Genomic DNA, 115,343 nt, shown 5'->3' with positions numbered 1-115,343 from the left:
CCGATGTCGACCTGGTGCAGTCGCAGCTGCGGATCGCGTCCGGGCAGACCCTGGCCGACCTCGGGCTGGCCCAGGAGTCGGTGTACGCCCGCGGGGCCGCGCTCCAGTGCCGGATCACCACCGAGGACCCGGCCAACGGCTTCCGCCCGGACACCGGCATGATCAGCGCCTACCGTTCGCCGGGCGGTTCGGGCATCCGTCTGGACGGCGGCACCGCCCACGCCGGTACCGAGATCAGCGCCCACTTCGACTCGATGCTGGTCAAGCTGTCCTGCCGGGGCCGGGATCTCAGCACCGCGATCGGCCGCGCCCGGCGTGCCGTGGCCGAGTTCCGGATCCGCGGTGTGTCCACCAACATCCCGTTCCTCCAGGCGGTGCTGGACGACCCGGACTTCCAGGCCGGGCGGGTGACCACCTCGTTCATCGAGCAGCGGCCGCATCTGCTGACCGCGCGCCACTCCGCCGACCGCGGCACCAAGCTGCTCACCTACCTCGCCGATGTCACGGTGAACAAGCCGCACGGCGAGCGGCCCCATCTCATCGACTCCACCGCCAAGCTGCCGCGGGTGCCCGCGGCCCAGCCGCCCGCCGGTTCCAAGCAGCGCCTCACCGAGCTGGGGCCGGACGGCTTCGCGCGGTGGCTGCGCGAGTCGCCCACGATCGGGGTCACCGACACCACCTTCCGCGACGCCCACCAGTCCCTGCTGGCCACCCGGGTGCGCACCAAGGACCTGCTGGCCGTGGCCCCGGTGGTGGCGCACACCGCGCCCGAGCTGCTGTCCCTGGAGTGCTGGGGCGGCGCCACCTACGACGTGGCACTGCGCTTCCTCGCCGAGGACCCGTGGGAGCGGCTGGCCGCGCTGCGCGAGGCGGTGCCCAACATCTGTCTCCAGATGCTGCTGCGCGGCCGGAACACCGTGGGGTACACGCCGTATCCCACCGAGGTGACCAACGCCTTCGTCCAGGAGGCCACGGCCACCGGTATCGATATCTTCCGCATCTTCGACGCGCTCAACGACGTCGGGCAGATGCGGCCCGCCATCGACGCCGTACGGGAGACCGGCAGCGCGGTGGCCGAGGTGGCCCTCTGCTACACCTCGGACCTGTCCGACCCCTCGGAGCAGCTGTACACGCTGGACTACTACCTCCGGCTGGCCGAGCAGATCGTGGACGCGGGCGCCCATGTGCTGGCCATCAAGGACATGGCGGGACTGCTGCGCGCCCCGGCCGCGGTGAAGCTGGTGTCCGCGCTGCGCCGGGAGTTCGACCTGCCGGTGCACATCCACACCCATGACACCGCGGGCGGCCAGCTGGCCACGTACCTGGCGGCGATCCAGGCCGGTGCGGACGCGGTGGACGGTGCGGTGGCGTCGATGGCGGGCACCACCTCGCAGCCGTCGCTGTCGGCGATCGTGGCCGCCACCGACCACTCCGAGCGGCCCACCGGGCTCAGCCTGGAGGCGGTCGGCGCGCTGGAGCCGTACTGGGAGGCCGTACGCAAGATCTACGCACCCTTCGAGGCGGGGCTCGCCTCGCCGACCGGGCGGGTGTACCACCACGAGATCCCCGGCGGGCAGCTGTCCAATCTGCGCACCCAGGCCATCGCGCTCGGCCTCGGGGACCGCTTCGAGGAGATCGAGGCGATGTACACCGCCGCGGACCGGATCCTCGGCCATCTGGTGAAGGTCACCCCGTCCTCGAAGGTGGTCGGCGATCTGGCGCTGCACCTGGTGGGCGCCGGGGTGTCGCCGGCGGACTTCGAGGCCGAGCCGAACCGCTTCGACATCCCGGACTCGGTCATCGGATTCCTCCGCGGTGAGCTGGGCAACCCGCCTGGCGGCTGGCCGGAGCCGTTCCGCACCCGGGCGCTGGAGGGCCGCGGCGCGTCGAAGCCGACGGACGGCGAGCTGTCGGCGGAGGACCGGGAGCAGCTGGAGAAGGAGCCGCGCGCCACGCTGAACCGGCTGCTGTTCCCCGGGCCGACCAAGGAGTTCGAGGCACACCGCGAGGCGTTCGGCGACACCAGCGTGCTGGACAGCAAGGACTTCTTCTACGGGCTGCGCCCGCGGCAGGAGTACACGGTCGACCTCGACCCCGGTGTCCGGCTGCTGATCGAGCTGGAGGCGGTGGGCGACGCCGACGAACGCGGCATGCGCACCGTGATGTCCACGCTCAACGGCCAGCTGCGGCCGATCCAGGTGCGGGACACCTCGGCGGCCACCGATGTGCCGGTCACCGAGAAGGCCGACCGGTCCAACCCCGGCCATGTCGCGGCGCCGTTCGCGGGTGTGGTGACCCTGACGGTGTCCGAGGGCGACGTGGTGGAGGCCGGTGCCACGGTAGCGACGATCGAGGCGATGAAGATGGAGGCCACCATCGCCGCCCCGAAGGGCGGAACGGTGTCGCGGATCGCCATCAACGCGATCCAGCAGGTGGAAGGCGGCGATCTGCTGGTCGCCCTCGACTGAGACACTTTCGTCCGACGGTCAGTCGGACGAAAGGAAGCGGCATCACATGGGGGCACGGAGCAGGCTGCGCGGAATCGGTGACGCGGTGGCATCCGCCGCGGGCACGGTGACCTCGGCCGCGGGCACGGTGACGTCCACCGCGGCCGGGGCGGGCAGAAGTGTGCTGAACCGTGGTACGGCCGCGGGCCGTTCGGGGATGGCGGCATCCGGCGACTGGGTGGTCGGTGTGCTCGGCGCGCTGCCCGCCCCGGCCGCTCCGGCCACCGAGGAGTGGGAGTTCTCCCTCGGGGCGCTGGTCTGCCGCCATCCGCGGGTGCCCGCGATCACCGCGCGGGCCCTGCGGCCCCTCGACTCGATCGGCGCGCTGCGCTTCGGCCCGGAGTCGGTGGGCTTCGACGGGGAGGACATCCCGTGGAAGCAGGTGGTGCGGCTGCAACTGCACGACGCCTTCAGCGCGATGACCACGGACGGGTTCGACGCCGAGATCGACCGCGTCCGTGATCTGCTGCCTCCGCTCCCCGGCCGTAAATGGGCGGTGACCAAGGTGGTCGAGGGTCTGGGCGCGGTGGCCCTCGCCGCCCTGGAGCACTCCGGTGAACAGCGGCTGGACACCCGGGAGGTGGCCTGCGAGATCGTCTACCGGGGGCTGCTGGGCCGGGAGAAGTCGCTGCGGGCCCATCTGTTCACCACCGCGCTGCTGGCCCAGCAGCCCGAGGTGGCGCACAGTCTGGTCGTCACGGCCGAGTCCATGGGGGTACCGGTCCTCCCGGCGGAGCCGGGGCGGATGAGGGTCGAGGCGGCCGAGCGGGTCCGCGCCCTGCGGCGCCGTACGGACGCGGTGGCGGCCCAGCTGGGCGCGGCCGCGGAGGACGAGGCCGCAGGCGGTGCCGGGGCCGATGACACGACCGGCCCGGTCGATGGGCCCGCCCAGCCGGTAACGCCCCCGCAGCTGAACGCCGGGGCGTAGGGCCCGTCGTCAAAGGGGCCGCCCTGCTCCCGACGCCTGGCACGGCGCCCCCAGCTACCGCTGGGAGGTGCCCCGGCCGCGTTGTCGAAAGGCGCCCGAGTACGCCCAGTACGAGGGCGATCCTCCGCCTTGCGAATCAACCGCACCGCACCAGACGCCGCTCGCGGCCGGACGCCCCCTTTGACGACGATCCCTGGCAGCCGTCGGGCATGGGGGCGTCGCAGCCGGACGCCCCCGTGCCGTCCGTGGCATCAGGCGTGTGACGCCGAGTCCGGGGCAGGGGCAGTCTGTTCCGGTGGTTCCGGCGACCGCCGTGTGTGCGCGGTACGGCCGGGCAGTCGGGCGGCCAGGACCGCGCCGAGGGCGGCCACCGCCGCGAGGACGGCGAACGTCGGCCGCATGGCGGTGAGGAAGGCGTCAGCCGCCAGTCGTGACCCCTCCCCCGCGCTCCCGCCACCGGTGGTGGTGTCCGGCGCGGCGAGCGCCATCAGCGTGGTCGCGGCGGCGACACCCAGCGCCGGGCCGATGTTCATCGCGGTCTGCTGGAGTCCACCGGCCACCCCGGCGGTGTCCACCGACACCTGATGCACGATCACATGGGTCGCGGTGACCATCACCGTGCCGAACCCGGCCCCCAGCAGCAGAAAGCAGCCACCGGTGGCCACCGCGGACGAGGACCGGTCGAGGCCGGACATCAGCAGGACACCCAGCACGACGAGCACCATCCCCGCCACCACCGTCCGACGCGCTCCCTGCCGCCGCAGCAGAACGGCCGAGGCGGGCGCGCTCGCCACCATCATCACGGCCAGCGGCAGCGACCTCAGGGCGCTGTGGAGGGGGTCGAGGCCGAGGACGCCCTGAAGGTAGTACGTCGCGACGAACAGGGCACCGAAGAGCGCGGCCGACGCGGTCACCAGGACACCGAGGGCCGAGTTGACGGCGGTCGAGCGCAGCACACCGGCCGGTATCAGCGGGTCCGCCGTACGCCGCTCATGCCGGGCGAAGGCCCCGCCGACCACAACGACGGCGGCGAGCCCCAGCCAGGTGGCGGCCGTCCAGCCGCTCTCCGGCAGCGCGACGAGCGTGTGCACCAGCGACATCAGGGCCACCGCGAGAAGGCAGGCGCCGGGCAGATCGAGTCCCCGGACAGCGTCCGGGTTCCGTTTCGGCTCCGGTGTCCGGTCGGTGAGGGCCAGGACGCCCACGGCGACCGCGGGGACAACATTGAGGAAGAACACCGCCCGCCAGCCCAGATGGGCGACGAGCGCACCCCCGACGACCGGCCCGGCCGCGGCCGCCACTCCGATGGCGCTGGTGCGCAGCGCGATGGGCATACCGAGTCGGTCGGGCGGATAGGCGGCGCGCAGCATGCCGAGGGTGGCGGGCTGCAACAGCGCACCGCACACTCCTTGGGCGACGCGCAGCGCGATGACCCAGCCGATCCCGTGTGCCAGTCCGATCCCGGCCGAGGTGGCGGCGAAGCCCAGCACTCCGACCGCGAAGATCCGGCGGTGGCCGTACCGGTCACCGAGGCGGCCCGCGAGCACCAGCAGGCCGGCCACGGCGATGAGATATCCGGTACTGGTCCACTGGACCTGGGCGTAGGTGGCGTCGAGCTCCCGGCCCAGGGTGGGCTGGGCGACCGTCAGCACGGTGCCGTCCAGAGCGACGATGACCGCCCCGGTGATACTGCTGACGAGAGTGAGGCGCGTCCGGCGCGCGGTGCTCATCGGGCCTCCGGTCCGAGATGGGCGTCGACCGTGGCGCGCAGCAGCGGTTCGATGTCCTCGGTTCCGGTGGCGAGCTGGAGGCTGCCCCATCCCCACAGCTGGGCGATGCCATGCAGATTCGCCCACAACGCCCCCGCCACGAAGGCTGGTTGGGCCCCGGAGGAGGGCAGAGCGCGGGCCACGAGGTCCACGAGCACCCCGAACAGCGGCAGGCTGGTGTCGCGCAGTCGGAGCCGTCCGCTCTCCAGCAGATCGTGGCGGAACATCAGCTCGAACATGCCGCCCTCGGTGCGCGCGAAGTCGAGGTAGACGCGGCCCAGCGCCATGATCTGGGCACGTGGCGCGACTTCGGTGTCCGCGATCGCGGCGGCGGTGCGGTCGGCCAGATCGGCGAAGCCCTGGCGCGCGATGGCGGACAGCAGATCCAGATGGGTCGGGAAGTAGCGGCGCGGCGCCCCGTGTGAGACCCCGGCCCGGCGCGCGATCTCGCGCAGGGACAGGGCCTGCACCCCCTCCCGGGTCACCAAGTCGATACCCACGTCCACCAGTCGGGCCTGAAGCCCCATGTCCTCACTCATAGACACTGTCTACCAGGGGTGAGTAGACAGTGTCTACTCACCCCTGGTGAAACCGGAGTGGACCGGCTGCCGATTGAGGACATGCTTTGACCTATATGGCCTCTACTGTTCTGCACACCGCACGACGAACGCCCAGTAACTCCCAGCAGAGGACGCCGAGATGAGCGCCGAGATCCGCCCCTTCCGCATCGACATCCCCCAGGCCGACCTGGACGATCTGAACGACCGCCTGGCCCGTGCCCGCTGGCCCCGGCAGCTGCCCGGTGAGGGCTGGAGCCGTGGCGTTCCCACGGCGTATCTCAAGAACCTGGCCGACTACTGGCGCACCGGCTTCGACTGGCGCCGCGCCGAGGCGCGGATGAATGAGTTCCCGCAGTTCATGACTGAGATGGACGGTCTGGACATCCACTTCCTGCATGTCCGCTCCCCCGAGCCGGACGCCCTGCCGCTCCTCCTGACGCACGGCTGGCCCAACTCCTTCGTGGAGTTCCTCGATCTCATCGGCCATCTCACCGACCCGCGCGCCCACGGCGGCGACCCTGCCCAGGCGTTCCATGTGGTGGTCCCCTCGGTGCCCGGCTTCGGCTTCTCCGCCCCGCCGCCCACCACCGGCTGGAATGTCGCCCGGGTGGGGAGCCTGTGGGCCGAACTGATGCGCCGGCTCGGGTACGACCGCTACGGCGTCCAGGGCGGTGACCTCGGGGCGTATGTCGCCCCCGCCGTGGCCAAGGCCGCCCCGGACCAGGTGGTCGGTGTGTATGTGATCAGCGGTCTCGGCTTTCCCACCGAGGCCGATATCCCGGACATGAACGAGGACGAGCGGGCCGCCTTCGCCTTCATGCAGAGCCAGGACTGGATGTCCGGCGTGGACCACCACGCACTGCTGCGCGCCGCACCGCAGACCTTCGCCTACGCCTGGCACGACTCCCCGGTCGGGGCGCTGGCCTGGATGGCGCAGAAGTTCAACGAGTTCAGCATGTCGGACAAGCTGCCGGAGGAGGTACTCGACCGCGATCTGCTGCTGACCAATCTGACCCTCTACTGGCTCACCGACACCTTCGGCTCCTCCTCATGGCCCATGTACGAGTCCACCGAGTTCGCCTGGCCGGAGGGACAGAAGGCCGTCCCGACCGGTGTCTACAACGGCCCGCCCGGAATCCGCCGGCTCGCCGAACGCCACAACACCATCACCCACTGGCCGGAGGGCAACCCGGGCAGCCATCACTTCGTGATCATGGAGGTGCCCGGCAGTGTCGCCGCGGACCTGCGGGTCTTCTTCGGTCCGCTCCGCGGCTGACGGCGGTCGGGACGGGTCCCCGGGGCCCGGTCCTACGGTGACGCCATGCGGATCACATGGAAACTGGTCATCGGCTTCCTCGCCGTCTCGCTGCTCGCGCTGCTGGCCGTGCTGGCCGGACCCTGGAGGTCGAGCGGAGCGGACGCCGGGCGGCCTCCCGCCACGACGACGCCTCCAGCAGCGAGGCCGTGAACGGGTGGCGCGGCGCGCTCAGGATCCGTTCCGCCGGGCCCATTTCCACGATCTCACCGTCGTCCAGCACGGCGATCCGGGCGGCCAGGGCCGCGGTGTCCAGATCGTGGGTGACCAGGATCAGGGCGAGATCGCCACGGTCGCGCAGCAGACCGGTGAGGAGATCGAGGATGTCCCGGCGGGTCAGTGCGTCGAGGCCGGAGGTGATCTCGTCGCACACCAGCACCCGGGGGTGGGCGAGAAGGGCACGGGCGAGTGCGGCGCGCTGGAGTTCACCGCCGGAGAGCCGGGCCGGGCGCCGGCGCACCGTCTCGGCCTCGAGTCCGAGTCGGTTCAGCGTGGTCTCGGCCTCGGTACGCGCCGCTGCCGGGTCCGCCCCGCGCAGCCGTACGGCGGTGCGCGCCACCTGGTCCAGCACCGGCCGGTGTTCGTCGAAGGCGGCCCGTGCGTCCTGGAAGACGTATTGCACGGCGGCGGTCTGCGCCCGGCTGCGCGAGCGCAGCCCGTGCGGCAGGGGCGTGCCGTCGAGCAGCACCTCGCCGTCGTGGTCGCGGTGGAGTCCGGCCAGACAGCGCGCGAGGGTGGTCTTGCCGCTGCCCGAGCGGCCGACCACGGCCAGAGCCGTGCCGGGGCGAACGGCGAGGGCGTCCGCACGGAGCACGGGGACCCGGCCGTAGCGGGCGGTCAACCCGTGCACTTCGAGCACGGGAGCGGGCTCACCGGGCGCTGCCTCATCGGGCGCTGCCTCATCGGGCACGGGCCGCGCGGGAGTTGCCGCTTCGGGAGTTGCCGCTTCGGGAGCGAGCCGCGCGGGGAACGCGGCGCGCACCGCCAGGAGTTGCCGGGTCCAGGTGTGCTCCGGATCGCGCCAGACCCGACCGGCCGGGCCCGACTCCACCACCCGCCCGTCCCGCATCACCACCACCTCGTCCGCGAGCGCCCGCACCACATCCAGGTCATGGCTGAGCAGCACCACGGCGATACCCTGCGCCGCGACGGCGGTCAGCCGCTCCACGATCCGGCGTTTGGTGAGCGCGTCCTGTCCGGTGGTGGGCTCGTCCGCCACCACCACACGGGCGCCGAGCAGCAGAGCCTGGGCCAGTACCACCCGCTGCTGCTGGCCGCCCGACAGCTGATGCGGATACCGGCGCAACACCTCCTTCCCCTCCGCGAGTTGGCCCTGGGCGAGAGCGGCGAGGACCCGCCGCCGCGCCTCCGTACGCCGCTCGGCGCGCGGCAGCGTACGCACCTGGCGCCGCGCGATGTCGTGCAGCAGGGCGCCGACCCGCCGAGCGGGGTTGAGTACCGCGGCCGGGTGCTGGGGTACATAGCCGACCGGGCCATCGGCCACTGTGAGGTCGCCGGTGACGCGGGCCCCTTCCGGATACTCGCCCAGCAGCGCCAGACCGGTCGTGGTCTTACCGCTGCCGGACGGCCCCACCAGCGCGGTCACCTGCCCGGGCAGCGCCCGCAGTCCGACCCCGTCCACCAGGACACGACCGTCGATCTCGACCCGCAGATCCCTGATCTCGGCCACGGCCGCGACCGCGTTCATATCCGCTTCCTCCTCGGTGTGTTCTGCTTCCGCAAGCCGGCGTCGACCAGCAGATTGCTGCCCATCGTGAGGGCCACGATCAGCAGCGCGGGCACCACGACGGCCCACGGCTGGACCCACAGACCGGTGCGGTTGCGGTCCACCATCACCGCCCAGTCGGCGGCGTCCGGCGTCACACCGATGCCCAGGAAGGCGGCGGTGGCCACGAGATAGAGCACTCCGGTGAGCCGGACACCGGCGTCGGTGGCGAGGGTGCGCAGCATCGAACGGCCGACATAGCCCACCCCCATCCGCCACCAGCTCTCACCCTGCATCCGCAGCGCCTCCACGGCCGGGCGCGCGGCGGCCTCGGCCGCGGCGGCACGGACGATCCGGGCCGCGTCCGGGACATTGACGAGCGCGACCAGCAACGCCAGGCCGAGCGCGCCCGGTTCGAGGACGGTGGCCACCAGCAGGATCAGCAGCAGCGACGGCACGGCGAGCAGGACGTCCAGCGGGCGCATCAGCGTCTCCTCCAGCCACCTCCGGTGGGTGAGGGCGGCCATGAGCCCGACCGGCAGCGCCACCAGATAGGCGAGGGAGGTGGCGGCGAGCGCGCTGATCACCACCGACCGACCGCCGAGCAGGGTCTGCCGCCAGACGTCCCGGCCGACGAAGTCGGTACCGAGCCAGTGGCCGTCGCCGAGCGTGAACGAGGTGGCCCGGGGGCCGGGTTCCCCGGCGAACAGCGGTCCCAGCAGCGCCAGGGCCAGCGGCACCGCCACGATCAGGAGGGCGAGCGCCACCCGCTTCCGGCGCGGTGTGAGATGTGCGCTCACGCCGCCACCTCCGCCCGGGGCGCCAGCCGGTGGGCGACCAGATCTGCGCCGAGGTTGAGGACGACGGTGAGCAGCCCGAAGACCACGGCGAGTCCTTGCACCACGGGCACATCACGTTCGGCGACCGCGTTCATCAGCACCGTGCCGAGTCCGGGGATCACAAAAAGTGCCTCCACGACGATCACACCGCACAGCAGCCAGTCGACCGTGCGGGCGAGTTGCTGGGCGGCCGGAGCCACCGCGTTGGGCAGGGCATGGGCGTAGACGACCCGGACACCGGAGACGCCGTAGCGGCGGGCCTGGGCGGTGTACGGCGAGGCCAGCGCGTCGATCATGCCCGCGCGCACCAGCCGGGACAGCGAACACACCGGCCGGGACAGCAGCACCAGGACGGGCAGCACCAGCGCGGCGGGGTGGCTGAGCAGATCGGTGCCGTAGCCGACGGCGGTGGGCGGAAACCATTCCAGCCGCAGCGCGAACACCGTCACCAGCAAGGTGCCCAGGGCGAATTCGGGCACCGCGTACACACCGAGTGTCACGGAGCTGATGACCCGGTCGGGCCACCGCCCCTCATGGCGGGCGGCGAGCACACCGAGCCCGACCCCGGCCGGGACCAGGAGCAGCAGGGTGAGCGCGGCGAGCAGCAGGGTGGGCCCGAAGCCGTCAGCCACATAGGTGCTGACGGGGCGTCCGGAGACCAGCGAGGTGCCGAGGTCGCCGTGGAGCAGTCCGGTGGCCCAGTCCAGCAGTCGCGCACCGGCGGGCCGGTCCAGCTCCATGGTCTCGCGGATGGCGGCGATCCGCGCCGGATCGGGCTGGTCACCGGCGAGGGCCACGGCGGCGTCGCCCGGCAGCGCCTCGGTGAGCGCGAACACCAGCAGCACCACGGCCACCGTCTGTGCCACGCCGACCAGCAGCCGCCGGGCGAGCCAGGAACGCAGTCCGCTCACGCCAGCCAGACCTTGTCGAAGCGGGCCCAGTCGAGGGTGTTGGCCGGGGCGGTGCGCTCGACCCCCCGTACGGTACGGGCGGTGCCGATGATCCAGTCGGCGAACCCCCAGACCAGGAAGCCCCCTTCGGCGTAGAGGCGGCGCTGCATCCGCGCGTACACCGCGGCGCGGTCCTTGGCGTCCCGGGTGGACTGCGCCTGCCGGTACAGGGCGTCGAAGTCCTTGTGCCGCCAGGCGGTGGCATTGGTGGTGGAGTCGGTGAGCAGCCGCTGGGAGATATGGGATTCGATGGGCATGGCGCCAGAGCGATAGCAGCACAGCGTTCCGGAGTCGAGGATGTCGTTCCAGTAGGAGTCCTTGCTGCCGGTCCGGACCTTGACGGTCACCCCGGCCTTGGCGGCCTGGTCGCGGAAGATCCCGGCGGCCTCGGTGAATCCGGCGGCGACGGTGGAGGTGTCGAGGGTGACCTTCAAGCCGTCGGCGCCCGCCCGCCGCAGCAGGGAGCGCGCCCGGTCCAGGTCCTGTTCGCGCTGGGGCAGACCGGTGGCGTAGTTGGCGTATCCCTTGCCGAACAGATCGTTGCCGACATCGCCCGCACCGGACAGGGCGCCGTTGATCAGCTCCTTGCGGTCGGCGATGAGGAAGAACGCCTCACGGACCCGCTTGTCGTCGAACGGCGGCCGGTCCGTCTTCATGGCGAACGCCTGCATGGCGCTGTTGCGCAGCCGGACGATCTCGATCTGGCCCTTGCCCTCGTGGGCGCGGGCGGTGGTCGGATTGAGCTCATGGGCGTACTCGACCTGGCCGCCGATCAGGGCGTTGACCCGTGCCGCCTCCTCGTTGGCGACCGTGAACTCCAGCTCGTCGAGGTAGGGTGCGCCGTCCCAGTAGTCCTCGTAACGCCGCAGCACAGTGGAGCGGCCGGGGGCGAAGGAGACGAGCCGGAAGGGCCCGCTGCCCACCGGCTCGCGGTCGAACTCCTCGGCGCCGTCGGGGACGATGTACGCGCCGAACGCGGCCAGCACATGGGGGAATTCGGCGGTGGGGCGCTTGAGCACGAACTCGACGGTGCGCTTGCCCACGGCGCGGCTGGCCTTGAGGTCGATGGGTTCGAGGGACGCCTTGGCACGGAACGCCCGCTCGGGGTCGGCGATACGGCGGTAGCTGTAGAGGACGTCATCGGCGGTCACCTGCTGTCCGTTGTGGAAGGTGGCCGCCCTCAGGGTGACCTTCCAGCGGTCGAGGCCCGCGTTGGACTCCCATGCCGAGGCCAGCCGTGGCCGGGCGGTCAGATCGGCGCCGTAGTCGGCCAGCTTGTCGAAGAGCGCCTTGGCGCGGGCGGCGTCGGCGAACAGATCGCCCAGGTGTGGATCGAGGGTTTCCCCGGCGCCGCCACCGGCGAACGCGGCGCGCAGCCGTCCGCCGCGCCGCGGGGTGCCGTCGCCCTTCGCGCCGCCCGGGCCGGGAGAGCCGGAGGAGCAGCCGGTGAGGGCGAGGGCGCCGAGTCCGGCTGCCAGTCCGGTGGCCGCGGTGAGCACACCGCGGCGGTGGAGGTGGTGCGGAGCGGGATCGTGGTGCATGACAGAAGTCCTCTGCGGTGGGAGCGGAGTGGTGGCGAGGGGTGTGGGGAGGGTGTGGGGAGGGTGTGGGGAGGGTGTGGGGAGCCGTCAGGGGGCGAGCCGGGCGATGAGATGCAGCCGGTCACTGTCGGCCGTGGTGGCGGCGGTGTCGCCCGCCCGCCACCGTGGTTCGGTGCGCGGCCCGGGAAGGTCGTACAGGTCGAGCACGGTGAAGCCGTGCGCCGCCAGGAAGTGGCGCAGCTCCTGCGGGAACAGCAGCCGCCAGGCGGAGCGCTGCTCGACCGGCTCGGCTCCGTCGTCGGTGGTCCACACCCGGGTACGGCGGAGCAGTTGCGCGGCCCGGTCGATCCGGAGGGTGGTGGCGGAGCGATAGCTGATGCCACGCCATACGAAGGCGGCATGGGCCGGGGTGTCCAGCAGATCGGTGCGGCCCAGGAAGTAGGCGCCATTGCGCATCTCGGCCACCAGGAGCCCGCCGGGGGTCAGTGCGCTACGGCAGGAGGCGAGGAATCCGTCGAGGTCGTCGTTGGTGTGGCAGTACAGCAGTGCGCTGTCCAGACACACCACGGCGTCGAAGCGACCGAGCTCGAAGGAGCGCAGATCGGCGTGGCGGTAGACGGGTCCGGGGTGGTGTCGTCGGGCGTGGTCGAGCATCGCGGCGGACCGGTCGGCCCCGGTGACCTCGCGTCCGGCGGTGTGCAGATACGCGGCGTCGCGCCCGGTGCCGCAGCCGATGTCCAGGACCCGCGGCCCGGCGCCGTACCGTCGCAGACAGTCCTCGGCCCAGCGTCCGGCGATCCGTTCGGGGTCGGGGAACCGGGCCTCGTAGAGTTCGGGGCTGTCGGTGAGCAGATTGCGGTCGTGGGTGGCACTCATACGGCCACCGCCGGTGCGGGCTCGGGCTCGGGGCGGACCGGGAGCGCACGGATGCGGTGCAGCCAGCCGACACCGGCGGCGGAGAGGAGGCCGAACACCACACAGCACACCCACGGCAGCCAGGCGTGGCCCCGCTGGTCCCCAGTGTCCATGGCCCAGCCGACGACGGTGTTGCCGACGGCCGCGGCCACTCCGGAGACCATGTAGAAGAGCCCGAAGCAGGTACCGGTCAGCTCCGGCCGTCCGAAGCGGGGGATCAGCTCCATCACGAACGGCTGCGCCACCATGACTCCGAGGTACAGCAGCAGCGCCCCGGCCAGCACGGGCAGCGCGTACAGCACCGTGTCCCCCGGTCCGTCCGGGGTGGCCCCGGCGACCGCCATGGGGGGCAGGAAGGCGAGGGCCATGAGCGCGAGGCCGGTGCCGATCCACCGTCCGCGGCTGCCGCGTTCCTTGAGCGCCCGGGTGATGCGCAGTTGCAGGGCGAGGTTGGTGAGGGTGCCGACGAGGAACACCAGTCCGGCCGCCCCGTCCCAGCCGGTGGCGTCGCGCGCCCCGGCGGGCAGCAGCAGATACAGCTGGTTCTCGAGGGTGAACATACCGACCATGGCGAGGGAGAACGCCACGAAGGCGCGGTTGCCGAGCACATCCCGCCAGTCGGCGAGGACACCGCCGGTCGCCGGCGCCACCTCGCGGTCGGGCAGCACCAGCGCCTGGGCGACGGTGAGGACCGCGAAGAGCCCGGCGGCGGTGAGCGCGGAGGCCCGGAAGTCCACCAGCAGCAGGGCGCTGCCCAGCAGCGGGCCGATGAGTGCGCCGGTGGTGGCGAACACATTGAACAGGGCGAACGCCTCAGGTTTGCGCTCGCCCGCCTCCTGGGCGAGATAGGCCCGTACGGCCGGGTTGAACAATGCCCCGGCCAGACCGCTGAGCACGGACGCGGCCAGCAGCACGGGCAGTCCGTCGCCGAGCGAGAACAGCGCGAAGCCCACGGTGCGCAGGGCGCATCCGGCGATGATGACCCGGCGGGCGCCCAGCCGGTCGGCGGCCGATCCGCCGATGATGAACAGGCCCTGCTGGCTGAGGTTGCGTACGCCCAGGACGATGCCGACGACGGCGGCGGACATGCCCAGGTCCTCGCCCAGATGGGTGGCGAGATAGGGAATCAGCAGATAGAAGCCGGTGTTCACACCGAGCTGATTGATCAGCAGGAGGCGGATGGCGAGCGGAAAACCACGGAGTTCACGCCAGGTGGTCATGGTGTTCCCTCCCCTCCGGCGCGGCGTTCCCCTCCGGGGTGACGGTGTCCTCCGGGGCGGCGGTGTCCTTTGCCGGGGCGCTCCGTGGGCGGACACCGAGCCCGGGGCGGCCTCCAGCACGGACCACCCCGTCGGCGCCGCCGATACCGGTCCACGGGTCGTGGGCGAGCAGCAGATGTCCGTCGAGGTCGGTCCAGCGGGCCCGGTCGGCGAGATGGACGGCGGGGGCGATACCGAGAGTGCTGGCGGTCAGACAGCCCAGCATCAACGCGGTGCCGGTGCCGTCGAGCAGTGCGGCGATCCGCAGGGCGGCGTGCACACCGCCGCATTTGGCCAGCTTGACGTTGACGCCGTGCACCCGCCCGGCGAGCCGGCGGACGTCCTCGAGTCCCACCGCGTCCTCGTCGGCGATGATGGGGAGGGGTGAACGCTCGGCGAGGCGGGCCAGTGCCTCGGGGTCACCCGGCGCGACGGGCTGTTCCACCGCTTCTACGCCCAACTCGGCGTAGCGCGGGAGGAGTTCATGGGCCTGTTCCGGTGTCCACGCCCCGTTGGGGTCGAGTAGCAGCCGGGCGTACGGGGCAGCGGCGCGCACCGCCCGTATCCGCGCGAGGTCGTCCTCGGGGTCCGGCGCACCCGCCTTGAGCTTGATGACGGAGAAACCGTTCCGGGTCAGACACCGGGCCAGTGCCACGGCGCGTTCGGTAGGGACGATACCGAGGGTGCGCGCGGTAGGGGCGAAGGGTGCCGCGGTGGCGCCGAGGAGCCGGTGGACGGGCAGCCCGGCGCGTATGCCGCACAGATCGAGCAGCGCGGATTCCACGGCGGCGGTGACGGCGGCGGGCCACTGGCCCAGGCCCACGGCACCCTCGCGCAGGGCTTCCAGGGCGGTTTCGGGGTCGGCGAACCGGGTCAGCTCATCAGACGCCCCGGACAGCAGCCGCTCGAGGGTGGTCGTGTCCAGGCCGTAGTAGGCGCTGGTGACGGCCTCGCCGTGGCCGTGCTGTCCGTCGTGTTCGACGGTCAGCCAGACGGCCTCGCGGGAGGACATGGTGGAACGGGAGATGCGCAGCGGCTCGGCGAGGTCGAGCCGTACGGTGCGCTGGGCGGTTTTCACGGGGTGTCTTCCGGGGTCGGGGTTCCGCGGGTCAGCGGATCGGTGACGGTGGTGCAGCGGGTCCAGCCGGTGGCGACTGCGGCGCCCGGATGCGGTATCTGCACGGGCCGGGTGGCGGCGGTGTCCGGGGCGAGGCCGTGGGTGGCGGCGAAGTCGTCGTCGTAGACGGTGTCGAGGTAGCGGTGCGGGCCGTCGGGGAAGACGGTGGCCACGACGGCGCCGGGCTGGACCCGGGCGGCCCAGGCGGCGACGAGCGCGACCGCGCCGGTGCTCCAGCCGCCGCTGACGAAGGCGCCCCTGGCCAGCCTGCGGCAGCTGTCCGCCGCTTCGGCCGGGCCCACCCAGTGGACCTCGTCGAAGGCGTCGTAGGCGACGTTGCGCGGATGGATGCTGCTGCCCAACCCGCGCATCAGACGGGGCCGGGCGGGCTGTCCGAAGATGGTGGAGCCGGTGGCGTCGACACCGATGAGCCGCAGCGCCGGCCAGTGCGCACGCAGCGGTCCGACGATGCCCGCGCTGTGGCCTCCGGTGCCGACGCTGCACACCAGGACGTCGAGATGGTCCAGCGATACGGCCAGCTCGGCGGCGAGCGAGGCGTAACCGGCGGTGTTGTCGGGGTTGTTGTACTGGTCGGGCCAGTACGCGTCCCGCAGCAGCGCCAGCATCTCGCGCAGCCGGGCCAGCCGGGCGGCCTGCCAGCCGCCCTCGGCCGCCGGCCGGTCGACGAGTTCCAGATGGACCCCATGGGCGCGCAGCAGCCGTCGCATCGAGGGCTCCAGCTCGGTGTCGCCGACGAGGAACACGGGGTGGCCGAGCGCCTGGCCCGCGAAGGCGAGCCCGAGGCCGAGGGTGCCTGAGGTGGATTCCACCACGGGGGCGCCGGGCCGCAGTTCCCCGCGCTCACGGGCACCGAGCAGCATGGACACCGCGGCGCGGGCCTTCATCCCGCCGGCGCCGAGCCCTTCGAGCTTGGCCCAGAAGCCGGGGTGGGGGCCGGGCAGGGGGGTGGTGACCCGCGCGAGCGGGGTGCGGCCGAGCAGGGAGAGCAGTTCGTGGTTGGCGGTGGGGTGGTGGACGGCGGTGGTGGTCATGAGGCGCCCCCGTGGCGGTGGTTGAGTCCGGTGCCCCCATGGCGGTGGTTGAGCCCGGGGCCGCCGTAGCGGTGGATCAGCCCGGGGCCGCCGTCGAGCCAGAAGAAGGGATAGGGCTCGGCGCACACCGCGGTGACTCCGGCGCCGAGCAGCCGCGGCAGGATCGCACTGCCGGTCTGGGCGAACATCACCAGTGGCTTGGCGTGGCGCAGGGCGTGTTCCCGCAGCGGTTCGAAACTGCCATTGCCGAGGGTCATCCCGGAGGCGAGCACCGCGTCACAGCGGTCCAGATGGGCGTGGGCGTCGGTGGCCACGGGTTCGCCCCATTCCGTGGTGCCGCCCTTGAGGTCGCAGGGCACATAGCGCAGTCCGCGTGAACGCAGCGCTTCCAGCAGGGAGTTGACGACGCCGATCACGAGGACGGTCCGGCCCGGCGCGAGGTCGAGGAGTTCGACGACGGCCTCGGCGCGGGCGCGGGACTTCTCCAGGGAGGTGCCGGCCGCCAGGGTCAGCGGACGTGCGCCGTGCGCGGCGGTGTGCTCCATCGTGTGCAGCAGATACGCGTCGAGTGCGGCCACCCGCACAGCGGTCAGCTCGTGGTGCAGCAGCTGTGCCACATCGGCGCCGACACATGCGTCGATGGCGCTGTCGGGCAGCGCTCCGGGCTCGACCGCGCAGGAGCCGACGGCCGCGCCGAGCCGCAGGCTGAACACCTCGTTGCGGTAGCCGCCGGTGCGGCCGGCGTGGCGTACGGCCTGGCGGGTGGTGAAGGCGAGGGCGATGTGCTGGGTGCGTGGATCGGGCCCGAAGGCACCGTCCAGGACGTGGCCGACCAGTTCGCCGTAGGAGGAACATCTCGGCGGGGCGGGGTGGGTGGGCAGACCGGTCGCCATCAGTGGCTCACCACCCGCGGGCGCAGCCCGGACAGCAGTTCCGCCACCCGGTCGCGGGCGCCGGGGCCGGTGGTGTCGGCCGCCATGATGTGTCCGAGGTAGGTGTTGTTGCTTCCGTCGTCCCGTACGGCGCGGCCGGGCTCGGCGAGCTGCACCTCGAGCACGTCCGGCGCCTCCCGTATCGCGTCGCCGCCGTCGATCGAGGCGAGTGTGCCGTTGCTCTCCGGCACCAGGAAGCCGATGGCGGCGCTGCGCAGCCCGGTGTCCCAGCCGCGCAGATCGGGCCGGTGGCCGAGGGCGAGATCCACACCGGCGGCGGCGAGGTCGATCCCGGTGACGTGGCGGACGAGTTCGGTGATGCGGTTGCCCGCTGGGCGGGGGTTGACCTCCACCACCCGGGGGCCGTCGGCGGTCAGCTTGATCTCGGTGTGGGCCACCACACCGTCGAGGGCGAGGGCCTTCAGGGCGAGCAGGGCGGTCTGCCCGGCGGCCTCGGTGTCGGCGGGGGTGAGCGCGGCGGGGAACATATGGCCGGTCTCGATGAAGGCGGGTGCCCCGCCGACGCTCTTGTCGGTCACCCCGATCACCTCGGTCACACCGCCGTACGACACGGTCTCGACGCTGACTTCCGGGCCGTGGAGCAACTCCTCGAGCAGGACGACGGGATCGCGGCGCTGTCCGCGGGCGTTGACCGGGAACTCGGCGAGCGCCCGACAGGCGTCCTTCAGCTCGCGCTCGTCGTCGACACGCCGGACGAACATCCCGGCGCACAGGTCTACGGGCTTGACCACCAGTGGATAGCTGATCTCCCGAGCCGCTTCGGCGGCCCGGACCCCGTCGGCGCAGACCGCGAAGCGGGGGCCGGGCAGTCCCGCGGCGCCCAGCAACCGCCGGGTGGCGTCCTTGTGGCAGGCGTTCTCCACCGCGTCGGGTGCGGGTCCGGGGAGTCCGAGACGGGCGGCGATCCGGGCGGCCGTCGGCAGGTAGTAGTCGCAGGAGGTGATGACACCGTCGAAGCCGAGAGCGCCGTGCAGCCGCTCGACGGCGGGCAGCAGGGTGTCGGTGTCATTGGTGTCGGCGGTCAGCACATGGCGGGCCGCGAGCAGCGGGTGGGCGGTGCCCTCGGGTGCGGAGCGCAGGTAGTGATGCAGGTCGCGGGTGAGGAAGCTGAACTCATGACCGCCTTCGAGGATCGCCCTCGGCAGCAGTCTGCTCATCGAACCGACCCAGCTCTCGACCATCAGCAGATGGGCCACAACTCTCCTTCTCGACGGTGGGATTGGGGGTTTCAGGGCAGGCCGGGGTCACCGGCGCCGGGGAGCGCCCCGCCTTGACCGACCCCCACGTTATCGATAATCGTTTTCATTGTCATCCAGACGTTCGACGACCGCCCTTCCGATTGCGAGACCATGACCCCCGCTGCCCCACGCCTCTCCCTGCTGTGCGCGTTCGTGGTGAGCGCCACCGCACTGCTCCCCGCGGACACCGGTACCGCCTCCGCACCCCGCACCTCCAACCCCGCCACCCAGCCGCTGCACTTCGCCGCCTGCCCCGACTCGGTGCCCCGCCCGCCCGCGCCCGACCAGGTCAGCTGCGGCCGACTGAGCGTTCCGCTGGACTGGGACCGGCCGCGGGGCCCACACCTGCGCATCGCCGTCTCCCGGGTGCGCGCCTCCGGAACGCCCGCCGAACGGCGTGGCATCCTCCTGGTCAACCCGGGCGGACCCGGTGGCTCCGGGCTGTCCTACGCCGTCACCAAGCGCGCCAAGCTGCCCGAGCGGGTGCGCCGCGCGTACGACGTCATCGGCTTCGACCCGCGGGGCGTCGGCCACAGCGCGCCCGCCGACTGCGGTGCCATGGGCGGTCTGTTCCACACTCCCGGCCCGGATCCCGTACCGGTCGGACGCGCCGCCGAATCAGCGCATCTCGACGGGGAGCGGCGGCTGGCGGACGACTGCGCGGCGGGCGCGGCGGACACCCTGCCGTATCTCTCCACCGAGCAGACGGCGCGTGACATGGACGCCATCCGCGTGGCCCTCGGCGAGCGGCGGACCAGCTATCTCGGGGTGTCGTACGGCAGTTGGCTCGGCGCCGCGTACGCCGCCCGGTTTCCGCGGCGGGTGGGCCGGATGGTGCTCGACAGTGTCGTCGGGCCCGAGGAGTGGTACGACTTCGATCTGCGCCAGGCCCGTGCCCTGCTGCGTCAGCGCGAGGTGTTCTTCGGCTGGGCCGGACAGCACGCGGACCGCTTCCGCCTCGGCGCCGACGCCACCGCGGTGCGCACCGCGTATCTGCGAGTGAGAGCGGGTCTCGCGGCACACCCGGTGGACGGTTTCGGGGCGGCCGAGTTCGACCGCGCCGTGTACCGCGCGCTCGGTCGCACCGAACGCTGGACGGGGCTCGCCGACGGCCTCCGCGCGTATCTGCGTGACGGGGACACGACGCCGCTGCGCCCCGCCACCGCCTTCGACAGCGAAGAGTCCCGCAACTACGAGGCCGCCAACCGCATCGTGAAGTGCGCCGACGGCCGGGCCCCCACACCCCGCCGGGTGGTGGCCGACATCCACCGGCTGCGCCGACTGGACCCGCACCCGATCCTCACCGGCATCGAGGCGTCCACCTGCGCCTACTGGCACCACCGCCCGGCGCACCGGACCCCGCTGGGCGGCCCCGGTGTCCCGCCCGTGCTGCTGATCGCCTCCGCACACGACCCCGTCACCCCGATCACGGGCGCCCATGGGCTCCAACGACGGCTTCCCGGGGCACGGCTGGTGACCTTGGATCAGGACTACTCGCACGGGGTGTTCGCCAGCCGGGGCAATGCGTGTGTCGACAACACGGCCGCCGCGTACCTGGTCGACGGGACCGTCCCGGCACGGGACACGCACTGCGCCGGCCCGGGTCTCCCCGATCCGGCACCCGTTGCCGCCCGGCACTGAACCGAGGCGCGGGCACGGCGATATGCCAAGGTGGTGGCCATGACCTCTGGCCACCACACTCCCCCACAGGCATCCCTCGCCACCTGGCCCACTCCCCTCGAACCCGCGCCACGGCTGGCCCGTGCGCTGGGACTCGGCGAGGACGACCTGTGGATCAAACGCGATGACCTCATCGGCCTCGGCGGTGGCGGCAACAAGGTGCGCAAACTGGAGTGGCTCTGTGGCGCGGCACTGGACGACGGGGCCACCGTTCTGGTGACCACCGGCGCCCCGCAGAGCAACCACGCACGGCTCACCGCCGCCGCCGGCGCCCGCCTCGGCCTGGACGTCGTACTCGTCCTCGCGGGCTCCCCCGGCTGCTCGTCGTCCGGCAATCTCGCGCTGGACGGCCTCTTCGGCGCCCGGGTGGTGTGGGCGGGCGAGGGCGACGCTGGAACACTCGCGACCACCGCCGAGCAGGTGGCCCAGCGGCTGCGCCAGGAGGGCGCCGTTCCGGCGCTCATCCCGTTCGGCGGCTCCAGCCCGCTGGGCGCCCGCGGCTACGTCGACTGCGCTCGCGAACTCCTCGTCCAGGCCCCCGAACTGACCACCGTGGTCACCGCACTCGGCTCCGGCGGCACCATGGCCGGTCTGGTCGCCGGACTCGGCCCCGACCGGGTGCTCGGCGTGCACTGCGGCGCCGTCCCCACCCCCGCGACCACCGTCTCGGCACTGGCCTCCGCCCTCACCGACACCCCCTGCCCGCCCAACGCGCTCAGGATCCGCCTCGACCAGGTCGGCGCGGGATACGGCACCCTCACCCAACCCGTCATGTCCGCCCTCACTCTCGCCGCCCGCACCGAGGGCCTTGTCCTCGACCCCATCTACACCGGCCGCGCCCTGGCGGGCCTGACCGCCGCCGTCCGGGACGGCGGCATCACCCCCGGCCGGCGCACGGTCCTCCTCCACTCAGGCGGCCTCCCCGGCCTCTTCGGCCACCCGCAGGCTCTCACCCGCGCGGAAGAGGGACTGACCAGCGGCTGACGCGGGCTCCGAACTCAGCACCGCTCGCGGCGGGATGACGTACGTACGGCGTCGCCGGTCGATGTCGTACGGCGTCGGCCGCCGGACGCAGAAGCGGCGTATTCCGCATGTCTGATTCAGGTCAAGTCGCCGGGGTGGCCGAAGGCCGGTCTAGTCTGCTGCGCGCACATAGGACTACGGAATATGCTCCTCCAGGCCCTTGGCCGCATGGACCACTCCGCGCTATGAGTCGACCACAGGGCGAAGCGACAGGCCGTGCGGGGGAGTTCGCGGGCGCGGGAGCGGTCGGCGGGGCGGGGGCGCCGTGTCCAGGGGATTCGCCGGACCCCTGTGGGCGGTGGGGCCGCTGAGCCCTGTGGGGCGGATGGGGTCGCGGACCCTACTACAACGCATCGGCCTTTTCATAGCATTACCGGATTTCACCCCCTCGTATCGAACGGTGCGTAACCTCACGGTCACTGATGTAGCGCCATCAGTGCGCGCAACGGGTACCGCAGGGAGGGGAGACCGCATGCCCGGCATCGACGAATGTCTGCTCGAGGCCATGACCGTGAACGGCGCCCGCGGAGCCGCCGTGATCGAGTGGACCAGCGGACTCGCGCTCGGGATGGTCGGGGAGGTACGCGATGACAACCCCGAGGCCACCGCGGCGGAGACGGCAGAGCTGGCCCGGATGGCCGCCGAGCAGCGGGCGTTCGCGGCGGTCGGGGCCGAGGACGCGGAGAAGGGCGGCGGCGTGGCCGGGGCGTCGTCCGTGGAGGACGTCATCGTCACCACGGGCACCTGCTATCACCTGCTGCGCTTCGTCGACACGGCCTTCGACAGCGGCGTGTTCTTCTACTTATGGCTCGACCGCCGGGAGGGGAATCTGGCGCTCGCCAGGATGCGGCTGCGCGATCTGTCCGAGCGGCTGGCCCTCATATGAACTCTGATTCGAGACCCAACAGCCGGACGGGACACGGTGGATACGGTCCCAGCCTCACCGAGCTCGCCGGGGAACGGGCCAGTGGCGCCCTGCTGTGCGACGCGGGCACCGTCTATCTGTCGGAGGGCCGGGTGGTGCACGCCGAGAGCCCGGTGGCCCCCGGTATCGACGTGCTGCTCACCACCGGTGGGCGGCTGACCGCCGACACCTGGCGGGAAGCGGTCGGCCATACGGACGGCCCCGGCGGCGTCGGCCGGTTCCTGGTCGACAGTGGTCGGCTGTCCGACGCGGAGCTGGAGATCTGCCATCTGGGAGCGCTGTTCGACGCGGCCTACTTCGCCCTGGGCACCGGCAGCGGGCCCCGCGGTTTCCAGCGCGGCGCCGCCCATTGGCTGGGCCCCGTCCGCCCGGTGGGCGCCGATGCCGTCGAGCGGGAGACCCGGCGCCGCGGCCGACTCCTTGACGACTTGTGGCCTTGCCCCCAAGTCGATACCGCCCCGGTGGTGCTCCGGCGTCCGGATCCGCGGTGCCCGGCCGTCACCCGCCGTCAGCGCGCGGTGCTGGAGCTGGCCGACGGCGTCCGGACCCCCGCCGACATCGCACGGGCCCTGGGCCGCCCCGCGTTCCACACCCTGATCGACATACGGCGGCTGGCGGCCGCCGGACATGTCGAAACCCCCCGACCCCAGGCCACCGCGCCACCAGCCCGCTCCCCCGGGCCCGGCGCGGTGGTCTGGCCCGACACCCTCCCCGACACCGTCTTCGCCGATCCCTGTGTCGATCTGCTGCGCCGGCTCCGTGACGCCTTGGAGGCAACCCTGTGATTCCCCAGACCGCCCCGGCCGTCTCTTGCGCACCGTCATGAGACGCACCTTGCGACAGCGCACGGAGAGGAAACAGCTGATGGCCGCCGAACCCGATGTGCTGGAGGAACTCCGGCGGCTACGGGCCCGGGTCGTCGATGTCACCGGCGCCCTGGCCGCCACCAGCGACGGGCTGGTCCTGGCGCATGACACGGCCACCGTCGAACCCGAGGGCGTCGCCGCGCTGACCGCCGCGGCCCTCGGAGTTTCGCAGTCCCTCGCGGACGCCACCAGCCGGGGCGCCTTCCGCGAACTGCTGGTGCGCGGCGAGGACGGCTATGTCGCCACCTACGCGGCCGGGCCCGCGGCGGTGTTGACCGTACTGGCCGGACAGCGCACCAATGTCGGCCGGCTCCATATGGAGGGCCGTCGGTCGGGCGCCCGGATCGCCGACCTGGTCGGCGGCGCCCTCGCACGGGCCGAGCACCACACATAGCCCGCCGTTCCTGCTCCGTCCCCGGGCCTCCCCGGGTCGCACCGGGCCGCTCCACGGCCCCGCCACAGCCCCGTTCACGCCACCACCCCGGCGTGAACCCACGACCGCATCACCACCATCCGGACATCACCCGATCGAAAGGAACCTTCGTCATGGCGAACACCCAGACCGCGCTCAAAGAGGCGATGACGACCATCGAGGGCAGCCTCGGCGCCGCGCTGGTCGACTACTCCAGCGGTATGGCCCTGGGCACCGTGGGCGGCGGGAAGGATCTCGACCTGACGGTGGCCGCCGCGGGCAATACCGATGTGGTGCGCGCCAAGGTGCGCACCATGGAACAGCTCGGCCTCAAGGACGGCATCGAGGACATCCTCATCACCCTCGGCACCCAGTACCACCTGATCCGGCTGCTGAAGGGGCGTGACAGCCAGGGGCTCTTCCTCTACCTGGCACTGGACAAGAACCGCGCCAATCTCGCCATGGCCCGCCACCAGCTGCGCAAGATCGAAGCGGATCTGGAGGTCTGACCCCCCGCCCCCTCCGCCCCCTCCGGTCCTCCCGTACGGCGCATCGGAAGCGGAACCGGCCGACCCGGACACGGGATTCACGCCGGTTCCGCTACGCCCCGCAGGCGTATCGTCACGGACATGACCGCACTGAGAAAGATCATCCTGTCGATGTCGGTGTCCCTCGACGGCTACTTCGAGGGGCCGAACCGCGAAATCGACTGGCACCGGGTCGACGACGAGCTGCATCGCTACTTCAATGAACACCTCGCGGCCATGGGCGCCTTCCTCAGTGGACGTGTCACCCATGAGCTGATGGCCGACTTCTGGCCGACGGCCGACGCCGACCCGTCGTGTACCGAGACCATGGCCGAGTTCGCCGCGATCTGGCGGGAGATGCCCAAGATCGTGTTCTCCCGGACCCTCACCAGCGCCGACTGGAACACCACTGTGCTCCATGAGGTCGATGTGGACACCATCATGGCGCTGAAGGCACAGCCGGGTGGCGATCTGGTGCTCAGCGGAGCCGACCTGGCCGAGACATTCCGACGGCACGACCTGATCGACGAGTACCAGATCTATGTCCATCCGGTACTGCTCGGACGGGGCAGACCCCTCTTCCGGCCCTCGGACCCCACCACCGCGCTGGAACTGGCCGGAACCCGGACCTTCGGCAATGGTGTGGTCCTGCTCCACTACCGGCGGTCCGGGTCCGCGATGCCCGGCTGAGCCTCCTACCGGCGCGAGCCCTCGTATCCGGACTACTGCTGTTCCGAGCGCTGCTTGACCACTCGGTTCAGCCGGTCCATGCGCGTGGCCAGCGTCATCCGCCCCTCCAGCCGGAAGGCCGGAGGCCGCTTGCCGTCCACGTCGTCGAAGCCGTACCGCCCGGCCAGGTCACCGGTGGCCAGCACCTGTCCAGTGTGCTCCTTGACCTCGGGGTCCGCCAGCAGCGAGACCACCGCGCGGCCGACGTACTCCGGTGTGTGCACCACCGCGGCGGGACCGCTGCCCAGGGCGTCCCAGGCCGCCTCCACCCGCTCGGTGCGGACGAAGCCGGGGTGCAGGGAGACGGCCGTGATGTCGGTCCTGCGCAGATCGGCGGCGAACCCGCGGCACATACGGTCCGAGGCCGACTTGAACACGTCGTAGCCCACCTGCCCCAGATAGATGTCCCCGTCGGAGAAGCTGATGCCCACGATCAGCCCGCGCTTCTCCGGGAGCATCAGGTGGGTGAGACGGCGGGTCACGTCGTACTGAGCCCGCAGCGACCCCTCGAACAGGTCGTAGCGCCACATGGGCTGATCCCAGTACGGGGCGTCGAAGCGCACCTCGGAGGACCGCTCGTAGCCGCCCCAGGCGTTGTTGACCAGCAGATCCAGCCGCCCGTGATCGGTGTTGATCCGCTCGAACAGCACCTCGTTGTCCGCCGGATCGCGGTGGTCGCAGCGTACGGCGATGCCCGTGCCACCGCGCCGGGTGACCTCCTCGGCGGTCTCGTCCACCGTGCCCGGCAGATCCTCGGTCCGGCTTCCGTCACGCACACTGCGGCCCGTGACGTACACGGTTGCACCCGCCGCGCCGAGCGCGGCGGCGATACCACGGCCCACGCCCCGGCTGGCGCCGGTGACCACCGCCACCGCCGTGCTGAGGTCCGGTGGGTTCCAGCCGTCGTTCACCGTTGCAGTCCTTCCGTTGTGGGGCGCGTCTCAGCTCAGGCGCGCCGTGGCGTACTCCAGGCTGCGGAGGTACGCCGCGGTGTCGGACACGTGCGGGACGCCGTAGCGCGCGCGGAGTTCGGGCATGGAGGTGGGCAGCACCCCGCCGCTGCACGCGGTGACCTCGCTGACATCGCGCAGCACGGAGAGGTACGAGCGGGTCATCGGCGGCATCCGCTCCAGCTCGGCCGAGTCCAGCGACGCGGGATCCACGATCGGCGGGGCGATGAGCTCACGGCCCCGGGCAGCCGCGTGCTTGACGACCACCTGGAGACATGCGGCCACATCCATCGCCTCGCCCCCGTAGGTCACCCAGAACTCGCCGCGGTCGTCGCCGAGTTGGACGGCCCGCAGCACCGCCTTGGACAGCAGGTCCTGCGGGACGAAGTCCATCCGGATCCCCGCGTGGGCCGGGACGAAGGGCGCCCGGCCACGGCCGATCCAGTCGGACATCAGCTGGACGATCTGGCCTTGGGAGGTCCAGCCGGTCACCGAGTCGCCGACCAGATTGGTGGGCCGGAACACGGTGTGCGCCACTCCGGACTCGCGCAGCAACTCCTCGGCCCGGTGCTTGGACGCGATGTAGTGGCGGCACACATTGCCCTCGCCGAGCGGCATCGGCGCGGTGTCGGCGAGCGCGGCTACGAAGGCCGTACTCATGAAGTGGACGACCGCTCCGGCCCGTTCGGCGAACTCGACGACCCGCCGGGTGCCGTCGATGTTGACCGGCTGGTACCGCTCGGCGGCCAGACCCCATTCCGTCAGCCCGGCGGAGTGGATGACCACATCCACCTCACCGGCCAGCGCCGTCCAGCTCTCCTCGTCCAGCCCGAAGCGCTCCGCCGTGACATCGCACGCCACCGACCGCTCGGCCTCGGGCGCGGGGGCGCTGTGGGAGGCGGCGATGATGCGCAGCCCCGCGGCCTCCCGGCCGTCCGTGGGGCTCGTGTTCTCCCGCAGCAGGGATCGGCCGACCACACCGGAGGCACCGGTGAGCAGTACGGTCCGTGGTGCGCTCATGGCCGGGCGTCCTTCCAGTCCATCAGCCGCGGTGCCATCCGGGCTCCGGCGAAGAGGAAGGGGTCGGGTGGGAACGGGGGCGGGGGCTTGCGCCGGTCGTTGTCGACCAGCAGCAGCCGTGAGTAGTCGGTGTCCTTGCCGAGCACCAGGTCGCGCAGGACCTTGCCGCCGGTGTGGGTGGCCGCGATGCCGTTGCCGCAGTAGCCGTAGCCGTAGAACACACCGTGGCCCAGCCGGCCGAAGTGCGGTGCGTAGTCGCGGACGACATCGGCGGTGCCGCCGTAGGCGTAGCTGAAGGACACGTCGTCCCATTGCGGAAAGAAGCGCTGGAACTCGTGGCGGATGGCGCGGTAGACCTCGTCGCGGTTCATGTTGCGCTGCCGCTTGTCACGGCCGTAGTAGTAGGGCGCGGGACCACCGGCGAACATGATGCGGTTGTCCTGGGTGAAACGGGCGCAGGTCAGCAGGGACTTGGCCTCCACCATGCCCTCGCGTCCGGCCCAGCGCACCCGCTCCGCCTGCCGGTCCGTCAGGGGCTCGCTCACCATCGCGTAGGTCCAGATGGGGATGACCCGGTGGCGGAACGGCCGGAACGCGTCCATGTGGACGTTGGTGGCGAGCACCACCTTGTCGGCGGTGACCCGTCCGCCCGCGGTGACGACGGTGGTCCGCACACCGGGCTCGACCCGCAGACAGGGGGTGTTGTCATGGATGACCACGCCCTTGTCCCGGACCACCCGGGCGATGCCGCGCGCCAGCCGGAACGGGTTGACGAGGGCGCCGCCGACCCGCATACCGGCCTGGACGGCGGGCGAGTCGATGATCTCCCGGGCCTGTTCCCTGGTGAGGATCTCCGGCGCGACTCCGCCGATGCGCCCGGCCAGTTCCCGGTCCTCCCGTAATCGTCTGACCTGCCCCCGGTCGGTGGCGACCATCAGGTAGTCATTGGCCTCGTATCCCGCGTCGATCTTGTTCTTCCGGGTGAACCGGCCGATTTCCAGGATGGAGCGGCCGACGGCCTGGGTGGCTTCCAGGGCCCGCTGCGCACCGAACTTCTTGACGAGCGCCTGGAGGTCCTTGCCGATGGTCGGGGTGATAAATCCATCCGCCCGCCCGGAGGCTCCGTAACCGGAATGTTTCGCTTCCACGACGTGGATGTCCAGCGCTGGTTCGGCCTCCTTGAGGAAGTAGGCCGTCCACAGTCCGGTGAATCCACCACCGACAATGCACACATCGCAGTCGACCGACTCCCGCAGCGGGGGTCCGGGTACCACGGACTCGGTGTCGTGCCAGTACACGACATGTTTCAGGTTGCTCAATGAGGGCCCCTTGACATGAACCACCAGTGATTTCCGTTCACACCGCCTCGAGAACCATTCTCGACAGCCCCAGGTGACGCTTGGCGAAGTGCTCGACCGTTGCGCCCAAGTACCGTTCGTAGTGGGTGACATTGCGCTCGCCGACACATTCCACGGCCTTCCGGCGATTCGTCCGCAGCCGGTTCAGCCACTCCTGACAGGTGCGGCTGTAGTGATCCGGGTCGTTGCGCAAGGTGACGACGTCGAAGTGTTTCTCACTGCCCTCCAGGACCTCGGAGAGCGCAGGAATCTCGGATTCCGGGAAGATCGTCTCCATGATGAACATCAAGTCACGGACCGTCCGCTTGTCCATGATCGTGTTGTTGCCCTTGATATTGGTCTGGAGCGCGAGCCGACCACCCGGGGGGAGCCAGGACCGGCACTTTTGGAAGAATTCCCGGTAGGCCGCGACCCGCTCGGCGCGGGAAAGTCCGGTACGCGCGAAGTGCTCGAAGGCACCGATGGAGATGATGGCGTCGTACCCCTCCTCCGGCTCGTGGTCCAGCCAGTTCTCCACCCGGATCTCGGTGCGGGGCAGCTCCAACCGGTTCAGATACGCCGCCTGACCGCTACTGAGCGTCAGCCCCACGGCCTGCCCGACGTCATACGTCCCGACCAGCCGCTTGAGCAGGCTGCCCCAGCCACAGCCGATATCGAGCACCCGCCGGGCACCCGGTGCGCGGGCGCCTTCGATCAGATGGTCCAGCTTCCGCCGCTGGGCGTCCTCCAGAGTGTCCCCCTCGCCCCACAGGGCGCAGGTGTAGGTCAGCTCCTCGTCCAGCCACAGCTCATAGAAATCGTTGGAGACGTCGTAGTGGTGCCTGATGGATTCCGCGGTGGCACCTTGATAGCCGACCGTCACTGGGCGCTCGCCTTGGTGGCCTCGGCCAGCTTCACAAGATCACCCACGGTCTTCACGCCGGCGGCCTGACTCGGGTCGAATTCGATGCCCGCGTCGTCCTCGATGGTGTAGACGATGTCGGCGATCTGGAGACTCGACAGACCGACCTCCTCGAAGGCGGTATCGGCGTTGAGCGTGAACGAACCCGCCTTGCTGCCGAGCTTCTTGGCTATGAGACCGCAGACGTCCTCGACGGTAATCACGAGCTTCACCTCTCCTGGATTGGTTACGCGACCGTAAACCGGTCCGAAACTGGATGCTCATGGTGCGGGAACGCGGGCACGGCTGCGCGGAACCACTCCCGGCACTCGCGATGAACGGCGCAGAAACCAACCCGAGCTGTCCCCCGTCGAACTCGGTTGCCATCTTGCCCGACCGACAAGGTCATCGCCAGAGTGTCTCCGCCAACTTCCCACCGTGCCGTAGAGTTTCGGACCATGAAAGAGTGTGAACCGAGGCCGCGGTTTCAGGATCGCCCCCATCACAACCGCTGAAGCACGTGCGGCCATGCGTGTCGCGGAAAATGGCAAGGACCTGCCACAGAGCACCTCCGGAAAATTGGCAACGTCCTGCCACCGGGTGGGGGGTTGAACTCCTTTGCCGGGGTACCAAAAAATGGCATGTGGACCATCGCCACCCCGAGCACCAGTTCGGCCCACGGGTGGATGGCCAAGCCGCTGTGACGATCAGAGGTGACATGCCTGATCAATTAGGGGAGCACGGAGATACGTCGGCCTCGTCGACGTCCGGCTTATCCACCGGCGAAGAAGGCGACGGCGGCCGGGCGACCGGATCAGCCGGCCAAGCGAGACGACGGGGGACAACCCATGCAATTGTGGAACGCCCTGACCAACCGCTCGTCGGGCGGCACCCTGCACGCCTGGTCCGGTGAGGAATTCGAGCACACACCATGGCGCGAGGTGGTCGCCGACGCCCAGGGTATGGCCGCGCGGCTGCGCGGCCACGGAGTGCGGCCCGGCACCCGGGTGGCCACCGTCCTGACCAACACCCCGGAGACGGTCCGCGGACTGCTCGCCATCTGGCTGGCGGGCGGCGCGGTGGCCTCGCTGCCACTGCCCACCCGCGGCCAGAGCCCGGAGGAGTACCGGCGCCAATTCACCGCCGTCGCCGCGCGCCTGGACCCGACGCTGCTACTGGTGGACGACTGGCTGACGTCCCTGGTGCCCGAGGAGCTGACCGCCCAGCTGCCGGTGGCCGGGTGGGCGTCCCTGCGCGGCTCCGGGACCATCGAGCCCAGTCCGCCGGGGCCGGACGACATCGCCTTCATCCAGTACTCCTCGGGCAGCACCAGCACCCCCAAGGGATGTGCGCTCACCACCCGCGCCATCGAGGAGCAGATGAAGATCATCCTTGCTCTGACCGGTGGTCGGCCCGCCCATGACACCGTGGTGTCCTGGCTGCCGCTCTCGCACGACATGGGGATGTTCGGCTGTCTGCTCTACGCCTGGGCGTACGACTTCCACTTCGTGCTGTCCACGCCCGAGCGCTTCGCGATGGCGCCCCGCAGCTGGTTCCGTGACATGTCCGAGTACGAGGCCACCATGACCGCCGGTACCAGCACCGCGGTGTATCTCGCCGCCCGCGCCCAGGGACGCGCGGAACTCCCCAAGGAGTTGCGGCTGCGCGCCGCGGTGATCGGGGCCGAGCGCGTGGACTGGGACACTCTGTCCACGGCCACCGGGAAGTTCGGGCGGTTCGGACTGTCCGATACCGCCTTCCAGCCCGCCTACGGTATGGCCGAGGCCACCCTCGCGGTGACCGGCAAGCCATGGGCCGACGCCCCGTCCTCGCTGGTCTTCGACGGTGCGGCGCTGCTGGACCGGAAGGCGGTGGAGGTGTCCGCCGACCACCCCCGGGCCACCCGGCTGGTCTCCAACGGAGTGGCGCTCCCCGGGGTCGAGGTGGTGGCCGGGTCCTCGGGCGAGGTGGCCGAGATCGAGGTCGGCTCACCGAGCCTGGCCCAGGGGTACTACGCCGATGCCGAGCGTACCGCCGACCGTTTTGTGAACGGCCGGCTGCGCACCGGCGACCTGGGCTTCGTCCATGACGGCGAGCTGTATGTGATGGGGCGCGTCGACGACATGCTCTCCGTCGGCGGACGGAAGATCTACGCCGCCGAGATCGAGTCGGCCGTGGACTCCTTCCCCCAGGTGCGCAAGGGGTGTGCGGCGGTGGTGGACATCGGCGCCTCCGGGGAGCTGCCCCGGCTGGTACTGATGCTGGAACCCCAGGGCAGGCCGCGGGACTTCCGGCCGATCGCGGACCAGGCGGCGGCCGTGGCACGGGAGAAGTGCGGTGTCGCGCTGTCGGAGTGTGTGTTCCTGCCGCGTGGCACCCTGCCGAAGACCCCGAGCGGAAAGATCCAGCGATTCCGCTGCCGGGCGATGCTGGACGAGGACCGGCTCGAGCCGCTGGCCCGTGTGGCGTTCGCCTGACGGGGAGGACATCTGTGACCGCCACACCAACGGCCCTTCCCCCGGCGGGGGTTCGGGCGACCGCGGGCAGCTCCGCCCCTTCGTCCCGGAGGCATCGCGTATGAAGGCGCGGATCACACCGTCCATGGGCGCACCGCACGCCCGTATCCTCGGCGTGGGCGCGTACCGGCCCCGCCATGCGATGACCAATGAGGAACTGTGCCACCGGGTGGACTCCTCCGACGAGTGGATCCGCACCCGCACCGGGATCACCGCCCGCCGCTGGGCGGGGCACGACGAGTCCATCGCCGACATGGCGGTGCCCGCCGCGGGGAAAGCGCTGGCCGCCGCGGGCGTCCCGGCCGACACCCTGGACTGTGTCATCGTGGCCACCTTCACCCATCTGCGGCAGACGCCCGCGGTGGCGGCCGAGGTGGCTCACCGGCTGGGGACCCACGCCGCCGCCTTCGATGTGTCCGCCGGGTGTGCCGGGTTTGTGCACGGTCTCTCGCTGGCCGCGGACGCGGTGCGCTCCCGGGGCGGCCATGTGCTGGTGATCGGGGCCGAGCGGATGACCGATCTGCTGGATCTGGAGGACCGCTCGACGGCGGTCATCTTCGGCGACGGCGCGGGCGCGGTGGTGGTCGGACCGTCGCGGACACCCGCGATCGGGCCGACCGTCTGGGGCGCCGACGGCTCCCAGGCGGAGGCGATCTCGCAGACCGTGCCGTGGGACGCGTTGCGCGGCAACCGCGATCAGCGGTGGCCCGCCCTCCAGCAGCAGGGTCAGAAGGTGTTCCGCTGGGCGGTCTACGAGGTGTCGAAGGTGGCGGAGCGGGCCCTCGCCGCCGCCGGGGTCTCCCCCGCCGATCTCGACGCGTTCATTCCGCACCAGGCCAATACGCGGATCATCGACGCGATGGCCAAGCGGCTGGGGCTGCCTGAGTCCACCGTCATCGCCCGGGACATCGTGACCACCGGAAACACCTCGGGCGCCTCGATCCCGCTGGCGATGGAGGCGCTGATGTCCTCCGACGCGACCAGCCCCGGTGATCTGGCGCTGCTGGTCGGCTACGGCGCCGGGCTGTCGTACGCGGCTACCGTGGTCGCACTGCCCTGACGGCGCGGCGCGAGCCGTCTCCGCACCACGCGCGAGGGGGCGGGGCCCATGCTGGGTCCGCCCCCTCGGATACGTCGGCCCGCCCGGTCAGCCGGTGGCGCGGGAACGGTCGGCACGCTTCAGCAGAAAGGGCACGGCCATCTGGTGGATCGGTCGGGCCATACCCCAGACGGCGCGTCCGATTCCCTTGTTGAAGCGCACAAAGGTCACCCAGACAACATCCCCGTCGTTCACCATGACAATGTTGTAGGTGGCGACGATCCCGGAATGGGCTTCGACGGTCATGGTCGCGTCGTCGGAATCCGTGATGTGCCAGCCCAGGACATGCCGCGGTGACGCGGTCTTCGGCCCCATCCGTAAGCCGAGCACCTTGGTCCAGCCGAACCGGAGAAACCACCGCAGGACGCCGGGGGCGTCCTCGAAGGTGGCTCGGGCCCATTGTTCCGGGGTCAGCTTCCGGGCGCCCTCGACGGGCAATTGATACGCCGACTCGTAATGGAATCCGGTGAATTTCTGCCCGTCCTGAAGTGCTTGTGGAACGTCAACACGCTGTGCGCGCGCAGTGGCCATGGAAGAGGGCTCCTTGGGAATCGCTGGCGGAGACTTACGGCCTGACGGCCCCATGATGGCGTCGCATTTTACCCGCCGCTGACGAACAGTCGGAAGATGGCGCTTCGATATCCCCCGCTTCCTGCTCGATCTCGCCGTGGAACACATCAGCCGACCGGATTCCTCCGGCCGGCTGACGGCTGCGCCCGATCACCGAATGGTTCCCGGCACGATGTGCTCAGGCACTCGCCCGCGGGGTCTCGGTGTCGTCCCGCTTGGCGGCCAGTTCACACACCAGGTCCACCACATCCCCGACGGTGCGGACCCAGGAGAGCTGCTCCCGCTCCACATGCTGGCCGAGTTCGCGCTCCAGCACGGTGATGAGGTCGACATAGTCCATCGAGTCCATGCCGAGGTCTTCCCGGAGATTGGTGCGCGGATCCTCCACGTCCTCTCTCGGCATCACCACGGCCTCGGCCAGTAGCGTGATCACCCGCTCCTCGAGCTGGGCGCGCTCCATATCCGCTCCTTCGGTCGATGTCCCGATGCCGGTCCCGGTCACGGCGTCGGCGCCTGCGTCGAGATCGGCACTCCGGCCATGGCCAGCGCCTTCGGGGACAGCTCATCGCGCTGCCAGCCCAGTGAGGAGAACCGGCTCAGCCCGTCGCCCTCGTTGTTGTGTCCCACCAGCACCGAGTACAGGTTGATGGTCCCGGGCTCCTGGAGCTGCTCGGCGAAGGGCACATCGTCGAATCCGGCGATCCGGCGATGGCGGACCGTCAGCCCGCCGTACTGCCGCTCGTAGCCCTTCGGCGTGAAGGTCAGCACCCCGGTCTGGCCGCTGACCGCGGAGGGCTTGACGCTCTCCCGGTAGGTGCGGATCACGGAGTGGCTGCCGTTGACGAACCGGAAGATGCTGAGGTTCCGGCGGAACGGCTCACGGTCGACCGCGATCTGCTGGACGAGAGTGGGCACGATGTCCGGGGTCATGGCGGCGGCGCCGTCGCCCGTGAAAGAGATGACGTTCTCCTCGCGCCGGGTGAGGATGCCGGGCAGGGCCATCAGACCGTCGCCCATCAGCCCCCGGCCGTACCAGCCGGAGACGCAGGGGCCGGTACGCGGCAGGCTGTTGACCGCGGACAGTCCGGCGCGCCCGATGTCGTAGACGCCGACGTAGGCGTAGTCGTGCTCATGGATGATGCCGTCCAGGACACCGCGCAGCCGCCGGAAGAAGTAGTTGGTGGTCATGGGCAGCACCGGCAGCAGGCTGATCACATCGCCGTCGGAGTCGGTGGTGGAGGCCATGGCGTCCCGCCGGTAGGCCAGCACCTCCGGGTCCACGTCGAGCCGGTCCAGCAGGGTGCGCAGCACACCCTCGATGTCGGCCACGATGCCCAGTCCGGTGAACGGCGCCCGGTCGATCTCCCGCTCGGTGATCTGGATCGGGGCCAGCTGCCGCAGATGGGACTCGGAGAACGGGGTGTCGATCTGCGGGATCTGGGTGCCGAGGAACATCACCGACTGCTCGTCGCCGGGGCGGAGCCGCCCGTCGCGGTACAGGTACTCGTAGACGCGTGATGAGTAGCCGTACATGCTCAGCGTGCCGATGAACTCCTCGACCGTGCGCCCCTGGTGGTAGCGGGACACGGTGCCGGGCTGTGCCACCGAGTCGGCCAGGCCGATGCCCGCCTTGTGCGCCAGTTCGTACAGCAGCTCCTTGGCGGTGTCGCCGAGCGGTCCGACCTGGCAGAGCAGCCTGCGCCGCTCGGAGTTGAGCAGCTGGGACAGCCGGTCGACCTCGGGGGTGCGGACGGCTTCCATCGTGGGTGCCGCCGTGGCCCCCGCCCCCGGCCGCTCGTCGAGGTCGAGGGTGGTCTGGAGGACGTCGCGAGGGGCGATCACCATGACCGGGCCCCGGTCGGCCGAGTACGCCTCGAACGCCTCGGCGAGGCCGCGGGGGATGTCGTCGGACCGCGGGATGTGGACCACCGGGAAGCCGCGGGCCAGCAGCGACGGCAGGCTGTCCTCGGTGCGGTGGATGGTGCCCTGGAACGGGTGCCACTGGTCGGCGCGGGAGTCGCAGCAGACGATGAAGCCCTTGGTGCGGACGGCCACGTGGTTGGCGAGCGTGCCGCGGAACTCCTCGTGCATACCACTGGTGGCGACGATGGCGAACGGGGCGCCGTCGAGGGTGTACCGGGCCAGCGCGGAGCAGGCGAGGCTGTGCTCGCTGGGGCCACGGACGATCGGATTCCCGCCCGCCACGGCGCGCTGCTCGATGTCGTCGATGAAGGTGGCGACGCCGGAGCCGGTGTAGTAGTGCAGCCCCCACTCGGATCCGGCCCGCTCGGTCAGGAAGTCGGCGATCGCGTCGGCGATGGTGCTCGGCTTCATCGCGGGCCGCAGCCGGCTGTTGCTCTGTAGCTGTACGGAGTCGACGAACGCGCAGGCGATGTCAGCGGGGACGACCCAATCCTCGGTGGGCTTCCAGCGCGGAGTGAAGTGCTCCACCGAGTAGAAGTTCTCGATGTCGGCATCGGTGTAGACATGCACCGTGTAGGGGCTCGGTTCGAACTCGACCGTTCCGCCCAGCTCTTGGGAGAGCGTGCCCAGCCGCTCGTTGAGGTCGTCGGGCGAGGTCATGCGGTAGCGGTGGTCCGCGTGGTCCAGGACCAGCAGGCTGAGGACGGTCTTCTGGTCCTGTGCCGCCTTGATGACCGCGTCCCGGACGGCGTCGAGCGAATTTACGGTCAGCAGGGTGAAGCGGTCCTCGGGCGCGACGAGGTCAAGGAACCGCAAACCCCGCTTGACCACTTCACGGTATTCGTCATTCGCCGGATTTCCGGTCGGTGAAACGTCGATGTCGACATCACGTGCTCCGGCCAGATCGGAAAGCGCGCGGCCCGCCGCCGGGCCCATCACCTCGCTATCGGTGACGACAACCACCAGCCGGCGGAAGGGACTGATATGAGCCATCTCGGGCATCTGGAACATCCCAACAGTAGGCGTGATCAGGACTGACCAAGGTCGGAGAGTGGTTCTGACGTTCCGTCGCCCTCGATCCGACATCGTGCGACTATCCCAATTTCGATCCTGGCAGTCCTCTGTACTCGGTGTCAACGCATTGCGGATACAGGCTTTTTCAGGGGATCAGCCGGACTACGGCGGACCAGAGAGAACGGCCGGGGCGGCGCGGATTCCCCTTGGGCAGCCGGGCCACGATGCGCATCGCGGGCGACAGCCGATTCCAATGGGCGGCCGCGGGCAACTGTGAAGCGAAGCGATCGACGGTCCAGCCCGCCCGTTCGAAGAACGCAATCCCGTTCTCCGGCCCGAAGATGACCGGCGCATTATTCCTTCTGCCGGGCTTGCTGGACATCTTGAGGATGGTGGGTCCGATGATGTCCGCGACCCACCAGGCGATGTCGGGCCTTTTCAGCTCCGTGGTGAGCTCACGCACCTCGGACTCCGGTAGATACAGCAGAAGTCCCTCGGTGATGACGAGTGTCTTCGTGGCCCCCTTGACCGCGTCGGTCAGACAGCCACGGCGCGCCACCGCGTCGGTGAGATCGAGCGGCACCCGGGAGAGTTTGCAGCGCGGGGACTCATCGGCGAGGACGCGGTTCTTCTCCTCGACGATCCCCGGGAGGTCCACCTCGATCCACTCCAGCGACGGCGGCAGCTCCAGCCGGTACGGTCGGGTGTCCAGACCGGCGGCGAGGTTGATGACCCGATCGCACCCCTCGGCGAGGGACCGCTCGACGAGGTCGTCGATCAGCTTGGTGCGCGCGATGAAGAACCAGCCGTTGCCGAACGACCGTTTGGCCGCCTCGGCGATGATCCTGCCGCGCTCGCCCGCCAGCCCGGCCGCCAGTGGATCGTGGAACAGGGCGTCCGGACGGGCGGATTCCTGTGCCCGGTACTCCGCGACCCAGCGCGCGGTGTCGGAGACGTGGTGGAACACCGTTTTGGCCATGGGCTCTCCCCTTGTGCTGCGTGTGCTGCCGGCACCGCGATGGTGACGGGTGGGTCCGCCGCGTTGCGCGGGCCGCCGGTCAGGGTGTGGACATCCGGGCGAACCAGTCCCCGACCACCCGGGCGGTGGTCGCGGCCTTGTCCTCCAGGATCGAGAAGTGGTCCGCCAGGACGGATTCGCTGGTGTCCGCCGTCTTCCAGACCGGGTCGACGGGCAGGTTCAGCGGGGTGTCAGCGGCCACCGCCCGCACCGCGAGGGTCGGGACCTCGCAGCCGCCCGGAGTCCACTCGTCGTACAGCCGCAGATAGGCCCCCATCGCCATCAGGTTGTTGTCGTTGACCACCAGACCGGTCGGATCCCGGTCGAGGATCTCGCTCATCGCCCAGACGAAAAGGGCCTCACGTTCGCTGCGGACGTCGATGTCATAGGTGTCGATCATGACAACACCCCGGGCGGTACGGCCGGTGCGCCGCAGGCGTTCCGCGATGGCCTGGGCGACCAGCCCGCCGACGGAGTGGCCCACCAGGAAGAAGGGCTCGTCCCCGGCGGCCGCCAGGGTGGCGTCCGCCATCGCCTCGATCGCCACCGTCCAGGAGGCGGGCAGCAGCCGGGACTTGCCGAACCCCGGCATGACCAGCGCCGAGGTCCGCAGCCGCGGGGTGAACTCCGATGCCAGCCGGGCGAATTGGTGCGGCCCTGAACCGGCCAGGAAGGACGGTACACAGATCACCGCGGGCGAGGCCGCGCCCTCGGCGGCGAGCACCGAGCCCGGTGCACCGCCCAGCTCCGCCGTCGAGGAGAACGACGGCCGGAACCGCGAGGCGGCCATCACCATCGGCACGGCCTCGGGGATGGCGTTCTCGACATGGGCGCGGCGCAGCAGCACAGTGAAGGTGCCACGGCTGTCCTCGGCCGGGGACGTGGCAGGACGTTCCGGCGGGGGTGCCGCGGGGACGTCCTTGGTCTCGCCCAGCCAGTACCGCTGGCGCTGGAAGGGGTAGGTCGGCAGCTCGACGGTCCGGGCGTCGCGCCCGGCGAACGAGGGCGACCAGTCGACCCGTACGCCTCCCACGAACGCCTGGGCCAGTGTGTGCAGAAAGCCGGCCAGGCCGTCGGGGGCTCCCGGCGGCGGTTCGATGATCATGAATTCGGCGGGGTCGCCACCCACCGCGGTCACGGCGCCGGTCAGGGAGGCGGTGAGCGTCGGCTGCGGGCTGATCTCCACGAAGGCGCGGAAGCCCTGTTCGATGTGGGTGCGGAGGGTCTCCCGCAGGGTGTCCGCCGCGCCGGTGGCGGACACGGTGGCCACGGTGTGCGCCGCGTCCTCGAGGGTGCGCCGTCCGTCGATCACCTCGGTGGCGAGTGCGGCGCCGGGCTCACCCACCACGGCGTCGGGCTCCACACCGTACGCGCGCCACAGCGCGGCCAGTGACACCTGGACGGCGAAGAAGGCGGGGCCGAACACACCGGAGTCGTCGAGTGCGGGTGCGCCCTGGGCGCCGTTGACCACGTCGAGCAGATTCCAGCCGGTGTGCGGGGCGAGCGCCTGAGCGCACTCCTCCATCCGCGCGGCGAACACCGGTGCGCTGGTGAGGAGTTGGCGGGCGGGCTCAAGGGACTGCTTGTCGGGGGCCGGGACCACGAACGCCACACTTCCCGTGCGTACCCCGGAGCTGAGCAGCACCCCGGGGACCGTGTCCCCACTGATCACCTGGTCCAGGCCGGCCATCAGCTCGTCCCGGTCGCGCCCCACCACGACCGCGCGGTGCGAGAGCTGGGCACGGCCGGTGGCCAGGGAGTGACCGATGTCCACGGGGTCGAGTCCGGGGTGGGCGGTCAGCCACTCCCGCAACCGGCTTGCCTGTGCGGTGAGTCCGGACGGCATCCTGCCCGACACCGCCCACACCACCGGCTCACCGGGAGCGACGGCGGGCCGGTCGCGGGTGGGTGCCGGGTCGGCGGGCGGCTCCTCGACGATGATGTGGGCGTTGGTGCCGCTGGCGCCGAAGCTGGACACCCCGGCCCGGCGCGGCCGTTCGGCGCGGGGCCACGGACGCGCCGAGGTCAGTAGTTCCACGGCGCCGGAGGACCAGTCCACCTTGGTCGTGGGCTCGTCCGCGTGCAGGGTGGCCGGAAGGGTCCCGGCCCGCATCGCCGTGATCATCTTGATGAGGCCGCCGACGCCCGCGGCGGCCTGGGTGTGGCCGATGTTCGACTTCAGCGACCCCAGCCACAGCGGCCGGTCCGCCGGGCGGTCCTGGCCGTAGGTGGCGAGCAGCGCCTGCGCCTCGATGGGATCGCCGAGCACGGTGGCGGTGCCATGTGCCTCGACCGCGTCCACCTCGGCCGGTGACAGCCCGGCGTCGGCGAGTGCCGCCCGGATCACCCGCTCCTGCGAGGGGCCGTTGGGGGCCGTCATACCGTTGCTGGCGCCGTCCTGGTTGACCGCGGAGCCGCGTAACACCGCGTGGACCGGGTGGCCGTTGCGCTGTGCGTCCGAGAGCCGCTCCAGCAGGAGCACCCCCATGCCCTCGGCCCAACCGGTGCCGTCAGCCGAGGCCGAGAAGGACCGGCAGCGGCCGTCCGGCGACAGCGCCCGCTGCCGGGAGAACTCCACGAAGACACCCGGTGTGGCCAGTACGGTCACCCCGCCGGCCAAAGCCATCGAGCATTCGCCGCGGCGCAGCGACTGCATCGCCAGATGGGTGGCCACCAGCGAGGACGAACACGCGGTGTCCACGGTCATGGCGGGGCCCTCGAAGCCGAAGGTGTACGCCACCCGGCCGGAGACGAAGCTGCCCAGGTTGCCCAGCCCCCAGCGGCCGCCGACCTGGTCGTCGCGCTGACGCGCCAGCCAGGCGTAGTCCTGGAACATGGCCCCGGCGAACACTCCGGTACGGGTCCCGCGCATCGCGTCCGGGGCGATACCCGCGTCCTCGAACACCTCCCACACGCCTTCGAGCAGCAGCCGCTGCTGCGGGTCCATGGCGAGGGCGTCACGGCGGCTGATGCCGAAGAACCGGGGGTCGAACCGGGTGGCGGTGGACAGGAAGCCACCGGTGCGGACATAACTGGTGCCCGGATGGCTGGGGTCGGGGTGGTAGATGGCGTCCAGGTCCCAGCCGCGGTCGTCGGGGAAGCCGGAGATCGCCTCCCGTCCGTCCGCCACCAGTTCCCACAGGTCCGCCCGGGACATCACATCGCCGGGGTAACGGCAGGCCAGGCCGACGACCGCGATCGGCTCCCGGGCGCGTTCGTTCTCCTGCCGCAGCCGCACGTTGTCCTTCATGGCCGCGCGCAGTGCTTCTACGACATCCTCGTTGTCGACGGGCATAGGTGGGGTCCAATCACAAGTCGTTGCCGCGCAGGGCCAGGCGGACGAGGGTTTCGGCGTCCATGTCGTCGAGCTCGGCGGCAGCGTCGGGCGCGCCGTCGCCGCTTGCGGAGGTGTGCCCCGCCGGGGGCTGGGCGGTGTTCCCGGCGGAGTCCGAGGGGGTGTTCCGGACGTCCCCGGCGTCCCCGGCGTCCCCGGCGGGGAAGAGGCTGCCCGCCAGGAAGACGGACACCGCCCGTGGTGTGGGGTGGTCGAAGACCGCCGTCACCGGCAGTCCGAGTCCGGTGGCCAGGTTCAGGCGGTTGCGCAGTTGCACGGCTCCCAGCGAGTCGAAGCCGAGCTCCTGGAAGGCCCGGTCCGGGGGTACCGCGTCCGGCCCCGGGTACCGGAGTACCGCGGCGATCTCGGTGCGCACCAGACGCAGCAGGACGCGTGCGCGCTCCGGTCCGGGCCGTGCGGCCAGGTCCTCGATGAGCGCGGCGGAGGTGGCGACGGGGCGGGCGGGCGCGGTGCGCACCAGCCCGCGCAGCGGGGCGGGTGCCACGCCCGCGGCGGCCTGGGTGCGCAGGGCGGCCATGTCCAGGCGCGCTGCCAGGACCAGGGGGGCGGGCGCCTCCAGGGTGGCGTCCAGCAGCCGCAGCCCCTCCTCGGCGGTCAGGGCGATCACCCCGCTGTCGGCCAGCCGCGCGGTGTCGGCCCCGCTGAGGTGGCCGGTCATGTCTCCGGCCTCCTCCCACAGCCCCCAGGCGATGGACACGGCGGGCCTGCCCTCGATACGGCGCCGGTGCGCCAGGGCATCCAGGAAGGTGTTGGCGGCGGCGTAGTTGCCCTGTCCGGGCCCGCCGACGACCCCGGCGAGCGAGGAGAACAGCACAAAGGCGGTGAGGTCGTGGGCGGCCGTCAGCTCGTGCAGATGCCATGCCGAGTCGGCCTTGGCGCGCAGCACCCGGTCCAGCCGGTCGCCGGTCATGGAGGTGATCAGGCCGTCGTCGAGCACACCGGCGGCGTGGACCACGGCCTTCAGCGGGTGGTCCGCGGAGACCGTGGCGAGCAGACCGGCCACGGCCTCACGGTCGGACACATCACACGCGGCGACTCTGACCTCCGCGCCCAGCGCGGTCAGTTCGTCCGTCAGGGCACGGGCGCCCTCGGCGGCCGGGCCGCGACGGCTCGCCAGCAGCAGATGGCGCACTCCGTGTTCGGCCACCAGATGGCGTGCCACCAGCGCCCCCAGACCGCCGGTGCCACCGGTGATCAGTGCGGTCGCGTCGGGGTCGAAGGACGGGGGGGACGGGGCGGGGTGGATCCGGACCGTGCGTGGCACCAGCAACGCACCGTCACGTACGGCGACTTGTGGTTCGTCGAGGGCCAGGGCGGCGGCGAGGCCATCCGTTCCGCAGGCGGTGTCGAGGTCGATCAGCCGGAAGATGCCGGGGTTCTCGGCCTGTGCGCTGCGCACCAGGCCCCACAGCGGCGCGAGCCCCAGGGCGGGATCGTCGGTGGGGAGCGCCGCCACCGCCGTCCTGGTGACGAACACCAGGCCCGTGTCCTGGAGTCCGTCGGCCGCCGACCAGTCCTGCAGCAGGGACAGCACGGTGCCCAGCACCGTCCGCACCGCGTCGGGTGGCGTCGTGGTGTCCGGCGGCCCGACGGGCGCGACGACCCACCGGGGCGGGCTGCCGTCGGTCTCCTCCAGCAGCGAGGCGAGGTCTGGATAGGCGCGCGGTGGCGTACCGTCCGGCTCGATGAGCCCGACTCCCGCGCCGAGAACGGCCATGGTGTCGAGGGACACCGGACCGGCCGCGGTGGCGGGCGCCCAGTCCACGCCGAAGAGGCAGTCGGCCGTCACCGAGCGGGCGGCGGCGAGCTGGGCCATGGACACCGGCCGTGCCAGCACCGAGTCCACGGAGACCAGGAGCTGTCCGTCGGTGTCCCGGGCGGACATCCGCAGGGAGCCGGTGCCGAGCGGCGTCAGCCGGACCCGCAGTTCCCGGGCGGTGTGTTCAGCGGACCGGATGCGTACCCCGGACCAGGCGAACGGCAGCCATGCGGAACCGGAGCCGCTCTCGTCCGCGCGGTCGGCGAAGGCCGCGTGGAACGCGGCGTCCAGCAGCGCGGGATGGAGCAGATGGCGGGGGTCGATGTCCTCGCCGCCGCCGTCGAGCCGGACGACGGCACAGATCTCGTCCCCGCACCGCCAGGCGGCCCGCAGTCCCCGGAACATCCCTCCGTACTCCATGCCCCGGTCGGCCAGACGGTCGTAGAGATCGCCGGTCGGGATGGCGACGGCGCCCTCCGGGGGCCAGACGGCGGGCGGGTCCTCCTCGTGCGTCGCTTCGGCGGAAGTGGTCAGTACGCCGGAGGCGTTCTGGGTCCAGCCGTCCGCGCCGTCCTCCGAGTGCAGGGTGAAGGCGGCGCGGCCCCGTGTGTCGGGCTCGGCCACCTGGAGCTGGATCCCGATCCCCTCGTCCCGGACCACCAGCGGGGATTCCAGGGCGAGTTCCGCGACGACCGGCAGGCCGAGTCGGTCGCCCGCGCTCGCGGCGAGGTCCACCAGCGCCGTGCCCGGCACGAACACCTCGCCGAACACGGTGTGGTCGGCGAGCCACGGCAGCTGTTCCAGTGCGAGCCGCCCGGTGAACGCCGTGCCCAGTCCGCCCGCCAGCCGCACCTGGCCCGCCAGCAGCGGATGGCGCGCGGAGGTGAGCCCGGCGGGACGCGGATCGCCCGCGCCCTCGCCACCGGTGGCCCAGTAGCGCTGCCGGGTGAAGGCGTAGCGGGGCAGGTCGACACGGTGGGCGGACCGTCCGGCGAACGCGGCCGACCAGTCCACCTCGACCCCGCGCACATACGCTTCGCCGAGGGAGCCGAGGAAGTCCTCGAGCCGTCCGTGGTCCCGCTTCATCGATCCGAGGACCACCGCGTCGGGGTCGCCCAGGGACTCCATGGACTGCTGGAGCGCGGCGGTCAGCACCGGGTGCGGGCTGATCTCGACGAAGACGCGGTACCCCTGGTCGGCCATGTCGCGGACGGTCTGCTCGAAGAGCACGGGGTTGCGCAGATTGCCGTACCAGTAGTCGCCGTCGAGGGCGGTGGTCTCGATGGCCTTGCCGACGACGGTGGAGTGGAAGGCGAGCTGTCCCGCCCGCGGTTCCACCGGCGCGAGCGCGGTGTGCAGCCGCTCGCGGAGGTCCTCGATGTGCGGCGAGTGGGAGGCGTAGTCGACCGGGATCCGGCGGACCCAGACGTCCTCCGCGACACACTCCTCGAAGAGTTCGTCCAGCGAGGCGGAGTCACCGGAGACGATGACCGACGACGGGCCGTTGACCGCGGCCACGGACACCTCACCGGGCACGGTGACCAGTCTGGCCCGGACGTCCTCCACGGATTCGGCGATGGACAGCATGCCGCCGTCGCGGCCGAGGGTGGATATCTCCTTGCTGCGCAGGGCGACCACGCGGGCGGCGTCGTCGAGGGTCAGGGCACCCGCCGCACAGGCGGCGGCGATCTCGCCCTGGGAGTGGCCGACCACCGCGTCCGGCTCCACGCCGTAGGAGCGCCACAGGGCCGCGAGGGACACCATCATGGCGAACAGGGCGGGCTGGACCACATCGACCCGGTCCAGCGGAGGCGCCTCCGGAGCACCGTTCAGCACATCGAGCAACTGCCATCCGGTGTACGGTTCGAGCGCCTGAGCGCATTCCCGCATCCGCTCGGCGAACACCGGCGAGGAGGCCAGCAACTCCACGGCCATCGCTGCCCATTGGGTGCCCTGCCCGGGGAAGACGAACGCCACCCGGCCCGTCCGGGCGCTGATGCCGACGGGCTCGTGTCCGGGGCCGGGGTGTTCGATCCGGTCCAGTCCGGCGAGCAGGTCGTCGCGGCCGTGGCCGACTACCACCGCGCGGTGCGAGAGCGGGGCGCGGGTGGTGGCGAGCGAGTAGCCGACGTCCACCGGGTCAAGACCGGGGTCCGCCAGCAACCAGGCGCGCAGGCTGCGCGCCTGCGCCGAGAGCCCCGGCGGCTGCTTCCCGGACAGCACCCAGACGGTCGGGGCGTCCGCGGCGGGGCGGTGCCCGGCGGGCGGCGGTCCGGGCTCGGCGGACCGCTCGGCCGGGGCCTCCTCGAGGATGATGTGGGCGTTGGTGCCGCTGGCGCCGAAGCCGGACACCCCGGCCCGGCGCGGTCGTTCGCCACGCGGCCACGGGCGCGCCGAGGTCAGCAGTTCCACCGCGCCCGAGGACCAGTCCACCTTCGTGGTGGGCTTCTCCGCATGCAGCGTGGCGGGCAGGATCTCCGCCCGCATCGCCGTGATCATCTTGATCAGACCACCGACACCCGCCGCGGCCTGCGTGTGCCCGATGTTCGACTTCAACGACCCCAACCACAAGGGCCGTTCCGCCGGACGCTCCTGACCGTAGGTCGCCAGCAGCGCTTGCGCCTCGATGGGGTCCCCGAGCACCGTGGCCGTACCATGCGCCTCGACCGCGTCCACATCGGCCGGCGACAGTCCGGCGTCCGCCAGGGCCGCCCGGATCACCCGCTCCTGTGACGGGCCGTTGGGCGCGGTGAGACCGTTGCTGGCGCCGTCCTGGTTCATCGCGGAGCCGCGCAGCACCGCATGCACCCGGTGGCCGTTCCGGCGCGCGTCCGAGAGACGCTCCAGCACCAGCACCCCGAGCCCGTCGGAGAACCCGGTGCCGTCCGCCGTCTCCGCGAAGGACCGGCAGCGGCCGTCCGGCGAGAGCGCCCGCTGACGGGAGAACTCCAGGTAGACGGTGGGGGTGGCAGCCACGGTCACCCCGCCCACCACGGCCATCGAGCATTCGCCGTGACGCAGGGACCGCATCGCCAGATGGGTGGCCACCAGCGAGGACGAACACGCGGTGTCCACGGTCAGCGCCGGGCCCTCGAAGCCGAAGGTGTACGCCACCCGGCCCGAGGCGACGGCGGGCAGGGTGCCGATCCCCCAGTAGCCCTGGAGACCGGCGCCACCGGAGCGGGCCACATAGCTGTAGTCGACGCCGGAGACACCCGCGAACACCCCGGTGCGGCTGGAGCGCAGTGTGCCGGGGTCGATCCCGGCGTCCTCGAACGCCTCCCAGACACCCTCGAGCAGCAGCCGCTGCTGGGGGTCCATGGCCAGTGCCTCGCGCGGGCTGATCCCGAAGAACTCGGCGTCGAACTCGGTGGCGGCGTGCACGAAGCCACCCGATGTCGTGTACGCGGTGCCGGGGTGGTCCGGGTCGGGGTGGTACAGCTCGTCCAGTGGCCAGCCGCGGTCGGCCGGGAAGCCGGTGATCGCGTCGCGGCCCTCGTCGACGAGCCGCCACAGCTCGGCGGGGGATCCGACACCGCCCGGATATCGGCATGCCACGCCCACGACGGCGATGAGGTGCTCCGCGGCGTCGGTCGCGCCGTCGGAAGGCGCCTCGGGTTCGGTGGCGGGCCCGGTGTCCGACAGCCCCATGCGGGAGAGCAGATAGCGGGCGACCGCATCGGGATTGGGCTGGTCGAACAACATGGTCAGCGGTAACTCAAGACCACAGACGGAGCTCAATTCCTCGGTCAGCGTGACAGCGGCGAGGGAGTTGTAGCCGTAGTCGAGATAAGGCCGCTGCGGATCGATGGCACTGGGCGGCCGGCCGAGCAACGCCGCTGTTTCCCGCAGCACCACATCGAGCACGATGCGCAGCCGCTCGTCCACCGCGGTCTCCGCCAGCCGCACGGCCAGGGATTCTCCGGACGGCGCGCCGTCAGTTCCTGAAGTGCCCACGTTGTCCACCCTTTCCACGAACCTTCGGTCGGGCCGCAAAAGGGGGCCGGTGGCCCCGGTCATGAGCCGGGCGGCGGATGTGAGGTTTTCCCTCGTCCGTGATACGCGCCGCACGGCTCATCAACGCGAGGAAACAACTCCGCTTTCTGCACTGTCAACTCCGCGACATCTTGTGGTCATTGAGTGTGCGGTCGTTTTCCCGAACCGGTGCCGGATCACCATCGGAAGGCGGCCGCCGCGGCGAAATCCCCGGCATGGGCGAAGCCGGCAGTGACCACAAGATTGCCCGGCTTGATACGGCCGGCGGTGACCGCTTCGTGCAGGGTGACGGGTACCCCGGCGCCGTAGAGATTGCCGAATCGGTCGTAGGTGTCGATGTGGCGCTCGGCGTCGATCCCGAGGGCGTTGCGCCAGTTGCGCAAGAAGATGCGGTTCGGCTGGTTGGTGATCAGTACGTCGATCTCGTCGATACCGAACGCGCACCGCGCGCTCAGCTCGCGGACGAGCTCCGGCACCAGCCGGTTGCCGAGCTCCAGGGTCTCCTTGGTCTTCGCGGCGTCGAACTGTACGTCGAGGACGCTGTCGCCGGTCTGCCAGTGGTGGCGGCCGTCGGAAGTCGCCATGCCGAGATCACGTGCGGTGGCGGGGGTGTTGCGGGTGCGGGTCCCCAGCAGCCGGGGCGTATCGGGGCCGGGGTCGGCGGTGACCAGGGCGACTCCGCAGCCGTCACCGGCGGCGACACAGTGCGCCTTGAAGCGGTTGCCGTCCTGGGCGAATATCTGGCCGGCGGTGTTCTGCACATTGGCTATCAGCGCGGTCCTGGCGCCTTCGGTGGCCATGATGGACGCCACGAGCTTCAGCATGTACTGGAAGGACGCACAGCCGCCGTTGTGCAGATCGATGATCCACTCGGGCGACATCCCCATCCGGTGGGCGGTGTCGGCGCCGCATCCGGTGAACAGGTCGTCGGGCAGCAGCACATTGGTGATCAGGACGTCCACCTCGCGGACATCGACACCGAGCCGCTCGAACATGGGCGCCGCGGCCCGCTCGATCATTTCGCTTGCCCGGTCCCCCGGTGCGACATGGTGGCGCCATTGTGGTGCGCGCACCAGCGGCCCGTTGTCCATCGGGCTCAGTTCCAGACCCGCCTCGACATACGACTCCAGACTGATCGGCTCATGCGGCAGGTAATTCCCGGTCCCCACCACGCCGATCGAGGAAGTTAACCCAGGCACGCCCCGTTTCCCTCCCACTGTTCTGATGGTGCGACGAGCTTACGCGTCACCGGTCCGGTCCGAAACGGCCCGCTTCGGCATGTCGCCCTCGATTTCCCCGACTTCGGGTAAGTCCTCGCGCATGTCACGCCGCCGGATGAACAGCAGGGCGATGACGGAGCCGATGCCGGCGACCACGGCCAGCACCACAAAACACAGATGCATACCGCTGACGAATACGCTGTCGGCGGAGCGGAGGAAGTCCTGACGCAGGGGTTCCGGAATGGCCCTGCTCGCTTCTCCGGCACCACCGTTGGCAATCGTGACACCGAGGGCATGAGTGTCCACTCCGGCGTCGCCGAGCTGCTTTCCGACCGCGCTGTCGGAGAATTCCCGCGCCACCTGGTTCTGGAACAGCGAACCGGTGGCTGCGATTCCGAGTGCCACTCCGATCTGCTGGAATGTCTCACTCGCCCCCGAAGCCATCCCGGCTCGGTCCGGTTCGGCGACCAGCATCGCGACCGACGCACGTGGCGGATTGAAGGCCCCCATTCCAATACCAGCGGCGATCATGCTCGGAAGCAGCGCCGTCCACGACGAGTCCTGGTCGGCCAGCAGCACCAGGAGCATGGCGGCACACAGGAACGCTCCAGAGCCGAACAGCAGCAGCCGGGTAGGGATGCGGTTCATCACCATACCCGCCACCGTCCCGGCGACGAGCATGCCGAAGGTCAATGGCAGGAACCGGACACCGGTCTCCCACGCACTGAGCCCGAGGACGTTCTCGATGTAGTTCGCCTCCAGGAAGATGGAGGTGGTACCGGCCAGGTAGGCGAAGAGAGCGACCAGGGCCAGCCCGACGAAGGTCACATTGCCGAACAGGCTCATATCCAGCATCGCCGCGGGACCGCGGCGGCGTTCCACCACGACGAACAGCGCGAGGCCCGCCACCGCGAGCACTCCCAGGCCGACGATCCCCGGGTCTCCCCAGCCGTCCTGCGGCCCGCGGATCAGTCCCAGGACGAGGGCGAGCAGTGCGACCGACAGCACCAGCAGACCGGGCACATCCACGCCACGGGCCCGGGGATCGCGTGACTCACGGACGAACACGGCGGTGATGACGATGGCGAACATCCCGATCGGGATGTTCAGGTAGAAGATCCACCGCCAGCTCGCCGTGGTGACCAGTGCCGCGCCGATCAGCGGGCCCAGGGCGACGGCGAGTCCGATGATGGCCCCGAACACCGAGAACGCGACCGCCCGTTCCCTGCCACGGAACTGATGGGAGATCAGCGCCGGGGCAACGGCGAACAGCACCGCTCCGCCGACCCCCTGGGCACCGCGTGAGATGTCCAGGGCGAGGCCGGTGTCGGACACTCCGCAGGCCAGAGAGGCCAGGGTGAAGACGGCGAACCCGACCTGGAAGATCTTCTTGCGACCGAGAGTGTCGGCGAGCGCCCCGGCGGTGAGCAGGAAGACCGCGAGCGTGAGCGCATAGGCGTCGAGGACCCACTGCACCTCCTCGAAACCGGCGTTCAGCTCCTGACGGATCACCGGCAGGGCCACGTTCACCACGCTGAGGTCGAGCATCAGCATGAACGTCCCGAGCACGGCCGCCGTCAGCGTCCACCACTTCGAGGCGCCCGAGGGTGGTGGCGCGGAGGGCCGATGGCCCTTCAACAGCGCATCCCCTCCACCGGCGGAGGGATCGGAACCAGCAGGTCTGACGGGCCGCTCTGCATCCACTTGGATTCCCCCATGCGTTGAACGAAACGGACCCCGCGGTCCGATCCCATCGAGTCGGCTGCCCGGGGTCAAGGGCGCACCCCGCACCAGCGCTTGGCATGACGTTCGAGAGGACAGTTTGCAGAGACCCCTATGCAGAGGATCCTCTGCAACCTACGATGCGGGCATGGTCGACGCACCCGAACCCTCACCACCGCCGCCGCTCCCCGGCCCCGCCCGGCGGCTGGACGCCCACAGTCTGCGGGGGCTGGCCCACCCGTTGCGGATGCGCCTGTACGAACTCCTCAGCCTCGACGGCCCGGCCACCGCCACCCTGCTCGCCCAGCGGCTCGGCGAGAACACCGGCACCATCAGCTGGCATCTGCGCCATCTCGCCGAGCACGGGTTCATCGAGGAGGACACCGCACGGGGCACCAAGCGCGAGCGGTGGTGGCGTGGCACCGGGGTCATCAACGACCTGCGGATCGCCGATTTCCGTGATGACCCCGACGCCCACGGTGCGCTGTCGGTCTATCTTCGCGAGCTGATACAGCAGTACTTCAGCCGGGTCATGACCTACGTGGGCGAGGACTGGGACGAGCGGTGGCGGAACGCGGGCACCGTCGCGGACTGGCGCGATCTTCGGATGACACCGCCTCAACTTCATGCGCTGAACACCGAGTTGATGGAGGTCATCGCCCGTCATACCCCCGAACCGGACACCGAGCCCGCCCCGGAGGCGCTGCCGGTCGTCGTCCAGCTCCAGTCCTTCCCCCGCAGGGAACGTGGCCGCGCATGAGCCGAGACATACGCGGTGGCCTGCTGCGCCGCCACCGCGACTTCCGGCTGCTGTGGTGCGGTGAGACAGCGGGTACCTTCGGCGCCTCCGTCACCACCGTGGCGATGCCACTGATCGCCGTCTCCACCCTGCACGTCGGGACCTTCGAGATCGGTCTGCTGACGGCCGCTTCCTGGATCCCCTGGCTGGTCATCGGTCTGCCGGTGGGAGTCTGGGTGGACCGGCTGCCCCGCAGACCGATCATGCTGACGGCCTCCGCCGTCTCGCTGCTGCTGTTCGCCAGTGTCCCCGTCGCCGCCTGGTGCGGTCTGCTGAGCTTCGGTCTGCTGCTGACCGTCGCCCTGCTCTCGGGCTCGGCCGCGGTGTTCTTCCAGACCGCCTACCGCGCCTATCTCCCCAGCGTGCTGCACGCCGACGACCAGCCCGAGGGCAATGCCGCCCTGCACGGCAGCGCGTCCGCCGCGCAGATCGCCGGGCAGGGTTCGGCCGGTGTGCTCGCCCAGTGGGCGGGCGCGGTGAACGGCATGCTCACCAACGCCGCCACGTTCCTCCTCACCCTCTGCTGCGTGTCCGCCATCCGCCACCGCGAACCGGCCGCCACCGCGGCGTCGTTACGCCCTCGGCGGGCGCTGGCCGAGGAGGTCGGCGAGGGGCTGCGGCTGATCGCCCGTGACCCGTGGTTCCGTACCTTCGCGTTCTTCTCCGCCGTCTCCAACCTCGCGCTCGTGGGATACCAGTCGATACGGGTGGTCTTCCTGGTCCGGACCGTGGGACTGGCTCCGGGCACGGTGGGCGCGCTCATCGCCGCCGTGAGCGCCGGAGGCGTCGCCGGAGCGCTGGTGGCGCGGCGGGTGGCCGCCCGGGTCGGTACGGCCCGCGCGACCCTGGTGTTCGAACTGGGCCTGGCCGTGTGCGCGCTGCTCATCCCGCTGACCGTGGCCGGACCCGGGGTGCTGTTCTTCGTGGCGGGCGGCTTCTGCGTCGCGATGGGCGTGGTGGCGGGCAATGTGATCAAGGCGAGCTTCCAGCAGCGCTACTGCCCGCCGGAGCTGCTCGGCCGGCTCACCGCGAGCACGGCGTTCATCAGCTACGGCACGATCCCGCTCGGCGCGCTGCTCGGGGGTGCGCTCGGCACCGCGTTCGGTGTCCGCACCGCGATGTGGATCACCACGGCGGGGATTCCACTGGCCGGGGTGATCCTGCTCCGCTCCCCCATCCGGTGGTCCCGCGATCTGCCGACGGCCCGGCCGCCGGGCGAGGCAGTGGACACCCGGGTGGCACCACCCACCGGATGACATGCCGCCGATGGCGCAGCAAGGGTCGCCGGGGGCCGCCGGTCCCGGCAGGCTGTGAATGTTGATCACAGCCGTATCAGGAGCCCGTGTGTACAGGTCGGCTGAGGTGCCACCGCCCCGGAGCGAGCCGTGAGACGGCCGGGCCGCGACACAACCGGTCACGGCGGCGAAGGCCGGATGCCGCCACGGCTGAGCAACGGCGGTCTGGAGATCCCCTCTCCCCCGGCCTGGATGCGCTGGCTGCCGGCCATCTATGTCGCGGTCATCCTGGTGGTCGAGCCCATCACCCCCGTGCAGTGGCCGGTGAGCTTCCTGCTCATCGCGCTGCCCGTGGTGGCCGCCTTCGGCCACGGCCCGGTCACCGTGGCCGCCATCGCGGTCTTCGCCGTCGGCTTCGAGGCCACCCTCGCGGGCACCCCGTGCTGTGCGGGGCGCAGCGTGGGTTACCTGTGGGAGCGCCACTATGTGGCCACCTACATCGCCACGGCCCTGGTCGGTGCCCTCGGCACGGGGCTGGCGGCGCACCGGAAGCGTCAGGAAGCGCATCTGATGCACGCCAGCTCGGTGGCCGAGGCCCTGATGCGCACACTGCTGCGTCCGCTGCCGCACGAGGTGGGCCATGTGCTGGTGGCGGCGCTCTACTGCCCCGCCGAGGCGGGCACCATGATCGGCGGGGATCTCTTCGACATCCGCGCCACCCAGCACGGTGAGCGCGCCATCATCGGCGATGTGCGCGGCAAGGGGCTCCAGGCCGTACGCACCGTGGCCGATGTGCTCGGCAGCTTCCGCCAGGCCGTCTACGACCCCGGGGATCTGCTCCAGGTGGCCAACCGGCTGGAGCGCCGGATGGCCGGTGAGGCCGCGGACATCCCCGACGACGAGCTGTTCGTCACCGCCGCGCTGATCGAGTACGACCCGGTGGCCCACCGGGTGACGATCGTCAACTTCGGCCATATCGAGCCCATCCTGATCTCGGGTGGTGAGGTGACCACGCTGACCGGGACCCCGTGTCTCCCCCTCGGCCTGGGCACTCTGGCCGATGAGCCGCCCGTCGCCGCCCAGTACCGGCTGCTGCGCGGCGATGTGCTGCTGATGTGCACCGACGGGCTGGTCGAGGCCCGCGACGCGAACGGGAACTTCTACCCCCTGCTGGACCGGCTCAGCGACCGTTTCGGGGGCCGCCCGGTCCCGGACCCCCTGGATGTCATCAACTTCCTCAACACCGATCTGCCGCGGCATGCGAGCAAGCGCCACGACGATGTCGCCATCCTCGCCATCGCCCCGCACGGACGCCTCTGACACCGCCAGGTGCGCACAGGGGACGACACGATGTGGGGCCGCTTGTCAGGCGGCCACCGGCAGCTCCGCCCAGCGGGTGACACCGGAGCAGCCCACCCGGGTGCCGTGGCAGGACGACAGCGCCGAGACGATGCCGATCCCACGGCCGTGCTCGTCCGGCTCGATCTCCTCGTCCGGGTGCTCGGTCCGAGGCGCGGGGCCGCCGTCGGTGACCTCGATGTGCAGGGTGCGGCAGCCATCGGTCTCGCTCGAGCGCAGCCGCAGTACGGCGGGCGGAAGGGCGTGCAGCACCGCGTTGGTGATCAGCTCGGAGATCACCATGAGCGCGTCGTCGAGGCATTCGGCGGGCAGCTCCCACTCGTCCAGCAGCAGCCGCGCCCGGTGCCGTACGGTGGCGACGGCCCCGTGGATGTGCGGTACCGGGAGGCGGTGGTCGGCACGGTGGTCGACATGGCCGATCGGCGCACGCGCCGCGGGGGCCTGATCGCCGCCCGGGACCGTCCCGTGCGTGGAGGCCGCCCCGCGCGCCTGAGGACCGATGAGCGGCGCCGGTGTCTCCGTGTGAGCGCCAGGCCCCACGAAGCCGAAGGCCGCGGGAACGCTCCAGCCGCCCGCTCCCACCTGGGGAGCCATTCCCATGCCGGGATCAGTCGGCGGTGCGTCGCCGACGGTGGAAAGATTCAGCTGGTCCGCCACTTCTCCTCCTCCGGGTGCTCTGCCGGGCACTGCCCTTGTCGAGCGCCCAGTGGGTTGCCTGTCGGTGGTCGGCCGAATAACGACCGGCAGTGTCGCCCTGGATGCCAGGGCTGTCCTGATACGGACGCTATGGACGCACAGAGGCGCGGTCAACGAATAGAGGTCGGCATTACCGAACGTTTTTGCACAACCCTGAACAAACCCAGAAACGCGCAGCTAAGAGCCCTGAAAGCGCGATGCTTCACGAAGACGAAAAACCTGGTCAACAGGCTGGATCAGGGGACATCGAGCTACGATCGCGACATGGCCGGCCCGGTGCAGTCGATCGAGCGGGCGGCGGCGATCCTGCGGCTGCTCGCCCAGGGCTCCGGACGGCTCGGCCTGGGCGAAGTGGCAGCCGCGCTGGGCCTGGCGAAGGGCACCGCACACGGCATACTGCGCACCCTCCAGAGCGTGGACTTCGTCGAGCAGGACAAGGAGACCGGCAAGTACCAGCTCGGCGCCGCGCTGCTCCACCTGGGAACCAGCTATCTCGACATCAACGAGCTGCGCTCCCGCTCCATCAACTGGGCCGACGCCCTCGCCGCCCGCAGCGGTGAGGCGGTCCGGCTCGGCGTGCCCCTCGAGGGCAAGGTACTCATCGTCCACCACGTCTTCCGTCCCGATGACACATTTCAGACCCTGGACGTGGGATCCCTGCTGCCCCTGCACGCCAGCGCCCTGGGCAAGATCCTGCTGGCGTACGGGACGACACCCCTGGAGCCGGTTATGGAAGCAGAACCAGAGGGCTACACCCGGCACACCCTCGTCTCCTCCCAGCAGCTGGGCAGAGCGCTCGGCGAGATACGGGAGACCGGATGGGCGGCCGCGGTCCAAGAAATGATCATGGGTGAAGCGGATATCGCGGCACCGATTCGCGGACAGGGCGGCCTGGTGGTCGGCGCCATCGGGGTGTCCGGTTCGGTGGAACGCCTCTGCGACAGCAAGGGCCGGCCGAACGCCCCGCTCGTCGGCCTGGTGCGCGATGCCGCACGGGCGGTCTCCCGAGACCTCGGCGCGTCCCGCTGGTGACTCCCATGTCCTGCTCGAACCCGCGCGAAGGCAGGCCAGGCCATGGTTGAACGCTATGTGATCTCCATCGACCAGGGCACCACCTCCACCCGGTGCATCCTCTTCGACCACCAGGGACGCCTGGTGTCCGTCGCACAGCGGGAACACCAGGCGTACTTCACCCAGCCCGGCTGGGTGGAACACGACGCCACCGAGATCTGGGCCAACCTCCAGCGGATCGTGCCCCGGGCGCTCGACAACGCCGGGATCGGCCCGGACCAGGTGGCGGCGATCGGCATCGCGAACCAGCGCGAGACCACGGTTCTCTGGGACCGCGGAACGGGCGTCCCCATCGGCAACGCCATCACCTGGCAGGACACCCGCACCGACGCCCTGGTGGACGAGTTGCGGCGCACCAGAGGTGACGACTTCTTCCTCGACCGCTGCGGTCTGCCGCCCACCACCTATTTCTCCGCACCACGGATCCGCTGGCTGTTCGACCATGTCGACGGTCTGCACGAGCGCGCGGAGCGCGGCGAGGTGCTGTTCGGCACCGTGGAGAGCTGGCTGATCTGGAATCTCACCGGTGGGCCGAACGGCGGACTGCACATCACCGACGCCACCAATGCCAGCCGCACGATGCTGATGAACATCCGCACCCTCGCCTGGGACGACGAACTGCTGAGCTACTTCGGGGTGCCCCGTGCCATGCTGCCGGAGATCCGTCCGTCCGCCGAGTGCTACGGCGTGGCCCGTGCGCTGCTGCCCGATGTGCGTATCTGTGCCGCCTTCGGCGACCAGCAGGCGGCGCTCTTCGGGCAGACCTGCTTCGCCACCGGCGAGGCGAAGTGTACCTACGGCACCGGCAGTTTCCTGCTGATGAACACCGGCACCAACCTGGTGCGCTCCCGCCACGGACTGCTCACCACCGTCGGCTACAAGATCGGGGACGAGCCGACGGTCTACGCGCTGGAGGGGCCGATCGCGGTCACCGGTTCGCTGGTGCAGTGGTTCCGGGACCGACTCGGTCTGATCCACAGCGCCCCCGAGATCGAGACCCTCGCCCGTACCGTCGAGGACAACGGCGGCTGTTACATCGTTCCCGCGTTCTCCGGGCTCTTCGCCCCGCACTGGCGCAGCGACGCCCGCGGGGTCATCGTCGGTCTCACCTCGTACATCACCAAAGGTCATCTCGCCCGTGCGGTACTGGAGGCCACGGGCTGGCAGACCCGTGAAGTCATCGACGCGATGAACGCCGACTCGCCCGAGCCGCTGAAGGCCCTGAAGGTCGACGGCGGTATGACGGCCAACAATCTGCTGATGCAGTTCGTGGCCGATGTGCTCGACGTGCCCGTGGTACGGCCCATGGTCTCCGAGACCGTCTCCCTGGGCGCGGCCTACGCCGCGGGCCTGGCCGTCGGCTACTGGCCGGACCTCGAGGGGCTGCGCCACAACTGGCACCGGGCCGGTCAGTGGATGCCCACGATGGACCCCGGGCGCCGGGAGGCGGAGTACGAGAACTGGCGGCGCGCGGTGGAGCGGTCGTTCGGCTGGATGCGGTCGTAACGGCAGCCCCGCAGGCGCTGTGCACGGGCCTGACGCTACGACAGCGGCGTCTCGGCAGCGGTTCCAGGGCCCGGCCGTCCCGGGCGGCTCCACCGGCCCGCATTCTGGACCGGAAGAGCCTGGCCGCCGCGTTCCCCGGGGGCTCCGTCGACAGCTTGCACGGCGGGTACCCAGGGGGCACGCGGTTTACGTCTGCCCGACCCGGACTTCTCCCGGTGCGAGCCCTTCGCACCGTGTGTGCCGTCGCCGCCAGAACGGACGGGTGGGCCATCGGCGCTCGGCGCGATAGGCGTCGTCGTGATGGCGGACGTGGACGGCGCGGATCCACCGGAGCTGGGCGGCGTACTCCCGCAGCGCCTCGCGGTCCCCGCGCAGCCCGGCGTCGACGGCCTGACCGGCGCGCAGTCCGGTGCACAGGGCGGTCAGCACCCCTTGCGAGGACAGCGGATCGAAGGCGACGGCCGCGTCCCCCGCCGCGATCCAGCCGTCGCCGCAGACCGGTTCCAGATGGGCGCTGTGGGCGGGCGCCCGCCGTGGTACGGCGTCGGGGGCGAGGGGGTGTACGGCGGCGCGCCGGGCCAGATGGCGGGTGGTGGCGAGGCGCCGCTGAAGGTCCTCGCGACTGTGGAGGGCGGCCGACGGGAGGTCGGCGTCGGTGAAGTAGACGACGATCCGGTGGCCGCCGGGCTGGAGGGCGGTGTACCACCAGCCGTCGGGGTCCGATTCGACGAGCGAGCAGCCGTCCGCCGCACCAGGGCCGGGTTCCAGGGCGAGCCGGACGGCCAGGAGCCGGTCGTGGCGGTGGCGGCGGGCCCCGAGCGGGGTGGCGATGGCGCCGAGGCGGCCGGTGGCGTCCAGCACCCAGGCGCAGCGAACGGTGGCGGGTCCCTCGGGCCCGCGCAGGGACAGGGTCCAGCCGCCGGGTGCGCGGACGGGGCGGCGGACGGCGGTGTGTTCGGCCACCTCGGCTCCGGTGGCGCGTACGCCGTCGCGCAGCCGCTGGTCGAACAGGCCGCGGTCGAGGTGCCAGCCGGTGCCGTGGGGGTCATTGAGCGAGTCCACCCGGTACAGGGCGGTGGAGCCCCACGCGGAGACATTGGCGTAGCCGGGCAGATGGCCGGGGCCCGGTACGCGGTCGGCCATGCCGAGGTCGGCCAGGACGACCCGGGCGGCGGCGGGGAGCGCCTCGCCGGTTTTCGCGGGGCCGCGGCCCGCGTCGGCGAGCAGGACGTGGTGGCCCGCCTGTGCCAGGGTGACGGCCGCGGCGGTTCCGGCGGGTCCGCCACCGGCGACCACGACGTCGTAGTGGGCGCGGACGGGGGCCGGAACGGGGATCACCAACCCTCGTGGAACGGGTCGATCTTGTCGATGTAGCCGACGGTGACCTCGGCTTCGCTGTAGCCCCACCGTTCGACGGCCGCGCGGAGGGCGCGGGTGAGGGCGGTGTCGGCGGCGTCCGCGGCGATGGTGGGCAGTCCGGCTTCGGGGACGTGCAGATTGATCAGGTTCCGGTCGTAGGGCTCGGCGTGCAGGGGTGCGAGCGGCGTGGATTCCACCTGCATACGAGGGGGAAATCTGCCGTCGCCCACGGTGTAGTCGCGCGCTTCGACGATGCCGAGCTTGTGCCAGTCCTTGACCATCTGGGCCATCTGCTGGAGGTTGGTCGCCCCAGTGAGTCCGCGCAGCCAGACGGCGCGCCGCTCGAAGGCCGCCTCGCGGTCGGGCGCCGCCGCGTCGCGGTCGGACGCCGCTGCCGACGGTGGTGTGTTCACCGTCCGGAAGTCTTCTTCGGTGAGCACCTGGTTGGGCACCCGCGCGGGCCAGAAAGTGGGCAGATAGGGGTCGTAGCGCGGGCCGAGTCCCGCGAGGCTCTCGTATCCGTAGCGGCAGCTGGCGGTGTCGGCCTGCCAGGGGACGGCCATCCACCGAGTGAGATCGCCGGGCCCCTGGGCGTGGAGCGGACCGCGGGCCGACAGGGCCACGTCCGGGGTGAGTTCGGGGCCGTAGGAGGGCTCGGACTCGTTGGCGGCGCGGTGCCGGACGCGGAACGGGGCGGTGTAGAGGGTGTCGTGCCGGAGGGGCCAGGTGACCTCGCAGCCGGGGTGGAAGGCATCGGCGAGGCAGTGGTCCAGTGCGGCGCGGTCCAGCAGTGCGGGCTGTTCGGGCAGGGGCGCGTCGGCCAGGGTGGCGGGGCCGTCCGCGGTGCTGCCGGGCGCGAAGTCACCGGCTACCCACCGCTGGAGCAGGGCGTCCTGAAGGTCCGTCAGGGCGAGGTGCTGGAGGACGGACCGGGGGCGTGAGGCCATGGCGTCGCCGTAGATCCACGGCCAAGGGGCCGGGGAGCCTCCGTCGCGCGCGTAGTTGCGCAGGGCCAGGTAGAACTGGCGGCGCGCCTCCCGGTTGCGGTCGTCCGGGGTGGCCAGCCGGGCCCTTCTGCGGGGGTCGAGGAAGTGGTTCGGGGCGCCCCAGCCGAACTGGACGGCGAAGCCCCGGTTGACCCACTGGAGTTCGCAGAACCGCCGCAGGACCGGTTCGATATGCGCGGAGAACGACACCTTCTCGGGCCGGGGCAGCCAGCCCTTGTTGATGAACACGTCCTGGAGCAGGTCGTAGAGGGTGCGGATGGATTTCAGCCCGGGTGCGTAGTTGGGCGGTGCCACCACCACCCAGGCGGGATCCACCGGGATCTGCCGTCCGTCGATGGTGACGGTCGCGGTCACCGGTCCGTCCGAAGTGTCGTCGTACCAGCCGTCGTTGTTGGCGAATCCGGTCAGCGGGCTCTGGTTCCACGAGCCGGAGCGGCCGGTGCCGCCGAGGACCGTCAGCCGTCCGAGGGTGTCGGTGCGCATCTCGCCGAGGCGGACCGTCACGCCTTTGATCTTCCCGGTGTCGAAGGCGGCCGTACCGGCGGACGATCCGCTCAGGGTCCGGCTTCCGGGGTCGATCACCAGCGATCTGCGGTCCGGATCCGCCTTGTTGCGCAGGGCGAGCCGGTCCTGACCGAGGGCTCGGGCGTCGGGGATGTCGAGCGCCAGGTGGAACTGGTACCAGGCGGCCTTCTTGTTCGCCGGATGGGCCTGCCAGGTGATCTGGGTGCGGCTGTCCTTGGTGACCTCCCGGACGACCCGGCCGTCGGCGTCGTAGCCGTACAGCCGGAATCGCGCGCCCTGTCGTTTGATCGCGCCCTGGGCGTCCCGGTAGAAGCCGGGGCTCGCGGGTTTCTCGTCGGGCACTTCGGGGCCGAGGAAGAACTCCGTGGCGCTGTTGCCGATCCGGGCGATCCCGATCGCGGGATGGATGGCGATACGGACGATGTCCCGTGCCATGGTGGACCACCTGTGGTGGACGGTGTGTATGCGGTTCCCCGAGATCCCCCGGGTTGCCCGAAACCCCCGGCTCCACGATCCCCCCGGTTCCGTTCCCCTTCCACCACCGTCCCTCGCCTCGGCGCGGGCCGCCACCGCAGGCCCGGGGTTCACTCCTCAACGACGAACGCCGGGGGTCAGTGGCCGCGCGGGGCGTACATGATCACGGCCACGCCGACGAGGCACACCAGCGCGCCGATCACATCGAACCGGTCGGGGTGGTAGCCGTCGGCGACCATGCCCCAGGCCAGCGATCCGGCGACGAAGACGCCGCCGTACGCGGCGAGGATGCGCCCGAACTCGGCGTCCGGCTGGAGGGTGGCCACAAAGCCGTACAGCCCGAGGGCGATCACCCCGGCGCCGATCCAGATCCAGCCCCGGTGTTCCCGCACCCCCTGCCACACCAGCCAGGCACCGCCGATCTCGAAGAGCGCGGCGACCACGAACAGAGCGACGGAGCGGGCGATGAGCACGGTACGGACTTTCTCTCGGACGGTATGGGGCGTGCCCCGACCGTAGACCGCGCGTGGAGGGACGGCCCGCTCGCCGCCCCTCCGCCGCGCCCTGCCGCTACAGCCCGACGTCGCGGCTGCGGAAGTCCGCCAGCGATTCGCGCCGGACCAGCAGCCGGGCATGGCCGTCGGCCACGGCGACCACGGGTGGGCGGCCGACCAGGTTGTATCCGGAGGCCATGGACAGGTGGTACGCGCCCGCCACCGGCACCGCGAGCAGATCGCCGGGGTGGAGGTCGGCGGGCAGCTCGGCCCCGCCCGCCAGGACGTCCCCGGCCTCGCAGTGACGTCCGGCCACCGTCACGGGGACCAGCGGGGCCGAGGAGCGGCGGCCGACCAGCCGGGGCGCGTAGCGCACCCCGTACAGCGCGGGCCGCGGGTTATCGCTCATCCCGCCGTCCACGGCGACGAAGGTGTGCTCCCCGGTGCGTTTGACGGCCAGCACCCGGTAGAGCGCCACCCCGGCCGGTCCCACCACCGCACGTCCCGGTTCGATGATCAGCCGCGGGACGGGCAGCCCGGCCGCCGCACAGCCCCCGGCCAGCTCCGCCCGCACCCGCCCGGCCAGGGCGGCGGTGTCGAGCGCGGGTTCGCCGGGCCGGTAGGCGATGCCGTGGCCGCCGCCGAGGTCCAGCTCGGGGAGGACCACTCCGTACAGCTCCCGGACCCGGGCCATCAGGCCCACCATGCGGCGCACCGCTGACACATAGGGCTTGACGGAGGTGATCTGGGAGCCGAGATGGCAGTGCAGACCGACCAGTTCGAGCCGTGGCTGATCCAGGATGCGGGCGACGGCGTGGTGGGCGGAGCCGTCGGTGAGGGACAGGCCGAACTTCTGGTCCTCGGTACCGGTGCGGATCTTGACGTGGCCGCCTGCGGCGATCCCGGGCGCGACCCGCACCATGACCTTCTGGCGGCTGCCCGCGGGCACGGCGACGGCCAGCCGGGCGATCTCCGAGGGGCTGTCGATCACGATGCGGCCGACGCCGAAGCGCAGCGCGGCCTCCAGGTCCTGCGGGCTCTTGGCGTTGCCGTGCAGCACGATGCGGTCCGGCGGGAAGCCGCTGGTGAACGCGAGCTCCAGCTCCCCCGCCGAGCAGACGTCCAGCCCCAGGCCCTCGTCCTCCACCCAGTGGGCCATGGCGCGGCACAGGAACGCCTTGGCCGCGTAGAGAACGGTTGAGCCCGGGAAGGCCCGCTGGTAGGCGCGGCAGCGGGCGCGTACCTCGGTCTCGTCGAGCAGATAGGCCGGGGTGCCGAAACGGTCGGCGATCTCGGTGAGCGGCACCCCGCCCACGGCGAGGTCGCCGTGGGCGAGCCGGGCGGCCGAGGCGGGCCAGACGGTCAGCTCGTCGTCGGGGCCGGGCGCCGGGTGCCCGGTGTCCGGGAGCAGCGGTGTGACCATGGAGCGTCGTCCCCTCAGCCGATGCCGGTACCGAGGGTTCCGGTGCCGCGGCCGGAGAGCAGTGCGGCGAGAGTGACACCCTCGGGGTCCCGGGGGCGCCGGATGCGCCGTTCCAGCGGACGGGAGGGTGGCAGATCGCGGCCGGCCGCCACCTTCGGGTCCACGGTGAGGTGGGTGACGCCCAGCGGTTCGGTGAGGGCGCGCAACGCGGTTTCGGCGAGCCTGATCCACGGCTGCCGGACCCCGAGCGCCTCCGTCAGACGGCGCTGGCTGGAGAAGCCGACGGCGGTGCGGCCGCCGACGGGGGTGCGGAACACCCGCACCGCACAACTGTCGGGTCCCGGCCGGACGGGGACGTAGAGCGGTCCGGCCGGGATTCGTATCGAGGGTTCGGGGTCGTCCCCGTACAGCAGCTCGGTCATGGCGGTCCTCCCTGGAGGAGTGGTGAGCGACGGTGTGCGCCGCGGGCCGGGCGGGTCCGGGGGCGCGTCGGGCTGCTCCTTCCCCCGGTCCGGGAACAGACGCCGTCCCTGACGCGACGCTGACGGGATTCAGTGGGGTGTTGACGCGATACTGGCGTGCCAGGGGGATTGAACGTGGCCCGGTTCACATCCCGGGCCGGTTCCCGGCGGCGCGGGCGGCGGGGCGGGCGGCAGAGCGCGGCGGGGCGCTCAGCGGGGCCGGATGACTGTCAGTCCGGCCTCGGCGGCGGCCTCGAAGTCGTCGTCGACGGCGACGACTTCGCGTCCGGCGGCGTCCAGCAGGGAGGCGGCGATCGCCGCGCGCATTCCGCTCGCGCAGTGCACCCACAGCACACCGGGCGGCACCTGGTCCATGTGGTCGTGCAGATGGTGGACGGGGAGGTGGACCGAGCCGTCGATGAAGCCGCGGGAGCGTTCGGAGTCGCGGCGGACGTCGAGCACCACCGTCTCCTCGCCGCTCCGGCGGGCAGCGGCCAGATCGGCGAAGGTGGTCAAGGGGAAGGACCGGGTCTCCTCGCCCGCCCGGACCCAGGCGGCGGGACCGCCGGTGGCCGCGGCGGCCGGATGGTCGATGCCCACCCGGACCAGCTCACGCTGGGCGGCGGCGATCTGGCCGGGGCTGTGCCCGAGCAGGGTGACGGGTTTGCCCCAGGGAATCAGCCAGGCCAGATACGTGGCGGGGTTGCCGTCGCCCTCGAAGTTGAACGATCCGGCCAGGTGTCCGGCGGCGAAGGCGACCCGGCTGCGCAGGTCCACCACCCACTCCCCCGCCGCGAGCCGCGCCGCGATCTCGTCGGGACCGGCCCGGTGCGGCGGGGTGAGGTCGACGGGGGCGGGTCCGGCGGCGTTGGCCGGGCCCATGTGCGCGTAGTACGCGGGGATGTCGTCGAGACCGGCGAGGGTTTCGGCGACGAAGGTGTCCATGTCCTCGGTGAGGGCGTGATTGCGCGCCCGTTCCCGGCCGATGGTGGTGGACTCGCCGGTGGCCTGCGCGGAGGAGCAGAAGCTGCCGAAGCCGTGGGTGGGCAGCACCGGCACCTCGTCGTCGAGTTCGTCGGCCAGCCGGTGGGCGGAGGCGTACTGGGCGCGGGCCAGCGGCTCGGTGAGCCGGGGCTCGACGAGATCCGGCCGTCCGACGGTGCCGATCAGCAGCGAGCCACCGGTGAACGCCGCGACGGCGCGGCCGCCCTCCGCCACGACGTAGGAGGTGTGGTGCGGGGTGTGGCCGGGGGTGGCCAGCGCCCGCAGCACCAGCCCGTCGTCGAGGGTGAGGGTGTCGCCGTCGGCGACGGGGGTGCGGTCGAAGGACACCGAGGCGCGGGCGGGCACCAGATATCCGGCACCGGTGACCCGGGCCAGTTCGAGACCGCCGCTGACGTAATCGTTGTGCACATGGGTCTCGGCCACATACGCGATCCGCACCCCGCGCCGGGCCGCGATGGCGATCACCTGGTCGATATCGCGCGGCGGGTCCACCACCACCGCCTGGTGCGGCCCGCCCGCCAGATAGCTGCGATTGCCCAGCCCCTCGATCGCCAGGGTCTCGACGGCGAACACGACAGCGGCTCCTTCCCGGGCCGGGCCCCGGCGAGCGGGTATGGCCTGTGCCCCTCGGGATTCCACCCTAGGCCCTGTCCTGCCGATCTTCGCGGGCCCGCGACGCCTGGCACCGCGCCTCGCCGCGTTGTCGGGATCTTCCGAGTACGCCCGGTACGAGGCCGACCCTCCTGCGATCCTCCCCCAGCTACCGCTGGGAGGTGCCCCCTCACCAGACGCCGCGGGCTGATCCACGAAGATCGACAGGACAGGACCTAGGCGAGCCCGGCCGGTCACTGGATCGGCGCGTCCGGCGGTGGCAGGCGGACGGTCCGGTCCCGGTCGACGGAATCCACACCGTCAACGGCCTTCAGGGCCGGGATCCGGTCCTCCGCGATGGTCCCGGAGAGCGAACCGAGCACCTCCTGCACACTGGTGACAGTCAGCCCGGCCCGGCGTGCCGCCGCCACCACCTCGGCGAACCGGTCCGGGTCGACCGAGAGGATCACCCCGACCGGCCCGGACCGGGATGCGCGATTCACGGGCTCTGGAGCAGACCCGAGCCGATGTCCGCAACGGGCTGCGGCAGCGGGTACGCGCCCGAGAGCAGCCGGGAGCGGAGGTCGGTGGCGGTGGCCTCGGGGTGTGCCTGGACCATCAGCGTGACCACTCCCGCCGCGTGCGGAGTGGCCATGCTGGTGCCGCTCAGCGTCTGGTACGTGCCGTCCGGCGCGGCCGAGAAGATGTCCACACCAGGAGCGGCGATATTGACCTCGCCGCCCCGGCCGTTGATCGCCCCGCAGGAGAACCACGCCGTCGCCAGGTCCTTGCCGAGCGCGGCCACCGCGAGGATGGACGGACAGTTGGCCGGGCGGCCTACGGGCGCGATGAACCGGGGCCGGCGGCTCTCGTTGCCCGCCGCCGCGACGATCACCGTGCCGCGTTCGAGCGCGCGCAGCGCCACGTTCTCGTAGGTCTGCGGGAAGAGTTCGCCCGGCTCCACCGGAGCGCCCAGCGACATGGAGACCACCCGTGCGCCGTGGGAGACCGCCCAGGCCATGCCCGCGAGGATCTGGCCGTCGGTGCCCACACCGCGGTCGCTGAGCACCTTCCCGGCAAGCACCCGGGCCTCCCCCGCCACACCGTAGCGGGGCGCGTGCTCGGGTTTGGCCGGTCCGGCCACGGTGCCAATGCAGTGGGAGCCGTGGCCGTTGCCGTCCTCCACGGTCTCACCGGGGACGAACGAGGCGGTGGCCTCGAGGCAGCCGGTCAGATCCGGGTGGTCGGTGTCCACACCGGTGTCGAGAACGGCGACCTTGACCGCGCGCCCGGTCAGGGTGGACCAGTTGGCCCGGATCGCCTGGAGTCCCCAGGTGGTGTTCTGCTCGTCCCAGGCCGGGCCCAGCGAGGCGGCGAGTTCGGCGCGGGTGTGCCGGTTCACCTCGTCCTCGTCACTGCGATAGGTCGGGAAGAAGCCGGTCAGCGTCCGCTGGGGTTCGGTGATCACCGAGGCGTAGACCATGCGTTCCGGCTCGGCCGCGATGATGGTGGGTTCCGCCTCGGCGGTGGTCACCAGCGCATGGCGCTGGTCGGGGCGTACTTCGACAACGGCGGTGGCGAGGTCGTCGAAGAGCACCGAGGTGTCGGGGCGTTGGAGGAGTTCGGTGGCGCCTTCTGCCTCGGCTCCCGGGACCCGTTGGACGGACTGGATACCGACCGAGGACTGGAGGGCGTCGATACCGCGCTGGGGTTCCTGCTGGTCGAGCAGGACCACATAGCGGCCCGTGTACTCGGTGTTCTGCCGCATCATGGGGGAATCGGCCCGCTCCGGCGGTTCGCTGCCGAAGGGGCGCCTGCCCATGGGTCCGTTGGTCATTGCTGTCTCCGCTTTCTGTGCGCTTCCCCCGGGCTGGGAGGGGACGCGCCGATGCGCGGAGAGTCAGAGGGCCAGGACAGGAGAGCGGTTCCGGCGGAAGAGCCGAACTGCCGTGTACCGGCGCGTCGCCATCGCGTATGTGCGTGACCGCGCGTGCGCGTGTCGCGTACGCGCATGCTCGCGTATGTACATGGCCGTGCTCCCGGACGGGGCATGGCCGGGCACTTCTGCAACACTCCTTTCCACCGTCCCTCCGGCCACGGGGCGTCGCAACTCGGTCGTCAACCCCGAACGGCCACCGGTCCGATGGCGCCCGCTAGTGATCCACTTGGTTCCGGCCCGCCGCGACGCGCCGTCCACCACATCTCGGGCGGTTTTGCCACCAAGAGCGACCGGAGGCTGACAGACTGACGCGCCAACGGGTTGGCAGAAAGGGCACTTCATGGACGTCAGCGCTCGTATCGAGGCCGTGTACGCGCAGGTGGTGGACCGCAACGCCGGTGAGGCGGAGTTCCACCAGGCGGCGCGTGAGGTGGTGCAGAGCCTCGGACCGGTGCTCACCGCATACCCGGAATACCTCGACTCCCGGATCCTCGAGCGGCTGTGCGAACCGGAGCGTCAGATCATCTTCCGGGTGCCCTGGGTGGACGATCAGGGGGACATCCAGGTCAACCGGGGGTTCCGGGTGGAGTTCAACAGCGCTCTGGGCCCGTACAAGGGCGGTCTGCGCTTCCACCCCAGCGTCAACCTGGGCATCGTGAAGTTCCTCGGCTTCGAGCAGATCTTCAAGAACGCGCTGACCGGGCTGTCGATCGGCGGTGGCAAGGGCGGTTCGGACTTCGACCCCAAGGGGCGTTCCGCGGCCGAGGTGATGCGGTTCTGCCAGTCGTTCATGACCGAGCTCCACCGCCACCTCGGTGAGCACACCGATGTACCGGCCGGGGACATCGGGGTGGGCGGCCGGGAGATCGGCTATCTCTTCGGCCAGTACAAGCGGCTGACCAACCGCTTCGAGGCGGGGGTGCTGACCGGGAAGCACACCGGCTGGGGCGGCTCGCACGCCCGTACCGAGGCCACCGGGTACGGCACCGTCCACTTCGCCGAGGAGATGCTGCGTACCCGGGGCAAGGACTTCGACGGGCGGCGAGTGATCGTCTCCGGGTCCGGCAATGTGGCCGTCTACGCCATCGAGAAGGTGCACGCCCTCGGCGGGCGAGTGGTGGCCTGCTCGGACTCGGCCGGCTATGTGGTCGACGAGGACGGTATCGATCTGGAACTCCTCAAGGAGATCAAGGAGGTCCGCCGGGCGCGGCTGTCCGCGTACGCGGAGGTCAGGCCCCGTGCCACCCACTCCGAGCGGGGTTCGGTCTTCGATGTGCCCTGCGATGTGGCGCTGCCCTGCGCCACCCAGAACGAGCTGGCCGAGCACCATGCCGTGGCGCTGGTGAAGAACGGTGTGCTGGCGGTGGCCGAGGGCGCGAACATGCCCTGCACCCCGGCGGCGGTGGACATCCTGCGGGAGGCCGATGTGCTCTTCGGCCCCGGCAAGGCGGCCAACGCGGGCGGGGTGGCCACCTCGGCGCTGGAGATGCAGCAGAACGCCTCCCGCGACCGCTGGACCTTCGAGCAGACCGCGTCCCGGCTCGCCTCCGTCATGACCGAGGTGCACGAGCTGTGCCGTACCACCGCGGCGCGGTTCGGCTCCCCCGACGACTACGTCCTGGGCGCGAACGTGGCGGGCTTCCTGCGGGTGGCGGAGGCCATGGAGGCGCACGGGGTCATCTAGGCCCTGTCCTGCCGATCTTCGCGGGCCCGCGACGCCTGGCACCGCGCCTCGCCGCGTTGTCGGGATCGTCCGAGTACGCCCAGTACTCCGAGTACGCCCAGTACGAGGACGACCCTCCTGCGATCCTCCCCCAGCCACCGCTGGGAGGTGCCCCCTCACCAGACGCCGCCCACGAAGATCGACAGGACAGGACCTGGAGCGGGGCTCGTCCGCATTCGGCTCGCGTCGGCGCTCGCGTCGGCGCCCGCGTCGGCCCGCGTCAGCTCGTGTTCAGCTGAGGAACTGCGAGCACTGGTAGGGGCCGTTGGTCCGCTCGCCGTCGTTCAGGGAGACCCGGACGTCATCGGGCCGGATGCCCTCGTCCCGGTGCACGAAGGACTGGGCGCGGGCGAGGGAGCACACCAACTGGCCGTTGGGCAGCCGGTCACGTGGGCTGTCGAAGGAGGCGCCGGGCGAGTGCAGGGTGATCCGATGGCCCTTACCGGTCATCCAGTACCCCTCGAGCCGGACGAGGTTGACGAGCCCGCGCTCCTCCTCGGCCCGGGTCGGCTCCTGCGACAGCAGTTTGAGGACACCTTCGGGTGCCTGGAGGGAGATGTCGGGGCGGGTGACGCCCTGGAGCCGGGAGCCATGGACATAGTAGATCCGCAGATCCTTGGTGAGCCCGCTCGCGGGCTCACCGCCGTCGACCACTCCGGTGGGCTGAACACCGCAACCGGCCGTCGCCGCCAGGGCGAGGGCCAGCACACCGGTCGCCGTACGGACGCGGGTCACCGCACACCTCCGTCCGCCGCCGTTCTTTGCCCGTCCGGTACCCGGCGGTGGCGGGGCAGCCGCAGGGTGAACACGGCTCCGCCGCCCTGCTCCGCGGGCCGGTTGCCGGCCTCGATCGTACCGCCGTGCAACCGGGCGTTCTCCAGCGCGATGGCGGTGCCCAGGCCGCTGCCCTCGGAGCGGGTCCGGGCGCTGTCCGCCTTGTAGAAGCGGTCGAAGACCTGGGCCAGGGTGTCGGGCGGCAGCCCCGGCCCCCGGTCGGTGACCTCCACCGTCACCCGGTCCGCGTCGACGGACAGCGTGACCGTCACCGGCTGCTCGCCGTGCCGGAGCGCGTTGCCCACGAGATTGGCCACGGCCACGTCCACCCGCCGCCGGTCCACCACCGCCCGTACTCCCTCCGGGAGGCGCGCCTCCACCTGGTCGGTCCAGCCGCGCAGCTCCAGGGTGCCGCGGATGGTCTGCGCGACATCGGTGTCCGCCGCGTCGAGCCGGGCCGCCCCCGAGTCGAACCGGGACATCTCCATCAGGTCCTCCACCAGCCGGGCCAGCCGCGCCGTCTCGTCGCTGACGGTACGGGCGGCGCGGGCGGCGTCCGCGGGGAGGTGTGCCGCGTCCTCGTCGAGCACGGTCGTCACCATCGTCATGGCGGTCAGCGGGGTGCGCAGCTCGTGCGAGACATCGGCGACGAAGCGCCGTGCCCTGGCCTCCTGGTCGCGCAGGTCGTTCACTGAAGCCTGCAAGGCATCCGCCGTGGTGTTGAAGTCCGCGGCCAGCCGGGCGAGTTCATCACGCCCCTTGACCTCGACCCGTGAGGCGAGATCGCCCTCGGCCAGCCGCCGGGTGGCCCGTCCCAGCTCGCGCACCGGCCGCAGTACGGTCCCGGCGGCGAGCAGGGCGAGCAGTGCGGCCAGGCCCAGCACCGGGAGCAGTCCGCCGCGTACCGAGTCCAGCAGGGCCGCGGTGTGCTCCTCCTCCGCCCGGAGGGAGGTGACGGCGAAGACCTCGATCCCGGACACTCGGCCGTCGTCGTAGGTGACGGGAGTGCCGACCACCAGATACGGCTCACCTCGGTACTCCACTCGCTGGAAGCGGGCGCGGCCGGAGGTGCGCACCGAGGCGCGCAGTTCGGGAGTGATCCGGGTGCGGTCGGCCAGACCGTCGGAGGAAGCGGTGAGGTCGTGGTAGCCGGCGACCACGAGCGGGGCGCCGGAGAGCCCGGAGGAGACGGAGTCGGCGAGGGTGGTCAGGGTGCGGACGTCGGGTGGGGTGTCGACGTCGGGGGCGACGCTGTCGACACGGTCGCGGAAGTCGGTCTGGAAGGCGTCCTGGGTACGCGTGAGCACGGCGGTGCGGGATTCGCGGTAGGCGAGTGCGGTGGCGGTGACCGTACTGATCAGCGCCACGAGGACAAAGGCGATGAGAAGCCGGGTGCGCAGCCCGCCCAGCCGCGGCCAGAAGCGTTTCATATCGGACCGAACCGGTAGCCGAAGCCGCGCACGGTCTGGATGTAGCGCGGCCGTGCGGGCACGTCCTCGATCTTCGCGCGCAGCCGTCCGACGGCGGCGTCGACCAGCCGTGAGTCGCCGAGGAAGGAGTGGTCCCACACCGAGGCGAGCAGCTGCTCCCGGCTGAAGACCCGGCCCGGGGAGGCGGACAGCTCCAGCAGCAGCCGCAGCTCGGTGGGCGGCAGCGGGACGGCGGTGCCGTCGCGGCTGACGGTCAGCCCCGCCCGGTCGATGACCAACCCGGCATAGACCTCTCCGGGCCGCCGCGGTACGGGGTCGGCGCGCCGCAGTGCCGCCTTGATCCGCGCCTCCAGTACGGGTGCGGTGACCGGTTTGACCACGTAGTCGTCGGCCCCGGCCTCGAGTCCGCCGACGATGTCCGGGTCGTCGCCGCGCGCGGTCAGCATGATCACGGGCATGGTGGAGCGGGCCCGGATCCGACGACAGACCTCGAATCCGTCCATACCGGGCAGCATCAGATCGAGCACCGCGAGTTCGATGGCCGTCTCCGCCGGTGTGTCCAGCAGCGCGAGGGCCTCCTCGCCGGTGGCGGCGACCGACACCTGGTAGCCGTGGCGGCGCAGGACCAGCTCCATGCCATCGCGTACGGAGGCGTCGTCCTCGATGAGCAGTACATGCGGCATGCGGTCGATTATGACCCAGGAAATCGCCGGAATCCGCTGGTCAGACCGGCGAATGCACGGCGGCCGCGCTTTGTTACACATCCATCATGTGGTCATGGACGGGCCATCATGTGATCGCCGGAAGGTGTTCGTCATGACACGACACACCACTTCCCGCGCCGCCTTCCGGCGCACTCTGGCCGCCTTCGCCGCCCTGCCTGTGCTGGCCCTGGCGGTGGGCTGCGGCGGGGGCGGCGGATCCGACTCCAAGGACGAGGGGGTCGCCTCCGTCCCGGGCGAGAAGACCGGCGACTCCGGCGGCTCGTCGAAGGACACCGGCAGTGGTTCCGGCAAGGGCAAGAGCGCCTTCTACGACGCCCAGATGGAGTATGTGCGCTGTATGCGCACCAAGGGCGGAGCCAAGGACTTCCCCGACCCCAAGCTCAGTGGCCATCTCGACTGGGGCAAGATCGAGAAGCTTCCCGATCCCGACGGCAAGGGCGAGGTCACGAAGGGCGGGAAGGACGGCGCCTGTGCCACCGAGATGCGGAAGGCGATGAATCTCGAGCCCAAGCGGGACGCGCAGAAGGACTTCGAGTCCATGCTCGCGCACGCCAAGTGCATGCGGGACCACGGCGTATCGGAGTTCCAGAACCCCACCATGTCCTCGGGCAACGCGGTGCCCGGTGGTGAACCGGACCCCGCCAGCCCCCGTATCGACCCCGAGTCCTCGGTGTACAAGCAGGCCCGTGAGGCGTGCAAGGGCAAGCTGCTCGACGGTCTGGACGGTATGCAGTGAGGCGCAGTACCGCGTGGATCGCGGGTGGCGCCGTGGTCACCGCCGCCGCGGCCGGGGCCGCGGCACTGGTCATCGGCGGCGGGGACGGGGCGGACGCCTCGTCCGGGGACGGTGACCGGCCGCCCGCCACGGCCAAGATCGTCCGTACCGATCTGGTCCAGAGCAAGACCGTCGACGGAGAACTCGACTACGCCCAGCGGCGCAAGGTGTCCTCCGCCGTCGACGGCACCGTGACCGTCGCGGCCAAAGCGGGCAGCACGGTCACCCAGGGGCAGGCGCTGTACGAGCTGAACGACAAGCCCGTCACCCTGCTGTACGGGCAGATCCCGATGTTCCGCACCATGAAGCCCGGGGACCGCGGCTCCGACGTCCTCCAACTGGAGCGGAATCTGCGCGACTTGGGGTTCGGCTCCGGGCTGTACATCGATCCGCGCTACGACGCGGCGACCAAGGCGGCCGTCAAGCAATGGCAGAAGTCGCTCAACCGCACCCCCACCGGCACGGTGGGCAAGGGGGACGTGGTCTTCCAGCCCGACCGGGTGAAGGTCGTCTCGGCGGACGCCGCGGCCGCGGACCAGGTGGGCCCGGACACGAAGGTGCTCACCGTCGCCTCCACCAAACCGGTGGTCCGGGCCCAGCTGGAGGAGGGGGATGTGTCCCTCACCTCCAAGGGCACCACGGTGAAGGTGACGATGCCCAGCGGACGGACCGAACGGGGCAAGGTGTCGGGCACCGTCCGCCCCGAGACCTCCGACGACGATCCGTCGGCGGGGAGCCAGGACGGGATCACCGTGGAGGTGACCTTGGACGGCGGCCGTTCCGCAGTGTCCGGGGAGGACACCAAAGCGACGGTGAATGTGTCGTTCATCAGCGAGAGCCGCAAGAACGTGCTGGCCGTCCCGGTCGAGGCGGTGGTGGCGCTGCGGGGTGAGCAAGGCGGCTACGGACTGGAACTGGTGAAGGACGGCGCCACCCGGATGGTGCGGGTGGAGACCGGGATGACGGCCGACGGGCAGATCGAGGTCAGCGGTGCGGAGCTGCGCGAGGGCATGGCGGTGGGAGTGGCCGAGCAGTGATCGCCACCGCACCGCCCCGCCCGGCGGCCGTGATCGAGCTGGTGGGTGCCACCAAGACCTATCCCGGTGAGGTCCATGCCCTGCGCGGGGTGGATCTGACCGTGGTCTCCGGTGAACTCCTGGCGATCGTCGGCCCGTCCGGGTCCGGGAAGTCGACCATGCTGAACATCATCGGCACCCTGGACCGTCCCACGTCGGGTACGGTCCGGGTGGCCGGGCACGATGTGAACACGCTGTCCGACGCGCAGCTGTCCGCCCTCCGCGCCCGCCATATCGGCTTTGTCTTCCAGCACTTCCATCTCTCCCCAGGGCGGGACGCGGTGGACAATGTGGCGGACGGCCTGCTGTACGCGGGGGTGGGTCTGCGCGAGCGCAGGGCGCTGGCGCGTACGGCGCTGGAGCGGGTGCGCCTCGGCCACCGGCTGGACCACCGGCCGCATGAGCTGTCCGGCGGTGAGAAGCAGCGCGTCGCCATTGCGCGGGCGCTGGTCGGCGAGCCTGAGCTGCTGCTCGCGGACGAGCCGACCGGCGCCCTGGACTCGGGGTCGGGCGGGATCGTGATGGAGCTGCTGCGGGAGCTGAACGCGGCGGGCACCACAGTGTGTGTCATCACCCATGACCACGAGATCGCCAACGCACTGCCACGGCAGGTCCGCTTCCGTGACGGCGAGGTCATCGCGGACTCCCGGACGACGGGCTCCCGGACGGACGGCTCGTCGACGCACAACTCCGCCACGCACGGCTCCGCCACCGACGGCTCCGTCACGCCCGACTCCGCGTCGCACGAGGTGAGGTCATGACCGACCGGAAGACCGCAGCAGCGACGTCCGGGAGCGGCCGCGGGCTGAAACCCTCCCGGCTGGCCGTCCGTGACATCCTCCGCGTGGGCGCCGTCGGGCTGCGGGCGCGCCGGACCCGGGTGGTGCTGTCCGCCCTCGGTATCGCGATCGGCATCGCCACGATGGTCGCGGTGGTGGGTCTTTCCACCTCCAGCCGGGCCGATCTGATGGCCCGGCTGGACCGGCTGGGCACCAATCTGCTCACCGCCGAGGCCGGAGAGGACCAGACGGGGAACGACATCGTCCTGCCCAAGAACGCCGTCGCGATGGTCGAACGCATCGGTCCGGTGCAGCACGCCACGGCGACCGGCGAGGTGGACACCCGGATCCGGCGCAGCGATGTGGTGCCGGAGGAGCGGACGGCCGGGGTCACCACCCAGGCCGCCCGGCCCGATCTGCTGGATACGCTCGGCGCCGAGGTGGACCGGGGGGTCTGGCTGAACCCCGCCAATGAGCGGCTGCCGGTGACCGTGCTCGGGTCGATCGCCGCGAAGCGGCTCGGCATCACCCACCCCGGTGAGAAGATCATGGTCAATGACCGCTATGTGGTGGTCGTGGGAATTCTCCGACCGGTCGAGTTGGTGCCCACGCTGGACCGGGTGGCGTTGGTCGGATTCCCGGCCGCCGAGCGGTATTTCGGCTTCAACGGCCATCCGACCACCATCTTCGAGCGCTCCACGGACGCGTCGGTGGAGGATGTGGCCGCGGTGCTGGCCCGCAGCGTCGACCCCGGCCACGAAGGCACCGTCAAGGTCTCACGGCCGTCCGACGCCCTGGAGGCGAAGGCGACCACCGACGAGGGGCTGACGGCGCTGATGCTCGGGCTGGGGGCGGTGGCGCTCCTGGTGGGCGGGGTCGGGGTGGCCAACACCATGGTCATCTCGGTGTTGGAACGCCGTCAGGAGATCGGTCTGCGGCGGGCGATCGGGGCCACCCGCAATGCCATCCGGCTTCAGTTCCTCACCGAATCACTGCTGTTGTCGGCCCTCGGCGGGCTGGCGGGAGTGGCGCTGGGCTCGCTGGCGACCTGGGCGTTCGCCCTGGCGCAGGGCTGGACGACGGTCATCCCGCCCTGGGCGCTGGCCGGTGGTTTCGGCGCCACACTGGGGATCGGCATGCTCGCGGGGCTCTACCCCGCCATCCGTGCCTCCCGGCTCCACCCCACCGTGGCGCTCAACGCCTCCTGAATGCCTCACAGTTATCCCCACCCACAGGTGTGGGCGGGGATCGAGGCGGCATACGATCCTGGGGTGGGCCCGCCGCGATGCAACGATCGCGCCCAGTAGTGGAGGAGAAGACGACGTGACCGGTCACGGCGCAGTATCCCGGACGGCGAGCGGGCCTGAGCCGCCCAACAGCCCCATCAACCAGGGACGTCCGCACAGCGCCCGGATGTACGACTACTTCCTGGGCGGCAAGGACAACTACGTCGCGGACCGGCAGGCCGCGGCGAAGGTGCTCACCCTGTGGCCGGGCGTCATGATCGCCGCCCGCACCAACCGTGCCTTCATGCAGCGCGCGACCCGGTATCTGGCCGCCGAGTGCGGTATCCGGCAGTTCCTCGACATCGGCACCGGCATCCCCACCAGCCCCAATCTGCACGAGGTGGCCCAGCAGGTCGCCCCGGAGTCGCGGGTCGTCTACGTCGACAACGACCCGATCGTGCTGGCCCATGCGCAGACCCTGCTCACCAGCCATCCCGAGGGCCGCACCGCCTATGTCGACGCGGATGTGGCCAACCCCGAGACCATCCTCAACTCCCCGGACCTCACCGAGGTGCTGGACCTGTCCCAGCCGGTGGCGCTGAGCCTGTGCGCGCTGCTGCACTTCGTACCGGACGAGTGGGACCCGTACGCCATCGTGCGGCGGCTGGTCGACGCGCTCGCGCCCGGTTCGCATCTGGTGCTGAGCCACATCACCCCGGACTTCGACCCGGTGGCGACCCAGCGGACGCAGGAGATCTACCACAGCGGCGGGATCAAGGGGAAGATCCGCAGCAGGGCGGAGGTGGCGGAGTTCTTCACCGGGCTCGAGCTGGTGGAGCCCGGGATCGAGGTGCCCCATCGCTGGCGTCCGGACCTGGCCGCCGGCCCTCAGGTGGCCACCGGCGATGTCACCGACGAAGAGGTGTCCTTCTGGGTGGGAGTGGCCCGCAAGCCCGCCTCCTGACCGCTGGGGTCCCGCCCCACCGTGGTTCGGGCAGGTCGGGGCGCGTCCGCGGTGCGGCCACCGGGCGGTGGCCGCACCATGGGCCCGGCTACAGTGTGTTGGCGCCGGTCAGCAAGGGCGCGTACGCCGGTTGTACGGGCGGCAGGGCCGGGTCGAGCCGGGCGTGTTCCGCCGCCGCGTACACAACGCGTCCGCCGACGAGGGTGAGCACCGAGGTCAGGGCGGGGATCCGGGCGGCCGGGACGGTCAGGTAGTCGTCGGAGAGGACGGCGAGGTCCGCGAAGTGGCCAGGGGCGAGAGTCCCCTTGACGGTGTCCTCGTGGGAGAGCCAGGCGCTGCCCTGGGTCATCAGCCGCAACGCGGCGGTCCGGTCCAGCCGGTTGGCGGCCGGGTAGAGCCGCTCTCCGCCGACGGTCCGTCCGGTGGTGATCCAGTACAGCGCGTTCCAGACGTTGTCGCTCGCCACCCGGGTGGCGTCGGTGCCCAGCCCGACCGGCACCCCGGCACGGAGGATGCGGTTCACCGGTGGGGTGTGGGCGGCGGCCCGCGCCCCGTAGCGGTCGCGGAACAGCTCGCCCTGGAAGGCCATGCGGTGTTGCAGGGCGATCGCGCCACCGAGCCGGGCGACCCGGTCGATGGTGGGCTCGCTGATCGTCTCGGCGTGGTCGAGGATGAACCGGACGCCGGGTCCGCCGGGGCCGTGCACCTGCTCGATGACGTCGAGGAAGCGGGTGATGGACTGGTCGTAGGTGGCATGCAGCCGGAACGGCCACTTCTTCTCGGCCAGGAAGGACAGGACGTCGCGCAGTTGGCTTTCCATCGCGGGGGCGAGCTCCGGCCGCGGCTGGGCGAAGTCCTCGAAGTCGGCGGCGGAGTAGACCAGCATCTCCCCCGCCCCGATCATCCGCAGCTGGTCGTCTCCGTCGCCGGGCGTGACCAGTTCCGCGATGCGCTGGAAGTCGGCGAGCTCCTTGCCCGGGGCCTGGGTGAAGGTGTGGTAGCCGACGCGGACCGTCAACTGGTTTTCCCGATGGAGCTGGTTGATGACCTCGTAGTCGTCGGGGAAGGTCTGGTGGCCGCCGCCCGCGTCGATCACGCTGGTCACTCCGCGGGCGTTGAGATGCCGCAGATAGTGCCGGGTGGAGATGATCCGGCTCGCCGGGTCGAGTCGCGGCAGCCGGGCCAGGGTGGAGTAGAGCAGGGTGGCGTTGGGCTTGGCGATCAGCATCCCGGTGGGATGTCCGGCCGCGTCCCGCTCGATCTGTGATCCCGGGAGGTCGGGGGTGTCCTTCCCGAAACCGAGGACACGCAGGGCGGTCCGGTTGAGCAGGGCCCGGTCGTAGAGGTGAAGGAGGAACACGGGAGTGTCGGGGACGGCCGCGTTCAGCTCGTCGAGGGTCGGCAGCCGCCGTTCGGCGAACTGGAACCGGCTGAAGCCGCCGACCACCCGGACCCACTGCGGGGCGGGGGTGCGCGCGGCCTGGAAGGCGATGAGCCGCAGCGCCTCGGAGACGGACCGCACTCCGGCGAGGGAGAGCTCCTGGGTGTAGCTGAGTCCCTGCCGGACCAGATGGGTGTGGGAGTCGTTGAGCCCGGGGATCACCCGGCGTCCGCCCAGGTGGATCACCTGGGTCTGCGGGCCGATCAGCGCGCGGATGTGGTGGTCGGTGCCGGTGGCCTGGATCCTGTTCCCCTGGACGGCCAGGGCGGTGGCGTCCGGGTGGCGTGGGTCGAGTGTGGTGATCCGGCCGCCGAGCAGCACGGTGTCGGCGTGGCCGGTGGTTCCGTCCGTCCTGCTCCCGGCCGTACGGGGTGCCGCGGCGGCGGTGTCGCTGACGGCGAACCGGGTGGCCAGGGCGGCGCCCGCGCCGGTCAGTCCGGCGACAACGCGTCTGCGGGAGACCTCCGGCTGGGAGGCGGTCTGGTGGGGTTGACGGGATGGGTGGGGAGTCACGGTGTTTTCCTCGGGGTGGTGATGTGCCGGGCCGGTGGACGGACGGGCTCAGCGCAGCCGGAGGGTGGTGACGCCGAACGGAAGGACCGGCGGATTGGGACCGCTGACGGCGGCCGGGCTGCCCTTGGAGTCGAACTGCGCGTTGACCACCAGCAGCCGATTGCCGTGTACGGCGGCCGAGGTGGGGAAGCGGAAGCTGGGGTCGGTGAGCGGTGTGCCCGCGGTGGCGGACCAGTGGTCGGCGCTGAAGTGGAGGACGGCCACGGACCGCGGGGTGTTCTGCGCGGCGTAGAGCGTACGGCCGCGCAGGAAGATGCCGTCGGGCGTCTCCAGCGCCCCGGCGGGCAACTGGACCTTCTCCACCGAGCGGTCGGCGAGGGTGATGCGGTACAGGGCGTTCTCATTGCGTTTGGCGACGATGAGATGGCGGCCGTCGGGCGTCGCGGTGATGCCGTTGACGTTGATGCCGGCCGCACCGGGGGCGGAGATGTAGTGCAGGGGGGTGCCGGTGAAGTCGAGGAACTTCTCCAGCCGGTAGCCGCCGGAGGCGCTCCGGGCCATCCGGTAGAGCCAGGGGTTGACGGAGTCGGTGAGATAGGCGGTGCCGTCCTGGGTGACGGTGATGTCGTTGAGAAAGGTGCCGGTGGCGCCGAGACCGTTGTCGAGGGTGGCCAGATGGGCGCCGGTGCGGGTGTCGTAGGCGTAGACCTTGCCGGTCTGCCGCGACAGCACGATCAGCCGGTTTCCGTCGAGTGCCAGGCCGTTGGCGATGGTGCGGCCGTCCGCCCCGGACTTCGAGAACACCGACACCGTGTCGCTGCCGACCCGGCCCCGGAAGATCGTGCCGTCCTTGACGGAGCCGACGTAGTACACCCCGGTGGCACGGTCGATGGCGATGCTCTCCGGGAAGACCTCGGCGCCCGGCAGCGCGGTGAACGCCGTGCCGTGGCGCGCGGCGCGGGCGGACGCGGACTCCGGCTGCCCGGCGGCGGACCGCTGCGGCGGCTCGGCCTGGGCGACGGTGGCGAGGGTGGCGGAGGCCCCCAGCACGGAGGCGGCCACGGCTGCCACGGCGGCCCGCCGGGGGATCCCGCGCTGCCGGGTGGACGTGTGCTGCGGACGTGACGGCGTGGACATAGAACTCCTCTGTGACGCGGTGGGGAAGTCAACCGCGTTCAGCCAATCCGATCCGCGCAAGAGGAGCCATAACGATCGGAACGCCGACCTATCAGGAATTATGTGCGCTGACGGCGTTCTCGTGGGCGTCGGTGAGGTGGGCGAACACCGCCCGGACAGTCGGCAGATGTTCCTTGCCACGCCGGGCGGCGAGATAGATCGGGTTGATCACCGCTTCCTCGGGGGTGTGCAACACGCTCAGGGTGCCCGCGTCGATGCCCTCCCGCGCCACATAACGGGGAACGACGCTGAGCCCGGCCCCGGCGGCCACGGCGACCACCACCGCGCGCATGTCGGCCACGGTCAGCGACGGTTGCGGGGGCGCGATACCCCAGCAGGAGCGGAAGTAGCGACGGGCCATGGGCATGCCCTGCGAATAGCCCACGAACCGCCGCTCCGACCGGGGCGTATAGGGCTTCTCACCGCTGCGTCCCACGAGCACGAACTCCTCGTCGTGGGCGTGTCTGAGAAAGAGCTGCTTGGTCGGAGCCCCTTCGATCTTGGTGATGACGGCGACGTCGAGCTCATCGCGCAACAGCGCGGTGGCCAGGTCCGGTGACAGCCCGATCCGGCAGTGCACGGTCATCCCCATGGTCAGCAGCGGGGTCAGCCGTGGCATCACATGGCCCGCCAGAATGTCCCCCGGCGCGCCGACGAACACCGGGCCCGCGTCGCTGTCCCCGCCCGAGCGGAACACCTCGACGGCGTTCTCCAGCGCGTCGATATGCCCGGCCACCTCGGCGGCCAGGATGTGTCCGGCCTCGGTGGGGGCGATCCCGCGCCCGGCCCTGACGAACAGCGGCCGCCCCACCGTCTCCTCGATCGATTTCAGATGGCGGGAGACGGCGGGCTGGGAGAGGTTCAGGGCGTCGGCGGCCTTCGCCACTCCGCCCGTGCGGTAGATGGTGAGGAACGAGCGGAGCGGCACGAGGTCCGCGCGGTGGGTCATGGCCGGTCCCCCAAGGGGGGTGTGTACCGCATCGCTCGCCTCTCCGGCCTTGTACCCCACACGGGGAACCATCGTTCTCCCGGAGCGTAGCGCATCGGTGTGAAGCGGCAGTGACGGGGCGGGGTGCGCGGGCTCCCGCGGGTTTCGTCGGGGAGCCGGTGGCCGGGAGGGTCCGTCCGAAACCTCCGCGGCCAGTCCTCACGCGCCTGGCGCACCTCCCCCATCAGCCGATCGGCTGATACCGGGGTCCACCGGGCCGCGTCCGCACCGTGGCCGGTCCACCGAGCCGGACCATCGCCGGGATACGGAGGCCGAGACCGAGGCCCAGGACACCGCATCACCATCGCGAGAGGACCGGACGCCCATGCCCGCCAGGAACGTCAGCGTCAACCGAGCGTCGCTCGGCCATCGCCTCACCTACGCGCTGCGCCACCCCTACCGGGTACCGCGCCATCTGGCCCGTGCCGCTCGGGACGCCTGGCTGCGTCATCGTTTCCCGGACCACATCTCCTACTACCGCGCCGTGATGCGCTCGGACACCCGCGCCAACCCGGATGCCGCGGTGGGCAGTTCCAGCCGCGAGCGGTGGCTCGCTCTCGGGGCGATGCAGTTCGACTACCTCGTCGGCCACGGGCTGCGCCCCGAACACCGGATGCTGGAGATCGGCTGCGGCAATCTGCGGGCGGGCTGGCGGTTCATCCGGCATCTGGAGTCCGGCCACTACTACGCCATCGACATCTCGCCCGATATCCTCGCCGCGGCCCAGGACACCCTGGTGGAGTCGGGATTGCAGGACCGGCTGCCGTATCTGGCCCCGGTCCGCGACCTCACCCTGCGGTTCCTGCCCGACGCGTGGTTCGATGTCATCCACGCGCACAGCGTCTTCTCGCACTCCCCGCTGCCGGTCATCGAGGAGTGCCTGGCCAACGTCGGCCGGGTGATGGCCCCCGGCGGCTGGTTCGACTTCACCTTCGACCGCACCGAGGGCGCCGAGCACCAGGTGCTGCGCGAGGACTTCTACTACCGCACCGAGACCCTCGTCGGCCTCGCCGTGAAACACGGTCTGGAGGCGCGCTTCATGGACGACTGGGAGGCGCTGCCGCACGGCCAGTCGAAGATCCGCGTCACCCATGGCCGGGTTGCCGGGCGGCCGTCGGAGCCCGAAGCCGTCTGACCCCCTGCCCGGATACCGATCCGCCTCCCGCGGCAGGGAGACTGGAGCCAGGCCGACTACCAGGCCAACCACCTGTGAAGGAGCAAGGTGTTCGGGATATCGCTGGGTGACGACGGGGCGGAGCTGCGCCCGCTGGAGCCGTGGAACGCCGAGGAGTACCTCGCCCACATCGACCGCTGCCGGGAGTACGTGGGGAGGTATATCTCGCTGGCGGACCGCGCCACCGACCTGCCGTCGGCTACCGCCTTCCTCCAGCTGTACGCGGACAAGGCGGCCACCGACAGTGGACGGATATACGGCATCTGGGTCGATGGGACGCTCATCGGCGGGGTGCTCTTCCGGACCTTCGACGTCGAATCCGGCACCTGTGAGGTCGGCTGCTGGCTGGAGGAGGCGTTCGTCGGACGCGGGCTGGTCACCCGGGCCATCGGGGTGCTCATCGACTGGGCGGTCCAGGTGCGCGGCATCCACCGGGTGGAGTGGCAGGCCAAGTCCAGCAATGCGGCGAGCCTCAACGTCGCCCGTCGGCTGGGGATGGTGCGCGACGGAGTGCTGCGGGAGAGCCATCCGCACCGGGGAGAACGCGTGGACATCGAGGTCTGGTCGGTGCTGGCGCCGGAGTGGCGCGCTCAGCGCGGATGAGGCCCGATGGGGACAGGACCTAGGTGATGGTCAGGGTGCGTTCCGCCTCGGCCAGCGAGCTGTTGCCCGCGTACAGCCGGATCTCACCCTTCTCCACCACGAAGTCGCCGTCGCGGGCCTGGGTCCAAAAGCCCAGGTCCTCGGCGCTCAGCCGGAAGCGCACGGTGGTGGACCTCCCCGCGTCGAGGGTGACCCGGCGGAATCCGCAGAGCCTGCGCACCGGTTGCACGATGCTCGCCACCGGATCGCGCAGATAGAGCTGGACGACCTCATCGCCGGTGCGCCGCCCGGTGTTGCGCACCGTCACCGCCACGTCGACGGTGTCGCCCTTGCGCAGCGCGTCGGCCGAGATCCGGCGCGTCGACAGTCTCGGCTCACCGATGTCGAAGGTGGTGTAGCTCAGCCCGTATCCGAAGGCGAACTGCGGGCCGTCGGGCAGGTCCAGATAGCGGGAGGTGTAGGGGTTGTGCGGGTCGTAGGGGCGGCCGGTGTTCTCGTGGTTGTAGTAGAGGGGGATCTGGCCGACGGCGCGCGGGAAGGACACCGGCAGCTTGCCACCGGGGTTGACCTTTCCGAACAGCACATCCGCGATGGCGTGTCCGCCCTCGAGTCCTGGATGCCATGCCTCCAGGACGGCGGGGGCCGATTCCAGCCAGCCGCCGATCGTCAGCGGACGCCCGTTGACCAGCACCACCACAGACGGCGCACCGGACTCCGCGATGGCCGCGATCAGTTCCTCCTGCTTCCCGGGCAGGCTGATGTCAGCGCGCACGCTCGCCTCACCGCTCAGTTTCGCGCCTTCGCCGACTACCACGACCGTCACCTCGGCGGCTCTGGCCGCCGCGACCGCCTTCACGATGTCGTCGGTGTCCTTCCCCTGGGCGTCCACACCTCGGACATGGGTCACCTTCGCCTCGGGGACAACGGCCTTGACGGCGTCGGCCACCGTGACCGGACGGGGGGTGACCGCCCAGGGCCCGGCCCAGGACCCCTTGAGGTCCGGGGAATCGGCGAACGGGCCGACCACCGCGATGGAGCGGGCCGATGTGCTCAGAGGGAGGGCCGACGTGTGGTTTCGCAGCAGCACCATGGACCGCGCCGCGGTTTCTCGGGCCGCCGACCGAGCGGCCTTGGTGGGTTCGGTGATGGCGGCGTCCTCGTCCACGTACGGACGGCGGAAGAGGCCGAGCCGGAACTTCAGCCGCAGAATGCGTGCCACCGCGTCGTCCAGCCGGGCCATGGTGATCCGGCCGTTTCTGAGCAGACGTTTGCCGTTCCGGGCAAATAGGGTGCTGGCCATCTCCATGTCCACACCGGCGTTGAACGCCAGCCGGGCCGCGTCGGCGCCGTCGGCCGCGAAACCGTGGACGATCAGTTCCCGGATGGCGAGGTAGTCACTGACCACCACACCGTCGAACTGCCACTGTTCCTTGAGGATGTCGGTGAGCAGATGCCGGTTGGCGTGGGCCGGGATGCCGCTGACGGTGTTGAAGGCGGCCATCACCGTGGCCACTTCGGCTTCCACGGCCGCCGCGAACGGCCCGAGGTAGAGATTGCGCAGCCGAGCCTCGGACACATCCACGCTGTTGTAGTCGCGCCCGCCCTCGACGCCCCCGTAGCCGGCCAGGTGCTTGGCGCAGGCCGCCACCCGGTCGTTGTCGGCGAGGTCCTCGCCCTGGTAACCGCGGACCTTGGCCGCCCCCAACGCCGCGGTCAGATAGGGGTCTTCCCCGTTGCCCTCGGCGATCCGCCCCCAGCGCGGCTCATGGGTGACGTCCATCATCGGGGAGAACGTCCAGTGCACCCCGTTGGAACGGGCCTCCCGCGCGGACACCTCGGCGTCCCGCACGGCCACCGCGGGATCGAAGCCGGCCGCCTGAGCGAGCGGAATCGGAAAGGTGGTCCACAGACCATGGATCACATCCAGCCCGAAGACCAGAGGGATTCCGAGCCGGGACTCCTCCACCGCGATCCGCTGCAACGCGTTGGTCTTGGCGGCCCCGTAGAGGTTGAGCACCGACCCGAGTGCGCCTCTGCGCGCCGCCCGCACCGCCTCCGCGTTCTGCCCGCGGCCGGGGCCGGTGTCGGCGTTCCAGGCCAGCTGCTGCAACTGCCCCAGCTTCTCGTCCACCGTCATCCGCCCGAGCAGCGCCTGCACCCGGGGCTCGTACGGGCGGGGGCGTTCCGGCGACTGCCGCACACCATCCGGCGGGCCGGGCGGGGGCTCGCCGCGCCGGAATCGTCCGAGGGCTCCGCCCCCGGCGACGGTGCCGCCGAGCGCCCCGAGCACCGTACGTCTGCGCACACCATCCATGGTCTTCGCCTTATGAGGAGCATCAGGTGGTTCTGCCGGACACCTGTGCCGTCCGCGCCCGGTACGCGCTGGACGCGCACCTCTTCCCCAGCGTAGGGCGGACTCGCCGGGGCGCCGCTCGGGCGGTTTCCACCACCGGTTCGCCGGTCGTGGCACGGGGATCACGCTGGGATATCGTGCGCGCATGACTGGGGAGGACCAGATACACCAGCCGTTGCTGCGCCTGCGGGACGTGATGCTGCGCGGCATGCTCTACGGACTTGCCGCGATACCCCTCGTCGGCATCGGCTCGCTCGGGGTGAGTGATCACCACGATCGGATGACGTTTCTGGCGGTCATCGGTGGCTTCACCATGATCAGCGCCGGCGTATGCACGGTGACGGGGCTCGGGTTCTGGGCCGCCTGCGGCGGTGACATCCGGCGCTGCCGCGATTGGCGCACCATCAAGGGCCAGGCCGAGAGCGTCACCGTCGCGGCCCCGGTCCTGCTGCGGCTCGGCATGCTGGCACTCGCGCTGTTCCCGGGCGCGTTCGGCCTCTACCACCTGGTGGACAGCGCCGACTACGACACCTTGATCTACGGCAGCTGACGCTGGACGGCGGCGACCATAGTCGGTGTACGCACACACATCGACAAAGCCGGAAATCACGTGCGATAAGGCGCACAAGTGGGTAAAAGCCCGGTGTGCCCAGCAAGATACGGCGACGGACCACCCTGCTGCCGGCCGTCCTCGTTGCCCTGGTGGCGACCCTGTGCGCCGCCGGGAGCGCGGCCGACGGCGATCAGGGCGCCCCGGACTCCACCGGATCGTCGATGGGCGCCGCCCTGGTACTGCTGATCATCCTGGTGGCGCTGACCGGAAGCGCGCTGTTCGCGATGGGGCGCACCCGCAAGCGCCGCCGGGAGCGTGATCGGGCCGAGCTGGCGCAGGTGCGCGGCGCGGTCCAGGAGGACATCACCGCGTACGGCGAGAGGCTGAGCGGGCTCGCCTTCACCCCGTCCGACCCGTCGTCCACCCCCGAGATGGTGGATGACTACGGCCGCGCGCTGGACGCGTACGAGGAGGCCAAGGCGAAGTCGGACACCGCCCGGCGCCCCGAGGACGTACGGGCGGTCACCGAGGCGCTGGAGGACGGCCACTTCTCGCTGGCGGTGCTGGACGCCCGCCGCGAGGGCACACTCCTTCCCGAGCGGCGGCCGCCGTGCTTCTTCGATCCGCGGCACGGGCCGTCGGTCCGGGATGTCACCTGGGCCCCGGCCGGCGGCGCCGAGCGGTCGGTGCCCGCGTGCGCCGCGGATGCCACGCGGGTCGAGGAAGGGCTCGACCCGGAGGCGCGTACCGTCCCCGTCGGCGGCGAACGCCGTCCGTACTGGGAGGCGGGCCCGGCCTACGGCCCCTGGGCGGGCGGGTACTTCGGCGGTTACGGGGCGGCGCTGCTGCCCGCGCTGCTGGTCGGGACGCTGCTGGGCGGGTCGCTGAGCCCCGGCTACGACGAGGCCGGAGCGTTCGGGGACGCCGGCGACTACGGCGGCTTCGGTGACGGCGGCGACTATGGCGGCGGCTTCGGTGACGGTGACTTCGGAGGCGGCTTCGGCGACGGCTTCGGCGACGGCGGCTGAGCCCTGTCCGCCGGGGAGGTGCCGTCCTCGCCACGCGCGCTTTCTCCTGCCGCGCTCCCCGTGTCCCACGCGTATCCCGGACGCGACTGCTCCCGCATCGCTCCCGTGGGGGAGGATGGTGCGCAATCGGTGAGCAGGTGGTGGCCATGATCAGTCTGCAACGGCTTCTCGACGCCGTGGGACCAGCAGTGCTGTCGGGGATGTGCGCCCCTGAGCGGCTGTCCGTCACGGTCGGCGACGCGGTGATCGCGGAACCGGACGGGGAACTCGAGCCACGGGCGGGGGACGTGGTGCTCGGGGTGAACCTCACCGACCGGGACGCGGCCCTGCGGCTGCTGGCGCTGTGTGCCCGTCGGTCGGCCGCCGCTCTGCTGCTCAAGTCGCCGGTGGCGGTGGACGAGGAAGTGTCCGCGGCGGCCGACGAGGCGGGCGTGGCGCTGTTGCGGGTCTCCGCGGAGGCGGGGTGGGTCCAGGTGCTGTCGCTGCTGCGCGCGGCCCTCGACAGCGAGGGGCTGACCGCGTCCGCCGCCGGGCTGGGGGTGGCGGAGGCCGGGGATCTGTTCGGGGTGGCGGATGCCATCGCCCGGATCATCGACGCCCCGGTGACCATCGAGGACCGCAGCTCACGTGTGCTGGCGTACTCCACCCGCCAGGAGCGCAGCGACGAGGCGCGGGTGGCCACCATCATGGGCCGCCATGCGCCCGAGGACGTCAACGAGCACTTCCGGCGGCACGGTGTGTTCCGCAGGATCGCCCAGGACACCACCCCCATCTACGTCCCGGCGGTGGTCGAGGGCACCAAGCCGCGGCTGGTGGTGCCGGTGCACGCGGGAGGCGATGTGCTCGGCTCCATCTGGGCGATCGTGGCGGGCCCGGTCGAGCCCGAGCGGGCGGCGGCGTTCGCCGATGCCGCCGACGCGGCCGCCCTGCATCTGCTGCGCCGGCGCGCGGAGGCGGACCGGCAGCGGCTGGCGCTGGCGGACATGGTGGCGAAGGTGCTGCACGGGCAGGAAGGGGCCACGGACGCGGCGCGTCTCCTTGGCCTGACCAGCGGCCCCTGGCGGGTGATCGCCGTGGGGGTGCCCAGTGAGGACGCCGACGAGGCCGAGCGGCAGCGGCTGACGGTACGGGAGCGGCTGTGCCGGTTCCCCGGCACCCGGCTACGCTCCCCCGCGGCCGTGATCGGCGATGTGGTCTACGGCATCGTGCACGCCGACGCGGTGAACTCCGCGTCCGGGGCCCGTGCCGACTGGCTGGGCGATGTCGCCGGGACCTCCGGGGACACGGCCGCGCCCCTGGTGGCCATGGGCGGACTCGCCACCACCGTCCCCGGTCTTGCCGACTCCCGGGAACAGGCGGATGACACCCTCGGACTGCTCACGGCGGGACTGGTCCCCGGTGGCGCGGCCGTCCACGACGAGGTGTGGGCCACCGTGGTCCTCCGCCGTACCGCCCGGTCCGCCACCGGCGCCCGGACCGCGGACATCGGGCCGCTGCGAACCCTGCTGGAGCACGACCGCGAGCACCACACCAGCCATGTCCCGACGCTGTACACCTGGCTGGAGGAGATGGGCGACGCGAAGGCGGCCGCGGCCCGGCTGCACATCCACCCGAACACGCTCCGCCACCGGATGCGCCGGATGCAGGAGGTGGTGGATCTGCGGCTGGACCGCCCGGAGGTGCGCTCGGCGCTGCTCCTCCAGCTCACGGCCCGGCGGTACGGCAACGACAGCGCCACAGCCTCCGAGGGCGCCCCGCACACCACAGCACTCGACCCCGTCTGACGGCCCCTCCTCGGTCCCCGTTGTCCTCCTGGCACTCCCCGGGGCCGTACAACAGTGGCGTTTGCACGATGACGGAGCGTTCTCCCCGGCGACACGATGGCTTCACACGCGGCCCGTCCGGGGCCGGGTGGAGTCTCCACGGAAGGACGACGGTGTGGCGATCGGCAGCTCCTACGAGGTCAGCAACCGCGCGGACGGGACCCACGAGGACGCGCCTCTCGCACAGGCGCGGATCGACCTCGCGGCCATCAGCGCCAATGTGGCGCGGCTGCGGGAGGCCGCCGGTTCCGCGGAGACCATGGCCGTGGTGAAGGCCGACGGCTACGGCCACGGCATCGTCCCCAGCGCCCGCGCGGCGCTGGCCGGTGGTGCCACCTGGCTCGGCGCCGCACGGATCCACGAGGCACTGACCCTGCGTGCCTCGGGCATCACCAACCGGATCCGCATCATGGCCTGGCTGCTGGCCCCCGGCGACGACTGGGCCGCCGCCGTCGCCGCGGACATCGAGCTGTCGGCCGGGGCGATCTGGGCGGTCGAGGCCGCGGAGAACGCGGCGCGGGCGGCGGGCCGTCCCTGTCTGCTGCATCTGAAGGCGGACACCGGTATGGGCCGCGGCGGCGCCACGTCCGCCGAGTGGCCCGCACTGCTGGAGGCCGCCGCGCGCGCCGAGGCGACCGGGTACATCCGGGTCGTGGGGATCTGGTCCCATCTCGCCGACGCCGACACCCCCGGCCACCCGGTGGCCGACACGCAGGTGGAGAACTTCCGTGCCGCGGTGGCCGTGGCGCGGAAGGCCGGGCTGCGCCCCGAGGTGCTGCACCTGGCCAATTCGGCCGCCACGCTGAAGCTTCCGCAGACCCACTTCGATCTGGTGCGCCCCGGGATCGCGGTGTTCGGGCTGAGCCCGGTGCCCGAGACCGCCGACGCCACCGCCTTGGGGCTGCGGCCCGCGATGACGCTCTCCGCCCGGCTGGTCTCCGTCAAACGTGTCCCCGCCGGGCAGGGCGTCTCCTACGGCCACCACTACCGCACACCCCGTCGGACCACCCTCGGTGTGGTGCCTTTGGGGTACGCCGACGGGATACCGCGCCACGCCTCCGACACCGGTCCGGTGCTGGCCGCGGGGGAACGGCGCACGGTGGCGGGCACGGTGTGCATGGACCAGTTCGTCGTCGACCTCGGTGACTCCCCGGCGGAGGTCGGCGACGAGGTGGTGCTCTTCGGTCCCGGCGACCACGGTGAGCCCGGTGCGGAGGACTGGGCGCGGGCCGCGGACACGATCGCGTACGAGATCGTCACCCGGGTCGGCGACCGGATACCGCGTGTCTACACCGGTAGCTGCGCCCCGCCGCCGCGCCGGTCCAGGCCCCGTGCACGGCTGGCCGCCCGGTCAACCGGCCGGTGAACGCGGCCGGTTGACCGGGCCCGGCGCTATTCGGCCGTCTGCCGCCGCGTAGCGTCGAGAGTTCCGAGCAGCCCCAGTGCCTGGGCGCTGGGGCTGCCGGGTTCGGCGTGGTAGATGACCAGTTGCTGACCGGGGGCGTCCCGGACGTCGAAGGACTGGTAGGTGAGGGTCAGCGGGCCGACCTCGGGGTGGTGGAGGTGTTTGGCGTCCTGGGTCTTGCCACGCACCGCATGGGCGCTCCACAGGGCGGTGAAGTCGGCGCTGCCCCGGGTGAGGGTGGCGACGAGGGCGTTCAGCCGGGTGCCGTCGGCGGGATAGCCCTCCGCCTGGCGCAGATTGGCCACGGTGGCCTGGGCGCTCCACTCCCAGCGGGTGAAGAAGGAGCGGGCCACGGGGTCGAGGAAGATCATCCGGGCCAGGTTGTCCATGAGCCGGAAGGGCGAGTACAGCGCCTCGGCGAGGGCGTTGGCGGCGAGGACGTCCAAGGTGCGGTTGATGACGAAGGCGGGGGTGTGGGCGTAGCCGTCCATCAACCGCCGCAGCGCCGCGCTGACGGTGTCCGGGGCCGGGGTGTGGCGGTCGTCGGGGACGGTGCCGGTCAGCCGGTACAGATGGGCGCGGGCATCGGTGTCCAGATGCAGGGCGCGGCTGAGGGCGTCGAGGACCTGCGGTGAGGGGTGGCGTTCACGTCCCTGTTCCAGCCGGGTGTAGTAGTCGGCGTTGACCCCCGCGAGCACGGCGACCTCCTCGCGGCGGAGTCCGGGGACCCTGCGGAGGCCGTGGTACGCCATGCCGACGTCCTCTGGGCGCAGCGCCGCGCGGCGTGCGCGCAGGAAGTCTCCAAGTGCGTTGTCGGCCATGGCCTCAAGGGTAGGCAGCCGGGCGGGGTGCTGCCTGGGTGTACCGCACCCAGGCAGTGTGCTTCCTGGCTGACCTGCGGCGTTCTCCTCAGACTCGGTGACGGGCGGAACCGCTCCACGATCGAGAGGATGACAGGGATGACGGGCACAGAGAAGGTTGTTCTGGTGACGGGGGCCAGCAGTGGCATCGGGGAGGCGGCGACCCGCCGGCTGGCCGCCGACGGCCACCGCGTCTTCCTGGGAGCGCGGCGCACCGACCGGCTGGCCGCGCTGGTGGAGGAGTTGGCGGACGGCGCGGACCGGGTGGCGTTCCGGCGGCTGGACGTCACGGACGCCGCGGATGTACGGGAGTTCGTGGCCGCCGCGCGGGAACGGTTCGGGCGGGTGGATGTGATGGTGAACAACGCCGGGGTGATGCCACTGTCGCCCCTGGCGGAGCTGAAGGTCGCGGAGTGGGACCGCATGATCGATGTGAATGTGCGGGGTGTGTTGCACGGGATCGCGGCGGCGCTGCCGGTGATGCGGGAGCAGGGTGGCGGACACTTCGTCAACGTCGCGTCGGTGGGTGCGCACGAGGTGGTGCCCACCGCCGCGGTGTACTGCGCCACGAAGTTCGCGGTCCGTGCGCTGTCGGAGGGGCTGCGCCAGGAGTCGGCGGGCGACATCCGGGTGACCGTGGTGTCCCCGGGGGTGACCGAGTCGGAGCTCGCGGACTCGATCTCCGATCCGCAGGCCCGTGAGGACATGAAGACCTATCGTTCGGTGGCCCTCCCCGCGTCGGCGATCGCGGACGCCATCGCCTTCGCCGTGGACACCCCGGCCGAGGTGGACGTCAACGAGATCGTGGTGCGTCCCGTCGCGAGCGCCCAGTGACCCGGTGTCACCGCCACGGCGCCCCTCGGTGAGGGGCGCCGTGCCCGCCGTGCGGGTCTGGGCGACGAAGTCCTCCAGGCCGGGGAGTTCGGTGTGCCGCGGGGGCGGTGCCCCGTCGGCGGGGCGCAGCCGCACCGCTATCGCGTCCGGACCGTTCGAACCGTGGCCTACGGCGGTGAGGGTGCCGGTGAAGGCGGGAGGGTAGCCGTGCCGGGACCTGTCCGGGACGGTGGTCGGGGACGGGGTGGGGTGGCCGGGCGCGTCGCCGTCATCGCGCCACCTCTCCGGCGAGCGCGCTGATCGTGGGGTGTTCACTGCTGAACATGGCGGTGACGGGGTTTCCCAGCGCGTCGCCGAGGCGGGCGATGACATCGATGAGCATCAGCGAGTCCATGCCCAGTTCGAAGAGGTCGGCGTCGGCTTCCGGGAGGGTGTCTCCGGACTCGGGCAGCATGGTGGCGATCTGGTGCCGCAGGAAGTCCTCCACCAGGGCCTGACGGGCGGGCCGGTCACCGCGGGCGAAGCGGTCCCGCAGCCCGGAGTCGCCGTCCCCCGCGCTCCCCCGGCCCGGCATGTGCTCCGGCTCCACCCAGTGCCGACCGTGCTGGTACGGATAGGTGGGCAGCGGTACGCGGCGGTGTTGCGTGCCGTACCAGACGGGCCACTCGACCTCCGCGCCCTGGGTCCAGGCACGGCCGAGGGCGTGCAGCAGGGTGTGCCGGAGCGGGGCCGCGGCTCCCGGCGAGGGCGCGAGGTCGAGGGCGAGCAGATCCCGCTCCTTCAGCAGGGCATCCGGGGCGCAATCTCCGCCGTGGTCGAGTGTGGTCCAGGTCGCTGGGTCGCAGCTCTCCTCCGGCCGCAGCCACTGGCCGTTCGCCCCGAGGCTGAGCGGAAGTTCCGGGACGGAAAGGATGTCGGGAGCTTCGCCGAAGAGGAGGGCGAGGGCCTCGGTCAGCCCGAACACACCCGCCAGACATCCGGCGACCACACCTCCGACGCCAGAGCCGCACAGGGCGGCGGGTGTCACCCCCGCGGCCTGGCAGGCGCGGGCCAGGGCGTAGCCGGCCGTGAACGAGGCGAGACGGTCGCCACCACCACCGGTCAGCAGACCCAGCGCGTCGGGGCCGCCCCCGGGGAGCGCGGCGGCGCAGGCGTCGGCCGCCTCGCGGAAGGGGCGCAGGGAGCGGTGGAGCTCGGCGGCGTCCTCGACCGGCGTGGTGGTCATGTGCGGGAGGACGAACGCGAACGCGGCGGCGCCGCTGTCGCCCGCTCCGTCCAGCACCCGGGACGGTTCGCCGATCGCGAGCGTCAGGGCGGCGTCGGCGATGTCCTCGCACACCACCGCCCGTCGGTGGGCGTGGGCGCGGCGGCCCACGGCCAGGGTGTGGGCGACGGCGGCGAGGTCCAGCTCCTTGTGGCGTCCCAGGTGGCGGGAGAGCTCATCGGTCACCCGGTCGAGTGCGGCGGGTGTGCGCGCCGAGAGGACCAGCAGTTCGGAGGCGTCGGAGGCGGAGGGCGCGGGGGCGCCGGGCGGCTCCTCGAGCACCACATGGGCGTTGGTGCCGCCGACGCCGAACGAGCTGACCCCGGCGCGCCGGGGCGTGCTGCCGCCCGGCCACTCGGCCGTGGTGGTGGCGATGCGGAACGGGCCGTCGGTGAGGTCGATATCGGGGTTGGGGGTGCGGAAGTGCAGACTCGGCACCAGGGTTCGGTGGCGGAGCATGAGGACGGTCTTGATGAGCCCGGCCATCCCCGCCGCGGTGTCCAGGTGGCCGATGTTGGTCTTGACCGAGCCGAGGTGCACACGGCCGGGCGCCACCCCGTCGAACGCCTCGGCCAGCGCCGCCACTTCGATGGGGTCGCCGAGGGGTGTCCCGGTGCCGTGCGCCTCCACATAGCCGATGGTCTCCGGTGCGCAGTCGGCCACGCGCTGGGCATCGCGGATGACATCGGCCTGCCGGGCCACGCTGGGGGCGGTGTAACCGGTCTTGGCCGAGCCGTCGTTGTTCACCGCGGTGCCCTTGATGACCGCGTGGACGGTGTCGCCGTCCGCCAACGCGTCGGCCAGCCGCTTGAGGACCACCACTCCGACACCGCTGGAGATCACGGTGCCGCCCGCGTCCGCGTCGAAGGCGCGGCAGTGGCCGTCCGGGGAGAAGATCATGCCTTCCTGGTGGACATGGCCTTCGACCTGGGGCACCCGCAGATGGACGGCTCCGGCGAGCGAGATCCGGCACTCGCCCGCGAGCAGGCTCAGATACGCCTGGTGGACGGCGACCAGCCCGGTCGAGCAGGCGGTGTTGACGCTGAGGCTCGGCCCTCGCAGATTCAGCTTGTAGGACACCCGGGTGGCGAGGAAGTCCTTGTCGTTGGCGAGCATCAGGCGGTAGCGCCCGACCGAGGTCTCACGCCGGTAGCGTTCGGCGAGATGGGTGAGCAGATAGGTGTTCATCCCCGCCCCGGCGTACAGGCCGATGTCGTCGGGGCAGCTCGAGGGGTCGTATCCGGCGTCCTCGAGGGCGGCCAGGGAGCACTCCAGGAAGTGGCGGTGCTGCGGGTCGAGGATCTCCGCCTCGTCGTCGGGGACGCCGAAGTGTCCGGCGTCGAACAGCTCCACGCCGGGCAGGGGATGACCGGCGCGGACATAGCCCGGGTGGTTCAGCTCGGCCGGGTCGGCCCCGGCGGCCAGCAGCTCCTCCTCGGTGTAGAACACCACGCTCTCCCGGCCTTCCCGGAGGTTCTTCCAGAAGCCCTCCGGGGTGGTGGCGCCGGGAAAGCGGCATGCCATTCCAATGATCGCGATGTCGGTTTCGCGGATCGCCGTCGCCTGTTCCATGATTCCTCCGTCTCCCCGCCCTAGCTAGAGGGCGATGCCCAGTTCGGCGGCGAGCGTCCGCATGCCGAGGAAGCCTCCGGCGACGAACCGTGCCGCGTCCGCGGTGGCGCCCAGTTCCTGGAACAGGTCCACGAGTTCGTGCTGCTGCTTCTCCGGTTCACCGCGGCCCTCGGCGATGTCGAGTACCACGTGTTTCATCCGTTCCTCGATCGCGGGGAGATCGGCGGCGCGCGGGAAGGTGATGCTGAAGGTCGAGCGGTCGTAGTGCTTGTTGCGCTGGACCGCGCGCCGCTGACTGGCGGCGTTGAGCTTGTAGAACATGCAGTTCCAGTGGGAGAAGGAGTAGTAGTTCAGCAGCGGGAAGAGCGTGCAGTGGGTCTCCAGCGGGGAGGAGTCGTAGAGACCCTTGGCCTTCAGATCGGCCACGATGCGGTCGGGGTCGTAGGCGTAGCGCATGGCCACGAACGGGAAGACGATCCGGGGCAGCCGCTCCTCCTCGGCGAAGAGCACCTGCTCGGCCTCGCCCTGGAAGACCGTGTCGGTCAGCTTCGCACCGAAGGTGCGGTAGAAGCCTCGCACCACCTCCCGGGTGTCGGATTCCATGGTGAGGATCTGCTGTGGATCGGCACACAGCGCGATGTAGGGAATGCGGTGGCGGAAGGCATAGAGGATCGCGCGGATGACGAAGAAGGTGCGGCAGGAGACGCAGGGCAGCTTTTCGTCGAGATACTTTCCCGGTTTGGCGACAGGCCGGTTGAAGACCTCCCGCATCACCGTTTTGATGTTGTCGTCGTCCGAGTCGACCACAAAGGTGGCGGGGATCTTCTTCCGGGCCAGGGCGATGTTGTCGGCCGCGTGGGTGGATTCGAACGGCACATCGAAGGTGTAGGCCAGGACGCGCTTTCCGTATTCATTGACGAACTTGTCCAGCATATAGGTGCTGTCCTTGCCGCCGCTGTACATGAAAAGGCAGTCGTAGGGCCCGTCGGGGTTGGGACCGCTGCGGGTGAACGCGTCGTGGACCTGCTGGGTGTAACTGAAGTTCTCCAGCAGATCACCGACGAGGTTGAGGCGGCACAGGCTGCACACCCCGTCCGCATCGAGGGTGACACCGGGGTGGTCCTCGTTCAGGGCGCATACCGAGCACACGCGCATGGTGGGTGGTTCCTTTCCGCTTCAGCCCGTTGAGGTCTCGTCGGCCGGGTGGTGCTGCCGCCGCCGTCTGCGCAGATCGCCGAGTCCGGAGCGGGAGCGCCCGGTGCCCCGGTGTGCGGCCGGGTCGGGGCGGGGGCCGGTGCGGCCGGACCGTTGACCGTCCAGGTGCCGGGCCAGCGACCGGACGGTGGGATACATGAACATGTCCACGCGTGTCAGCGAGGCCCCCGCATCGGCGTTGATCCGGGCCATCACCCGCATCAGCAGCAGTGAAGTGCCACCCGCCTCGAAGAAGTTGTCGTCGATGCCCACGGTGTCCGCCCCCAGCACCTGGCACCACACGGTGGCGATGGCGCGTTCGAGGCATCCGGTGGGTTCGGTACCACCGCCGGTGGTGCGTGCGGGGCGCGGCAGGGCCTGCCGGTCGGTCTTGCCGTTGGCGGTCAGCGGTAGGGCGCCGAGCTCCACGAAGGCGGTGGGCACCATGTAGTCGGGGAGTGTGGCGCGCAGATGGCCGCGCAGTTCGGCGGGGCGTACACCGGGCCGGGCGGGAACGGTGTACGCGACCAGCCGCCGGTCGCCGGGGCGGTCCTCGCGGACCACCACGACCGCCTCCGCGACACCGGGATGCCGGCGCAGAGCATTCTCGATCTCACCCGGTTCGATGCGATAGCCGTGCAGTTTGACCTGGTCGTCCAGGCGGCCGAGATAGTCCAGTTCACCGTCGGCGCGCAGCCGCACCAGATCGCCGGTGCGGTAGACGGTGCCGTCCGAGCGGCTGTAGATGTCCGGCAGGAAACGTTCGGCGGTGAGGTCCGGGCGGTGCAGATAGCCCTGGGCCACCCCCGCTCCCCCGATGAGCAGTTCGCCGGGGACACCGGGTGGCACCGGGCGCATCCAGCGGTCGACGACATGGAACCGGGTGTGGGCGATCGGCCGCCCGAGGGACACCGGCTGCCCGGGGCGGAGCCGTTTGACGGCGGACCAGATGGTGGTTTCGGTGGGCCCGTACATGTTCCACAGCTCGGCGCCATGGGCGAGCAGCTCTCCGGCGAGATCGGCGGTGAGGGCTTCGCCACCGCACAGGATACGGGGCAGCGGAACGTCCGTTGCGCCGGGCCATCCCGCGTCCAGGAGCATCCGCCAGGTGGCGGGGGTGGCCTGCATGACGGTGGGCCGGACACGTTCCAGCACCTCACGCAGCCGGACGCCGTCGGCGACGGCTTCGGCCGGGGCCACCTCGACCCGGCCACCGGCGGCCAGCGGGCAGTACAGCTCCAGCCCGGCGATGTCGAAGCACACGGTGGTCACCGCGAGAAGGGTGTCCCGCCCGGTCACCCCGGGCGTGCGGCACATGGAGCGGACCAGGTTGGTCAGGGCGCGGTGGCCGATCCGTACGCCCTTGGGGCGGCCGGTGGAGCCCGAGGTGTACAGCACATAGGCGTCCTGGTCACCGCGGACGTCGTCACCGGGCTCCGGACGCGCCGCGGCGATCACCGGCCGGTCCCGGTCCAGGACGAGCACCTCGCCGTGGCCCTCGGGAAGCCGCCCGGCCAGCCGTGATTCGGTGACGATCAGGGAGAGCGAGGTGTCGATGAGCATGTAGGCGATGCGCTCGGGCGGATAGATGGGGTCCAGCGGCACATAGGCCGCTCCCGACTTCATGATGCCCAGCAGCGTGACCGGCAGCTCGGCGGTCCGGTCCAGGAACACCCCGACCAGGGATCCGGCGCCGATGCCCCGGTCCCGCAGATGGCCGGCCAGCGCCGACGATCCGCGGTCCAGCTCCGCGTAGCTGATGACGCGTTCACCGCAGGACACCGCGGGGACGTCCGGGCGCAACCGGGCCTGCCGCGCCACCAGTTGGTGCACACAGCCGTCCGGTGGCGGGCCGCCCGCCGCCGCGTCGTTCCAGCGGGTGGCGACGCGGTGGTGGGCCGGGCTGCCGAGCGGAATACGGGTCAGTTCACCGTTCCTCTCCCCCGTGGCCGCCGCGGACATGAAATCGGTGGCGTAGTCGGCGAGCAGGGCGAGGGTCCGGCCGTCGAAGGTGTCCTCGCGGGCGACCCACTGGCAGGGCCCGCCGCTCCCGCGCGGGATGCGGATGAGCAGGGATGTGCCGTCGGCGGGGGCGGTGGGTACAGCGAGGTCGTCGCAGACCTCGACGGCGATCGGCAGACCGGGGGCCGGTGGGCGGTGTGCGCGCAGCCGGGGGTGACGGACCCACAGGTCATGGGGGTGGGTCCGGTGGCGGTCCGCCTCCGCGGTCCGTTCGGCCAGCAGCGCGCCGAAGGTGGCCATGTCCGCGCCGTCCACACCCGGAACACGCAGCGGTACGAAGGAGGCGTACAGCGCGTCCACCGCCGGATGTCCGGTGGCGGGGTGGGCGGCCCGCCAGTGCACATCGGTCTCACCGTCCGTGCCGAGCCGTGCGAGGAAGGCGAGTTGGGCGGCGAGCAGCCACTGATCGCGCCGGAGCCCGGTGGTGGCGGCGGCGCGGGTGGCGGCCGACGGCACGGGGACGGACACCGTGACATGGCCGCCGCTGCCCCGCTCGGCACCCTCGGTCCGAATGAGGTCGGCGGGGGTCAGCCCGGCGAGGCGCCGGACCCAGTAGCGCTCGTCCCGCAGGCTGTTGGTCTGCGCCACGGTGGCGGCGGCGAGCAGCCCCGGGCCGGGGCCGGGCAGCCGGTGTCCCGGGCGTACCCCGCGCGCGGCCAGCGCGGTGGCGCTGAGGGGTTCCCCGGTGGGGGTGGTGAGCCGGGTGAGCCGTACGGCGCCGTCCACGGTCGCCACCACCAGGCCGTCATCGCCGCTGCGCAGCACGGAGCCCGGTGGCGCCGCGGAGGGAGCGGGAAGCGGAGTCAGACCGCCCACCAGGGCGGAGGTGTCCCCGATGACGATTTTCGCGGTGCCGAACTCATTGGGGTGCGGCCCCAGATCGGTGGCCCGGACGGCGGCGTGCAGCAGCGCGGACGGCCGGTCCCAGGTGAGGAACCCGCCGCCCGGTGGCCGGTCGAAGCGGCCGTGGTAGCTACGGGCGCTCAGGTCCTGTGGTGTCCGCGGGACACCTCCGCCCTCCAGGCCGTCGAGCAACTCGCCGAAGGAGGCGTAACCGGCCTCGAAACACTTGGCGTTGAGAGTGTGGCTGGTGTCCTGGTCGGTCACCGGGACCGCGCGCTGGACGAGGATGTCTCCCTCGTCGGCCCGCTCCGTCATGATGTGCCAGGTGACCCCGTGGGACACCTCGCGGTCCGCCACGGCCCAGGTGGTCGCGTACAGCCCGGCGTGCCGCGGAAGCGGTCCGTCATGGAAATTCACCGGCAGTCGGCGGGGCAGTTCGAGTACGGGGGCCGGGAGAATCCGAAGATTGGCGATGCTGAACAGATAGTCGAATGGTTCCGCGCTCAGCCGGTCGGTCAGATCGCTTCCGAAGTCATGGGCCGACAGTTTCCGTTGGCGGGCCCAGTCACGGATGCCGGCGTCCTCGGACACCAGCCCCACCACCTCGTGGCCACGGCTCAGCAGTAGTTCCGCGCAGCTCACGACCAGCGCGTTCGCTCCGACGAGGAGGCAGCGGAACCGTGCGGAACGACGGTCGTCGTTTTCCGGGTCCATGCCGGGTGAAATGTGCACGCGACTCCTTGCTCTCCTCGTTCAGCGCGGTCCGCGCCACGTCGGAGGCCATTGGTAGCCACCCTCAATCGAACTTCACTTGATTTTCAGTCCGATCGGAAATCTGCTGCACACTTTCAGGGTTTCTCCTCATGAGCGCCGCCATCATTGCCCCGTCGACTCGGGGTGGCTTGGCTTGCCTTGTGACCTTTCAGCCAGGGGGCTCCATGCATGTCACTGATCTCCTGAACGGCGATGCGCTCACCGTGGTCGGAGTGGCTCGGCGCGGTCCTGATCAGAGGGGGCCGGACACGGCTCGCACACCGGCGGAGCGCGGACCGTTCCGTGAGGTGTGCGGGGCCGAGCCGGACCCCGGACATCTGCTCCTCCTGGAGACGGTCTGGGCGGCGGTGGAGGACGCGGGGCTGGCTCCCGGCCAACTTCCCTGTCGAGTAGGGGCGTTCGCCGCCGGAGACGAAGGATCCGCCGAGGACGTGGCCCGCGCCGACGAAACCGCCCGGGTGCTGGGCCTCACCGGGCCGCGGTGGACCGGTACGGATCCGGTGGCCGCTGCGGTCGTGAGTCTGCGCGAGGGGGCGTGCGGCCTCGCCCTCGCGGTTGCCGTGGACCCCGCGGAGGGTGCGGTGGCCGCGCTGCTTACGGTGTCCTCGTCCTTGCGTGCGAAGGAGGCCGTCGGTTCGGGCGGGCCTGGTGGCGAGGGGCATGACGAGGGCTGGGACGACGGCTACGGGGAGAGCCCCGACGAGGACCCCGACGACTGCCCGGACAACGGATGCGCGGAAGGGTACGCGACGGGTGGCGGAGAGGACTTCGGCTATCCGGGCGCGCTCTCCCCCGGTGTGACCACACGGGTGTGGGATGTGGTCGAGGCCGCACTGCGGGGCGGACGTCCCGCGCTTCAGCGGTCCGCCGCCGGGACCGGATCTGGCGACGAGGGACAGCCGGTCGTTCTGCCGCTGTCCGCGCACAGCCCGGACGCGCTCCGGGGCATGGCCCGCGATCTGCGGAGCCACCTCGACGCACACCCCGGATTGCCGCTCGCGGACATCGCGTACTCACTCGGCACCACCAGAGCGGCCCTGCCCCACCGGGCCGTCCTCGTCGGCCATGACCGGGACCAGTTCGCCACCGAACTCGACCGGCTGACCCACGGGACCTCCTGGCCTGGGCTGGTACACGGTACGGCGGGCGGCCGACGCCGTACGGCCTTCGTCTTCCCTGGACAGGGCCCGCAGTGGCCGGACATGGCCAGGGAACCGCTTGCGACCTCGACGGTGTTCCGGGAGCGGTTGCACAGCTGCGCCGACGCTCTCGCTCCGTATGTGGACTGGCCGGTGATGGACGTCCTGCGCAACGCGGCGCCGGACGGCCCCGCCCTGAGCCGCCCGGAGGTGGCCCAGCCCGCGCTTTGGGCGGTGATGGTGGCGCTGTCGGAGATGTGGCGCTCCTTCGGTGTGACCCCGAGCGCGGTGCTGGGCGCGAGCGCGGGCGAGATCGTCGCGGCCACGGTGGCCGGTGCGCTGTCGCTCGACGACGGGGCACGGGCCGTGGCGCTGTTCAGCCGGGCGCAGCGGGAGCTGGTGGGTCAAGGGGTGATGCTGTCGGTGATGGCATCCGCCGATACCGTACGGCCCCGGCTGACCCGGTTCGGCGGTGAACTCGAGCTCACGGCCGTCTACGCGCCCCACTCGGTGGTGGTCTCCGGCCCCGAGGACGCCGTGGCGCGGCTGCACACCGAACTCGTGGCCGACGGGGTGCGCACCTGGCGGATCGCGCTCGGGCTGGCGGGACACAGCCGTCAGGTCGATCCGGTGCTCGGACAACTCGGTGCCGACCTCGCGTGCGTCCGGCCCCGGCCGACCGAGGTGGCGTTCTACTCCTCGGCCACCGGTGGCAGGGTCGATCCGCTCGCGCTCACCGGGGACTTCTGGTGCCGGGCGCTGCGTACCCCGGTGGACTTCGAGGGCGCCACCCGCGCGATGCTGGACTCCGGACACGGTGTGCTGCTCGAGGTCAGCCCGCATCCTGTGCTCACCCACGCGCTGGAGGAGACGGCTGAGGACGCGCGGTCCGGAGCCCTGGTGACCGGCACCCTGCGCCGTGGTCAGGGCGGTGCGCGCCGGGTGCTCACCTCGCTGGCCCAGCTCTACTCGCACGGGGTGGAGCCGGACTGGGGCGGTGTGTTCGGGGTCGGTGCGTTCGCAGGCCGTGCGGTACGGCGGGTGCCGTTGCCCACCTATCCGTTCCGTAGCGGTCCCGCGCCCGAGCGCCCCGCCGACGATGCGCTCTCCCCACGTGACCGACTCGCTTCCGCACCGGCGGCCGAACGGTACGACGAACTGCTGGATCTGATCCAGGACCAGATCGCCACGGTGCTCGACCGGGACCCCGGGCATCCGGTCGACGAACGGACGCCGTTGTCCGAGCTGGGCGTGGACTCGGTCGCAGGGGTGGAGCTGCGCGCACTGCTCAACGCGGCCACCGGTCTGACGCTTCCGGTGACGACCGTGTTCAACCACCCCACGGTGACCGCTCTCGCCGACTGTCTCGACCGGGCCATCACCGGCCGTGCCGCCGAGGACGATGTGCTGCCGCCGATCGCCGCGGCGGAGAACAGCGAGCCCATCGCGATCGTGGCCATGAGCTGCCGACTGCCGGGCGGGGTGCGCAGCCCGGAGGAGCTGTGGGATCTGGTGTCCTCGGGCGGCGAGGCCCTGGGCCCCTTCCCCACCGACCGGGGCTGGCGTCTCGAGGAGCTGTACGATCCGGAGCCCGGCCGGCCCGGCCGTTGCTATCAGCGCCAGGCGGGCTTTCTCACCGACGCCGACCGGTTCGACGCGGCCTTCTTCGGGATCTCACCGCGTGAGGCGCTGGCGATGGACCCGCAGCAGCGGCTGCTGCTGGAGATCTCCTGGGAGGCCGTGGAACGGGCGGGGATCGACCCGACGACCCTGCGCGGCAGCCGGACCGGGGTGTTCATCGGGGCCATCGCCCAGGACTACGGGCCACGACTCCATGAGGCACCGGCCGACCTGGAGGGGCATCTGCTCACCGGCAATACCGTGAGTGTGGCGTCGGGGCGGATCGCTTACACCCTCGGGCTGACGGGTCCGGCGCTCACGGTGGACACGGCCTGTTCGTCCTCCCTGGTGGCCCTGCATCTGGCCAGTCAGGCACTGCGCCGGGGCGAATGTTCGCTGGCGCTGGCGGGTGGGGTCACCGTGCTCTCCTCACCCGGTCTGTTCATCGAGTTCAGCAGGCAGCGGGCGCTCTCGCCCGACGGCCGGTGCAAGGCGTTCTCGGACGACGCCGATGGATTCGGCCTCGCGGAAGGCGCGGGGATGGTGGTGGTCGAGCGGCTGTCGGACGCCCAGCGCCTGGGCCACCCCGTCCTCGCCGTCATCCGCGGCAGCGCCATCAACCAGGACGGCGCCTCCAACGGACTCACCGCACCCCACGGACCCTCCCAGCAAACCGTCATCACCCAAGCCCTCACCAACGCCCAACTCACCCCCGCCGACATCCACTACGTCGAAGCACACGGCACCGGCACCACCCTCGGCGACCCCATCGAAGCCCAAGCACTCCACACCACCTACGGACCCCACCACACCCCCCACAACCCACTCCACCTCGGCTCCCTCAAAACCAACATCGGCCACACCCAAGCCGCCGCAGGCATCGCCGCCCTCATCAAAACCACCCTCGCCATCAACCACCACACCCTCCCCCAAACCCTCCACATCAACCACCCCACACCCCACACCAACTGGAACAACAACACCATCAAACTCCTCACCCAACCCCAACCCTGGCCCCACACCCACCAACCCCACCGCGCCGCCATCTCCTCCTTCGGCGTCAGCGGCACCAACGCCCACACCATCATCGAACAAGCACCACCCACACCCACACCCCAACCCACACCCACACCCACACCCACACCCACACCCACCGAACAACAACCCACCACCCCCTGGATCCTCACCGCCAAAACACCCACCGCACTCACCGCCCAAGCACAACAACTCCACACCCACCTGCTCACGAGGCCGGGGCCGGCCATCGGGGACATCGGCCACTCGCTGGTGACGACCCGCGCGGCGTTCGAGCACCGCGCGGTGGTCATCGGCGGCGACCGCGACGAGTTGCTCCGCGGCCTGGTGGCCCTGGCCGACGGCGCTCCAGCGGCCGGGGTGGTCACGGGCCGGGTCGCCGACGGCGCCAGGAAGGTGGTGTTCGTCTTCCCTGGTCAGGGCTCGCAGTGGCGCGGGATGGGCGCGGAGCTGTGGGAGGCGTCGCCGGTGTTCCGTACGGAGCTGCGGGCGTGTGCGGACGCCCTGGAACCGTACGTCGACTGGTCGGTGGTGGACGTGGTGCGGGGGTTGCCCGGTGCGGCGTCCCTGGACCGGGTGGATGTGGTGCAGCCCGCGCTGTGGGCGGTAATGGTGTCCTTGGCGGCGGTCTGGCGGTCGGCGGGCGTACGTCCACGGGCGGTGGTGGGACACAGTCAGGGCGAGATCGCGGCGGCCTGTGTGGCGGGCGCGCTGTCGCCGGCCGACGGAGCCCGGGCCGTGGCGCTGCGCGCCCGGGCACTGACCGCCCTGGCGGGCACCGGTGCGATGGTGTCCGTCGCCCTGCCGGTGGCGCGGGTCCGGGAGCGGCTGACGGCGTGGGACGACCGGATCTCGGTGGCCGCCGTCAACGGCCCCGCCTCGGTGGTCGTCGCGGGCGACCCCGACGCGCTGGAGGCGCTGGTGGAGTCGTGCGCCGCCGACGGTGTGGACACCCGGCGGCTTCCGGTCGACTACGCCTCGCACTCACGCCATGTGGAGCGGGTGCGCGAGGAGTTGCTGAACGCGCTGGCGGGGATCCGGCCAGGCCCGGTGAAGGTGCCTCTGCTGTCGACCGTCACCGGTGACTATGTGTCCGGACCGGAGCTCGACGCTGGGTACTGGTACCGCAATCTGCGCGAGACGGTGGAGTTCGAGCGCGTCGTCACGGAGCTGGTCGGGTCGGGCTACCGGAGCTTTGTCGAGGTCAGCCCGCATCCGGTGCTGACCGTGGGGGTCCGGGCGACGGTGGATGCCCTCGTCGATGACATCGCCGTGGTGGGCACACTGCGCCGCGACGACGGTGGTACAGCCCGGCTGACCGCCTCGATGGCGGAGGCGTTCGTCCACGGTGTGCCGGTGGACTGGACGTTGTCGTTTCCGGACCACGCCGTCCGGGTGGATCTGCCGACCTATCCGTTCGAGGGGCGCCGCTACTGGATCTCCCCTGCCGCACCCGTGCCGTCGCATCCACGGGACGCCGCCGACGAGGCCTTCTGGTCCGCCGTCGAGCGGGAGGACATGGCGGCGGTGGCCACGGCACTGGACGCTCCGGCCGACGCGTCGCTCGCGGCGCTGCTGCCGACGCTGGCCGGCTGGCGACGGCGGCGGAACGAACGGGCGGCGATCGACTCCTTGCGCTACCGCGTCATCTGGCGGCCTGTCGGCACACCGGCCGGGCATGAGATGACCGGCCGCTGGCTGCTGCTCGTCCCGGCGGATGCGGGCGGCCCGACGGCCGGTTGGTCCGAGGCCGCCGCCAAGGCGCTCCGCCGCCGTGGCGCCTCCGTGGTGACCGTCGACTGCGCCGGCACCGACCGGGCCGCGCTCACCGGGCGGCTGAACAAGGCCCTGGGCGAGTGCGGGCCCGCGGGGGTGTTCTCGCTGCTGGCGCTGGACGAGCGCCCGGATCCCGAACACGCCACCCTCGTCAGGGGGTTGTCCGCCACCCTGGCTCTCGTCGGCGCACTCGGCGACGCGGGGGTCGACGCACCGCTGTGGCTGGCCACCCGGGGCGCAGTGGCGGTCGGCCGGTCCGATCGGGTGGCGAGCCCGGCGCAGACACAGGTGTGGGGGCTCGGTCTGGTGGCGGGGCTGGAGCACGCCGACCGATGGGGTGGTCTTGTCGATCTGCCCGAGGCGGCCGACCGCCGGGCCGCGGACCGGCTGGCCGCGGTGCTCGCCGGTATCGGCGACGAGGACCAGTTCGCCGTCCGGCCCTCGGGGGTGTCGGTGCGGCGGCTCGTTCCCGCGCCGCTCAACGGCACCGGAGGCGTACCCGCGTGGCGTCCGCGCGGCACCGTGCTGATCACCGGCGGCACCGGCGCGGTGGGTGGCCATGTGGCCCGGTGGCTGGCTGCCGGTGGTGCCGAGCATCTGGTGCTCGTGAGCAGGCGCGGAGCGGATGCGGCCGGTGCCGATGAGCTGGAGCGGGAGTTGGGCACGCTCGGCGCGCGGGTGACCGTGGCCGCCTGCGACACCGCCGACCGCGCGGCGCTCGCCGGTCTGCTGGAGCGGCTGGACGCGCAGGGTACACCCGTCCGTTCGGTGTTCCATGCGGCAGGTGTCGGACCGTCGCTGCCTCTGCTGGACACCGGTCCGGCCGAGCTTGCCGAGGTGCTGAGCGCGAAGGCCATCGGGGCCGCGCATCTGGACGCGTTGCTGGAGGGCCGGGAGCTCGACGCGTTTGTGCTGTTCTCGTCGGCGTCGGCGGTGTGGGGAAGCGCCGGGCTCGGTGCGTACGGCGCGGCCAACGCCTTTCTCGACGGGCTCGCCGAGTGGCGCCGAGCCCGTGGGCTGCCCGCGTGTTCGATCGCCTGGGGGAGTTGGGACGGCGGTGGTATGGCCGACGGCGCCACCAGCGGATGGCTTCAGCGGATCGGGCTGCGGCCGATGGCTCCGGAGCGCACGATGGCCGCCCTCGGTGCCGCGCTGAGCGGCGGGGAGACCACCGTGGCCGTGGCGGATGTGGACTGGGCGCGGTTCGCGGCGGCCTTCACCGCGGCCCGGCCACGTCCGCTGATCGGTGACCTCCCCGAAGTGGCGCGTCTGACGGCTCCTGGCCAGGGGACGGGCGGCGCCCCGGATCACGTGTCCGGTGGCCGGTCCGAACTCGCCGAGGAGCTGGCCGGGTTACCGGAGGCCGAGCGGCACGGGGTGGTGCTCGAGCTGGTGCGCGCGCACTCCGCGGCGGTGCTGGGGCTGTCGGGAGCCGGGGAGATCGCCGCCGACCGGCCCTTCCGTGCGTTGGGGTTCGACTCGCTGATCGCGGTGGAGCTGCGTAAGCGGCTGTGCGACACCACCGGTCTGCCCCTGCCCACCACGGTGGTGTTCGACCATCCGACCCCCCGGGAGCTCGCCCGCCATCTCGGGGCCGGTCTGCTGGAGGACCGTCCGGACGACGCCCGGCCCGCCACGTCCGACGTGGCGACGGCCGCGGACGAGCCGATCGCCGTGGTCGCCATGGCCTGCCGCTATCCGGGCGGGGTGCGCGGCCCGGAGGACCTGTGGGAACTGCTGCTCGCCGAGCGGGATGTGATCGGGCCGTTCCCCACCGACCGGGGCTGGGACCTCGACCGGCTGTACGAGGAGGACGCCGAAGCGGTCGGCCACAGCACCACGGCCGAGGGAGGCTTCCTCTACGACGCGGGCGACTTCGACGCGGACTTCTTCGGTATCTCGCCACGTGAGGCGCTGGCGATGGATCCTCAGCAGCGGCAGGTGCTGGAGCTGTCCTGGGAGGTGCTGGAACGGGCGGGTATCGACCCCGGAACGATGCGGGAGAGCGCGACCGGGGTGTTCATCGGTGCCTCGCCGCAGGGCTACGCGGGCACCCTGGAGCAGGCCGCGCTGGGTACGGAGGGCTATCGGCTCACCGGTGACGCGCTGAGTGTGGTGTCCGGGCGGGTGGCCTACGCACTGGGTCTGCGCGGACCCGCGATGACGGTGGACACGGCGTGTTCGTCCTCGCTGGTGGCGCTGCATCTGGCCTGCTCGGCGCTGTCGCGGGGCGAGTGCTCGACGGCGCTGGCGGGTGGTGCGGCGGTGATGGTGGCGCCCACCTCGTTCGCCGAGTTCAGCCGTCAGGGCGGACTGGCGCCGGACGGCCGCTGCAAACCGTTCGCCGACGCGGCCGACGGCACCGGCTGGAGCGAGGGCGCCGGAATGCTGTTGCTGGAGCGGCTGTCCGACGCACGCCGCCACGGACATCCCGTCCTGGCGCTGGTACGGGCCACCGCGGTCAACCAGGACGGCGCGTCCAACGGCCTCACGGCGCCCAGCGGGCCCGCACAGCGACGGGTGATCGGTCAGGCGCTCGAGGGCGCCGGGCTGTCCGGCACGGAGGTGGACGCGGTGGAGGCCCACGGTACGGGCACCACACTGGGCGATCCGATCGAGGCACGGGCGCTGCTGGCCACGTACGGGCAGGGCCGGGACGACGGCCGTCCGCTGTGGCTGGGGTCGCTGAAGTCCAACATCGGCCATGCGCAGGCGGCGGCCGGTATCGGCGGTGTCATCAAGATGGTGCTGGCGATGCGGCACGGTGTCCTGCCGAAGACCCTGCATGTGGACCGTCCGTCGTCCCATGTGGAGTGGTCCTCGGGCGCGGTGCGGCTGCTGACCGAGGCCCGGCCGTGGCCGGAGAGCGGACGTCCGCGCCGGGCCGGGGTGTCCTCCTTCGGGGTCAGCGGCACCAATGGCCACGTCATCCTGGAGCAGGCAGAGCCCGCCGACGCCGTCCCGTCCGGGCCCCCGGAGGGGGCCGAAGGAGCGGTGGTGGGCTGGGTGATGTCCGCGCGGAACGCGGAGGCATTGCGCGCGCAGGCCCGGCGGCTCCACACGTTTCTCGGCGGCGGGTCCGTCACGGAAGGCTCTCTCGGCGGCGGGTCCGTCGCGGAAGGCCATGAGGCGGACCCGGCGGACATCGCGTACTCCCTCGCCTCGGGCCGTGCGGCGTGGGAACACCGGGCGGTGGCGCTCGGCGCGACCCGGGCCGAGCTGCTGGCCGGGGTGGAGTCGGTGGCCCACGGTACGGACACCCCCGCCGTACCGTGCGGGGTGACGGTCGGCGGGCAACTGGCCCTGTTGTTCTCCGGACAGGGATCCCAACGGCCCTGCATGGGAAGGGAGTTGTACGAGCGCTATCCGGTGTTCGCCGATGCCCTCGACGCCGTCTTCGCGCATCTGGATCCCCTGCTGGACCGCCCGCTGCGCGAGGTGATGTTCGGCGAGGACACCGGCCTCCTCGACCGCACCGCCTATACCCAGCCCGCGCTGTTCGCCCTGGAGGTGGCGCTGTTCCGGCTGTGGGAATCGTGGGGGCTGCGGCCGGACGCGCTGGCCGGTCACTCCATCGGTGAGCTGGCCGCCGTCCATGTGGCCGGGGTACTCTCGCTCGCCGACGCGTGCGCCGTCGTGGTGGCGCGGGGCGCTCTGATGGAGGCGCTGCCGCCCGGCGGGGTGATGGTGGCGGTGCGGGCCACCGAGGACGAGGTCACTCCCCTGCTGTCCGGGCAGGTGGCGGTCGCCGCCGTCAACGGGCCGATGGCCGTGGTGCTGTCCGGAGCCGAGGCGGACGTCCTCGACGCCGCGGGCCAGTGGGAGCGGCAGGGCAGGAAGACCACCCGGCTGCGTGCGGGTCATGCGTTCCATTCGCCGCTGATGGAACCGATGCTGACGGAGTTCCGGCAGGTGGTGGCGGAGGTGTCCTTCCACCCGCCGCGGATCCCGGTGGTGTCCACGCTGACCGGGCGGCCCGCCGGACCGGATGAGCTGTGTTCGCCCGACTACTGGGTCCGCCACGCGCGGTCCACGGTGCGCTTCGCCGACGGGGTCGGATCGCTCGTGGCCCGGGGCATGACCACCCTGCTGGAGATCGGCCCGGGAGGTGTGCTCACCGCGATGGGCCAGGAGTGCGCTCCCGACGCGTCCTTCCTGCCGTCGCTGCACACCGACCGTCCGGAGGCGGCCGCCGTGACCACCGCCGCGGCGCACCTGTTCGTGCGGGGCACGGATCTGGACTGGCCCGCGTTTCTCTGCGGCCGGTCCGGCCGGCGGACCGAACTGCCCACCTATGCCTTTCAGCGGGAGCGCTACTGGCTGAAGGCCGCCGTGGCGGACACGGCCGCGTCCGGGCTCGGGCTCACCCCCACCGGCCATCCGCTGCTGGGCGCGGCGGTCGCCCTGCCGGAGGACGACGGTGTGCTCTTCACCGGCAGGGTGTCGGTGCGTACGCACCCGTGGCTCGCCGACCATGTGGTGGGCGGGCGGATCCTGTTCCCCGGCACCGGCTTCGTGGAACTCGCGCTGCACGCCGCCCTGCACTGTGGGTTCGACCAGGTCGAGGAGGTGACACTGCGGGTCCCGCTGGCGCTGCCCGAGCGGGGCGCGATCGCGCTGCGGGTCACCGCCGGGGCCGAGTCCGAGGGGCGCCGCTCCGTGGACATCCACGCGCGTGCCGAGGACGCGGAGCGGGACGCCCCGTGGATCCACCATGCGAGCGGCACCCTGACGATGGGCGATGACCCGCCCATGGAGCCGACCACGTGGCCACCGCGCGGTGCGGTCCCCCTGGACGTCTCCGATGTGTACGACCGGGCAGCCGGGCTCGGTTACACCTACGGCCCGGCCTTCCGGGCACTGCGGGCGGCGTGGGCTTGCGGTGACGGCATGTGCGTCGAGGTCACCCTGCCCGGCGCCGCCGACACCGGGGACGGTACGTCGTTCGGACTGCATCCCGCGCTGCTGGACGCGGCGTTGCACGCCCCGGTGCTGGCCGCTCTGGAGAAGGAGGGCGGCCGGGCCCGGCTGCCGCTCAGCTGGTCCGGGGTGCGGCTGTACGCCCCGGCGGGCGGTACGACCTTGAGGGTGCGCTGGTCGCCGAAGGGCTCCGGCGAGATGGCGCTGTCCCTCGCGGACGTCCACGGCCGACCGGTGGCGGCGGTCGACTCGCTGGTGATGCGGCCGGTGGAGCTGGACCGGCTCGCCGCGCCCGGCGACGTGGCCGCGGATTCCCTCTTCGAGGTGGTGTGGTCACCGGTCACCGGTTCCGACGTCCCTTCCCCCGAGCGGCTGTTCGTGCTCGGCGACCTCGGCTTCGCGGATCCGGCGCGGTCCGTCACCCGTATCACGGATCTGGACGAGCTCAAGGCGGCGGACGGTGCCGGGGTGGTGCTTCTCGCGCCCTGCCCCGTGCGGTGCGGCGAGGACGTGGTCGGGGCGGTCCGCGCGGCCACCACCTGGGCGTTGGAGCTGGCACGGTCGTGGTCGGCCGACGAACGGTGCCCGGCGGGCCGGCTGGTGTTCCTCACCCGGGGTGCGGTGCACACCCCGTCGCCCGACCCGGCTCAGGCGGCCGTCTGGGGGCTGTTGCGTACGGCGCAGGCCGAGCACCCGGGGCGCTTCGCCCTGGTGGACCTCGACGACGATCCGGCCTCCCATGAGGCACTTCCCGCCGCTCTGGCCACGGCGGATTCGCAACTCGCCGTGCGTAACGGCGCATTGCTCGTACCCCGGCTGACCCGTGCCGCCGAGCATGCACCGCTGGCCGTGCCATCGGGGGCCGATGCCTGGCGGCTGGGCCTCTCCCGCAGAGGCTCACTGGACGAACTGGCGCTCATCGCCCACCCGGAGGCGGAACGCCCCTTGGCGGCCGGTGAGGTGCGTCTTGCCGTCCGCGCCGCCGGTATGAACTTCCGGGACGCGCTGATCGCCCTCGATTCCTACCCCGGGGACGCGCCGTTGGGCTGTGAGGCGGCCGGGGTGGTCACCGAGGTGGCCGCCGATGTCATCGGACTCTCCGTGGGTGACCGGGTGATGGGCCTGGTCCACGGTGGCTTCGGACCGCTTGCCGTGACCGACCACCGGCTGGTCGCGCGGATGCCGGACGCGTGGTCGTACGCGCAGGCCGCGTCAGTGCCGGTGGCGTTTCTCACCGCGTACTACGCGTTGCACGACCTCGCCCGGCTGCGCGGTGGCGAGTCGGTGCTCATCCACGCGGCGGCGGGCGGTGTGGGTATGGCGGCCGTCCAGCTCGCCCGGCACTGGGGCGCCGAGGTGTTCGCCACGGCGGCGCCCGGCAAGTGGTACGCGGTGCGGTCGGCCGGGGTTCCGCACACCCACCTGGCCTCCTCCCGGGAAGTGGAGTTCGCGGACCGGTTCGCCACGGCCACCGGCGGGCGCGGCGTGGATGTGGTGCTGAACTCCCTGACCGGCGAGTTCATCGACGCCTCCCTGCGGCTGCTGCCGCGGGGCGGCCGGTTCGTGGAGATGGGCAAGGCCGATGTGCGCGATCACGACGCCATCGCGGCCGCGCACCCCGGGGTCGGCTACGACACCTTCGATCTGAGCCGCCCCGGGCCGGACCGGGTCCAGGACATTCTCACGGAGCTGGTGGAGCTGTTCGCGCGGGGCGCGCTGCGGCCACTGCCCACCCGTACCTGGGATGTGCGGCGCGCTCCCGAGGCGTTCCGTTTCCTGAGTGGAGCTCGGCACATCGGCAAGCTGGTGCTCACCGTGCCCACCCGCTTCGATCCGCAGCGCCCGGTCCTGGTCACCGGGGGTGTCGGCACCCTGGGAGCCACGGTGGCGCGCCATCTGGTCACCGAGTGGAACGCACGGCGGCTTGTCCTCGTCAGCCGCCGTGGCCCCGAGGCCGAGGGCGCGAAAGCCCTGCGGGACGAGCTGGCCGAGCGGGGTGCCGAGGTGTCGGTGGTGGCGTGCGATGTGTCCGACCGGCGGGCGGTGGCGGGGCTGCTGGCGTCCCTGGACCGTCCGGTGGGCGCGGTGGTGCACACCGCCGGGGTGCTCGACGACGGTGTCCTCGGCTCGCTGACTCCCCAACGTGTGGAACGGGTGCTCGCGCCGAAGGTCGACGGGGCGGCCTATCTGGACGTACTGACAAGGGAGTTGGACCTGTCGGCGTTTGTGGTGTTCTCCTCGGCGGCGGGGGTGATGGGAAGCGCCGGACAGGCCGGGTACACGGCCGCGAACGCCGCGCTCGACGCCCTCGTACAGCGGCGCCGGGCGGCCGGTCTGCCCGGGGTGTCCCTGGCATGGGGGCTGTGGGCGGAGGCGAGCGGGATGACCGCCGAGCTCGACGGGGCCGATCATGCGCGCTATCGGCGGTCCGGTATCGCCGCTCTGTCCACGCCGGACACGCTCGCGCTGTTCGACGCGGCGGTCGCCGACGGCAGGGAGTTGCTGGTGCCGCTCCGGCTGGACCCGGTGGCACTCCGCGACCAGGCCACGGCGGGCACTCTCCCGCCGCTGCTCAGCGGTCTGGGCGTACGACTGCCCGCCGCACGCCGTCCGGTGCGGGTGGCGCCCGCCCCCGCCCCGGCCGCGAGGCTGCGGGACACCGTGGCCGCGCTGCCCGTGGCCGAACGCCATGACGCCCTGCTGGCGGCGGTGCGCACCCAGGTGGCGGAGGTCCTCGGCCACACCGGCACCGACCGGATCGATCCCGAACGGGCGCTGAGCGACCTCGGGTTCGGCTCGCTGACCTCCATCGAGCTGCGCAACCGGCTGAACACCGTGACCGGTCTGCGGCTGTCCACCACCCTCGCCTTCGACCACCCCACGTCCGCCGCCATCGCCACCCATGTGCTCGCCCAGTACGGCCTGGGCGGGCCCGGGGACGGACCGGACGACGTGTTCGAGGAGATCGACCGGCTGGAGGCCGCGGTCCTCGGCCTCGCCGGGGGCCCTGCCCATGACCGTGCCACGACCGACCGGATCGACACCCGGCTGCGCACCCTGATGGCCCGGTGGGGCGGCGCCCTGCGCACCGGGCCGGAGCCCGAGGCCGAACACCACTTCGGCACCGCGACGGACAGCGAACTCTTCGACTTCCTCGACCAGGAACTCGAAACCCAGGACCCCGATCAGTGACCGTGTCCCCCGCCACCAGGAAGAGCCGTCAGATGGAGAACGAGGAAAAGCTCCGCTCCTACCTCAAGCGGGCGAGCACCGATCTGCACACCGCGCGGCGGCGGCTGCGCGACGCCGAGGAGCGGGAGCGGGAGCCCATCGCCGTCGTGGGCATGGGCTGCCGGCTGCCCGGCGGTGTGATGTCCCCCGAGGATCTGTGGCGGCTGCTGATCGAGGGTGTCGACGCGGTGAGCGAGTTCCCCACCGATCGGGGCTGGGACCTCGATGCGCTGTACGACCCCGACCCCGACCGGCCCGGCACCTCGTACACCCGCCACGGTGGCTTTCTGCGCGACGCCGCCGACTTCGACGCGGAGTTCTTCGGCATCACCCCGCGCGAGGCCCTGGCCATGGACCCGCAGCAGCGGTTGCTGCTGGAGACCTCCTGGGAGGCGCTGGAGCGGGCCGGGATCGATCCGGCCCGGATCCGGGGCAGCCGGACCGGGGTGTTCGTCGGCGTCATGTACAACGACTACGCGGCGCGGTTCGCCCAGGTGCCGGAGGACGTCGAAGGCTATCTGGCCAACGGCAGCGCGGGCAGTATCGCCTCGGGCCGGATCGCCTACACCCTCGGGCTGACGGGTCCGGCGCTCACGGTGGACACGGCCTGTTCGTCCTCCCTGGTGGCGCTCCATCTGGCCTGCCACTCACTGCGCCGGGGCGAATGTTCGCTGGCACTGACCGGGGGCGCCACCTTCATGGCCACACCCCGGACGTTCATCGAAACCAGCAGGCAGCGGGCGCTGGCCCCGGACGGGCGCTGCAAGGCGTTCTCGGACGACGCCGATGGCACCGGCTGGGGCGAGGGTGTGGGGATGGTGGTGGTGGAACGGCTGTCGGACGCCCAGCGCCTGGGCCACCCCGTCCTCGCCGTCATCCGCGGCAGCGCCATCAACCAGGACGGCGCCTCCAACGGACTCACCGCACCCCACGGACCCTCCCAGCAAACCGTCATCACCCAAGCCCTCACCAACGCCCAACTCACCCCCGCCGACATCCACTACGTCGAAGCACACGGCACCGGCACCACCCTCGGCGACCCCATCGAAGCCCAAGCACTCCACACCACCTACGGACCCCACCACACCCCCCACAACCCACTCCACCTCGGCTCCCTCAAAACCAACATCGGCCACACCCAAGCCGCCGCAGGCATCGCCGCCCTCATCAAAACCACCCTCGCCATCAACCACCACACCCTCCCCCAAACCCTCCACATCAACCACCCCACACCCCACACCAACTGGAACAACAACACCATCAAACTCCTCACCCAACCCCAACCCTGGCCCCACACCCACCAACCCCACCGCGCCGCCATCTCCTCCTTCGGCGTCAGCGGCACCAACGCCCACACCATCATCGAACAAGCACCACCCACACCCACACCCACACCCACACCCACACCCACACCCCAACCCACACCCACCGAACAACAACCCACCACCCCCTGGATCCTCACCGCCAAAACACCCACCGCACTCACCGCCCAAGCACAACAACTCCACACCCACCTCACCGCCCACAGCGACGCGACACCGCTGGACATCGGCTACTCACTGGTGACGACCCGCTCGGCGTTCGAGCACCGCGCGGCGGTGCTGGCCGAGGACCTCGAAGGGTTCACGGAGGGGCTTTCGGCACTCGCCGAGGGCATCCCCTCCCCCCGGGTGCAGTCCGGAGCGGTGGTACCCGGCGGTCTTGGCATGGTGTTCTCGGGCCAGGGCGCACAGCGGCTGGGCATGGGGCGCGAGCTGTATGTCCGGTACCCCGCCTTCACCGAGGCGCTGGACGCCGTACTGGAGCGGCTGGACGGTTCCGTACGCGAGGTGCTGTTCGGCGACGACGAGGCGGCGCTGCACCGGACCGGGTGCGCCCAGCCCGCGCTGTTCGCGATTGAGGTGGCTCTGTTCCGGCTGCTGGAGTCGTGGGGAGTGCGGCCGGACTTCGTGGCCGGGCATTCGGTCGGCGAACTGGCCGCCGCGCATGTGGCCGGTGTGCTGTCGCTGGCGGACGCGGCGGTGGTGGTGTCCGCGCGGGGCAGGCTGATGCAGGCGCTGCCCGCGGGCGGCGCGATGGTGGCGGTACGGGCGTCGGAGGACGAGGTGGTTTCCGGACTGCCCGACGAGGTCGGTGTCGCGGCGGTCAACGGGCCTCGGTCCGTGGTCCTCTCGGGCCCGGAGGCGGCGGTGGTCGCGTTGGCCGAGGAGTGGCGGGGCCGGGGCCGTGAGGTGTCCCAGCTGCGGGTCAGCCATGCCTTCCACTCGTCGCTGATGGAACCGATGCTGGAGGAGTTCCGGCAGGTGGTGGCGGGAATCGCCGTCTCCCCGCCGGAGACCGCGGTGGTCTCCACGCTCACCGGGCGGATCACCACGCCGGAGGAGTGGGCGGATCCCGGCCACTGGGTGCGGCACGCACGGCAACCGGTGCGGTTCGGGGACGCGGTGGCCACGATGGCCGGGCAGGAGGTGCGGACCTTCCTGGAGGTCGGTCCGGGTGCGGCACTCTCGGCCCTGGGCCAGGAGGTGGCGTCCGACGCGGTGTTCGTCCCCACCCTGCGCGAGGAGCGGTCCGAGCCGTCGGCCCTGGCGTCGGCGCTGGGGCAGTTGCATGTCCGCGGAGTGCCGGTGGACTGGGACGCGTACTACGCCGGGACCGGGGCGCGCCGGGTGGATCTGCCGACCTACGCCTTCCAGCGCCGCCGTTACTGGCTGGACGCCCCGGTGGCGGCCGGGGACATGGCCTCGGCCGGGCTGGGTTCGGCGGATCATCCCCTGCTGGGCGCGGCGGTGCCGACCGCCGATACGGAGGGGTACCTGTTCACCGCGCGGCTTTCGCTCGCCACCCACCCCTGGCTCGCCGACCACGCCGTGTTCGGCACGGTCCTGCTGCCCGGTACGGCCTTTGTGGAGCTGGCCGTACGCGCGGGCGACGAGGTCGGTTGCGCGGTGGTGGAGGAACTGACACTGGAGGCCCCGCTGGTGCTGCCCCAGCGGGGTGCCGTACGGCTGCAACTCGCGGTGGGAGCACCGGAGGAAGCCGGTCGCCGGAGGCTGACGGTCTACGCGCGGGCCGAGGACGGGGACGCCGACGCGCCGTGGACCAGGCATGCCAGTGGTGTGCTGAGCGTGGACGACAGGCATCGGCCCGCCGCCCTGGAGATGTGGCCACCTGCGGAGGCCCGGGGCGTCGACCTGGAAGGCTTCTACGAGCGCCGCAAGGAGGACGGATTCGACTACGGCCCCGTCTTCCAGGGGCTGCGGGCCGTATGGCGGCGCGGCGACGAGGTGTTCGCCGAGGTGGCATTGGAGGACGGCACCGAGGCGGCGGCGTTCGGCTTGCATCCGGCGCTGCTCGATGCCGCGCTGCACGCGATCGGTCCGGACACGGAGCGCGCGGTGGATGGCGCGCGGCTGCCGTTCGCCTGGTCGGGGGTGCGGCTGTATGCGTCGGGTGCGCGGACGGCACGGCTGCGCATCGCCCCGGCGGGCTCGGACGCGGTGTCCCTGGAGCTGGCCGATGCCACGGGTGCCCCGGTCGCGTCGGTGGCGTCCCTGGTGCTGCGTCCGGTGTCGGCCGGGCAGCTGACCGCCCCGGACAGTGTGTGGGAGTCGTTGTTCCAGGTGGAGTGGGGGCCGGTGGCGGAGTCCTCCGACGTCACCACGTCGGTCGGTGAATTCGGCGGCAGGGCGGCGGTGGACGCCGTGGTGGCGGAGGGCGGAGCGCTGCCGGAGACGGTGGTGCTGCGCCGCCCCGCACCGGATGCCGCCGCGGGGACCGACGCGGTGCGCTCGGCGGCCCGTTGGGCGCTGGACACGGTCCAATGGTGGCTGGCGGAGGAGCGGTTCGCCGGAGCGCGGCTGGCGCTGGTGACCCGGGGTGCGGTGGCGGCGAACGCGGGCGAGGACGTACCCGATCCGGCGGGCGCGGCGGTGTGGGGTCTTGTCCGGTCGGCGCAGTCGGAGAATCCCGGACGCCTTGTCCTGGTGGACGAGGACGGTGAGCATTCCTCGCTCGCGGTGCTGACGTCCGCGCTGGCCTCGGACGAACCCCAGCTCGCGGTGCGTTCCGGTGCGGTGTGTGCCCCACGGCTCGCCCGGGTGCCCGCGCCGGAGGGACCGGCGGACACCCCGGTCGCCGGCGCCGGTCTCGACCTCGGCGCGGACTGGGTACTGGTGACAGGTGGTACGGGCGGACTGGGCGGACTGGTGGCCCGGCACCTGGTGGAGCAGCACGGGGCGCGTCGACTGCTGCTGGTGAGCCGCCGTGGCGAGAGTGCGCCGGGCGCGGCGGAGCTGCGTACGGAGCTGACGAAGCTGGGCGCCGACGTGGCCGTGGTGGCGTGCGACGTGTCCGAACGGGACGCGGTGGCCGCTCTCTTGACGCGCTGTCCGGTGTCCGCGGTGGTGCACACGGCGGGTGTCCTGGACGATGGTGTCCTCGCGTCGCTGACACCGGAGCGGGTGGACGCGGTGCTGCGCCCGAAGGCGGACGCGGCCTGGCATCTGCACGAGCTGACCCGTGACCTGGGTCTCTCGGCGTTCATCCTGTTCTC

Annotated in this window: 77 protein-coding genes (2 of these 77 cut by a window edge); 32 read left to right on the top strand and 45 right to left on the bottom strand. The window is 71.5% G+C overall.

Translation table 11 applies throughout. The annotated features are described in order from the left end of the window. A protein-coding gene (locus AC4BEG_RS33575) for a pyruvate carboxylase (RefSeq protein WP_490703434.1) crosses the window boundary here: on the top strand, positions 1–2,468 show its 3' portion. The gene continues 910 nt to the left of window position 1, outside the view; 2,468 of the gene's 3,378 nt are visible here — the last part of the coding sequence; the start codon falls outside the window, past its left edge; it ends in the stop codon at positions 2,466–2,468. Between the two features lie 46 nt (positions 2,469–2,514). Then, complete coding sequence (locus AC4BEG_RS33570; protein WP_490703433.1) at positions 2,515–3,435, top strand: hypothetical protein; 921 nt, start codon at positions 2,515–2,517, stop codon at positions 3,433–3,435. A 251-nt stretch (positions 3,436–3,686) separates the two neighbouring features. On the opposite strand, the gene AC4BEG_RS33565 is transcribed toward AC4BEG_RS33570, so the two are convergent. Both AC4BEG_RS33565 and AC4BEG_RS33560 read right to left on the bottom strand, forming a co-directional pair. Further along, positions 3,687–5,165 carry an MFS transporter gene (locus AC4BEG_RS33565; RefSeq protein ID WP_490703432.1) on the bottom strand — a complete coding sequence of 493 codons (1,479 nt, stop codon included), beginning with the start codon at positions 5,163–5,165 and terminating at the stop codon, positions 3,687–3,689. Continuing rightward, on the bottom strand, positions 5,162–5,743 hold the full coding sequence (locus AC4BEG_RS33560; RefSeq protein ID WP_490703431.1) for a TetR/AcrR family transcriptional regulator: 582 nt from the start codon (positions 5,741–5,743) through the stop codon (positions 5,162–5,164). The genes AC4BEG_RS33565 and AC4BEG_RS33560 overlap by 4 nt, the downstream gene beginning before the upstream one ends. A 160-nt stretch (positions 5,744–5,903) precedes the next feature. Here AC4BEG_RS33560 and AC4BEG_RS33555 point away from each other — a divergent pair, with 160 nt between their 5' ends. Further along, complete coding sequence (locus AC4BEG_RS33555) at positions 5,904–7,040, top strand: epoxide hydrolase family protein (RefSeq protein ID WP_490703430.1); 1,137 nt, start codon at positions 5,904–5,906, stop codon at positions 7,038–7,040. A 67-nt stretch (positions 7,041–7,107) separates the two neighbouring features. On the opposite strand, the gene AC4BEG_RS33550 is transcribed toward AC4BEG_RS33555, so the two are convergent. The 10 genes from AC4BEG_RS33550 to AC4BEG_RS33505 all read right to left on the bottom strand — a co-directional run bounded on the left by AC4BEG_RS33550 (position 7,108) and on the right by AC4BEG_RS33505 (position 18,627). Next, positions 7,108–8,787, bottom strand: a complete 1,680-nt coding sequence (locus AC4BEG_RS33550) for an ABC transporter ATP-binding protein (protein ID WP_490703429.1) — start codon at positions 8,785–8,787, stop codon at positions 7,108–7,110. Continuing rightward, on the bottom strand, positions 8,784–9,605 hold the full coding sequence (locus AC4BEG_RS33545; protein ID WP_490703428.1) for an ABC transporter permease: 822 nt from the start codon (positions 9,603–9,605) through the stop codon (positions 8,784–8,786). The genes AC4BEG_RS33550 and AC4BEG_RS33545 overlap by 4 nt, the downstream gene beginning before the upstream one ends. Then, entirely contained in the window at positions 9,602–10,555 is a 954-nt protein-coding gene (locus tag AC4BEG_RS33540; RefSeq protein WP_490703427.1) for an ABC transporter permease, read from the bottom strand. The genes AC4BEG_RS33545 and AC4BEG_RS33540 overlap by 4 nt, the downstream gene beginning before the upstream one ends. Beyond that, positions 10,552–12,135, bottom strand: a complete 1,584-nt coding sequence (locus AC4BEG_RS33535; protein WP_490703426.1) for an ABC transporter substrate-binding protein — start codon at positions 12,133–12,135, stop codon at positions 10,552–10,554. Before AC4BEG_RS33535 ends, AC4BEG_RS33540 begins: the two co-directional genes overlap by 4 nt. Before the next feature lie 87 nt (positions 12,136–12,222). After that, positions 12,223–13,011: a class I SAM-dependent methyltransferase gene (locus AC4BEG_RS33530; RefSeq protein WP_490703425.1), complete on the bottom strand. Its 789-nt coding sequence runs from the start codon at positions 13,009–13,011 to the stop codon at positions 12,223–12,225. Next, positions 13,008–14,270: an MFS transporter gene (locus tag AC4BEG_RS33525; RefSeq protein WP_490703424.1), complete on the bottom strand. Its 1,263-nt coding sequence runs from the start codon at positions 14,268–14,270 to the stop codon at positions 13,008–13,010. The genes AC4BEG_RS33530 and AC4BEG_RS33525 overlap by 4 nt, the downstream gene beginning before the upstream one ends. Beyond that, on the bottom strand, positions 14,254–15,387 hold the full coding sequence (locus AC4BEG_RS33520) for a mandelate racemase/muconate lactonizing enzyme family protein (protein ID WP_490703423.1): 1,134 nt from the start codon (positions 15,385–15,387) through the stop codon (positions 14,254–14,256). The genes AC4BEG_RS33525 and AC4BEG_RS33520 overlap by 17 nt, the downstream gene beginning before the upstream one ends. Further along, on the bottom strand, positions 15,384–16,478 hold the full coding sequence (locus AC4BEG_RS33515; RefSeq protein ID WP_490703422.1) for a PLP-dependent cysteine synthase family protein: 1,095 nt from the start codon (positions 16,476–16,478) through the stop codon (positions 15,384–15,386). Before AC4BEG_RS33515 ends, AC4BEG_RS33520 begins: the two co-directional genes overlap by 4 nt. Then, complete coding sequence (locus tag AC4BEG_RS33510; protein ID WP_490703421.1) at positions 16,475–17,371, bottom strand: Rossmann-like domain-containing protein; 897 nt, start codon at positions 17,369–17,371, stop codon at positions 16,475–16,477. Before AC4BEG_RS33510 ends, AC4BEG_RS33515 begins: the two co-directional genes overlap by 4 nt. Continuing rightward, positions 17,371–18,627: an ATP-grasp domain-containing protein gene (locus tag AC4BEG_RS33505; RefSeq protein WP_490703420.1), complete on the bottom strand. Its 1,257-nt coding sequence runs from the start codon at positions 18,625–18,627 to the stop codon at positions 17,371–17,373. The genes AC4BEG_RS33510 and AC4BEG_RS33505 overlap by 1 nt, the downstream gene beginning before the upstream one ends. 153 nt (positions 18,628–18,780) lie before the next feature. Here AC4BEG_RS33505 and AC4BEG_RS33500 point away from each other — a divergent pair, with 153 nt between their 5' ends. The 7 genes from AC4BEG_RS33500 (at position 18,781) to AC4BEG_RS33470 (ending at position 24,792) form a co-directional block, all read left to right on the top strand. Next, a complete protein-coding gene (locus tag AC4BEG_RS33500; protein ID WP_490703419.1) occupies positions 18,781–20,310 on the top strand; it encodes an alpha/beta hydrolase in 1,530 nt (509 codons plus the stop codon). Positions 20,311–20,349: 39 nt separating this feature from the next. Continuing rightward, entirely contained in the window at positions 20,350–21,333 is a 984-nt protein-coding gene (locus tag AC4BEG_RS33495) for a D-cysteine desulfhydrase family protein (protein WP_490703418.1), read from the top strand. A gap of 511 nt (positions 21,334–21,844) precedes the next feature. Continuing rightward, positions 21,845–22,258, top strand: coding sequence for a hypothetical protein (locus AC4BEG_RS33490; RefSeq protein WP_490703417.1), 414 nt, complete (start codon positions 21,845–21,847; stop codon positions 22,256–22,258). Beyond that, positions 22,255–23,082, top strand: a complete 828-nt coding sequence (locus AC4BEG_RS33485; RefSeq protein ID WP_490703416.1) for a transcriptional regulator — start codon at positions 22,255–22,257, stop codon at positions 23,080–23,082. Before AC4BEG_RS33490 ends, AC4BEG_RS33485 begins: the two co-directional genes overlap by 4 nt. Positions 23,083–23,161: 79 nt before the next feature. Continuing rightward, on the top strand, positions 23,162–23,557 hold the full coding sequence (locus tag AC4BEG_RS33480) for a roadblock/LC7 domain-containing protein (protein WP_490703415.1): 396 nt from the start codon (positions 23,162–23,164) through the stop codon (positions 23,555–23,557). Positions 23,558–23,709: 152 nt separating this feature from the next. Then, positions 23,710–24,084: a hypothetical protein gene (locus AC4BEG_RS33475; protein WP_201874725.1), complete on the top strand. Its 375-nt coding sequence runs from the start codon at positions 23,710–23,712 to the stop codon at positions 24,082–24,084. Positions 24,085–24,213: 129 nt separating this feature from the next. Then, positions 24,214–24,792 (top strand): dihydrofolate reductase family protein, encoded by a 579-nt coding sequence (locus AC4BEG_RS33470; protein WP_490707292.1) that lies wholly within the window; start codon positions 24,214–24,216, stop codon positions 24,790–24,792. Between the two features lie 32 nt (positions 24,793–24,824). On the opposite strand, the gene AC4BEG_RS33465 is transcribed toward AC4BEG_RS33470, so the two are convergent. From AC4BEG_RS33465 to AC4BEG_RS33445, 5 genes are read right to left on the bottom strand one after another with little or no spacing between them, the layout of a single operon-like run. Continuing rightward, complete coding sequence (locus tag AC4BEG_RS33465; protein WP_490703414.1) at positions 24,825–25,742, bottom strand: SDR family NAD(P)-dependent oxidoreductase; 918 nt, start codon at positions 25,740–25,742, stop codon at positions 24,825–24,827. A 30-nt stretch (positions 25,743–25,772) separates the two neighbouring features. After that, a complete protein-coding gene (locus tag AC4BEG_RS33460; protein WP_490703413.1) occupies positions 25,773–26,801 on the bottom strand; it encodes an SDR family oxidoreductase in 1,029 nt (342 codons plus the stop codon). Then, positions 26,798–28,120, bottom strand: a complete 1,323-nt coding sequence (locus AC4BEG_RS33455; RefSeq protein WP_490703412.1) for an NAD(P)/FAD-dependent oxidoreductase — start codon at positions 28,118–28,120, stop codon at positions 26,798–26,800. Before AC4BEG_RS33455 ends, AC4BEG_RS33460 begins: the two co-directional genes overlap by 4 nt. A gap of 37 nt (positions 28,121–28,157) precedes the next feature. Then, positions 28,158–29,021, bottom strand: a complete 864-nt coding sequence (locus AC4BEG_RS33450) for a class I SAM-dependent methyltransferase (protein WP_490703411.1) — start codon at positions 29,019–29,021, stop codon at positions 28,158–28,160. Next, complete coding sequence (locus tag AC4BEG_RS33445; protein ID WP_307821695.1) at positions 29,018–29,272, bottom strand: acyl carrier protein; 255 nt, start codon at positions 29,270–29,272, stop codon at positions 29,018–29,020. The genes AC4BEG_RS33450 and AC4BEG_RS33445 overlap by 4 nt, the downstream gene beginning before the upstream one ends. 615 nt (positions 29,273–29,887) lie before the next feature. Between AC4BEG_RS33445 and AC4BEG_RS33440 the strand changes: the two genes are divergently transcribed. After that, complete coding sequence (locus tag AC4BEG_RS33440; protein ID WP_490703410.1) at positions 29,888–31,516, top strand: AMP-binding protein; 1,629 nt, start codon at positions 29,888–29,890, stop codon at positions 31,514–31,516. A 100-nt stretch (positions 31,517–31,616) separates the two neighbouring features. After that, positions 31,617–32,615, top strand: a complete 999-nt coding sequence (locus AC4BEG_RS33435) for a beta-ketoacyl-ACP synthase III (RefSeq protein WP_490703409.1) — start codon at positions 31,617–31,619, stop codon at positions 32,613–32,615. 87 nt (positions 32,616–32,702) lie between these two features. On the opposite strand, the gene AC4BEG_RS33430 is transcribed toward AC4BEG_RS33435, so the two are convergent. The 8 genes from AC4BEG_RS33430 to AC4BEG_RS33395 form a co-directional block, all read right to left on the bottom strand. Beyond that, positions 32,703–33,185: a DUF2867 domain-containing protein gene (locus AC4BEG_RS33430; RefSeq protein WP_490703408.1), complete on the bottom strand. Its 483-nt coding sequence runs from the start codon at positions 33,183–33,185 to the stop codon at positions 32,703–32,705. Positions 33,186–33,402: 217 nt separating this feature from the next. Further along, positions 33,403–33,684 carry an acyl carrier protein gene (locus AC4BEG_RS33425; protein ID WP_490703407.1) on the bottom strand — a complete coding sequence of 94 codons (282 nt, stop codon included), beginning with the start codon at positions 33,682–33,684 and terminating at the stop codon, positions 33,403–33,405. 38 nt (positions 33,685–33,722) lie between these two features. Further along, the gene (locus AC4BEG_RS33420) at positions 33,723–36,140 is read right to left on the bottom strand and encodes a hypothetical protein (protein ID WP_490703406.1); all 2,418 of its coding nucleotides are present in this window, start codon (positions 36,138–36,140) and stop codon (positions 33,723–33,725) included. Between the two features lie 166 nt (positions 36,141–36,306). Beyond that, the gene (locus AC4BEG_RS33415; protein WP_490703405.1) at positions 36,307–37,140 is read right to left on the bottom strand and encodes a class I SAM-dependent methyltransferase; all 834 of its coding nucleotides are present in this window, start codon (positions 37,138–37,140) and stop codon (positions 36,307–36,309) included. 79 nt (positions 37,141–37,219) lie between these two features. Then, the gene (locus AC4BEG_RS33410; protein WP_490703404.1) at positions 37,220–40,474 is read right to left on the bottom strand and encodes a type I polyketide synthase; all 3,255 of its coding nucleotides are present in this window, start codon (positions 40,472–40,474) and stop codon (positions 37,220–37,222) included. A 13-nt stretch (positions 40,475–40,487) separates the two neighbouring features. Beyond that, entirely contained in the window at positions 40,488–46,250 is a 5,763-nt protein-coding gene (locus AC4BEG_RS33405; RefSeq protein ID WP_490703403.1) for a type I polyketide synthase, read from the bottom strand. A 215-nt stretch (positions 46,251–46,465) separates the two neighbouring features. Next, positions 46,466–47,488, bottom strand: coding sequence for a 3-oxoacyl-ACP synthase III family protein (locus AC4BEG_RS33400; RefSeq protein WP_490703402.1), 1,023 nt, complete (start codon positions 47,486–47,488; stop codon positions 46,466–46,468). A gap of 39 nt (positions 47,489–47,527) precedes the next feature. Then, positions 47,528–49,147, bottom strand: coding sequence for an MFS transporter (locus tag AC4BEG_RS33395; protein ID WP_490703401.1), 1,620 nt, complete (start codon positions 49,145–49,147; stop codon positions 47,528–47,530). A gap of 232 nt (positions 49,148–49,379) precedes the next feature. Here AC4BEG_RS33395 and AC4BEG_RS33390 point away from each other — a divergent pair, with 232 nt between their 5' ends. From AC4BEG_RS33390 to AC4BEG_RS33380, 3 genes are all read left to right on the top strand, one after another. Beyond that, positions 49,380–49,991, top strand: coding sequence for a helix-turn-helix domain-containing protein (locus AC4BEG_RS33390; RefSeq protein WP_490703400.1), 612 nt, complete (start codon positions 49,380–49,382; stop codon positions 49,989–49,991). Then, positions 49,988–51,286 (top strand): MFS transporter, encoded by a 1,299-nt coding sequence (locus AC4BEG_RS33385; RefSeq protein ID WP_490703399.1) that lies wholly within the window; start codon positions 49,988–49,990, stop codon positions 51,284–51,286. Before AC4BEG_RS33390 ends, AC4BEG_RS33385 begins: the two co-directional genes overlap by 4 nt. 129 nt (positions 51,287–51,415) lie before the next feature. Then, positions 51,416–52,585 carry a PP2C family protein-serine/threonine phosphatase gene (locus AC4BEG_RS33380; RefSeq protein WP_490703398.1) on the top strand — a complete coding sequence of 390 codons (1,170 nt, stop codon included), beginning with the start codon at positions 51,416–51,418 and terminating at the stop codon, positions 52,583–52,585. Between the two features lie 45 nt (positions 52,586–52,630). Here AC4BEG_RS33380 and AC4BEG_RS33375 read toward each other — a convergent pair whose 3' ends face one another. Continuing rightward, positions 52,631–53,281 (bottom strand): ATP-binding protein, encoded by a 651-nt coding sequence (locus AC4BEG_RS33375; protein WP_490703397.1) that lies wholly within the window; start codon positions 53,279–53,281, stop codon positions 52,631–52,633. Positions 53,282–53,584: 303 nt separating this feature from the next. On the opposite strand from AC4BEG_RS33375, the gene AC4BEG_RS33370 reads away from it, so the two are divergent. After that, a complete protein-coding gene (locus AC4BEG_RS33370; protein WP_490703396.1) occupies positions 53,585–54,352 on the top strand; it encodes an IclR family transcriptional regulator in 768 nt (255 codons plus the stop codon). Positions 54,353–54,394: 42 nt separating this feature from the next. Next, positions 54,395–55,897: a glycerol kinase GlpK gene (gene glpK, locus AC4BEG_RS33365; RefSeq protein WP_490703395.1), complete on the top strand. Its 1,503-nt coding sequence runs from the start codon at positions 54,395–54,397 to the stop codon at positions 55,895–55,897. Between the two features lie 186 nt (positions 55,898–56,083). Here the strand turns inward: glpK and AC4BEG_RS33360 are convergent, their stop codons facing one another. The 8 genes from AC4BEG_RS33360 to AC4BEG_RS33325 form a co-directional block, all read right to left on the bottom strand. Beyond that, positions 56,084–57,235 carry an FAD-dependent monooxygenase gene (locus AC4BEG_RS33360; protein WP_490703394.1) on the bottom strand — a complete coding sequence of 384 codons (1,152 nt, stop codon included), beginning with the start codon at positions 57,233–57,235 and terminating at the stop codon, positions 56,084–56,086. After that, entirely contained in the window at positions 57,232–59,223 is a 1,992-nt protein-coding gene (locus AC4BEG_RS33355) for a LodA/GoxA family CTQ-dependent oxidase (RefSeq protein ID WP_490703393.1), read from the bottom strand. The genes AC4BEG_RS33360 and AC4BEG_RS33355 overlap by 4 nt, the downstream gene beginning before the upstream one ends. Before the next feature lie 176 nt (positions 59,224–59,399). Continuing rightward, the gene (locus AC4BEG_RS33350) at positions 59,400–59,735 is read right to left on the bottom strand and encodes a YnfA family protein (RefSeq protein WP_490703392.1); all 336 of its coding nucleotides are present in this window, start codon (positions 59,733–59,735) and stop codon (positions 59,400–59,402) included. A gap of 97 nt (positions 59,736–59,832) precedes the next feature. Continuing rightward, entirely contained in the window at positions 59,833–61,179 is a 1,347-nt protein-coding gene (gene lysA / locus AC4BEG_RS33345) for a diaminopimelate decarboxylase (RefSeq protein WP_490703391.1), read from the bottom strand. A gap of 14 nt (positions 61,180–61,193) precedes the next feature. Further along, positions 61,194–61,601: an SAV_915 family protein gene (locus AC4BEG_RS33340; RefSeq protein WP_490703390.1), complete on the bottom strand. Its 408-nt coding sequence runs from the start codon at positions 61,599–61,601 to the stop codon at positions 61,194–61,196. A gap of 249 nt (positions 61,602–61,850) precedes the next feature. Then, positions 61,851–63,218: an MBL fold metallo-hydrolase gene (locus tag AC4BEG_RS33335; protein ID WP_490703389.1), complete on the bottom strand. Its 1,368-nt coding sequence runs from the start codon at positions 63,216–63,218 to the stop codon at positions 61,851–61,853. 272 nt (positions 63,219–63,490) lie between these two features. Then, a complete protein-coding gene (locus AC4BEG_RS33330) occupies positions 63,491–63,739 on the bottom strand; it encodes a hypothetical protein (RefSeq protein WP_490703388.1) in 249 nt (82 codons plus the stop codon). Beyond that, positions 63,736–65,073: a S8 family peptidase gene (locus AC4BEG_RS33325; protein ID WP_490703387.1), complete on the bottom strand. Its 1,338-nt coding sequence runs from the start codon at positions 65,071–65,073 to the stop codon at positions 63,736–63,738. Before AC4BEG_RS33325 ends, AC4BEG_RS33330 begins: the two co-directional genes overlap by 4 nt. A 442-nt stretch (positions 65,074–65,515) precedes the next feature. On the opposite strand from AC4BEG_RS33325, the gene gdhA reads away from it, so the two are divergent. After that, a complete protein-coding gene (gdhA, locus tag AC4BEG_RS33320; protein ID WP_490703386.1) occupies positions 65,516–66,859 on the top strand; it encodes an NADP-specific glutamate dehydrogenase in 1,344 nt (447 codons plus the stop codon). A gap of 270 nt (positions 66,860–67,129) precedes the next feature. Here the strand turns inward: gdhA and AC4BEG_RS33315 are convergent, their stop codons facing one another. The 3 genes from AC4BEG_RS33315 to AC4BEG_RS33305 are packed head-to-tail and all read right to left on the bottom strand — an operon-like array spanning position 67,130 to position 69,785. Then, positions 67,130–67,633 carry a GerMN domain-containing protein gene (locus AC4BEG_RS33315; protein WP_490703385.1) on the bottom strand — a complete coding sequence of 168 codons (504 nt, stop codon included), beginning with the start codon at positions 67,631–67,633 and terminating at the stop codon, positions 67,130–67,132. Further along, on the bottom strand, positions 67,630–69,102 hold the full coding sequence (locus tag AC4BEG_RS33310) for an ATP-binding protein (RefSeq protein WP_490703384.1): 1,473 nt from the start codon (positions 69,100–69,102) through the stop codon (positions 67,630–67,632). Before AC4BEG_RS33310 ends, AC4BEG_RS33315 begins: the two co-directional genes overlap by 4 nt. After that, positions 69,099–69,785 carry a response regulator gene (locus AC4BEG_RS33305; protein WP_490703383.1) on the bottom strand — a complete coding sequence of 229 codons (687 nt, stop codon included), beginning with the start codon at positions 69,783–69,785 and terminating at the stop codon, positions 69,099–69,101. Before AC4BEG_RS33305 ends, AC4BEG_RS33310 begins: the two co-directional genes overlap by 4 nt. A 133-nt stretch (positions 69,786–69,918) precedes the next feature. Here AC4BEG_RS33305 and AC4BEG_RS33300 point away from each other — a divergent pair, with 133 nt between their 5' ends. From AC4BEG_RS33300 to AC4BEG_RS33280, 5 genes are all read left to right on the top strand, one after another. Next, a complete protein-coding gene (locus tag AC4BEG_RS33300) occupies positions 69,919–70,563 on the top strand; it encodes a hypothetical protein (protein WP_490703382.1) in 645 nt (214 codons plus the stop codon). Further along, positions 70,560–71,639, top strand: a complete 1,080-nt coding sequence (locus AC4BEG_RS33295) for an efflux RND transporter periplasmic adaptor subunit (RefSeq protein ID WP_490703381.1) — start codon at positions 70,560–70,562, stop codon at positions 71,637–71,639. The genes AC4BEG_RS33300 and AC4BEG_RS33295 overlap by 4 nt, the downstream gene beginning before the upstream one ends. Next, a complete protein-coding gene (locus tag AC4BEG_RS33290) occupies positions 71,636–72,439 on the top strand; it encodes an ABC transporter ATP-binding protein (RefSeq protein ID WP_490703380.1) in 804 nt (267 codons plus the stop codon). Before AC4BEG_RS33295 ends, AC4BEG_RS33290 begins: the two co-directional genes overlap by 4 nt. Continuing rightward, entirely contained in the window at positions 72,436–73,665 is a 1,230-nt protein-coding gene (locus AC4BEG_RS33285; protein WP_490703379.1) for an ABC transporter permease, read from the top strand. The genes AC4BEG_RS33290 and AC4BEG_RS33285 overlap by 4 nt, the downstream gene beginning before the upstream one ends. A gap of 205 nt (positions 73,666–73,870) precedes the next feature. Then, the gene (locus AC4BEG_RS33280) at positions 73,871–74,647 is read left to right on the top strand and encodes an SAM-dependent methyltransferase (RefSeq protein WP_490707291.1); all 777 of its coding nucleotides are present in this window, start codon (positions 73,871–73,873) and stop codon (positions 74,645–74,647) included. An 88-nt stretch (positions 74,648–74,735) separates the two neighbouring features. On the opposite strand, the gene AC4BEG_RS33275 is transcribed toward AC4BEG_RS33280, so the two are convergent. From AC4BEG_RS33275 to AC4BEG_RS33265, 3 genes are all read right to left on the bottom strand, one after another. Next, the gene (locus AC4BEG_RS33275) at positions 74,736–76,601 is read right to left on the bottom strand and encodes an amidohydrolase (RefSeq protein WP_490703378.1); all 1,866 of its coding nucleotides are present in this window, start codon (positions 76,599–76,601) and stop codon (positions 74,736–74,738) included. A 48-nt stretch (positions 76,602–76,649) separates the two neighbouring features. After that, entirely contained in the window at positions 76,650–77,738 is a 1,089-nt protein-coding gene (locus AC4BEG_RS33270; protein WP_490703377.1) for an SMP-30/gluconolactonase/LRE family protein, read from the bottom strand. A 91-nt stretch (positions 77,739–77,829) separates the two neighbouring features. Next, positions 77,830–78,726 carry a LysR family transcriptional regulator gene (locus AC4BEG_RS33265; protein ID WP_490703376.1) on the bottom strand — a complete coding sequence of 299 codons (897 nt, stop codon included), beginning with the start codon at positions 78,724–78,726 and terminating at the stop codon, positions 77,830–77,832. A 364-nt stretch (positions 78,727–79,090) separates the two neighbouring features. On the opposite strand from AC4BEG_RS33265, the gene AC4BEG_RS33260 reads away from it, so the two are divergent. After that, positions 79,091–79,900: a class I SAM-dependent methyltransferase gene (locus AC4BEG_RS33260; protein WP_490703375.1), complete on the top strand. Its 810-nt coding sequence runs from the start codon at positions 79,091–79,093 to the stop codon at positions 79,898–79,900. Positions 79,901–79,987: 87 nt separating this feature from the next. Continuing rightward, positions 79,988–80,542: a GNAT family N-acetyltransferase gene (locus tag AC4BEG_RS33255; protein WP_490703374.1), complete on the top strand. Its 555-nt coding sequence runs from the start codon at positions 79,988–79,990 to the stop codon at positions 80,540–80,542. Between the two features lie 19 nt (positions 80,543–80,561). Here the strand turns inward: AC4BEG_RS33255 and AC4BEG_RS33250 are convergent, their stop codons facing one another. After that, positions 80,562–82,856: a glycoside hydrolase family 3 N-terminal domain-containing protein gene (locus tag AC4BEG_RS33250; RefSeq protein WP_490703373.1), complete on the bottom strand. Its 2,295-nt coding sequence runs from the start codon at positions 82,854–82,856 to the stop codon at positions 80,562–80,564. 184 nt (positions 82,857–83,040) lie between these two features. Here AC4BEG_RS33250 and AC4BEG_RS33245 point away from each other — a divergent pair, with 184 nt between their 5' ends. The 4 genes from AC4BEG_RS33245 to alr all read left to right on the top strand — a co-directional run bounded on the left by AC4BEG_RS33245 (position 83,041) and on the right by alr (position 87,665). Further along, the gene (locus tag AC4BEG_RS33245) at positions 83,041–83,445 is read left to right on the top strand and encodes a DUF6336 family protein (RefSeq protein WP_490703372.1); all 405 of its coding nucleotides are present in this window, start codon (positions 83,041–83,043) and stop codon (positions 83,443–83,445) included. A 95-nt stretch (positions 83,446–83,540) separates the two neighbouring features. Further along, positions 83,541–84,476: a hypothetical protein gene (locus AC4BEG_RS33240; RefSeq protein ID WP_490703371.1), complete on the top strand. Its 936-nt coding sequence runs from the start codon at positions 83,541–83,543 to the stop codon at positions 84,474–84,476. Positions 84,477–84,622: 146 nt separating this feature from the next. Then, positions 84,623–86,260 carry a PucR family transcriptional regulator gene (locus tag AC4BEG_RS33235; RefSeq protein ID WP_490703370.1) on the top strand — a complete coding sequence of 546 codons (1,638 nt, stop codon included), beginning with the start codon at positions 84,623–84,625 and terminating at the stop codon, positions 86,258–86,260. A gap of 160 nt (positions 86,261–86,420) precedes the next feature. Next, positions 86,421–87,665, top strand: coding sequence for an alanine racemase (gene alr / locus AC4BEG_RS33230; RefSeq protein WP_490707290.1), 1,245 nt, complete (start codon positions 86,421–86,423; stop codon positions 87,663–87,665). 26 nt (positions 87,666–87,691) lie between these two features. On the opposite strand, the gene AC4BEG_RS33225 is transcribed toward alr, so the two are convergent. After that, positions 87,692–88,525: a helix-turn-helix transcriptional regulator gene (locus AC4BEG_RS33225; RefSeq protein ID WP_490703369.1), complete on the bottom strand. Its 834-nt coding sequence runs from the start codon at positions 88,523–88,525 to the stop codon at positions 87,692–87,694. Positions 88,526–88,663: 138 nt separating this feature from the next. Here AC4BEG_RS33225 and AC4BEG_RS33220 point away from each other — a divergent pair, with 138 nt between their 5' ends. After that, the gene (locus AC4BEG_RS33220; protein ID WP_490703368.1) at positions 88,664–89,398 is read left to right on the top strand and encodes an SDR family oxidoreductase; all 735 of its coding nucleotides are present in this window, start codon (positions 88,664–88,666) and stop codon (positions 89,396–89,398) included. A 268-nt stretch (positions 89,399–89,666) separates the two neighbouring features. Here AC4BEG_RS33220 and AC4BEG_RS33215 read toward each other — a convergent pair whose 3' ends face one another. The 3 genes from AC4BEG_RS33215 to AC4BEG_RS33205 are packed head-to-tail and all read right to left on the bottom strand — an operon-like array spanning position 89,667 to position 97,025. Continuing rightward, positions 89,667–92,234 carry a type I polyketide synthase gene (locus AC4BEG_RS33215; protein WP_490703367.1) on the bottom strand — a complete coding sequence of 856 codons (2,568 nt, stop codon included), beginning with the start codon at positions 92,232–92,234 and terminating at the stop codon, positions 89,667–89,669. A 24-nt stretch (positions 92,235–92,258) separates the two neighbouring features. Next, positions 92,259–93,389: an adenine nucleotide alpha hydrolase family protein gene (locus AC4BEG_RS33210; protein WP_490703366.1), complete on the bottom strand. Its 1,131-nt coding sequence runs from the start codon at positions 93,387–93,389 to the stop codon at positions 92,259–92,261. A gap of 21 nt (positions 93,390–93,410) precedes the next feature. Then, positions 93,411–97,025 (bottom strand): amino acid adenylation domain-containing protein, encoded by a 3,615-nt coding sequence (locus tag AC4BEG_RS33205; protein ID WP_490703365.1) that lies wholly within the window; start codon positions 97,023–97,025, stop codon positions 93,411–93,413. 206 nt (positions 97,026–97,231) lie between these two features. Here AC4BEG_RS33205 and AC4BEG_RS33200 point away from each other — a divergent pair, with 206 nt between their 5' ends. Next, positions 97,232–110,749: a type I polyketide synthase gene (locus tag AC4BEG_RS33200; RefSeq protein ID WP_490703364.1), complete on the top strand. Its 13,518-nt coding sequence runs from the start codon at positions 97,232–97,234 to the stop codon at positions 110,747–110,749. Positions 110,750–110,781: 32 nt separating this feature from the next. Next, a protein-coding gene (locus tag AC4BEG_RS33195; protein ID WP_490703363.1) for a type I polyketide synthase crosses the window boundary here: on the top strand, positions 110,782–115,343 show its start. It continues 6,871 nt past the right edge of the window; the window shows 4,562 of its 11,433 coding nt (coding positions 1–4,562); it begins with the start codon at positions 110,782–110,784; the stop codon falls past the right edge of the window.

It is taken from the genome of Streptomyces sp. JLBJ103, assembly GCF_058215575.1.
This window is presented reverse-complemented; position numbering and strand designations above follow the sequence as displayed.

Bases quoted from the DNA above. Each gene is read 5' to 3' on its own strand.
- AC4BEG_RS33570 (WP_490703433.1), top strand. From the start codon at position 2,515: ATGGGGGCACGGAGCAGGCTGCGCGGAATCGGTGACGCGGTGGCATCC.
- AC4BEG_RS33565 (WP_490703432.1), bottom strand. From the start codon at position 5,165: ATGAGCACCGCGCGCCGGACGCGCCTCACTCTCGTCAGCAGTATCACC.
- AC4BEG_RS33560 (WP_490703431.1), bottom strand. From the start codon at position 5,743: ATGAGTGAGGACATGGGGCTTCAGGCCCGACTGGTGGACGTGGGTATC.
- AC4BEG_RS33555 (WP_490703430.1), top strand. From the start codon at position 5,904: ATGAGCGCCGAGATCCGCCCCTTCCGCATCGACATCCCCCAGGCCGAC.
- AC4BEG_RS33550 (WP_490703429.1), bottom strand. From the start codon at position 8,787: ATGAACGCGGTCGCGGCCGTGGCCGAGATCAGGGATCTGCGGGTCGAG.
- AC4BEG_RS33535 (WP_490703426.1), bottom strand. From the start codon at position 12,135: ATGCACCACGATCCCGCTCCGCACCACCTCCACCGCCGCGGTGTGCTC.
- AC4BEG_RS33530 (WP_490703425.1), bottom strand. From the start codon at position 13,011: ATGAGTGCCACCCACGACCGCAATCTGCTCACCGACAGCCCCGAACTC.
- AC4BEG_RS33525 (WP_490703424.1), bottom strand. From the start codon at position 14,270: ATGACCACCTGGCGTGAACTCCGTGGTTTTCCGCTCGCCATCCGCCTC.
- AC4BEG_RS33515 (WP_490703422.1), bottom strand. From the start codon at position 16,478: ATGACCACCACCGCCGTCCACCACCCCACCGCCAACCACGAACTGCTC.
- AC4BEG_RS33510 (WP_490703421.1), bottom strand. From the start codon at position 17,371: ATGGCGACCGGTCTGCCCACCCACCCCGCCCCGCCGAGATGTTCCTCC.
- AC4BEG_RS33500 (WP_490703419.1), top strand. From the start codon at position 18,781: ATGACCCCCGCTGCCCCACGCCTCTCCCTGCTGTGCGCGTTCGTGGTG.
- AC4BEG_RS33495 (WP_490703418.1), top strand. From the start codon at position 20,350: ATGACCTCTGGCCACCACACTCCCCCACAGGCATCCCTCGCCACCTGG.
- AC4BEG_RS33490 (WP_490703417.1), top strand. From the start codon at position 21,845: ATGCCCGGCATCGACGAATGTCTGCTCGAGGCCATGACCGTGAACGGC.
- AC4BEG_RS33485 (WP_490703416.1), top strand. From the start codon at position 22,255: ATGAACTCTGATTCGAGACCCAACAGCCGGACGGGACACGGTGGATAC.
- AC4BEG_RS33480 (WP_490703415.1), top strand. From the start codon at position 23,162: ATGGCCGCCGAACCCGATGTGCTGGAGGAACTCCGGCGGCTACGGGCC.
- AC4BEG_RS33475 (WP_201874725.1), top strand. From the start codon at position 23,710: ATGGCGAACACCCAGACCGCGCTCAAAGAGGCGATGACGACCATCGAG.
- AC4BEG_RS33460 (WP_490703413.1), bottom strand. From the start codon at position 26,801: ATGAGCGCACCACGGACCGTACTGCTCACCGGTGCCTCCGGTGTGGTC.
- AC4BEG_RS33440 (WP_490703410.1), top strand. From the start codon at position 29,888: ATGCAATTGTGGAACGCCCTGACCAACCGCTCGTCGGGCGGCACCCTG.
- AC4BEG_RS33435 (WP_490703409.1), top strand. From the start codon at position 31,617: ATGAAGGCGCGGATCACACCGTCCATGGGCGCACCGCACGCCCGTATC.
- AC4BEG_RS33430 (WP_490703408.1), bottom strand. From the start codon at position 33,185: ATGGCCACTGCGCGCGCACAGCGTGTTGACGTTCCACAAGCACTTCAG.
- AC4BEG_RS33425 (WP_490703407.1), bottom strand. From the start codon at position 33,684: ATGGAGCGCGCCCAGCTCGAGGAGCGGGTGATCACGCTACTGGCCGAG.
- AC4BEG_RS33420 (WP_490703406.1), bottom strand. From the start codon at position 36,140: ATGGCTCATATCAGTCCCTTCCGCCGGCTGGTGGTTGTCGTCACCGAT.
- AC4BEG_RS33415 (WP_490703405.1), bottom strand. From the start codon at position 37,140: ATGGCCAAAACGGTGTTCCACCACGTCTCCGACACCGCGCGCTGGGTC.
- AC4BEG_RS33410 (WP_490703404.1), bottom strand. From the start codon at position 40,474: ATGCCCGTCGACAACGAGGATGTCGTAGAAGCACTGCGCGCGGCCATG.
- AC4BEG_RS33390 (WP_490703400.1), top strand. From the start codon at position 49,380: ATGGTCGACGCACCCGAACCCTCACCACCGCCGCCGCTCCCCGGCCCC.
- AC4BEG_RS33385 (WP_490703399.1), top strand. From the start codon at position 49,988: ATGAGCCGAGACATACGCGGTGGCCTGCTGCGCCGCCACCGCGACTTC.
- AC4BEG_RS33370 (WP_490703396.1), top strand. From the start codon at position 53,585: ATGGCCGGCCCGGTGCAGTCGATCGAGCGGGCGGCGGCGATCCTGCGG.
- glpK (WP_490703395.1), top strand. From the start codon at position 54,395: ATGGTTGAACGCTATGTGATCTCCATCGACCAGGGCACCACCTCCACC.
- AC4BEG_RS33355 (WP_490703393.1), bottom strand. From the start codon at position 59,223: ATGGCACGGGACATCGTCCGTATCGCCATCCATCCCGCGATCGGGATC.
- lysA (WP_490703391.1), bottom strand. From the start codon at position 61,179: ATGGTCACACCGCTGCTCCCGGACACCGGGCACCCGGCGCCCGGCCCC.
- AC4BEG_RS33340 (WP_490703390.1), bottom strand. From the start codon at position 61,601: ATGACCGAGCTGCTGTACGGGGACGACCCCGAACCCTCGATACGAATC.
- AC4BEG_RS33325 (WP_490703387.1), bottom strand. From the start codon at position 65,073: ATGACCAACGGACCCATGGGCAGGCGCCCCTTCGGCAGCGAACCGCCG.
- gdhA (WP_490703386.1), top strand. From the start codon at position 65,516: ATGGACGTCAGCGCTCGTATCGAGGCCGTGTACGCGCAGGTGGTGGAC.
- AC4BEG_RS33310 (WP_490703384.1), bottom strand. From the start codon at position 69,102: ATGAAACGCTTCTGGCCGCGGCTGGGCGGGCTGCGCACCCGGCTTCTC.
- AC4BEG_RS33305 (WP_490703383.1), bottom strand. From the start codon at position 69,785: ATGCCGCATGTACTGCTCATCGAGGACGACGCCTCCGTACGCGATGGC.
- AC4BEG_RS33300 (WP_490703382.1), top strand. From the start codon at position 69,919: ATGACACGACACACCACTTCCCGCGCCGCCTTCCGGCGCACTCTGGCC.
- AC4BEG_RS33285 (WP_490703379.1), top strand. From the start codon at position 72,436: ATGACCGACCGGAAGACCGCAGCAGCGACGTCCGGGAGCGGCCGCGGG.
- AC4BEG_RS33280 (WP_490707291.1), top strand. From the start codon at position 73,871: ATGTACGACTACTTCCTGGGCGGCAAGGACAACTACGTCGCGGACCGG.
- AC4BEG_RS33270 (WP_490703377.1), bottom strand. From the start codon at position 77,738: ATGTCCACGCCGTCACGTCCGCAGCACACGTCCACCCGGCAGCGCGGG.
- AC4BEG_RS33265 (WP_490703376.1), bottom strand. From the start codon at position 78,726: ATGACCCACCGCGCGGACCTCGTGCCGCTCCGCTCGTTCCTCACCATC.
- AC4BEG_RS33260 (WP_490703375.1), top strand. From the start codon at position 79,091: ATGCCCGCCAGGAACGTCAGCGTCAACCGAGCGTCGCTCGGCCATCGC.
- AC4BEG_RS33250 (WP_490703373.1), bottom strand. From the start codon at position 82,856: ATGGATGGTGTGCGCAGACGTACGGTGCTCGGGGCGCTCGGCGGCACC.
- AC4BEG_RS33245 (WP_490703372.1), top strand. From the start codon at position 83,041: ATGACTGGGGAGGACCAGATACACCAGCCGTTGCTGCGCCTGCGGGAC.
- AC4BEG_RS33235 (WP_490703370.1), top strand. From the start codon at position 84,623: ATGATCAGTCTGCAACGGCTTCTCGACGCCGTGGGACCAGCAGTGCTG.
- AC4BEG_RS33225 (WP_490703369.1), bottom strand. From the start codon at position 88,525: ATGGCCGACAACGCACTTGGAGACTTCCTGCGCGCACGCCGCGCGGCG.
- AC4BEG_RS33220 (WP_490703368.1), top strand. From the start codon at position 88,664: ATGACGGGCACAGAGAAGGTTGTTCTGGTGACGGGGGCCAGCAGTGGC.
- AC4BEG_RS33215 (WP_490703367.1), bottom strand. From the start codon at position 92,234: ATGGAACAGGCGACGGCGATCCGCGAAACCGACATCGCGATCATTGGA.
- AC4BEG_RS33210 (WP_490703366.1), bottom strand. From the start codon at position 93,389: ATGCGCGTGTGCTCGGTATGCGCCCTGAACGAGGACCACCCCGGTGTC.
- AC4BEG_RS33200 (WP_490703364.1), top strand. From the start codon at position 97,232: ATGCATGTCACTGATCTCCTGAACGGCGATGCGCTCACCGTGGTCGGA.